Annotated in this window: 100 protein-coding genes and 2 tRNA genes (2 of these 102 only partly in view); 34 read left to right on the top strand and 68 right to left on the bottom strand. The window is 73.3% G+C overall.

The annotated features are described in order from the left end of the window. The 13 genes from lepB to rsmI form a co-directional block, all read right to left on the bottom strand. Positions 1-212 carry the start of a signal peptidase I gene (gene lepB, locus DE149_RS04235; RefSeq protein ID WP_113914007.1) on the bottom strand. It extends 535 nt beyond the left edge of the window, so 212 of the gene's 747 nt are visible here — the first part of the coding sequence; it begins with the start codon at positions 210-212; its stop codon lies beyond the left edge, outside the window. Between the two features lie 2 nt (positions 213-214). Next, entirely contained in the window at positions 215-1,195 is a 981-nt protein-coding gene (locus DE149_RS04230) for a ribose-phosphate diphosphokinase (RefSeq protein ID WP_036340441.1), read from the bottom strand. A gap of 111 nt (positions 1,196-1,306) precedes the next feature. Further along, entirely contained in the window at positions 1,307-2,800 is a 1,494-nt protein-coding gene (gene glmU / locus DE149_RS04225; protein ID WP_113914006.1) for a bifunctional UDP-N-acetylglucosamine diphosphorylase/glucosamine-1-phosphate N-acetyltransferase GlmU, read from the bottom strand. A gap of 37 nt (positions 2,801-2,837) precedes the next feature. Further along, positions 2,838-2,909: transfer RNA gene (locus DE149_RS04220), tRNA-Gln, on the bottom strand. 64 nt (positions 2,910-2,973) lie between these two features. Then, the gene (locus DE149_RS04215) at positions 2,974-4,467 is read right to left on the bottom strand and encodes a sugar transferase (RefSeq protein ID WP_113914005.1); all 1,494 of its coding nucleotides are present in this window, start codon (positions 4,465-4,467) and stop codon (positions 2,974-2,976) included. A 141-nt stretch (positions 4,468-4,608) separates the two neighbouring features. Beyond that, positions 4,609-6,450, bottom strand: coding sequence for an ABC-F family ATP-binding cassette domain-containing protein (locus tag DE149_RS04210; protein ID WP_036340429.1), 1,842 nt, complete (start codon positions 6,448-6,450; stop codon positions 4,609-4,611). Positions 6,451-6,515: 65 nt separating this feature from the next. After that, complete coding sequence (locus DE149_RS04205; RefSeq protein WP_113914004.1) at positions 6,516-7,484, bottom strand: 4-(cytidine 5'-diphospho)-2-C-methyl-D-erythritol kinase; 969 nt, start codon at positions 7,482-7,484, stop codon at positions 6,516-6,518. Then, positions 7,481-8,404, bottom strand: coding sequence for a 16S rRNA (adenine(1518)-N(6)/adenine(1519)-N(6))-dimethyltransferase RsmA (rsmA, locus tag DE149_RS04200; RefSeq protein WP_049147847.1), 924 nt, complete (start codon positions 8,402-8,404; stop codon positions 7,481-7,483). Before rsmA ends, DE149_RS04205 begins: the two co-directional genes overlap by 4 nt. Before the next feature lie 60 nt (positions 8,405-8,464). Beyond that, on the bottom strand, positions 8,465-10,285 hold the full coding sequence (locus DE149_RS04195; protein ID WP_233490701.1) for an ABC transporter ATP-binding protein: 1,821 nt from the start codon (positions 10,283-10,285) through the stop codon (positions 8,465-8,467). 24 nt (positions 10,286-10,309) lie between these two features. Next, positions 10,310-11,263: a TatD family hydrolase gene (locus DE149_RS04190; RefSeq protein WP_113914003.1), complete on the bottom strand. Its 954-nt coding sequence runs from the start codon at positions 11,261-11,263 to the stop codon at positions 10,310-10,312. A gap of 120 nt (positions 11,264-11,383) precedes the next feature. After that, positions 11,384-12,871 (bottom strand): NAD-dependent succinate-semialdehyde dehydrogenase, encoded by a 1,488-nt coding sequence (locus DE149_RS04185; RefSeq protein WP_036316357.1) that lies wholly within the window; start codon positions 12,869-12,871, stop codon positions 11,384-11,386. Between the two features lie 599 nt (positions 12,872-13,470). Beyond that, the gene (locus tag DE149_RS04180) at positions 13,471-14,217 is read right to left on the bottom strand and encodes a hypothetical protein (protein WP_147084459.1); all 747 of its coding nucleotides are present in this window, start codon (positions 14,215-14,217) and stop codon (positions 13,471-13,473) included. A gap of 135 nt (positions 14,218-14,352) precedes the next feature. Beyond that, positions 14,353-15,237: a 16S rRNA (cytidine(1402)-2'-O)-methyltransferase gene (rsmI, locus tag DE149_RS04175; protein WP_095695409.1), complete on the bottom strand. Its 885-nt coding sequence runs from the start codon at positions 15,235-15,237 to the stop codon at positions 14,353-14,355. A gap of 67 nt (positions 15,238-15,304) precedes the next feature. Here rsmI and DE149_RS04170 point away from each other — a divergent pair, with 67 nt between their 5' ends. From DE149_RS04170 to DE149_RS04155, 4 genes are all read left to right on the top strand, one after another. Then, positions 15,305-16,177 carry a hypothetical protein gene (locus DE149_RS04170; protein ID WP_060973968.1) on the top strand — a complete coding sequence of 291 codons (873 nt, stop codon included), beginning with the start codon at positions 15,305-15,307 and terminating at the stop codon, positions 16,175-16,177. A gap of 55 nt (positions 16,178-16,232) precedes the next feature. Beyond that, positions 16,233-17,846 carry a phospholipid carrier-dependent glycosyltransferase gene (locus DE149_RS04165; RefSeq protein WP_113914077.1) on the top strand — a complete coding sequence of 538 codons (1,614 nt, stop codon included), beginning with the start codon at positions 16,233-16,235 and terminating at the stop codon, positions 17,844-17,846. 67 nt (positions 17,847-17,913) lie between these two features. After that, a complete protein-coding gene (locus tag DE149_RS04160; protein WP_113914001.1) occupies positions 17,914-19,752 on the top strand; it encodes a long-chain fatty acid--CoA ligase in 1,839 nt (612 codons plus the stop codon). Between the two features lie 105 nt (positions 19,753-19,857). Next, complete coding sequence (locus DE149_RS04155; RefSeq protein ID WP_002854482.1) at positions 19,858-20,946, top strand: alkene reductase; 1,089 nt, start codon at positions 19,858-19,860, stop codon at positions 20,944-20,946. Positions 20,947-21,031: 85 nt separating this feature from the next. Here the strand turns inward: DE149_RS04155 and DE149_RS04150 are convergent, their stop codons facing one another. The 3 genes from DE149_RS04150 to DE149_RS04140 are packed head-to-tail and all read right to left on the bottom strand — an operon-like array spanning position 21,032 to position 24,210. Next, positions 21,032-22,255, bottom strand: coding sequence for a DUF1461 domain-containing protein (locus tag DE149_RS04150; protein ID WP_113914000.1), 1,224 nt, complete (start codon positions 22,253-22,255; stop codon positions 21,032-21,034). A 47-nt stretch (positions 22,256-22,302) separates the two neighbouring features. Beyond that, complete coding sequence (gene ahcY / locus DE149_RS04145; RefSeq protein WP_230260086.1) at positions 22,303-23,862, bottom strand: adenosylhomocysteinase; 1,560 nt, start codon at positions 23,860-23,862, stop codon at positions 22,303-22,305. Positions 23,863-23,907: 45 nt separating this feature from the next. Continuing rightward, positions 23,908-24,210, bottom strand: a complete 303-nt coding sequence (locus DE149_RS04140; protein ID WP_020628239.1) for a DUF3499 family protein — start codon at positions 24,208-24,210, stop codon at positions 23,908-23,910. 62 nt (positions 24,211-24,272) lie between these two features. On the opposite strand from DE149_RS04140, the gene DE149_RS04135 reads away from it, so the two are divergent. Beyond that, positions 24,273-24,818, top strand: a complete 546-nt coding sequence (locus tag DE149_RS04135; RefSeq protein ID WP_227717921.1) for a hypothetical protein — start codon at positions 24,273-24,275, stop codon at positions 24,816-24,818. A gap of 55 nt (positions 24,819-24,873) precedes the next feature. Here DE149_RS04135 and DE149_RS04130 read toward each other — a convergent pair whose 3' ends face one another. Further along, a complete protein-coding gene (locus DE149_RS04130; RefSeq protein ID WP_061866907.1) occupies positions 24,874-25,395 on the bottom strand; it encodes a WhiB family transcriptional regulator in 522 nt (173 codons plus the stop codon). A 171-nt stretch (positions 25,396-25,566) separates the two neighbouring features. Here DE149_RS04130 and DE149_RS04125 point away from each other — a divergent pair, with 171 nt between their 5' ends. Continuing rightward, a complete protein-coding gene (locus DE149_RS04125; RefSeq protein ID WP_020628242.1) occupies positions 25,567-26,190 on the top strand; it encodes a hypothetical protein in 624 nt (207 codons plus the stop codon). Positions 26,191-26,217: 27 nt separating this feature from the next. Here DE149_RS04125 and DE149_RS04120 read toward each other — a convergent pair whose 3' ends face one another. Continuing rightward, positions 26,218-26,778: a GtrA family protein gene (locus tag DE149_RS04120; protein WP_113913999.1), complete on the bottom strand. Its 561-nt coding sequence runs from the start codon at positions 26,776-26,778 to the stop codon at positions 26,218-26,220. Between the two features lie 162 nt (positions 26,779-26,940). On the opposite strand from DE149_RS04120, the gene DE149_RS04115 reads away from it, so the two are divergent. From DE149_RS04115 to manA, 4 genes are read left to right on the top strand one after another with little or no spacing between them, the layout of a single operon-like run. Continuing rightward, a complete protein-coding gene (locus DE149_RS04115) occupies positions 26,941-28,146 on the top strand; it encodes a 5-(carboxyamino)imidazole ribonucleotide synthase (protein ID WP_113913998.1) in 1,206 nt (401 codons plus the stop codon). Then, positions 28,143-28,700, top strand: a complete 558-nt coding sequence (gene purE, locus DE149_RS04110) for a 5-(carboxyamino)imidazole ribonucleotide mutase (RefSeq protein ID WP_049147836.1) — start codon at positions 28,143-28,145, stop codon at positions 28,698-28,700. The genes DE149_RS04115 and purE overlap by 4 nt, the downstream gene beginning before the upstream one ends. Continuing rightward, a complete protein-coding gene (locus DE149_RS04105) occupies positions 28,700-30,313 on the top strand; it encodes an LCP family protein (RefSeq protein ID WP_113913997.1) in 1,614 nt (537 codons plus the stop codon). The genes purE and DE149_RS04105 overlap by 1 nt, the downstream gene beginning before the upstream one ends. A gap of 41 nt (positions 30,314-30,354) precedes the next feature. Beyond that, positions 30,355-31,599, top strand: coding sequence for a mannose-6-phosphate isomerase, class I (gene manA / locus DE149_RS04100; protein WP_113913996.1), 1,245 nt, complete (start codon positions 30,355-30,357; stop codon positions 31,597-31,599). A gap of 23 nt (positions 31,600-31,622) precedes the next feature. Here manA and glpX read toward each other — a convergent pair whose 3' ends face one another. Then, complete coding sequence (gene glpX, locus DE149_RS04095) at positions 31,623-32,645, bottom strand: class II fructose-bisphosphatase (protein ID WP_113913995.1); 1,023 nt, start codon at positions 32,643-32,645, stop codon at positions 31,623-31,625. 107 nt (positions 32,646-32,752) lie between these two features. Here glpX and DE149_RS04090 point away from each other — a divergent pair, with 107 nt between their 5' ends. Genes DE149_RS04090 through DE149_RS04080 form a run of 3 tightly spaced genes read left to right on the top strand, consistent with a single transcriptional unit; the run spans position 32,753 to position 35,488 of the window. Continuing rightward, complete coding sequence (locus DE149_RS04090; protein ID WP_113913994.1) at positions 32,753-33,343, top strand: DUF4245 domain-containing protein; 591 nt, start codon at positions 32,753-32,755, stop codon at positions 33,341-33,343. Next, entirely contained in the window at positions 33,340-34,011 is a 672-nt protein-coding gene (locus DE149_RS04085; protein WP_002854504.1) for a carbonic anhydrase, read from the top strand. The genes DE149_RS04090 and DE149_RS04085 overlap by 4 nt, the downstream gene beginning before the upstream one ends. Before the next feature lie 55 nt (positions 34,012-34,066). After that, complete coding sequence (locus DE149_RS04080; protein ID WP_113913993.1) at positions 34,067-35,488, top strand: class II fumarate hydratase; 1,422 nt, start codon at positions 34,067-34,069, stop codon at positions 35,486-35,488. A gap of 90 nt (positions 35,489-35,578) precedes the next feature. Here the strand turns inward: DE149_RS04080 and DE149_RS04075 are convergent, their stop codons facing one another. Next, positions 35,579-36,082: an A24 family peptidase gene (locus DE149_RS04075; protein ID WP_041105007.1), complete on the bottom strand. Its 504-nt coding sequence runs from the start codon at positions 36,080-36,082 to the stop codon at positions 35,579-35,581. A 345-nt stretch (positions 36,083-36,427) separates the two neighbouring features. After that, the gene (locus DE149_RS04070) at positions 36,428-37,876 is read right to left on the bottom strand and encodes a PhoH family protein (protein WP_078025758.1); all 1,449 of its coding nucleotides are present in this window, start codon (positions 37,874-37,876) and stop codon (positions 36,428-36,430) included. Between the two features lie 227 nt (positions 37,877-38,103). Here DE149_RS04070 and DE149_RS04065 point away from each other — a divergent pair, with 227 nt between their 5' ends. Then, entirely contained in the window at positions 38,104-38,745 is a 642-nt protein-coding gene (locus DE149_RS04065) for a rhomboid family intramembrane serine protease (RefSeq protein WP_227717990.1), read from the top strand. On the opposite strand, the gene DE149_RS04060 is transcribed toward DE149_RS04065, so the two are convergent. Then, positions 38,724-39,497, bottom strand: coding sequence for an isoprenyl transferase (locus tag DE149_RS04060; RefSeq protein ID WP_041105013.1), 774 nt, complete (start codon positions 39,495-39,497; stop codon positions 38,724-38,726). The two genes, DE149_RS04065 and DE149_RS04060, sit on opposite strands and share 22 nt — an antisense overlap. Positions 39,498-39,602: 105 nt before the next feature. On the opposite strand from DE149_RS04060, the gene DE149_RS04055 reads away from it, so the two are divergent. After that, positions 39,603-40,322: a hemolysin III family protein gene (locus DE149_RS04055; protein ID WP_073115952.1), complete on the top strand. Its 720-nt coding sequence runs from the start codon at positions 39,603-39,605 to the stop codon at positions 40,320-40,322. Positions 40,323-40,478: 156 nt separating this feature from the next. Here DE149_RS04055 and DE149_RS04050 read toward each other — a convergent pair whose 3' ends face one another. Both DE149_RS04050 and mca read right to left on the bottom strand, forming a co-directional pair. Further along, a complete protein-coding gene (locus DE149_RS04050) occupies positions 40,479-40,883 on the bottom strand; it encodes a hypothetical protein (protein WP_036316330.1) in 405 nt (134 codons plus the stop codon). Between the two features lie 48 nt (positions 40,884-40,931). Beyond that, positions 40,932-41,924 carry a mycothiol conjugate amidase Mca gene (mca, locus tag DE149_RS04045; RefSeq protein WP_080772541.1) on the bottom strand — a complete coding sequence of 331 codons (993 nt, stop codon included), beginning with the start codon at positions 41,922-41,924 and terminating at the stop codon, positions 40,932-40,934. Between the two features lie 115 nt (positions 41,925-42,039). Here mca and DE149_RS04040 point away from each other — a divergent pair, with 115 nt between their 5' ends. The 3 genes from DE149_RS04040 (at position 42,040) to DE149_RS04030 (ending at position 43,973) form a co-directional block, all read left to right on the top strand. Continuing rightward, a complete protein-coding gene (locus tag DE149_RS04040) occupies positions 42,040-42,486 on the top strand; it encodes a DUF4307 domain-containing protein (RefSeq protein WP_002856530.1) in 447 nt (148 codons plus the stop codon). Between the two features lie 257 nt (positions 42,487-42,743). Next, on the top strand, positions 42,744-43,238 hold the full coding sequence (gene greA, locus DE149_RS04035; RefSeq protein ID WP_073115954.1) for a transcription elongation factor GreA: 495 nt from the start codon (positions 42,744-42,746) through the stop codon (positions 43,236-43,238). Positions 43,239-43,334: 96 nt separating this feature from the next. Further along, positions 43,335-43,973, top strand: coding sequence for a GPP34 family phosphoprotein (locus DE149_RS04030; protein ID WP_113913992.1), 639 nt, complete (start codon positions 43,335-43,337; stop codon positions 43,971-43,973). 10 nt (positions 43,974-43,983) lie between these two features. On the opposite strand, the gene ilvA is transcribed toward DE149_RS04030, so the two are convergent. The 20 genes from ilvA to DE149_RS03930 all read right to left on the bottom strand — a co-directional run bounded on the left by ilvA (position 43,984) and on the right by DE149_RS03930 (position 67,142). Continuing rightward, positions 43,984-45,315: a threonine ammonia-lyase gene (gene ilvA, locus DE149_RS04025; protein WP_113913991.1), complete on the bottom strand. Its 1,332-nt coding sequence runs from the start codon at positions 45,313-45,315 to the stop codon at positions 43,984-43,986. After that, on the bottom strand, positions 45,315-46,532 hold the full coding sequence (locus DE149_RS04020) for an AI-2E family transporter (protein WP_113913990.1): 1,218 nt from the start codon (positions 46,530-46,532) through the stop codon (positions 45,315-45,317). Before DE149_RS04020 ends, ilvA begins: the two co-directional genes overlap by 1 nt. After that, positions 46,529-47,500 (bottom strand): aldose 1-epimerase family protein, encoded by a 972-nt coding sequence (locus DE149_RS04015; protein ID WP_113913989.1) that lies wholly within the window; start codon positions 47,498-47,500, stop codon positions 46,529-46,531. The genes DE149_RS04020 and DE149_RS04015 overlap by 4 nt, the downstream gene beginning before the upstream one ends. Positions 47,501-47,621: 121 nt before the next feature. After that, on the bottom strand, positions 47,622-48,497 hold the full coding sequence (locus DE149_RS04010) for a Bax inhibitor-1/YccA family protein (protein WP_036384970.1): 876 nt from the start codon (positions 48,495-48,497) through the stop codon (positions 47,622-47,624). A 184-nt stretch (positions 48,498-48,681) separates the two neighbouring features. Next, positions 48,682-48,758, bottom strand: a tRNA-Leu gene (locus DE149_RS04005). Between the two features lie 91 nt (positions 48,759-48,849). Beyond that, positions 48,850-50,265 (bottom strand): NAD(P)/FAD-dependent oxidoreductase, encoded by a 1,416-nt coding sequence (locus DE149_RS04000; protein WP_036316342.1) that lies wholly within the window; start codon positions 50,263-50,265, stop codon positions 48,850-48,852. A 53-nt stretch (positions 50,266-50,318) separates the two neighbouring features. Next, positions 50,319-51,917, bottom strand: a complete 1,599-nt coding sequence (locus tag DE149_RS11940) for a DUF501 domain-containing protein (RefSeq protein WP_113913988.1) — start codon at positions 51,915-51,917, stop codon at positions 50,319-50,321. 50 nt (positions 51,918-51,967) lie between these two features. Further along, a complete protein-coding gene (locus DE149_RS11895; RefSeq protein ID WP_113913987.1) occupies positions 51,968-52,792 on the bottom strand; it encodes a septum formation initiator family protein in 825 nt (274 codons plus the stop codon). A 137-nt stretch (positions 52,793-52,929) separates the two neighbouring features. Then, positions 52,930-54,207: a phosphopyruvate hydratase gene (gene eno, locus DE149_RS03985; protein ID WP_113913986.1), complete on the bottom strand. Its 1,278-nt coding sequence runs from the start codon at positions 54,205-54,207 to the stop codon at positions 52,930-52,932. A 177-nt stretch (positions 54,208-54,384) separates the two neighbouring features. Continuing rightward, on the bottom strand, positions 54,385-55,191 hold the full coding sequence (locus DE149_RS03980) for a MazG nucleotide pyrophosphohydrolase domain-containing protein (RefSeq protein ID WP_113913985.1): 807 nt from the start codon (positions 55,189-55,191) through the stop codon (positions 54,385-54,387). 7 nt (positions 55,192-55,198) lie between these two features. Further along, a complete protein-coding gene (locus tag DE149_RS03975; RefSeq protein ID WP_113913984.1) occupies positions 55,199-56,410 on the bottom strand; it encodes an adenosine deaminase in 1,212 nt (403 codons plus the stop codon). 24 nt (positions 56,411-56,434) lie between these two features. Then, complete coding sequence (locus DE149_RS03970) at positions 56,435-57,082, bottom strand: DedA family protein (RefSeq protein WP_113913983.1); 648 nt, start codon at positions 57,080-57,082, stop codon at positions 56,435-56,437. A gap of 4 nt (positions 57,083-57,086) precedes the next feature. Continuing rightward, positions 57,087-58,421, bottom strand: coding sequence for a thymidine phosphorylase (locus DE149_RS03965; RefSeq protein ID WP_101965732.1), 1,335 nt, complete (start codon positions 58,419-58,421; stop codon positions 57,087-57,089). Between the two features lie 74 nt (positions 58,422-58,495). Beyond that, positions 58,496-58,927 carry a cytidine deaminase gene (locus tag DE149_RS03960; RefSeq protein ID WP_070709657.1) on the bottom strand — a complete coding sequence of 144 codons (432 nt, stop codon included), beginning with the start codon at positions 58,925-58,927 and terminating at the stop codon, positions 58,496-58,498. Between the two features lie 2 nt (positions 58,928-58,929). Further along, positions 58,930-60,237 carry an ABC transporter permease gene (locus tag DE149_RS03955; protein ID WP_113913982.1) on the bottom strand — a complete coding sequence of 436 codons (1,308 nt, stop codon included), beginning with the start codon at positions 60,235-60,237 and terminating at the stop codon, positions 58,930-58,932. After that, on the bottom strand, positions 60,234-61,649 hold the full coding sequence (locus tag DE149_RS03950) for an ABC transporter permease (RefSeq protein ID WP_113913981.1): 1,416 nt from the start codon (positions 61,647-61,649) through the stop codon (positions 60,234-60,236). The genes DE149_RS03955 and DE149_RS03950 overlap by 4 nt, the downstream gene beginning before the upstream one ends. Then, complete coding sequence (locus DE149_RS03945) at positions 61,646-63,244, bottom strand: ABC transporter ATP-binding protein (RefSeq protein ID WP_113913980.1); 1,599 nt, start codon at positions 63,242-63,244, stop codon at positions 61,646-61,648. Before DE149_RS03945 ends, DE149_RS03950 begins: the two co-directional genes overlap by 4 nt. Positions 63,245-63,370: 126 nt before the next feature. Continuing rightward, a complete protein-coding gene (locus DE149_RS03940; RefSeq protein ID WP_113913979.1) occupies positions 63,371-64,528 on the bottom strand; it encodes a BMP family protein in 1,158 nt (385 codons plus the stop codon). 144 nt (positions 64,529-64,672) lie between these two features. After that, positions 64,673-65,929, bottom strand: a complete 1,257-nt coding sequence (locus DE149_RS03935; RefSeq protein ID WP_113913978.1) for an amidohydrolase — start codon at positions 65,927-65,929, stop codon at positions 64,673-64,675. Between the two features lie 61 nt (positions 65,930-65,990). Continuing rightward, the gene (locus DE149_RS03930) at positions 65,991-67,142 is read right to left on the bottom strand and encodes a mannose-1-phosphate guanylyltransferase (protein ID WP_060775495.1); all 1,152 of its coding nucleotides are present in this window, start codon (positions 67,140-67,142) and stop codon (positions 65,991-65,993) included. A gap of 247 nt (positions 67,143-67,389) precedes the next feature. On the opposite strand from DE149_RS03930, the gene sdhC reads away from it, so the two are divergent. The 4 genes from sdhC (at position 67,390) to DE149_RS03910 (ending at position 70,933) form a co-directional block, all read left to right on the top strand. After that, positions 67,390-67,794, top strand: a complete 405-nt coding sequence (gene sdhC / locus DE149_RS03925; protein ID WP_010079344.1) for a succinate dehydrogenase, cytochrome b556 subunit — start codon at positions 67,390-67,392, stop codon at positions 67,792-67,794. Between the two features lie 3 nt (positions 67,795-67,797). Continuing rightward, entirely contained in the window at positions 67,798-68,277 is a 480-nt protein-coding gene (locus DE149_RS03920) for a succinate dehydrogenase hydrophobic membrane anchor subunit (protein ID WP_113913977.1), read from the top strand. 77 nt (positions 68,278-68,354) lie between these two features. Then, positions 68,355-70,142, top strand: a complete 1,788-nt coding sequence (sdhA, locus tag DE149_RS03915; RefSeq protein WP_113913976.1) for a succinate dehydrogenase flavoprotein subunit — start codon at positions 68,355-68,357, stop codon at positions 70,140-70,142. Beyond that, positions 70,142-70,933 carry a succinate dehydrogenase iron-sulfur subunit gene (locus DE149_RS03910; protein ID WP_010079347.1) on the top strand — a complete coding sequence of 264 codons (792 nt, stop codon included), beginning with the start codon at positions 70,142-70,144 and terminating at the stop codon, positions 70,931-70,933. The genes sdhA and DE149_RS03910 overlap by 1 nt, the downstream gene beginning before the upstream one ends. 183 nt (positions 70,934-71,116) lie before the next feature. Here the strand turns inward: DE149_RS03910 and DE149_RS03905 are convergent, their stop codons facing one another. The 8 genes from DE149_RS03905 to DE149_RS03870 form a co-directional block, all read right to left on the bottom strand. Further along, complete coding sequence (locus DE149_RS03905; RefSeq protein ID WP_113913975.1) at positions 71,117-71,638, bottom strand: hypothetical protein; 522 nt, start codon at positions 71,636-71,638, stop codon at positions 71,117-71,119. Between the two features lie 7 nt (positions 71,639-71,645). Further along, positions 71,646-72,260 (bottom strand): hypothetical protein, encoded by a 615-nt coding sequence (locus DE149_RS03900; protein ID WP_169577783.1) that lies wholly within the window; start codon positions 72,258-72,260, stop codon positions 71,646-71,648. A 78-nt stretch (positions 72,261-72,338) separates the two neighbouring features. After that, complete coding sequence (locus DE149_RS03895) at positions 72,339-72,995, bottom strand: hypothetical protein (protein WP_080981684.1); 657 nt, start codon at positions 72,993-72,995, stop codon at positions 72,339-72,341. A 58-nt stretch (positions 72,996-73,053) separates the two neighbouring features. Next, positions 73,054-74,337 (bottom strand): ABC transporter permease, encoded by a 1,284-nt coding sequence (locus DE149_RS03890; protein ID WP_044659648.1) that lies wholly within the window; start codon positions 74,335-74,337, stop codon positions 73,054-73,056. Then, a complete protein-coding gene (locus tag DE149_RS03885) occupies positions 74,334-75,095 on the bottom strand; it encodes an ABC transporter ATP-binding protein (RefSeq protein ID WP_036314566.1) in 762 nt (253 codons plus the stop codon). Before DE149_RS03885 ends, DE149_RS03890 begins: the two co-directional genes overlap by 4 nt. Positions 75,096-75,283: 188 nt before the next feature. Beyond that, positions 75,284-76,366, bottom strand: a complete 1,083-nt coding sequence (gene trpS, locus DE149_RS03880; protein ID WP_049145560.1) for a tryptophan--tRNA ligase — start codon at positions 76,364-76,366, stop codon at positions 75,284-75,286. 26 nt (positions 76,367-76,392) lie between these two features. After that, the gene (locus tag DE149_RS03875) at positions 76,393-77,319 is read right to left on the bottom strand and encodes an exodeoxyribonuclease III (RefSeq protein ID WP_020624731.1); all 927 of its coding nucleotides are present in this window, start codon (positions 77,317-77,319) and stop codon (positions 76,393-76,395) included. Then, positions 77,319-77,882: a hypothetical protein gene (locus tag DE149_RS03870; protein ID WP_020624732.1), complete on the bottom strand. Its 564-nt coding sequence runs from the start codon at positions 77,880-77,882 to the stop codon at positions 77,319-77,321. Before DE149_RS03870 ends, DE149_RS03875 begins: the two co-directional genes overlap by 1 nt. 102 nt (positions 77,883-77,984) lie before the next feature. Between DE149_RS03870 and DE149_RS03865 the strand changes: the two genes are divergently transcribed. Then, entirely contained in the window at positions 77,985-79,487 is a 1,503-nt protein-coding gene (locus tag DE149_RS03865; RefSeq protein ID WP_233490699.1) for an MFS transporter, read from the top strand. A 16-nt stretch (positions 79,488-79,503) separates the two neighbouring features. On the opposite strand, the gene DE149_RS11935 is transcribed toward DE149_RS03865, so the two are convergent. The 4 genes from DE149_RS11935 to glyA form a co-directional block, all read right to left on the bottom strand. Beyond that, a complete protein-coding gene (locus tag DE149_RS11935; RefSeq protein WP_113913974.1) occupies positions 79,504-81,393 on the bottom strand; it encodes an ABC transporter permease in 1,890 nt (629 codons plus the stop codon). A gap of 3 nt (positions 81,394-81,396) precedes the next feature. Further along, entirely contained in the window at positions 81,397-82,383 is a 987-nt protein-coding gene (locus tag DE149_RS03855) for an ABC transporter ATP-binding protein (RefSeq protein WP_060974382.1), read from the bottom strand. A gap of 129 nt (positions 82,384-82,512) precedes the next feature. Continuing rightward, on the bottom strand, positions 82,513-83,424 hold the full coding sequence (locus tag DE149_RS03850) for a bifunctional methylenetetrahydrofolate dehydrogenase/methenyltetrahydrofolate cyclohydrolase (protein ID WP_036338210.1): 912 nt from the start codon (positions 83,422-83,424) through the stop codon (positions 82,513-82,515). A 7-nt stretch (positions 83,425-83,431) separates the two neighbouring features. Then, positions 83,432-84,712, bottom strand: a complete 1,281-nt coding sequence (glyA, locus tag DE149_RS03845; RefSeq protein WP_010079361.1) for a serine hydroxymethyltransferase — start codon at positions 84,710-84,712, stop codon at positions 83,432-83,434. A 227-nt stretch (positions 84,713-84,939) separates the two neighbouring features. Between glyA and DE149_RS03840 the strand changes: the two genes are divergently transcribed. Continuing rightward, entirely contained in the window at positions 84,940-86,454 is a 1,515-nt protein-coding gene (locus DE149_RS03840; protein WP_041102947.1) for a catalase, read from the top strand. A 105-nt stretch (positions 86,455-86,559) separates the two neighbouring features. On the opposite strand, the gene DE149_RS03835 is transcribed toward DE149_RS03840, so the two are convergent. Further along, positions 86,560-88,116, bottom strand: coding sequence for a hypothetical protein (locus DE149_RS03835; protein ID WP_041102950.1), 1,557 nt, complete (start codon positions 88,114-88,116; stop codon positions 86,560-86,562). Between the two features lie 179 nt (positions 88,117-88,295). Here DE149_RS03835 and purU point away from each other — a divergent pair, with 179 nt between their 5' ends. From purU to DE149_RS03820, 3 genes are read left to right on the top strand one after another with little or no spacing between them, the layout of a single operon-like run. Continuing rightward, positions 88,296-89,201, top strand: coding sequence for a formyltetrahydrofolate deformylase (gene purU, locus DE149_RS03830; RefSeq protein WP_041102954.1), 906 nt, complete (start codon positions 88,296-88,298; stop codon positions 89,199-89,201). Between the two features lie 55 nt (positions 89,202-89,256). Further along, positions 89,257-89,778, top strand: coding sequence for a gamma carbonic anhydrase family protein (locus tag DE149_RS03825; protein ID WP_036314590.1), 522 nt, complete (start codon positions 89,257-89,259; stop codon positions 89,776-89,778). Positions 89,779-89,811: 33 nt separating this feature from the next. Further along, entirely contained in the window at positions 89,812-90,807 is a 996-nt protein-coding gene (locus DE149_RS03820) for a D-isomer specific 2-hydroxyacid dehydrogenase family protein (RefSeq protein ID WP_233490698.1), read from the top strand. Between the two features lie 28 nt (positions 90,808-90,835). Here DE149_RS03820 and DE149_RS03815 read toward each other — a convergent pair whose 3' ends face one another. The 5 genes from DE149_RS03815 to DE149_RS03795 all read right to left on the bottom strand — a co-directional run bounded on the left by DE149_RS03815 (position 90,836) and on the right by DE149_RS03795 (position 98,118). After that, positions 90,836-92,128 carry an ABC transporter ATP-binding protein gene (locus tag DE149_RS03815; protein ID WP_041102958.1) on the bottom strand — a complete coding sequence of 431 codons (1,293 nt, stop codon included), beginning with the start codon at positions 92,126-92,128 and terminating at the stop codon, positions 90,836-90,838. 35 nt (positions 92,129-92,163) lie between these two features. Further along, positions 92,164-93,066 carry a carbohydrate ABC transporter permease gene (locus tag DE149_RS03810; protein WP_080695955.1) on the bottom strand — a complete coding sequence of 301 codons (903 nt, stop codon included), beginning with the start codon at positions 93,064-93,066 and terminating at the stop codon, positions 92,164-92,166. Beyond that, a complete protein-coding gene (locus tag DE149_RS03805) occupies positions 93,063-94,034 on the bottom strand; it encodes a carbohydrate ABC transporter permease (RefSeq protein WP_041102962.1) in 972 nt (323 codons plus the stop codon). Before DE149_RS03805 ends, DE149_RS03810 begins: the two co-directional genes overlap by 4 nt. Further along, on the bottom strand, positions 94,031-95,335 hold the full coding sequence (locus DE149_RS03800) for an extracellular solute-binding protein (RefSeq protein WP_102708609.1): 1,305 nt from the start codon (positions 95,333-95,335) through the stop codon (positions 94,031-94,033). The genes DE149_RS03805 and DE149_RS03800 overlap by 4 nt, the downstream gene beginning before the upstream one ends. An 86-nt stretch (positions 95,336-95,421) precedes the next feature. Next, positions 95,422-98,118 (bottom strand): ATP-dependent helicase C-terminal domain-containing protein, encoded by a 2,697-nt coding sequence (locus DE149_RS03795; protein WP_095695375.1) that lies wholly within the window; start codon positions 98,116-98,118, stop codon positions 95,422-95,424. Positions 98,119-98,184: 66 nt separating this feature from the next. Between DE149_RS03795 and DE149_RS03790 the strand changes: the two genes are divergently transcribed. Further along, positions 98,185-100,032: a glutaminase gene (locus DE149_RS03790; protein ID WP_095695374.1), complete on the top strand. Its 1,848-nt coding sequence runs from the start codon at positions 98,185-98,187 to the stop codon at positions 100,030-100,032. 46 nt (positions 100,033-100,078) lie between these two features. On the opposite strand, the gene DE149_RS03785 is transcribed toward DE149_RS03790, so the two are convergent. Then, the gene (locus DE149_RS03785; RefSeq protein ID WP_095695373.1) at positions 100,079-101,677 is read right to left on the bottom strand and encodes a TIGR01777 family oxidoreductase; all 1,599 of its coding nucleotides are present in this window, start codon (positions 101,675-101,677) and stop codon (positions 100,079-100,081) included. Positions 101,678-101,749: 72 nt separating this feature from the next. Here DE149_RS03785 and DE149_RS03780 point away from each other — a divergent pair, with 72 nt between their 5' ends. Then, complete coding sequence (locus DE149_RS03780) at positions 101,750-102,343, top strand: methylated-DNA--[protein]-cysteine S-methyltransferase (protein ID WP_113913972.1); 594 nt, start codon at positions 101,750-101,752, stop codon at positions 102,341-102,343. A gap of 161 nt (positions 102,344-102,504) precedes the next feature. On the opposite strand, the gene DE149_RS03775 is transcribed toward DE149_RS03780, so the two are convergent. The 3 genes from DE149_RS03775 to purH form a co-directional block, all read right to left on the bottom strand. Continuing rightward, positions 102,505-104,727, bottom strand: coding sequence for an NADP-dependent isocitrate dehydrogenase (locus DE149_RS03775; protein WP_113913971.1), 2,223 nt, complete (start codon positions 104,725-104,727; stop codon positions 102,505-102,507). A 237-nt stretch (positions 104,728-104,964) separates the two neighbouring features. Next, positions 104,965-106,317: a magnesium transporter gene (gene mgtE, locus DE149_RS03770; RefSeq protein WP_101967362.1), complete on the bottom strand. Its 1,353-nt coding sequence runs from the start codon at positions 106,315-106,317 to the stop codon at positions 104,965-104,967. Between the two features lie 68 nt (positions 106,318-106,385). Continuing rightward, the gene (gene purH / locus DE149_RS03765) at positions 106,386-108,077 is read right to left on the bottom strand and encodes a bifunctional phosphoribosylaminoimidazolecarboxamide formyltransferase/IMP cyclohydrolase (RefSeq protein ID WP_063189041.1); all 1,692 of its coding nucleotides are present in this window, start codon (positions 108,075-108,077) and stop codon (positions 106,386-106,388) included. A gap of 118 nt (positions 108,078-108,195) precedes the next feature. Here purH and DE149_RS03760 point away from each other — a divergent pair, with 118 nt between their 5' ends. Then, complete coding sequence (locus DE149_RS03760) at positions 108,196-109,617, top strand: MFS transporter (protein WP_063188952.1); 1,422 nt, start codon at positions 108,196-108,198, stop codon at positions 109,615-109,617. Here DE149_RS03760 and purN read toward each other — a convergent pair. Next, positions 109,604-110,167: a phosphoribosylglycinamide formyltransferase gene (gene purN, locus DE149_RS03755; RefSeq protein WP_041102979.1), complete on the bottom strand. Its 564-nt coding sequence runs from the start codon at positions 110,165-110,167 to the stop codon at positions 109,604-109,606. The two genes, DE149_RS03760 and purN, sit on opposite strands and share 14 nt — an antisense overlap. A 22-nt stretch (positions 110,168-110,189) precedes the next feature. On the opposite strand from purN, the gene DE149_RS03750 reads away from it, so the two are divergent. Next, entirely contained in the window at positions 110,190-110,627 is a 438-nt protein-coding gene (locus tag DE149_RS03750; RefSeq protein WP_044659006.1) for a hypothetical protein, read from the top strand. Positions 110,628-110,637: 10 nt separating this feature from the next. Here DE149_RS03750 and DE149_RS03745 read toward each other — a convergent pair whose 3' ends face one another. Then, entirely contained in the window at positions 110,638-112,002 is a 1,365-nt protein-coding gene (locus tag DE149_RS03745; protein ID WP_231866270.1) for a DUF6350 family protein, read from the bottom strand. Between the two features lie 160 nt (positions 112,003-112,162). Between DE149_RS03745 and DE149_RS03740 the strand changes: the two genes are divergently transcribed. The 3 genes from DE149_RS03740 to gdhA form a co-directional block, all read left to right on the top strand. Next, positions 112,163-113,380, top strand: a complete 1,218-nt coding sequence (locus tag DE149_RS03740; RefSeq protein WP_044659010.1) for a glycosyltransferase family 1 protein — start codon at positions 112,163-112,165, stop codon at positions 113,378-113,380. Positions 113,381-113,458: 78 nt separating this feature from the next. Next, complete coding sequence (locus DE149_RS03735; protein WP_044659008.1) at positions 113,459-114,517, top strand: aldo/keto reductase; 1,059 nt, start codon at positions 113,459-113,461, stop codon at positions 114,515-114,517. Positions 114,518-114,674: 157 nt separating this feature from the next. Further along, a protein-coding gene (gdhA, locus tag DE149_RS03730; RefSeq protein ID WP_020621604.1) for an NADP-specific glutamate dehydrogenase crosses the window boundary here: on the top strand, positions 114,675-115,343 show its 5' portion. Its footprint extends 672 nt past the window's final position; the window shows 669 of its 1,341 coding nt (coding positions 1-669); its start codon is at positions 114,675-114,677; its stop codon lies beyond the right edge, outside the window.

Here is a 115,343-nt window from a genome sequence, read left to right as displayed (position 1 = left end):
ATGCGGTCCCCCACCTCGAGGGTGTTCTCCATCGAGCCGGACGGCACCGAGTACACCTTCACCCACAGGGCCTGCACCACGGCGACAACCGCGAGGGCCACCACCACGTTCAGCAGCAGGGAGGCCCAGAACGGCAGGCGCGGACGGTGAGGCTGCGGCGCGGCCACCGCGCCGCCGTCGTCCCCGTGGGCCGGCTCGACGCGCTCGGCCATGGTCAGGCGACGCCGTCGAAGAGGCTGGTGACCGAGCCGTCCTCGAAGACCTCGCGGATCGCGCGGGCGATCAGCGGGGCGATCGAGAGCACGGTGAGGGTCTCGAAGCGCTTCTCCTCCGGGATGGGCAGGGTGTTGGTCACCACGACCTCACGGGCGCCGCACTCGCCGAGACGCTGGGCGGCCGGGTCCGAGAACACCGGGTGCGTGGCGGCGATGATGACGTCCTTGGCGCCGGCGTCCTTGAGGATCTGCACGGCGCCGGCGATGGTGCCGCCGGTGTCGATCATGTCGTCGATCAGCACGCAGACGCGGCCCTCGACGTCCCCGACCACGGTCTTGGACTCGGCCTTGTTCGGAACGGTGAGGTCCCGGCTCTTGTGCACGAAGCCCAGCGGCACGCCGCCCAGGCGGTCCGCCCACTGCTCCGCCACGCGCACGCGACCGGTGTCCGGGGAGACCACCGTGACCTCCTCGCCCTCCACGCTGGAGCGGATGTGGTCCGCCAGCAGCGGGATGGCGAACAGGTGGTCCACCGGGCCGTCGAAGAAGCCCTGGATCTGGGCGGTGTGCAGGTCCACGCTCATCACACGGGAGGCGCCGGCGGTCTTGTACAGGTCCGCCACGAGGCGGGCCGAGATCGGCTCGCGGCCGCGGCCCTTCTTGTCCTGGCGTGCGTACGGGTAGAACGGCGAGACCACCGTGATGCGGCGGGCGGAGGCGCGCTTCATGGAGTCCACCATGATCAGCTGCTCCATGAGGTGGTTGTTCAGCGGCGCCGGGTGCGACTGGATGATGAACACGTCCTTGCCGCGCACCGACTCGCCCGAGCGCACGTAGATCTCGCCGTTGGCGAAGTCGTAGGCGCTCATGGGGAGCAGCTCGGTGCCCAGCTCCTCGGCGATCTCCTGCGCGAGCTCGGGGTGGGCGCGGCCCGTGGCCAGCACCAGTCGCTTGTCCTCGCTGCGGCTCAGCTCCGTCATGACGTCCTCAACATCCTTCGTGGTCTCGCGTTCCAGGACCGACGGCGTCCGGCGTCGGTGTCGGCCGCCCGGGGCGGCCCGGTCCTCGCACCCATCCTAGGGCGCGAGGGATCAGCCCTCGGCGTCCGCGACCGTCGCCCCGGCCGCCACAGCGGCCTGCGCGGACATGCTGCCGGGGCGCTTGGCGGGCACCCAGCCCTCGATGGTGCGCTGCGCCACGGCGTTCAGCGCCAGGGCGCCGGCCGGGACGTCGTCGCGGACCACCGCGCCGGCACCGGTGTAGGCGCCGTCGCCCACCGAGACCGGGGCCGTGAACACCGTGTTCGAGCCGGTGCGCACGTGGGCCCCGATCACGGTGCGGTGCTTCGCGACGCCGTCGTAGTTGGCGGTGATGTTGCCGCAGCCGATGTTGGTGTACTCGCCGATCTCGGCGTCCCCGGCGTAGCCCAGGTGGGAGAGCTTGGCGCCGCGGCCCACGGTCACGTTCTTGGTCTCGTAGAACGCGCCGATCTTGCCGTCCTCCCCCAGCACCGTGCCCGGGCGCAGGTAGGTGAACGGGCCGACGGTCGCGCCCGCGCCGATCACGGCCTCCGTGGCGTCGGTGCGCTTCACCACGGCGCCCTCCCCCACCTGCGTGTCCGTGAGGGTGGAGTCCGGGCCGACGACGGCGCCCGTGGCCACCGACGTCGCCCCATGCAGCTGGGTTCCGGGCTTGAGCGTGACGTCCGAGGCGAGGGAGACGGTGACGTCCACCCACGTGGAGGACGGGTCGACGACCGTGACACCCTCCTTCATCCAGCCGCGCAGCACGCGGTCGTTGAGCTGGCGGCCCAGGTCGGAGAGCTGACGGCGGTCGTTGGCGCCCTCGACCTCCCACACGTCGTCCGTGCCCACCGAGGCGACACGGCCGCCCTCGGCGCGGGCCATGCCGAGCACGTCCGTGAGGTACTTCTCACCCTGCACGTTGTCCGTGGAGATCTCCGGCAGGGTGCGGCGCAGCAGGGCGGCGTCGAAGGCGTAGATGCCGGAGTTGACCTCGCGGATCGCCACGAAGGAGTCGTCCCCCGTGGACTCGGCGTGGGCGAGGGCGTCCTTGTGCTCCATGATCCGCTCCACGAGGCCCTCGGCGTCGCGGACGATGCGGCCGTAGCCCGTGGCGTCCTCGAGGGTGGCGGTGAGCACGGTGACGGCGTTGCCGTCCGCCTCGTGGTCCGCGACGAGGCGGGCGAGCGTCTCCGGGGTCAGCAGCGGGACGTCGCCGTAGGTCACCACGACGGTGCCCTCGAGGTCCGCGGGCAGGGCGGCCAGGCCCAGCTCGACGGCGCGGCCGGTGCCCGGCACGTCGTCCTGGTCGGCGATCGCCAGCGCGTCGATGCCCAGCTGGGCCGCCACCGTCTCGATGTGCTCGGCCACGCGGGCCCGCTCGTGCCGGACCACGGCCACGAGGTGCTCCGGCGCGAGCGACCAGGCCGCCGCGAGCGCGTGGCCCACGAGGGAGCGCCCCCCGATCGCATGCATGATCTTCGGCGTCGTCGACTTCATGCGGGTGCCCTGGCCCGCGGCCAGGACGATCACGGCGGAGGGACGGGCGGACGGCTGGGACATGGGGGCTCCTGCACCGGTGGGGGTCAGCGGACGGGGGTTCCGCCCCTAGGATTCGAACCTAGACCGCACGGCTCCAAAGGCCGGCGTGCTGCCATTACACCAGGGCGGAGCGCCGGACCCCAGGGGGCGGCGACGACGGCCCATTCTTCCACACAGGTCGCGCGGATCCGGGGTCAATAGGCGCCGTCGGCGGCGATCACGGCCTTGACGGTCCGCCCCAGGATCACGAGGTCGCCCAGGATGGACCAGTTCTCCACGTAGTAGAGGTCCAGGCGGACCGCCTCCTCCCACGGGAGGTCGGACCGGCCGGAGACCTGCCACAGCCCCGTGATGCCGGGCTGCACCAGGAAGCGGCGGTGCACGTACTGCTCGTAGGCCTCGACCTCGTGCGGCAGGTGAGGCCGCGGGCCCACGAGGGACATGTCCCCCCGCAGCACGTTCACGAGCTGGGGCAGCTCGTCGATGCTGGTGCGGCGGATGAGCTTGCCGATCCGGGTGATGCGCGGGTCGTCCTTCATCTTGAACAGCACGTCCGCATCCCCGCCGTCCGAGACGAGCCGCTGCCGGATCTCCTCGGCATCCACCACCATGGAACGGAACTTGAGCATGGTGAACGGCCTGCCGCCGAGACCGATGCGCTCCTGCCGGAACAGCACCGGCCCGCCGTCCGTGGCCTTGACCGCGATCGCGACGGCGATCAACAGCGGCGAGATGGCGATCAGGCCCAGCCCCGACGCGACGACGTCGAACGCCCGCTTGGCGAACGCCTTGCCCTCGGAGAGGCGCGGGGTGGAGAGGTGGATGAGCGGCAGGCCCGCGAGGGGCTGCGTGTGGAGGCGGGGTCCGGCGACGTCCACGAGGGCGGGCGCCATGATCAGGGAGACGCCGCGCTCCTGCAGCTCCCAGCCGAGCCGGCGGACGTCCGAGGGGACGAACGGGTGGCCCGAGGTGATCACCACGGCTTCGACGTCGCGCTCCTCCACGTGGGCGACCACGTCCTCCACGGTGTCCAGGTCCGTGGAGACCGGTATCGGGAGGTAGTCCTCCTGCCGGGTCTTGTATCCGGGGAGGGCCGCCGCCACGGGGGCGTAGCCGGCGCCGGCCTCGGAGTCGAGGGCCTCGAAGATGTGCCGGACGGCCTTCGGGCCGCCGACGAGCAGGAGCCGCCGCCGGAACCTGCCGCGGTGTCGCTGCCGCGCCACCCACCCGCGCACGAGGAACCGGCCCAGCAGGAGCAGGAGCACGCCCAGCGGCAGAGCCAGGCCCACGTAGCCGCGCGCCACTTCGAGACCTGCCGCATAGGCGAGGATCGCGACGGTGCCGAAGAGGTACAGGGTGGCCTGCAGGACCCGCTTGTACTCCTCGGTGCCCACCCCCAAGATCCGGATGTCCCGGGAGCCTTGGATGGTCAGCGCGAGCACCCAGGCCGCGCTCAGCGCGAGGCTGATGACGCTGTAGTCGACGAGTGCGGCGCCCGGGAGGGTGGTGCGCCGCGGTCCGCCGAAGCGGAGCTGGGCCGACACGAAGGTGGCGAGCAGGACCGCGACCACGTCCACGACCAGGACGAGTCGTGGAAGGCCTCGCTCCCAGGTCCGGCCCAGGACACGACCGCGGGCGGTCGAGCCCATGCGAAGCGTGGTCGACTCGTCACCGGGGCTCGCGAACACGCTCTGCTCCTCCGTCCTGACGCGGGGGGATGGTCCACGTCATGTGGGCCGGGCATGGTGCCGTGCCCCGGCCCCCGATTATAGGACGGAAACAGTCGCCGGCTGTGCGACCTGCCGCACTCTCCTGTGCGCGCCCGCCCGTCAGTCCCCTTCGGCGAGTTCAGCAGCCTGCAGCCACTCCTCCTCCAGGACGTCCAGCTGCGCGTCGAGGTCCTTCAGGTCGGCGGAGGCCGCGGTGAGGGCGTCGAAGTCCTGCGCCTGCCCCAGCTCGGCCATCCGCGCCTCGAGGCCGGACCTCCGGTCCCGGAGCCGGGTCATCTGCTTCTCGAGCCGGGCCATCTCCTTGCGGGCCAGCCGACGCTCCGCCTCGGTGGGCCCGGTGTCCTCCTCCGGCCCGCCCATGCCCGCGCACGTCCCGACGACGTCGTTGCGGCCCCGAGCTGCGCCGGCTCCCCGGGCCGGGCCGCCGGCGTCGTCCATCGCGGCGCGCAGCTCGAGGTACTGGTCCACCCCGCCGGGCAGGCCGCGGACCTTGCCGTCCCCGAGCAGGGCGACCTGGTGGTCGGTGACGCGCTCGAGCAGGTAACGGTCATGGGAGACCACCACCAGGGTCCCCGGCCACCCGTCCAGCACGTCCTCGACGGCGGCCAGGGTGTCCGTGTCCAGGTCGTTGGTCGGCTCGTCGAGCATGAGGACGTTGGGCTCGCCCACGAGCAGACGCAGCAGCTGCAGGCGCCGGCGCTCGCCGCCCGAGAGCTCGGAGACCTGAGTCCACTGCCGGGAGGTGCCGAAGCCGAGCATCTCGAGCAGCTGGCCGGAGGACATCTCGCGGTCACCGACCTGGAAGGACGAACCCTCCCGGGCCATGACTTCGGCGACGCGCAGGTGGGCGACGTCGTCGAGCTCCTTCACGTCCTGGGTGAGGGTGGCCGAGACCACCGTCTTGCCGCGCTTCACCCGCCCCGAGTCCGGAGCGATGCGGCCGTCGAGCAGGCGCAGCAGGGTCGACTTGCCCGCACCGTTGACGCCGACCACGCCGAGCCGCTCGCCGGGCGCCAGGCGCAGGGTGACGTCGTCGAGGATCGGCTTCTCCCCCAGCGTCAGGCTCACGTGCTCGAGGTCGAGGACGTCCTTGCCGAGCCGGGCCGTGGCCATCTTCGCCAGGGACACCGAGTCGCGCGGGGCGGGGACGTCCTCGATGATGGCGTTGGCCGCCTCGATGCGGAACTTCGGCTTGGACGTGCGCGCCGGGGCGCCACGGCGCAGCCAGGCGAGCTCCTTCTTCACGAGCTGCTGACGCTTCTGCTCCGTCACCGCCGCCTGCCGGGAGCGCTCCGCGCGCGCGAGCACCCACGCCGCGTAGCCGCCGTCGAACGGGTCCACCGTGGCGTCGTGCACCTCCCACGTGCGCGTGCAGACCTCGTCGAGGAACCACCGGTCGTGGGTGACCACCACAAGGCCGCCGTCGGTGGGGCGCCAGCGCTGCGTCAGGTGGCGGGCGAGCCACGCGACGCCCTCGACGTCCAGGTGGTTGGTGGGCTCGTCGAGGAAGAGGACGTCGTCGTCCCCGGCGAGCAGACGGGCCAGGGCCACGCGACGGCGCTGGCCGCCGGAGAGGCCCCGCACGGACTGCTCCAGGTCGAAGCCGTCGAGGAGACCGCCCAGGACGTCCCGGGCCTTGGGGTCTGAGGCCCACACGTGGTCGTCCACGTCCCCGACCACGGCCTGACGCACGGTGTGCTCCGGGTCGAGCCGGTCCTGCTGGTCCAGCACGCCCACGCGGACGCCGCCGCGGCGGGTGACGCGGCCCGTGTCGGGTTCCTGAAGGCCGGCGAGGATGCGCATGAGCGTGGACTTGCCGTCGCCGTTGCGGCCCACGAGTCCGATCCGGTCCCCCTCATCCACGCCGAGGGAGAGGCCCTCGAGGACGGTGCGGGTTCCGAAGGCGATGCCGATGTTCTCGGCGCCGAGCAGGTGGGCCATGGAGGAGGTGGTCCTTTCCGGACGGAGGAGGGGTGGTCGGGGGCGGCGGGGTGCGCCGCCGGGTGTCACAGCACGTGGGCGCCGGGCACGGGGCCGTGGACGGGGAGGGCGCGCACGCCCGTGCGCTCCTCGATGGCCGAGGCCAGCCGCAGCGCGGAGGCCTCGTCCTGCGCCACGAAGAGCAGGGTGGGGCCGGAGCCGGAGACCATGCCGCGCAGCGCGCCCTCGTCCATACCGAGGTCGAGGACGTCCGAGAGCTCGGGGAACAGGACGACGGCCGGGGTCTGCAGGTCGTTGTCCATGGCGGTGGCGAGTTCGAGCGGGTCCGCCGCGGTGAGGGCCCGCAGGACGGCCTCGTTCACCTCCGGGCGCGCCGGCCCGTCGGGCAGGTGACCCTCCCGGCGCAGCTCGTCCAGGGTCTGGAACACCACGGGGGTGGACAGCCCGGCGTCCGCCGGGACGAGGACGAGGTGCACCGGGGTGCGGGCCGCGACGGGGGTCAGCTCCGCCCCCGTTCCGAGCCCGACGGCGGCGCCGCCCAGCACGCTGAAGGGCACGTCCGCGCCCAGCGGGGCGGCCAGCTCGGCGAGCTCGGCGCGGGTGTGCCCGGTCTCCCACAGGGCGCTGCACGCGAGCAGCGCGGCGGCCGCGTCGGCGGAGCCGCCGCCCATGCCGCCCGCGACCGGGACCTGCTTGGCGACCTCGAGGTGGACGCCGTGGGTGTCAGGATCGAGCCCGAGGGTGCGCCGCAGGTGTGCGGCGGCGCGGTGCGCGAGGTTGCGCTCGTCCCAGGGCACGTCCTGGGTGTCCACCAGACTGATGTGGCGGCCCGACGGGCCGACGGTGATCCTCCCGTCCGTGCGCGCGATCGCCGTGACGGTCTCCCGCAGGCTGACGGCCAGGTACACGGTGGCCACGGGGTGGTAGCCGTCCGCGCCGGGGGGTCCCACCCGCAGGGACAGGTTCACCTTGCCGGGGGCGCTGACCGTGACGTGCCGGGCCGTGGGGTCGAGGCCGAGGTCCTCCGTCGTCATGCAACCACCTCCTCCGCCGCACGCCGCGGGCCGTGCTCGGCGATCCGCGCGAAGGCCGCGATGTCCAGGGCCTCGCCGCGGGCGCGTGGGTCCACGCCGGCGGCCACCAGGGCGTCCTCCGCCGCCTGCGGCGACCCCGCCCAGGAGGCGAGCGCGGCGCGCAGGGTCTTGCGGCGCTGGGCGAAGGCGGCGTCCACCACGGCGAAGACCTCCCGGCGGGACGTGCTGCCCGCCGGCGGCTCGCGCCGGGTGAAGGCGACCAGCCCGGAGTGGATGCGCGGAGCGGGCCAGAACACCTGGGTGCCGATGGTGCCCGCCTTGCGCACGTCCGCATACCACGCCGCCTTGGCGGACGGGACGCCGTAGACCTTGGAGCCGGGCCCGGCCGCGAGACGGTCCGCGACCTCCTCCTGCACCATCACCAGGCCGTGCCGCAGCCCTGGCAGGACCGCGAGCGCGTGCAGCAGCACGGGCACGGCCACGTTGTAGGGCAGGTTCGCCACGAGCGCGGTGGGGCCGCCGGCCGCGGCAGCGGGCCGGACCTCGGCCAGTGCCTGCTCGCTCAGCGTCATGGCGTCCGCGTGCAGCACCGCGAGGGCGTCCTCGGCCCCGGGGCGGAACTCGGCGGCGGTGCGCGGCAGGCGGGCGGCGGTGACCGGGTCGATCTCGACGGCGGTGACGGCGGCGGCCGCGTCCAGCAGGCCGAGGGTGAGCGAGCCCAGTCCGGGGCCGATCTCCAGCACGTGCTCGTCCGCGGTCACGTCCGCGGCCTGCACGATGCGCCGGATCGTGTTCGGGTCGATCACGAAGTTCTGGCCCCACTGCTTGGTGGGACGCAGGTCCAGCTCGGCGGCGATGCGCCGCACGTCCGCGGCGCTCAGCAGCGGGGCGGGGGCGGGGTGCGGGGAGGGCTGGACCATGCCCGCGAGTCTATCGGGGCGCCGGACGGGGTAGCCGGGACGCAGCGGCGCGGGGTCCGCTCAGGTGGAGAGGTCACCGAGCCGGACGAGCTCGCGGAACTCGGGGCTCGTCTCCTGCAGCCCGGCGAACGTGCCCTGGCCGATGATCCGCCCCTGGTCCATCAGCACGATCTGATCGCAGCGCTTGACCGTGGAGAGACGGTGGGCGACCACGATGACCGTGATCCGGCCGCGCAGCGACTCGATCACCTCGGTCACCCGGCGTTCCGTGAGGTTGTCGAGGGCCGACGTCGCCTCGTCGAGCACGAGGAGGCGGGGGCGCCGGAAGAGCGCGCGCGCGATGCCCAGGCGCTGGCGCTGGCCGCCGGAGACGCCCACGGCCCCTTCGCCGATCACGGTGTCCAGGCCGTCGGGGAGCTCGTCCAGCCACTGGCCCAGCTGGGCTTCGCGCAGCACGCGCTCCACCTCGGCCCGGTCCGCCGTCTGGGCGGCCTCGACGTCCAGGAGCACGTTGTGCAGCACCGTTCCGTTGACCACGGTGACGGACTGCGGGACGAACGCCACGTTGTCCCACCACCCCCGCGGGTTGGCCTCGAGCTCCACCCCGTCCACGTAGACCCCACCGCGCTGGGCGTGGTGGAAGCCGATGACCAGGTCCACCAGGGTGGTCTTGCCGGCACCGCTGCCGCCCACGAAGGCGTACGAGGACCCGAAGGGGATGCGCAGGTCGATGTCGCGCAGGACCGGTTCGGCCTTGCCGGGGTAGGTGAAGGACGCGTCCCGCACCTCGATGGCCTCCTCGAACGTGACGCGCTCGTAGGGCCGGTCCGCCGCGTGCAGGACCGGCTGCGCGGCGGCGAGCTCCGCCGTCGTGCGCTCGAAGGCCGGCCAGGACGTGCGGATCTCGTTGGTGGTGGCCATGAGCGCCGCCATGGACGGCAGCACGCGGAAGCCGGCCATCGCGAGCAGGGCGAGCGAGCCGAACGCCTCCCCGCCGCGGCCCTGGATGAAGGCCACGGCCACGAGCGCCGCGATGGCGGCCACGAAGGCGACCTCGAGCACGTAGCGCGGCATCATCGTGAGGATCATCTTGAGCCGCGTGGCTTCGGCGCTCTCCATGCGGGCCGCGCGGTACTCCTCCATGAAGGCCGAGTCGTTGCCGCGGATCTTCACGTCCTTGTAGTTCTCCAGGCCCTGCAGCGCCGCCGTGTTGGCCCGCTCCCCCGCGGTCACCAGGGTCCAGCCCAAGCGGGAGGCCGGGCGGCGGATCACGGTCTTGATCACCCAGGCGACGGCGAGGAAGTACAGGGCCATCCCGAGCCCCGTCAGCGGCATGGCGACGCCCACCACGACCGCCACCGCGACGAGCGTCACGGCCTCCGTGAGGAACGTGACAGACGCGTTCACCACGCCCGTGTAGGCCATGCTGGAGGTGCCGGTGACGTTGTTGACCAGGGTGCCGACCGTGCGCGTCAGGTGCAGGCCGTAGTCGGCCCGCAGGTAGTAGCGCAGCAGCGTGGCGGACGTGCGGATGAGGTTCTGGTTGGTGAACCCCATGGTCCACCAGCGGAACGCGAGCACCAGGATCGCCTTGAGCAGGAAGGCCAGCACGATCACGACGGCGAAGGCCACCGTCTGCTCCGGCACCGTCACGGCCCCGAACCGGGCCAGCAGCCCTTCGAGCGCCGGGGAGTCCAGCTCACCCGAGGTCAGCAGGCTGACCAGCGGGAGGATCGAGGCGAGCGCCACCATCTCGAGGCCGGCCACGAGGACGGACCCGAGGACCACGAACACGAGGCGGATCCGCATGGGGCGGTCCACCAGGTACTGCGTTCCCTCGGGCAGCCGGGCTTTGAGGAGTCGGGTCAGCACGTCGTCCATCCTAGGGGCCGGGTCTGGATCGGCTCAGAACGAGCCGTACACCCGGGCGGTGTTCTCGCTCACCGCGCGGGCGAGGGCGTCCACGTCGTCGCCGCGCGTCTCCGCCATGCCCCGCAGGGTCAGCGGGACCAGGTAGGGCGCGTTGGGGCGACCCCGATGCGGATGCGGCGTGAGGAAGGGCGCGTCCGTCTCCACGAGCAGCAGCTCGGCCGGGGCGATCCGCAGCGCCTCGCGCAGCTCGTCGTTGGCCTTGAAGGTGACGGGCCCGGCGAAGGACATGTGCCAGCCGTGCTCGGCGCACGTGCGGGCCAGATCGGGGCCGCCGGAGAAGCAGTGGAACACCACGTGCGGGGGCAGCCCGCCGTCGGCCGCCTCCTCGAGCAGGATCCGGACGACGTCGTCGTGGGCGTCCCGGTCGTGGATCTGCAGGGCCGTGCCGAGTTCGCGGGCGAGTCGGATGTGCCGGCGGAAGGACTCCTGCTGCGCGGCGTGGCCGGCCTCGTCCTGCGTCCGGAAGTAGTCGAGGCCCGTCTCGCCGACGGCGCGCACGCGGGGGTGGCGGGCGAGCTCCGCGATCTGCGCGAACGCCTCCTCGAACTCGCCGCGCTCGGCCAGGCGGGCCGCGTCGTTGGGGTGCAGCGCCACGGCGCCGAGCAGGCGGGGCTCGGCCTCGATCGCCGCGATCGTGAACCGGGCCGAGGCGACGTCGCAGCCCACCTGGACCGCGCCGGTCACGCCCACGGCCTCCGCCGCGTCCATCGCCTGGTGGACGTCCACCCGGACCAGGCCGTCGCGGAAGTCGAGGTGCGTGTGGTTGTCCACGACGGGCACCGGCAGCGGCTCCGGTGCGGGCGGGTACTCGAGACGACGCTTGCGGCCCGACTTCTCCTCGCGGGCGTCCCGGCGCGGGCCGCCGTCGTCGTCCGGCTGCTGGGCGGGGGCGCGGTAGGCGAGCGGGGTCTCGGATGCGTGGGCCATGCACCCCACTCTAGGGAGCCGAGCCCGGGGCCCCCGACACGCCTCGGGGGCGGTATCGGGTGGTATCCACGTCGGATACCACCCGATACCGCCCCCGGAGGACACGGCGCGGCGAAGAGGTCAGGCCTTCGTGGCCGCCCACGGGTCGGCGATGCCGATGTACTGCACCGAGGTGTACTCCTCGATGCCCTCGGCGCCGCCCTCGCGGCCCAGGCCCGACTGCTTCACGCCGCCGAACGGCGCGGCCGGGTTGGAGATGACGCCCACGTTGTAGCCCATGAGGCCGAACTCGATGCTCTCGGCCACGCGGTACATCCGGGCCTGATCCTTCGTGAACACGTAGGAGGCGAGGCCGTACTCGGTGTCGTTGGCCATCTCGATGGCCTCCTCCTCGGAGGAGAAGGTCACGATCGGGGCCACCGGGCCGAAGATCTCCTGCTGGAGGATCGGGTTGCCCTTCTCCACCTTGATCGCGGTCGGCGCGTAGAAGTAGCCGTCGCCCTCGATCTTGTGGCCGCCGGTGAGCACCTCGCCGCCGGCCGCCACGGCGTCCTGGACGAGCTGGTCGATGTCGTCGCGCGCGCCTTCGTCCACGATCGGGCCGAGGGTGGACTCCGGGTCGGTGCCGCGCAGGGGCTTGAGCGCCTCGAGCTTGGCCACGAACTTCTGCGTGAACTCCTCGGCCACGTCCTCGTGCACGAGGAAGCGGTTGGCGGCGGTGCAGGCCTCGCCCATGTTGCGCATCTTCGCGGCGAAAGCGCCCTCGACGGCGGCGTCCAGGTCCGCATCCTCGAAGACGATGAGCGGGGCGTTGCCGCCGAGCTCCATGGAGGTGCGCAGCACGTTGTCCGCCGCGTCCTTCATGAGGCGCACACCGACCGGGGTGGAACCGGTGAAGGACACCTTGCGCAGGCGCCGGTCCTGCAGGATCGGGCTGGAGATCGACGAGGCGGAGGAGCCCGCCACGACGTTGAGCACGCCCTTGGGCAGGCCGGCCTCCTGCATCACCTGCGCGAACAGCTGGGTGGTCAGCGGGGTCAGCTTGGCGGCCTTGAGGACCATGGTGCAGCCAGCGGCGACGGCGGGGCCCACCTTGCGGGTGGCCATGGCCAGCGGGAAGTTCCACGGGGTGATCAGCAGGCACGGGCCCACCGGGCGGTGGTGCACCTGCATGCGCAGCGTGCCCTCGGGCACGGTCAGGGTGCGGCCGTAGTGGCGGCCGGCCTCCTCCGAGAACCAGCGCAGGAAGCCGTTGCCGTACGTGACCTCGCCGCGGGCCTCGGCGAGCGGCTTGCCCATCTCGAGGGTCATCAGCAGCGCGAAGTCCTCGGCGCGCTCGTTGATCAGATCGTAGGCGCGGCGCAGGATGTCGGCGCGCTCCTTGGCCGGGGTGCGGGCCCAGTCGGCCTGCGCGGCGCAGGCGGCGTCGAAGGCGGCCATGGCGTCGTCGGAGTTCGCGTCCTGCAGGCTCGCGATGACCTTGCCGGTGGCGGGATCCTTCACGTCGAAGGTCTTGCCGGAGGAGGCATCTCGCCACTCGCCGTCGATCAGCAGGCCGGTGGGGACGGACTCCAGCAGCGCCTTCTCGCGCTCAGCGGTCACGGTCATGATGCACCTCTTTCGGGGTCGGTGGTCGGAGGCGGCACGCCCCGCGTCCTGAAAGGAAACGGGTGGACGGCCACGGCTATTCCGACGCCGTCCGGCGGCGGTCGGCAGCGGCTCCACGGCCGATCCTAGCTGTACCCCGCCAGGACGCTGGTGAGCGTCGCGCGGTGACGACGGAGAGAACCTCCGTGGGGGTGAAGCGATCGGGGTTTCGTTCTGAGTCGCGGCGAGGAGAAGCGGCGTGCGCCCGCGACGCTCAGTCCCGGGGTACGTGAGCGTGCCGGTCGCACTGCCCATGACCGACAGGGACTCGAAGATGCTCCGAGAGGGGAGTCGATCCGCGCTGTCGTGCCACACCTCGGCGTCGGCGTGCAGACACTGAGGGTCTGGTGCAACCGGTACGGGCCACCAGGGCCCTCCGCGATCGCCATCGAGGTCGCGATCCTGGACTGGGTCACCGGGTGGAACACCCGACGACTCCATCGAGCCCTCGGCACGTGGCGGCTCCAGCAGGTGGGAGCAACGCCCATGAATGCAGCGAGGGGTGGCTGCAGAGGGCTGCAGCCACCCCTCGCTGACACGTGGGTTGAGAGAGACTCGAGTCAGTTCGTCGTCTTGGGGCCGATGATCTCGAGGCGATCGGCAGACCAGGTAACGTTCGACGCGGCCCCCGTGTCGAACGCGACGCGCTGCGTGCCGATATACGCGGTGAGGTGGACCTGGTTGACCATGGACGCCACGTCCTTGGCCCAGAAGTAGGGATTGAATGACGGCTGTGCGTAGAAATAGCAGCCGGTAATGGGTGCTGAATACGTCAGGGTGATGGAGGACCCGTCCGAGGCCAGCTTGGTGACTTCCCAGTATGCGGGGTTGGTGCCGGTCACGAAGCGGTCCCCGACCTTCAACGTGTAGAAGGTCTTGCTGTCGCCCACGCTGCCGTTCGTGTAGGTGTTGTAGGGGGTGCCGGCCTTCCGAGCGTTCAGGACCTTGCGGAAGTCGACGATGCCCGCAGGAGCCGTGTAGACGATCGAGATCTTCTTGTTCTGGACGGATTGGCAGGCCGTGGCATCGGGGATACCCACGCCCGGTGTGGCATTCAGATAGAGCGCGGTCGTACCGTTCTGCGCCTGGACGTACTTCGTCATGAGCGGGTTCGCGTACAGAGTTGCGCCGGCAACCACGCCAACGTTCGATACAGCAAAGGCCGGGGCTGCGGCGGTGGCAGCGATCGCAGGGACAGTCCAGGTGACACCCTTGGTTACTTGCCGACGTGATATCACTCGAGTTTCGTTGACCATGCCAATGCCTTTCGTGGCGCTTCTGAGGACCTGGGGCACCTCCACAGGCATGAGGCACTCTGACATAGTAGCGGTCCTGCCACAACCGACGAGTCGTAGAATCTGTGATTATTCACGCTTGAGAGACCCGTTGTGAATCGACCGTTCACGCGGTAGGCGGCTGCTGGCTGTGCAGCCGGGGACGTGTCAGCCCCGGGCCGCGAGCACCGCCTGGTAGAGCTCCCGGCTCCGCATCCCGTGGGCTCCGGCCACCGCGGCCACGGCCTCCTTGAGCCGGGTGCCGGACTCCACGAGCACCGCCACCTCGGCGACGGCGTCCGCCTCGGACGCCTCGCATTCGGCGCCGGGGGCGGCCGGCCCGATCACCAGCACGATCTCCCCGCGGATCCCCTCCCCCGCGTGCCGCTCCGCAGCCCAGGCATGCACTTCGGCCGCCGTGCCGCGCACCACCTCCTCGTGCAGCTTGGTGAGCTCGCGGGCCACGCACACCGGCCGCTCCGGTCCGAGGACCTCCACGACGACGGCCAGCGCGTCCGCCAGACGCTGCGGCGACTCGAAGGCGACCACGGTGCGCGCCTCGGTCACCAGGGAGGTGAGCCATCGCCGTCGTTCCCCGTCCTTGCGGGGGACGAAGCCGTCGAAGGCGAACCGGCCCGTCGGCAGGCCGGACAGGGCGAGCGCGGTGGTCACGGCGGAGGGGCCGGGCGCGCAGGTCACGGGCAGCCCTGCGGACACCGCGGCCGCCACGAGCCGGTACCCCGGGTCCGAGACCGTGGGCATGCCCGCGTCCGAGACCACCGCCACCGTGGCACCGCCCCGCACCTGGTCCAGCAGCCCCTGGGTGGAGGCCGCCTCGTTGTGCTCGTGATGGGCCACCACCCTGCCCGTCGGGGTGACGCCCAGTCCGGCGCACAGGCGCCGCGCGGTCCGGGTGTCCTCGGCGGCGATCACGTCCGCCTCGGCCAGCAGCTCACGCAGGCGCGCGGACGCGTCCCCGAGATTGCCGATGGGGGTGGCGGCCAGGACGATGCGGCCCGACGGGGACGGCAGATCAGTCGGTCTCGGGGTCATATGTCAAGATCGTAGAGGCACCGCCCCGAGCCCGCCCGGGCCCACGCCTCTCCGGAAGGTCAGGACCATGCCCGTCGAGTCCCGCATCTGCATCACGTCCGGTGGCGATGAGATTCGCCTGCGCTCCTACGTCAACCACGCGATCTACGCTCGAGAGCACGGGCTGGACTACCGGCTCGAGACGGGCATCGACCCGCATATCGTCACCAAGTTCGACTACAAGGTCGCCATCCTCCGCCGGCTGCTCCCACGTTATGACTGGCTCGTGTGGATGGACGACGATGCCTTCTTCACCGACTTCGAGGCGGACAACCTCCGACGCCTGATCTCCGAGGCCGAGCGTGACGACATCAGCCTGGTCATCGCCGAAGGGCCCACAGAGCCGAACGGGTTCTGGTCACGCATCAACACCGGGGTCATGCTGCTCCGGAACGACGAGACGGCGCGCACGATCGTGGAGGCGACCTCGACAGCGGACCTGGCCACGGTCCGGGCCTGGTGGGACGACGATCGCGACGGTCTCTTCACCCACGGCGACCAGGACCAGATGTGGTGGGCCATCCAGACGGGCGGGCACGCCGAGCGCGTCCGGATCGTCGGCCACCGAGAGCTGAACTCGCGCGGGCACTACTACGAGGACTCCCTGACGGACGCGTTCGTCATGCACTTCACGGGTTATCCGGACAAGGAACTCGGCATCGCCCGCTTCGCCGACCGCTTCGACATCGGACAGGAGATCGTCCCTGAGCCGCTCCTGGACAAGTATCACGTCAGAGTGCGCAGCCCCCTGAGGGGCGCCCGCCGTGCCTGGCGGGAACGCTCGGTGGACACCCTGGCAGCGGTCAAGTACCGGCTCCGCCCCCACAAGGACCGGATCCTGCGCGTCGCAGGATTCCTCCCGCCCGCCGTGCGCCGCCGGTGGCCCCTCGGCCACGCCTGAGAGCAGACCGCACGTCGAGGAGGCCTGCTCCACCCGTCCCCCTAGCATGGAGCCCGTGCCCGCCACCGCCCTCGCCCCCCGCCCCGCCGCCGTCGCGGCCGACGACGGCCCCTTCGGCGTCGCCGCCCTGCGCGCCCGCCTCGGGGTGAGCGCGGCGCCCCTGACGCGGTGGCACTGGATCCTGCCGCTGCTGGTCACGGTGATCGCCGGCGTCCTGCGGTTCACGAACCTGGCCCACCCGGACCAGCTGATCTTCGACGAGACCTACTACCCCAAAGACGCCTACTCCCTCCTGGAGTCCGGCTACGAGCGGCGGTGGGGCGAGGACGTCAACGACGCGTTCGCGCGCGGCGAGGCGGAGCCGCTCGAGGGGGCCGCCTACGTGGTGCACCCGCCGCTGGGCAAGTGGCTGATCGGCCTGGGCATGCTCGCGTTCGGCCCGGACAACGGGGTGGGCTGGCGGTTCAGCGCCGCGGTGGCCGGCACGCTCTCCGTCCTGCTGGTCGCCCTCGCCACGCAGCACCTGCTGCGCTCGGTGTCCCTGGGCGCGGTCGCCGGGCTGCTGCTGGCCGTGGAGGGCCACCACCTGGTGATGTCCCGCATCGGGCTGCTGGACATCTTCCTCTCGTTCTTCGTGCTCGCGGCCTTCGCCGCGCTGCTGGCGGACCGCGTCCACGGGCGGCGGCTGCTCGCGGAGCGGCTCGCCCACGACGTCGCCCGGTTAGGACGCGACGCCCTGGCCAGCGGGCCGTGGCTCGGCTGGCGCCCGTGGCGACTGCTCGCGGGCGTGCTGCTGGGCGCCGGCTGCGCCGTGAAGCTCTCCGGGCTGGCGTTCATGGCGGCCTTCGGCCTGCTCACGGTCCTGTGGGACATGTCCGCGCGCCGGACCGCCGGGGTGCGGCGCTGGGCGTGGGCCGGCGTCGAGAAGGACGGCCTGTACGCGTTCGTGGTCGTGGTGAGCGGCGGCCTGGTCGCCTACCTGGCCTCGTGGACCGGCTGGTTCGTCACGGAGGGCGGCTACTACCGGGACTGGCACCGGGACAACCCGCCGGAGGGCCTGCTCGCCGGGCTGGTCCCCGGCCCGCTGCGCTCCCTGTGGCACTACCACGTGGAGTCCACGACCTTCCACCAGGGCCTCACCAGCCCCCACGACTACGCCGCCAACCCGTGGACCTGGCCGTTCATGGGCCGGCCCGTGAGCTACTACTACGAGGGCGCAGAGCCCGGCGAGGGGATCTGCCCGGCGGACGCCGCGGGCGCGTGCTCGGCGGCCATCACGGACATCGCCAACCCGTTCGTGTGGTGGACGGGCCTGGCCGCCGTCCTCGTGTGCGTGTGGCTGCTGGTGCGCCACCGGGACTGGCGGGCCGGCGCCCTGCTCGGCGCCTACGCGGCCGGGCAGCTGGTGTGGTTCCTGTGGCCCGAGCGGACCATGTTCTTCTTCTACACGATCGCCTACGAGCCCTTCCTCGTGATGATGATCGCCCTGGCGCTCTCGCTGCTGCTCCGGCCGGGCCGCCGACCCGGGCCCCGCTGGGGCTCGGCCCTGGTGCTGGCGTACGTGACGATCGCCGTCGCCGTGTCCCTGTTCTTCCTGCCCGTCTGGATCGGCGACGTGATCCCGTACGACCAGTGGCGCTGGCGGATGTGGTTCAGCAGCTGGATCTGACGGTCGCGTCCCGGGCGCGGGCGTGCCCGACCGCGCGCCGCACGCCCGGAATGGATACCCTCGGACCGTGCAGAACCAGAGCCCCGTCCATGAGTCCGCCACCGAGCTCGTCGGCATGCCGCCGGCGGACTCCAACATCACGGACCTGATCGTCACCTCCTGTGCCGACCGGCCGGACGCCCCCGTGTACGCCGTGCGCAACGGCGCGGGCGGCTGGGTGGACGTCCACTTCACCGCGTTCCTCACCCAGGTGCGCGCCGTGGCGGCCGGCCTCATCGCCCGCGGCGTCCAGCCCGGGGACCGGGTGGGCCTGTTCTCCCCCACCTCCTACGCGTGGGCCGTCCTCGACCAGGCCGTGTGGTTCGCCGGCGCCGTCTCCGTGCCGATCTACGAGACCTCCTCGGCCCACCAGGTGGAGCACATCGTCACGGATTCGGGCCTGCGGGTGGTCGCCGTCGGCAGCGAGGAGCTCGGCGAGCGCGTCGCCGAGGCCGCCGGGCACGCGGGCGTGGACGTGGCGACGTTCCCGCTGACGGACGCCGGACTGGCGGAGCTGGCCGAGGCCGGCGCGTTCGTGGCGGACGACGCCGTCGAGCACGCCCGCTCCCTGGCGACCCTCGCCAGCCCCGCCTCGATCGTCTACACCTCCGGCACCACCGGCCGCCCGAAGGGCGCCGTGATCACGCACGGCAACTTCGTGGGCGCGGCCATCAACGTGCTGCACTTCGCGCGCGAGGTGGTCCAGTGGTCCCCGGAGACGACAACGTCGCGCACCCTGCTCTTCCTCCCGCTGGCCCACGTGCTCGCCCACGCCGTCCAGGTCATCTGCCTGTACGCCCGCATCCAGGTGGCCCACTCCGGTTCCCCGGCCACGCTGCTCGGCGACCTCGCCTCCTTCCACCCCACGTGGCTGCTGGCCGTGCCGCGCGTGTTCGAGAAGGTCGAGGCCGGCATCGAGGCCAAGGCCCAGAAGAGCGGCACCGGGCCGATCTACGCGGCCGCCAAGCGCACCGCCATCGAGTGGTCCACGGCCGTGGACGAGGCCGAGTTCGGGGACGGCCCCGGGCCTTCGGCCCTGCTGCGCGCCCGGCGCGCGCTGTTCGACCGGCTGGTCTACCGCAAGATCCGGGAGGCCCTCGGCGGCGAGGTGATCTCGTGCGTGTCCGGCGCGTCCGCCCTCTCCCCGGAGCTGGTGCACTTCTTCCGCGGCGCCGGCATTCCGATCGTGGAGGGCTACGGCCTCACGGAGACCACCGCGCCGGCCACCGTGAACATCCCCGGCGCGCACCGCGTGGGCACCGTGGGCCTGCCCGTGGCCGGGGTGACGGTGAAGATCGCCGAGGACGGCGAGATCCTCATCCGCGGCCCCGTGGTGTTCGACGGCTACCACGGCATGCCGAAGGCGTCGGCGGAGGCGATGGAGGACGACTTCTTCCGCACCGGGGACATCGGTGCGCTGGACGAGCACGGCTTCCTGCGGATCACCGGCCGCAAGAAGGACGTGATCATCACCGCCGGCGGCAAGAACGTGTACCCCACGCCCATGGAGGAGGCGCTGCGCCAGCACCGGCTCATCGAGCACGTCGTGGTGGTCGGGGAGAACCGCCCGTTCGTGGGCGCCCTCATCACCCTGGACACCGAGGCCTTCACCCAGTGGGCCCTGGACCGCGAGCTCAGCCTCACGCCGGCCGAGGCCGCGACGGACCCCACCGTGCTGGCCTCGATCCAGGAGGCGGTGGACCAGGTCAACGCGGGCGTCTCCCGCGCCGAGTCCATCCGCCGCTTCCGCATCCTGGACCACCCGTTCACCGAGGACTCCGGGCACGTCACCCAGTCCCAGAAGCTCAAGCGGGCCCAGGTGATCGAGGACCACGCCGAGGACGTCGAGGCCCTCTACCGCCGCTGAGGGAGGGCGCCGCACCCCCGCCGCCGGAATGCCCTGCCTCCGGAATAACCTCCGGCGGCGGCCGGTTGGCGCGGAGGACCATCTCCCCGAGCGATCGGAACCACCGTGCCCTCCCTGTTCGACCCCCTGGACGTCGGCGCCCTGCGCCTGGACAACCGCATCGTCATGGCCCCCCTGACCCGCCAGAGGGCGGGCGAGGACGGCGTCCCCACCGAGCTGCACGCCGAGCACTACGCCCAGCGCGCCACTGCCGGACTGCTCGTCACCGAGGGCGCCTTCCCCTCCTTCCGCAGCCGGGCGTTCCCCGGCCAGACCGGCCTCGCCGACGACGCCCAGACCGACGGGTGGCGTGCCGTGGCGCAGGCCGTCCACGAGGCCGGCGGACACGTGTTCGTCCAGGTCATGCACGGCGGGCGCATGTGCCATCCGGACCTGCTGCGCGGCGCGGAGCCGGAGGCCCCCAGCGCCATCGCCCCCGGGGTGCCGGTGCGCGGGTTCAGCGGCAAGATGGAGGGGCCGGTGCCCAGCGCCCTGGACACGGAGGAGCTGCCCCGCGTGGTGGCCGAATTCGCCGACGCCGCCCGCCGGGCCGTCGAGGCCGGGCTCGACGGCGTGGAGGTCCACGGCGCCAACGGGTACCTGCTCCACGAGTTCCTGGCGCCCTCCAGCAACACCCGCGAGGACGCCTACGGCGGCTCCCCCGAGAACCGGGCGCGCCTCACCGTGGAGGTGGTGCGCGCCGTCGCCCAGGCCATCGGCGCCGAGCGCACCGCCCTGCGCATCTCCCCCGAGCACAACGTGCAGGGCACCATCGAGGAGGACCGCGCGGACGTCCTGGCCACCTACGACGCTCTCCTGGCCGGCCTCGCCGACCTGGACCTGGCCTACCTGTCCGTCATCCACCAGGACGTGGCCGGTGACCTCGCGGCGCACCTGCGCGAGTCCTTCTCCGGGCCCCTGGTGCTCAACAGCGGCTTCGGCGCGGTCACGGGCCTGGAGGAGGCCCGCCGGATCGTGGAGGACGGCCTGGCCGACGCGGTGGCCGTGGGCCGCGAGCTGATCGCCAACCCGGACCTGGCGCGCCGCTGGCGCGAGGGGCTGCCCCTCAACGAGCCGGACCCGACGACGTTCTACACGGGCGGGGCGCACGGCTACACGGACTACCCGTTCGTGGACGGGTCCCCGTCCTCCTGAGACCCGCACACCCGCCGGACGCACCGCGCCCCGCCTCCCATCACTGGGGGGCGGGGCGCGTTCGTGCGGGGGCCTCAGCGGCCCGTCACCGCAGCTGCGCGTCCTCCTCGCGGGCCCAGCGCAGGCGCGTGGACTCGAAGGCACTGCGCTGGTCCGCGGTGCGCTCGCGACGGCGGCGCGTTGGCCAGGTGAAGACGAGCGTGAGCAGGGCGGTCAGCAGGCTGATGAGGCCCACCGCGGCGGCGGCGTCGATCCAGAACTGGCTCGGGTACAGGCGGATCAGCGCGTCCTGCACGGAGAACGTCCACGTGCCGTCCGCGAAGAACAGCGAGTGGAACCCGGCGAAGAACGTCTCCCAGCCCAGCACCGCCAGGACCGCGAGCGCGATCACCGCGAGCGGCAGCCACACGGCGCCGGCGAACAGGGCGCGGCGCACCCCGCCGGGGCTGGTGCGCAGCAGGGACGCGATGAGCAGGGCGCACACCACCACGAGCACCACGAGCGCCGCGGTGGCGATCCACAGCACGGTCTTCACGTCCGTCATGTGGTCGACCTCGACCTCGGTGAACAGGGGCGCGCCCTGGTGCGTGAGGCTGCTGAGATACCGCGGCCCGGCCAGATTGGTCACGTAGTCCAGCCCGGCGGAGCCGTAGTGCATGCGGTCGGCGAGGGTGAAGCCGAACCGGTCCGCGGGGAACCCGGGCCGGTGGTACTCCAGCCACAGGAACACCGGGCTCGCCACGAGGCGGACGGCGGCCAGCAGCAGGGCGAGCGGGGCGAGGATCGCCAGCAGCACCTGCGCCAGGCGCGGACCCGCCTTGGGCAGGCGCGCGCGCTCCTCCGGCGTGGGGCCCTGCAGGGCCGCAGCCTGCGCCACGGGGGCGGCGGTGCCGTCCTCGGGGTAGCGGTCGACCGGGGCGGCGGCGCTCGAACCCGCCGCGCGGGCCCCGACGGCGGCGCTCAGCGGGCCGAGCTCGTCGGCGCCGGGCAGCGGACGCCGGTCGCCCTCGGGCACGGCCCGGGAGGCGACGATGTCGCGGTCGGCGTCCGCGGCCGGGCGGTCGGCGTCACGTCGGTCCGCGGCCGCCGCGTCCCCGCCGCGCAGCGCGGCGAGGTCCTCGGGGCTGAGCGCCGAGGTGTGCTGGGCGCCGCCGTCGTCGTCCCGGTCCATGGCGGGCAGCGCCTGGGTGCGGTTCGGGTCGTCCGCGGCGTCGTCCTGGACGAACGCGCCGTAGTCCAGCCCGGATTCGAAGTCCTCCGCCCCGGCGCGCTCGTCGCGCCCGCGGCCGGCCTGATGGGAAGCCGCCATGCTCGTGCCTCTCTCGAGTGGGTCCGTCCGCCCGCGGGCGCCGGGGATCAGTAGCGGTAGTGGTCGGCCTTGTAGGGGCCGGCCACGTCCACGCCGAGGTACTCGGCCTGGGCCTTGGTCAGCTCGGTCAGCCCGACGCCGAGGGCGTCCAGGTGCAGGCGGGCGACCTTCTCGTCCAGCACCTTGGGCAGCGTGTAGACGCGCTTCTCGTAGTGCTCGCCGGTCAGGGCGCCGGTGCCCGTGGAGCCGCCGAAGAGCTCGATCTGCGCCATCACCTGGTTGGTGAAGGACGCGCTCATCACGAACGAGGGGTGGCCAGTGGCGTTGCCGAGGTTCAGCAGGCGGCCCTCGGAGAGCACGATGATGCTGCGCTCGGCCTCCGTGCCGCCGTCCAGGGTCCACTCGTGGACCTGCGGCTTGATCTCCGTCTTCACGACGCCGGGGATGCGGGCCAGGCCGGCCATGTCGATCTCGTTGTCGAAGTGGCCGACGTTGCCCACGATGGCCTTGTCCTTCATGGCGGCCATGTGCTCGGCCATGATGATGTCCTTGCCGCCGGTGGTGGTGACGAAGATGTCGCCCTCGCCCACCACGTCCTCGAGGCGGGCCACCTGGTAGCCGTCCATCGCGGCCTGCAGCGCGCAGATCGGGTCGATCTCCGTGACGATCACGCGGGCACCCTGGCCGCGCAGGGCCTCGGCGGCGCCCTTGCCGACGTCGCCGTAGCCGCAGACCACGGCGACCTTGCCGCCGATCAGCACGTCCGTGGCGCGCATGATGCCGTCCGGCAGGGAGTGGCGGATGCCGTACTTGTTGTCGAACTTGGACTTGGTCACGGCGTCGTTCACGTTAATCGCCGGGAAGAGCAGGCGGCCCTCCTGCGCCAGCTGGTAGAGGCGCAGCACGCCCGTGGTGGTCTCCTCGGAGACGCCGCGCAGGGTGCCGGCGGTGCGGGTCCAGTGCTGCGGGTCGCGGGCCAGCGAGCGGCGCAGCGTCTCGAGGATGATCCGGTACTCCTCGGGGTCGTCCTCGGTGGCGCTGGGCACGGCGCCCGCGGCCTCGAACTCGACGCCCTTGTGCACCAGCAGGGTGGCGTCGCCGCCGTCGTCCAGGATCATGTTGGGGCCGAGCTCCGGATCCTCGTCCGCGCCCGGCCAGGTGAGGATCTGCGAGGCGGTCCACCAGTAGTCCTCGAGGGACTCGTTCTTCCAGGCGAACACCGGCACGCCCTGCGGGTCCTCGGGGGTGCCCGAGCCCACGACGACGGCGGCGGCGGCCTCGTCCTGCGTGGAGAAGATGTTGCAGGAGGCCCACCGGACCTCGGCGCCGAGGGCGATGAGGGTCTCGATGAGCACGGCGGTCTGCACGGTCATGTGCAGGGAGCCGGCGATGCGGGCGCCCTTGAGCGGCTGGGCCTCCCCGTACTCCTCGCGCAGGGACATCAGCCCCGGCATCTCGTGCTCGGCCAGGCGGATCTGGTGGCGGCCCGCCTCGGCCAGGGACAGGTCCCGGACCGTGAAGTCGAACGAGGCACCGGGCACGGTGGTGCGGTTGGCGAAGGCCGGGTCGACGTCGGGGGTGCGGAACTCTGCGGAGGTCTCAGTCATGCCCTCCAGCCTAGCGAGGCCCCGGACGGCACGACACGTGCCGCGTCAGTCCCCGTCACGCACCACGCGCAGCCCGGGGCGGGCCGGCGGGACGGCCATGGGCCGGGTGGGGACCGTGCGCACGCCGCCGTCCGCGTCGACGGCCTCGTAGTGCTCGGGCAGCTCCAGCCGCAGCACCTCCCAGCCGCGCGGGGCCGTGGTGCGCCGAGCGTGCTCGCCGCAGAGGTCGTACGTGTGCGGCTCCGCCCGGCGCGACAGGGGCCCGATGACCACCTGCGAGTCCGCGTAGTTGTACGTCAGCGTGGCCAGGGCAGGGCTCTGGCATCCGGTCTTGCTGCAGCGTCGCATGGGTCCCACGCCCGCCACCCTACTCGGCGGACGGCCCGGAGCGGTGGCCTACCATGGCGCGCATGACCGCGTCCGCCTCCTCCGATCCCCTCGACCCCCTGCCGTTCCGGGCGGGCGACGCCGCGGGGGCCGAGCCGGGCGTCGAGGGCGGCCCGGCCGAGGCCGGCGTCTCCTCCCCCGCGGGGCGCGGCGGTCGGGACCGCCGTGGCCGAGGGCTGCGGCATCCGCGCCCGTTCGGTGCACGCTCGGAGCGGGGCCGGGGCGAGGCGCTGCTGACCGCCGTCGAGAAGGCGGTGGACCGGCTGGGCTCCCTGGACGCGCCCGGGCTGCGGCACGTGACCGCGCGGGTGGAGCGCATCCCGGACCGGCTCGACGAGCGGCTGCGCGAGCTGCACGCCGGCCGGGAACGGGATGAGGAGGCGCTGTTCGCGCGGGCCGAGCGGCAGGGCCGGGACGGGGTGCTGATCACCCTGTTCGAGCGGCCGCTGCGGGACGCGGCCGACCCGGCCGACCTCGAGGGGGCCGTCTACGGGGTGGCGCTGAGCCGTTGCGCCGACGCGCTGGGCGTGGACCCGCAGGTGCTCGACCCCAGCTGGGGCCGCGGCTGAGCCCGGGCCGGGCGGTCCGCACCGGGCACCGCGCCCGGTGGACGGGCGCCGCGCGTCAGGCGCGGGCGCGGCGCAGGCGGCGACGCTCGCGCTCGGAGAGCCCGCCCCAGATGCCGAAGCGCTCGTCGTTCGCCATGGCGTACTCCAGGCACGCGTCCTTGACGGTGCAGGCCTCGCACACACGCTTGGCGTCCCGCGTGGAGCCGCCCTTCTCCGGGAAGAACGCCTCGGGGTCCGTCTGCGCGCACAGGGCGTCCGCCTGCCAGGCCAGCTCGCCCTCGACGGGCTCGGTGGTCACGCCCGGGATGGCGGCCCAGTCGGCGGAGACGGGCACGGCCTCGACCGGACGCTCGTCACCGGGGAAGAGGGCGGTGACGGTGGCGGCCGGGGTGCCGGTCTCGCCGTCGAGGTCGTGGGCGGTGAGGAAGGCGGTCGCCTGATCCTCGAGGCTCGCGCCGGCGACGCCGGCCTGCGGGTCGGCGGGGTCGAGGAACCAGTCGCTGGGGACGCTCCGCGGACGAGGCGCCGGCGCGGGATCGGCGTGGTGCGCGTCCTCAACTCGCTGGGTCTGCTCCATGTGTGACGCCTCTTCCCGGGATCGACGTGGCGGCTGTGGGCCGGGTGACCATGCGGTCCGCGCGGGTGCCGGGCAAGCCGGCGGGCCCCTCCTGGCGGGACCGTTGGCCCGGGTTCATTACATCGGTGTGATTCGTGCCGAGTCAAACCGAGCGGGTGCCACACTGGGCCCATGGTCTCCCTCTCCGCACCCCGGTCCACCGGCCCCCTCGTGCTCCGCCTCGCCTCCTCCCCGCGGCCCGCGCTCGTCCAGGAGCCGGGGGCCCCGGACGAGCCCGGCGCGGTGGACCAGCGCATCGAGCTCTCGGGCCGCGTGACCGTGAACTGGGCCGCCAAGTTCGCGGGCCTGCTCGGCGCCGAGGGCATCGGCGCGGGCGACGCCGTCGCCCTGGACCTGCCCGTCCACTGGCTCTCCCACGCCCTCGCCCTCGGCGTGCTCTGCGCCGAGGCCGAGCCCGCCCTCGAGGGCGACTCCCCCGCCGCCGTCCTCACGGACCGGCCCGAGGCGTGGCCGGACCCGTCCGTGGCCGTGTTCGCCGTCGCCCTGCCGCGCGGCCTCGAGCCCGAGTTCGACGGCCCAGCCGTCGACCCGGCCGTCGTGGACGTGGCCGCCGAGATCCGCGCCCAGCCGGACGCCCTGCCCGGCCCCGTGGACCACGTGCGGCCCGCGTCGATCCCGGCCGGGGCCGACGTCGCCCCGGACGACGACGGCCCGCGCCCCCGCCTGACGTGGGCGGGAGTGCGGGCCGCGCTGGAGGCGTGGGACGCGGGCCGGGCGGTGACCGTGCGCCCCTGACGGGGCGGCGGGGTCAGGCCGGGACGCTCAGACCCCGGCGTCGGGGGTGTGGTGCCGGCCGTGCGGAGGCAGCTGGTCCTCGCGCAGCACGGGCATCTGGCCGGTGATGATCGCGAGGTCGTTGGCGAAGCCGGGCTCCACGTCCAGCTTCTCCTTGAACACCCAGAACCGGTAGGCGAAGTAGCGGAACACGGTGCCGAAGAACAGGCCGATCACGTTGCCGGCGATGAACAGGCCGGTCGGGTCGGTCACGCCCATCAGGTACTGCGCGATCGCCACGCAGCCGGCCTGGATGCCCAGCCCGATCGCGTTCATGATCAGGAACATCACGAGCTCGCGCGTCTTGTTCGAGGAGCGCTTGTCCCGGAACGTCCAGTAGCGGTTGGCGACCCAGCTGAACAGGGTGGCGACGACGCCGCCCACGATCTTGGCCTTGACGTTGGACCCCTCGAGCGGGCCGGTCATCATCCACCAGAAGACGAGCGAGTCCACCACGAACGCGGCCGCACCGACGGTGCCGAACTTGGCCACCTCCCGCCACAGCAGGGAGGCCATCCCGGTCAGGCGGCCCCAGAGATCGGACAGCATGGGCGTGGACTCCTCGGTTCGGGACGGGGGTGTGCACGCGGGGCGGACCCGCGCAGGGCTGGGGAACACTGTAGCCGCGCCCCCGGCGCGCGCCCTCCTCGGATCCGGCATCGGCCACCCCTCCGTGACGGAGTTCTCAGCCGGTCCGACTACCCTGTCCGGGTGACTTCCCCTCGACTCGGTGTGATCGGTGGCGGGCAGCTGGCCCGCATGATGGCGGGCGCCGCCGCGGAGCTCGGCGTGCCCTTCCGCGTGCTCGCGGAGGCCCCGGACGCGTCAGCGGCCCAGGTCGCCCCCCACGTGGTCGGCGACCACACGGACCTGGCGGACCTGCGCGCGTTCGCGGCCACGGTGGACGTGGTCACCTTCGACCACGAGCACGTGCCCACCGAGCACCTGCGGGCCCTGCAGGAGGCCGGCGTCGTCGTGCGCCCCGACCCCGAGGCGCTGCAGCACGCCCAGGACAAGCTGGTCATGCGCGCCGCCGTCGAGCGGCTGGGCCTGCCGAACCCGGCGTGGGCGCCGGTCGATGACCTCGAGGCCGTCCTCGCCTTCGGCGACGAGCACGGCTGGCCGATGATCCTCAAGACCGCCCGCGGCGGCTACGACGGCAAGGGCGTGCTCAAGCTCGACGACGCCGACGACGCCCGCGCCTCCGCCGCGGACGGCACCCTGGCCGCGTGGCTCGGCGCCGGCATCGCCCCGCTGCTGGCCGAGGCCCTCGTCCCCTTCTCCCGTGAGCTCTCCGCGCAGGTGGCGCGCACCCCCTCCGGTGAGGTGGCCGTCTACCCCGTCGTCGACTCGGTCCAGGTGGCCGGCGTGTGCGACCTCGTGGTCGCCCCGGCCCAGGACCTCGACCCGGCCGTCGCCGCGGCCGCGACCGCCGCGGCCGTCCGCCTCGCCGAGGAGCTGGACGTCACCGGCATGCTCGCGGTCGAGCTGTTCGAGACGCCGGGGGTCGGCCCGGGCTTCCAGGTGAACGAGCTGGCCATGCGCCCCCACAACTCCGGCCACTGGTCCATGGACGGCGCCGTCACCGGCCAGTTCGAGCAGCACGTCCGCGCCGTGCTCGACCTGCCGCTGGGCGAGACGGCCCCCCGCGGGGCCGGCGTCGTGATGAAGAACGTCCTCGGCGGCGCCCGCGAGGACCTGCACGCCGGCAGCGTCGCGGCCCTCGCCGCCCACCCGCAGGCCAAGGTCCACCTCTACGGCAAGGACGTGCGCCCGGGCCGCAAGGTCGGTCACGTCAACGTCGTCGCGGACCACGGCCTCAGCCTCGAGGAGGCCGTGCGGACCGCCGAGTCCGCCGCCGCACTGCTGCGCGACGACGCCCCCACCACCGGCACCGAGACGGAGGCCCGCCCATGACCGCCACGCCCCAGTCCCCCGCCCAGCCCCTGCAGGACGACGCCCCGGTCGTCTCCGTCGTGATGGGCTCCGACTCCGACTGGCCCGTGATGAGCGCGGCCGCCGAGGCCCTGCGCGAGCTCGACGTGCCCGTCGAGGTCGGCGTGGTCTCCGCGCACCGCATGCCCCACGAGATGGTGGAGTTCGGCGCCCGCGCGCACGAGCGCGGCATCCGCGTGATCGTGGCCGGCGCGGGCGGCGCGGCGCACCTGCCCGGGATGCTCGCCGCCGTCACCCCCCTGCCCGTGATCGGCGTGCCCGTGAAGCTCAAGAGCCTGGACGGGATGGACTCCCTGCTCTCGATCGTCCAGATGCCCGCCGGCGTGCCGGTGGCCACCGTCTCCATCGACGGCGCCCGCAACGCCGGCCTGCTGGCCGCCCGCATCCTCGCCTCGGCCGACACCGCGGAGGGCGACCGCCTGCGCGCCGCCCTCGCCGAGCACGCCGACGAGCTCAACGCCCAGGCCCGGGCCAAGGGGGCCCGCCTGCGCGAGCGGATGGCCGCCGACCGCTGATGTCGCCCGCCACCGGATCCGTGCCCGCCGGTCACGCGCAGCCCGACCCGCTCCGAGATCCACGCGTCGCCTCCCCCACCGAGCGCACCCGCCGGGCGCTGATCCTCACCGCCCTGACCCTGCTGGTCCCCGGCGGCGCCCAGCTCGTCGCCGGCAGCCGCCGGCTCGGCCGCGTGGCGCTGCGGGTCACCGTCACCGTGTGGGCCGTGCTGATCCTCGGGCTGCTGTGGTGGCTGGTCTCCCGCGCGAGCCTGATCTCGCTCATGGCCCGGGACGGCGTGCTGCTCGGGCTGGCGGTGGTCCTGGCGGCGCTGGCGGTGGGCTGGGCGGTGCTGTGGGTGGACACGTTCCGGCTGATCCGGCCGCACCTGCTCGCCCCCGGCGCGCGGAAGATCACGGCGGCGGTCACCGCGCTCGCGCTCGTGCTCACCAGCGGCGCCCTGCTCTACGGCGGCTGGGCGGCGAACACGAGCCGCGGGGCGCTCGGCGAGGTCTTCCAGGAGGGGCCGGCCGTCCCGGAGGCCGAGGGCCGCTACAACATCCTGGTCCTGGGCGCGGACGCCGGCGAAGGCCGCCAGGGGCTGCGCCCGGACTCCATGCACGTGGTCTCCGTGGACGCCCGCACCGGCGCCATCGTGATGTTCTCCCTGCCCCGCAACCTCCAGAACGCGCCGTTCGTCGAGGGCTCCCCACTGTGGGACGTGTACCCGAACGGCTTCGACTGCGGCGACGAGTGCATCCTCAACGCCCTCTACACGGACGTGGAGGAGCATCACGCAGACCTCTACCCGGACGCCGAACACCCCGGCGCCGAGGCCATGAAGGACGCCGCCGGCGGCATCCTCGGCCTGGACGTCTCCGGCTACGCCCTCATGGACATGGGCGGCTTCGCCCAGCTGATCGACGCCATGGGCGGGGTGGACGTCGTCAGCGGCGGCTACGTGGTGCACCGCGGCGTCCGGCCCGACGGCGCCTGGGGCAACATCTGGTGGGAGCCGGGCACCCACCACTTCAACGGCGACGACGCGCTCGCCTTCGCCCGCTCCCGGCACTGGTCCACCGACTACGCCCGCATCCGCCGGCAGCAGTGCATGCAGGCGGCGATGCTGGAGCAGTTCAGCCCCGCCACCGTGCTCACCCGCTTCGAGGGGATCCTCGCGGCGGGCCAGCAGATCGTGACCACCGACCTGCCGCAGTCCCAGCTCGGCACGTTCGCGGACCTCGCCGAGCGCTCGCGCGGCCAGAAGATGCGGCGGCTGACCATCGGCCCGCCCGACTTCGGCGACACGGGCACCCACTTCACCACCTACCCCGACTACGACCTCGTCCACCGCCGCGTGGACGAGATGCTGGCCGCCGAGTCCCCGACCGCCGGATCGGAGCCGACCGGGGTCTCGGCGACGCCGCTGCTCACCGTGCTGGCCGTCGTCGCGCAGGAGACGCAGGCCCCCGACGTCGACGAGGACGACCCGGCCACGTGGCCGGCCCCGCCGACCCGCACCGACGGCGAGCCCTTCACCGCCGAGGACCTGATGACGGCCGAGGACCTGGGCCAGGAGGACGTGCTGAACCACGCGTCCTCGACGAACGGGCTGTGCGCCCCCGCCCCGTGAGGCGCGACGCGCGGGCCGACGGGCTGACCTAGGCTGGGCGCATGCACGTCCTGAAGCCCGTGATCCGTGACTACGCCTGGGGCTCCCCCACGCTCCTCGCCGACCTGCAGGGACGCGAGCCCACCGGCCGCCCCGAGGCCGAGCTGTGGCTGGGCGACCATCCGGGCGCCCCGTGCGTCGCCGTCGTGGCGGACGGCGCCCACATCGGCCTGGACGAGGTGGTGGCCGCGGACCCGGAGCGCTGCCTCGGGCCCGTCGCGCCGGAGGGCCGGCTGCCCTTCCTCATGAAGCTGCTCGCCGCGGGCGCCCCGCTGTCCATCCAGGCGCACCCCACCCTGGAGCAGGCCCGCGCGGGCTTCGCCGCGGAGGAGGCCGCCGGCGTGCCGGTCGACGCCCCGCAGCGCAACTACAAGGACGCGAACCACAAGCCGGAGATGCTGCTCGCGCTGACCCCCTTCTCGGCGATGTGCGGCTTCCGCTCCCCCGAGGTCTCCTCGGACAGCTTCGAGGCCCTGGCCCGCGCCCTCACGGAGCGGGCGGACGGGGACACGTCCGCCGTCGCCGTCGCCGCCGCCCGGATCAGCCAGGCCCTCGCCGCCGGGGACCTCGAGGACGCGTTCACCTCGATCCTCGACCCGGACTCCGTGTGGGGCGCCCCCGGCGCCGTGGCGCAGGTCGTGGACGTGCTGCGGGCTGCGCCGGACCTGGCCGAGCGCGACCCCTCGCTGGCCACGGCCCTCGAGGCCGCCCAGCACCACCCGGACGACCCCGGCGTGGTGGTGGCCATCCTGCTCAACCGCGTGGACCTGGCCCCGGGTCAGGCCATCCATCTGCCCGCCGGCAACGTGCACGCGTACCTGCACGGGCTGGGCGTGGAGGTCATGGCGGCCTCGGACAACGTGCTGCGCGGCGGGCTCACCCCGAAGCACATGGACGTGCCCGAGCTGCGCCGCGTGGTCACCTTCGAGGCGCTGCCGGTGCCCTCCACCGAGCCCGAGCGCGTGGCCGACTCCGTGGTGGCCTTCCGCCCGCCGTTCGAGGAGTTCGAGCTGCTCCAGGCCACGCTCGAGGACGACGCCGTCCACGGGCTCGACGTGCACGGGCCCGGGATCGCGGTGGTCACCCGCGGCACGGCGAGCCTGGCCCTGGCAGGCCAGGAGATCGAGCTGGGCCCGGGCGAGGCCGTGTTCCTACCCGCCGCGGAGACGGCGTCCGGCCCGCTGGCCGTCCGCGCCGCGGCCGGCGCCCCGGCGACGGTGCACGTGGCCGGCCTGCCGCGGGGCTGAGCCCGGCAGACCGGCCCGCGGGCTCAGCGGGCGTCGCGGTCCTCCAGCCACTTGGACCACTTCTTCACGTCATGCTCGGCGTCCACGGTGCGGACCGTGCCGGACGACGAGCGCATCACGATGGACTGCGTGTGCACGCGGCCGTCGGCGAAGCGCACACCGCGCAGCAGGTCGCCGTCGGTGATGCCGGTGGCCGCGAAGTAGCAGTGGTCGGAGGTGACCAGCTCGTTCGTGGTCAGCACGGCGTCGAGGTCGAGGCCGGCGTCGAGGGCCTTCTGCTTCTCGGCGTCGTCGGTGGGGGCCAGGCGGCCCTGGATGATGCCGCCGGTGGCCTTGATCGCGCACGCGGTGACGATGCCCTCGGGGGTGCCGCCGACGCCCATCATCATGTCCACGCCGGTGTCCGGGCGGGCGGCGGCGATGGCGCCAGCGACGTCGCCGTCCAGGATGAACTTCACGCGGGCGCCGGCCTGGCGGATCTCCTTGACCAGGCCCTCGTGGCGGGGGCGGTCCAGCACGCACACGGTCACCTGCGAGACGGGCTTGTCCAGGGCCTTGGCCACGAGGTTCACGTTCTGCTTCACCGGCAGGCGCATGTCCACGAAGTCGGCGGCCTCGGGGCCCACCACGAGCTTGTCCATGTAGAACACGGCCGACGGGTCGAACATGGTGCCGCGCTCGGCCACCGCGAAGACGGAGAGCGCATTGTTGTAGCCCATGGCGGTCAGGCGGGTGCCGTCGATCGGGTCCACGGCCACGTCCACGGCGGCGCCGGAGCCGTCGCCGACCTGCTCGCCGTTGAACAGCATGGGGGCCTCGTCCTTCTCGCCCTCGCCGATCACCACGGTGCCGTCCATGGCCACGGTGTCCATGAACGCGCGCATCGCGTCCACCGCGGCGCCGTCCGCCTTGTTCTTGTCCCCGTAGCCCACCCAGGGGCTCGCGGCGATGGCCGCCGCCTCGGTCACCCGCACCAACTCCATGGCCAGGTTGCGGTCCGGGACGTGATTCTCGTAGCCGGTCTTCTCCGAGGACGCGCTGGTCATCGCTGCTCCGATCCTTGCTCGCGGCGCTCCGTCCGCACGGGACGGGGCGTGAGGGCGGCTCTGCCCCGGTCCTCATCCTACGGGGGCGGTCTCCCGCGGGTGGCACAATGCTGACCGTGAGCTCCGCCGACCCCCACTCCCCCGCCCCCCGCCCCGTCCTGACCGCCACGCAGGCGCAGCGGGCCCGGCAGCCGTGGATGGCCATGGTGCTCTCCCTGGTGGCTCTGCTGGCGATCGTGGCCGTGGTCCTCCTGCTCAACCCGGAGCCGCCGCAGCGGCCCCGCGAGGACCGCGTCGACGTCGCCGCCGAGGCCGCCACGGTCCCCCACGACGACGGCGACCTGCCGGCCCTGGCGCCCGAGGTGCCGGAGTCCTGGTACGCCAACTACGCCCGCCTGCAGAAGCTGGACGGCGTCTCCACGTGGGACGTCGGCTGGGTGGTCACGGACACGGTGTTCGCGGGCCTGCAGCAGGCCGAGGACGTCGACCCCACCTGGGTGAGCCTGCGGGTGGACCAGGTCCCGACGTCGGAGACGATCGAGATCGACGGGATCGCGTGGGACCTCCACGCCGATCCGAAGAAGCCGGAGCGACGGCTCGTGGCGGAGGTGGACGGCAGCACCGTGGTGCTGACCACCACCGGCGACCGCGCCGTCCTCGAAGACCTGGCGCACGGCGTCGCGAAGGAGACACAATGACCCCCCACACCCGCCCCGAGACGACGCCGGCCCCCGACGTCGTCGTCCCCACCTCCGACCTCACGCCTGCTGAGGCGTGGGAGGTCCTCGCCGAGGGCAACCGCCGCTTCGTGGCGGGCGAGCCGAGCCACCCGAACCAGAACGCCGAGCGGCGCAGCGACCTGACGGCCGGCCAGGCCCCCGTCGCCGTGATCTTCGGCTGCGCCGACTCGCGCCTGGCGGCCGAGATCATCTTCGACCTCGGCCTCGGCGACGTGTTCGTGGTGCGCACGGCCGGCCACGTGATCGACGACGCCGTGCTGGGCTCCATCGAGTACGGCGTGGACGTGCTGGAGATCCCGCTCGTCATCGTCCTGGGCCACAACTCGTGCGGCGCCGTCACGGCGACGGTCGAGTCCTACATCTCCGGCACCATGCCACGCGGCTTCGTGCGCCCCCTCGTGGAGCGCATCATCCCGTCCGTGCTGGCCGGGCGCCGCCGCGGCCTGGAGGAGGTCGACGAGTTCGTGGCCGAGCACGTGGACCAGACCTGCGACCACCTCCTGGAGACCTCGCAGTCCGTCCGCGCGGCCGTCGAGTCGGGGCGCACCGCCGTCGTCGGGCTCACCTACTCGCTCTCCGAGGGCACCGCGCGGCCGGGCCGCGTGCACGGCGACCTGGCGGTCTGACGACGCCGGGCGTCCGGTGCGGCACCGGGCGCCCGCGCCGTCCTAGGATGTGACCATGACCGCAGAGAACACCGATCAGCAGTTCCGCATCGAGCACGACACCATGGGCGAGGTGAAGGTGCCGGTGAACGCGCTCTACCGTGCGCAGACCCAGCGCGCCGTGGAGAACTTCCCGATCTCCGGCAAGGGCCTCGAGCCCGCCCACATCCACGCCCTCGCACAGGTCAAGAAGGCCGCGGCCAAGGCGAACGCCGAGCTGGGCATCATCTCGCAGGAGCGCGCGGACGCCATCGTCGCCGCCGCGGACCAGGTCATCGCCGGCGACCACGACGACCAGTTCCCGATCGACGTGTTCCAGACCGGCTCCGGCACCTCCTCGAACATGAACACCAACGAGGTGCTCGCCACCCTCGCCACCCGCGCACTGAAGGAGGCCGGCTCCGAGGACGAGGTGCACCCCAACGACCACGTCAACGCCTCCCAGTCCTCGAACGACGTGTTCCCGACCTCCGTGCACGTGGCCGTCACCGCCGCCCTCGTGAACGACCTCGTCCCGGCGCTGGACCACCTGGCCGTCTCCCTCGAGAAGAAGGCGGAGGCCTTCGCCGGCGTCGTGAAGTCCGGCCGCACCCACCTCATGGACGCCACTCCGGTGACCCTGGGCCAGGAGTTCGGCGGCTACGCCGCGCAGGTCCGCTACGGCATCGAGCGCATCCAGTCCGCGCTGCCGCGCGTGGCCGAGGTCCCGCTCGGCGGCACCGCCGTGGGCACCGGCATCAACACCCCGAAGGGCTTCTCCGCCCGCGTGATCGAGCTGCTCGCCGAGGAGACCGGTCTGCCGCTGACCGAGGCCCGCAACCACTTCGAGGCCCAGGCCAACCGTGACGGCCTCGTGGAGGCCTCCGGCCAGCTGCGGAACATCGCGTTCTCGCTCATGAAGATCAACAACGACCTGCGCTGGATGGGCTCCGGCCCGAACACCGGCCTCGGCGAGATCGCCATCCCGGACCTGCAGCCGGGCTCCTCGATCATGCCGGGCAAGGTCAACCCCGTGATCTGCGAGGCCGCGATCATGGTGTGCGCCCAGGTGATCGGCAACGACACCACCGTCTCCCTGTCCTCCACCAACGGCGCGTTCGAGCTCAACGTGGGCATCCCCGTGATGGCCGCCAACCTGCTCGAGTCCATCCGCCTGCTGGCCAACACGACGCGCGTCATGGCGGACAAGATGATCGACGGCATCGAGGCCAACGAGGAGCGCTGCGCCTTCCTCGCCGGCGCCTCGCCGTCCATCGTGACCCCGCTGAACAAGGTGATCGGCTACGAGGCCGCCGCCAAGATCGCCAAGCACGCCGTCGCGAACAAGATGACCGTGCGCGAGGCCGTCGTGGACCTCGGCTACGTCGAGCGCGGCGAGATCACCGAGGAGCAGCTGGACAAGGCCCTGGACACCATGTCCATGACCCACCCGGAGTGATCCGGCGGATTCGGTGAGCGGCGCGACGCCGCCTCCCGGGCCACGACGCCGAGCGGCCGTCCTCCCGTGCGGAGGGCGGCCGCTCGTCGTTCACGCCAGCACCAGCACTCCGGCGGCCGCCGCCACCATCGCCGGCCCGAACGGCAGCGCCGTTCGCCCCGTCGCCCGGCCCGCGAGGACCAGCAGCCCCGCCACGACGCCGCCGAGCAGGATCGCGCCCACCCCGGCGGCGAGCACCGCCGTCGGACCGAGCACCCCCGTGTACACGCCCAGCCCGCCGGCGAGCTTCACGTCCCCCATCCCGAGGCCGCCGCGGCTGAGCACGTGCAGCGCGAGCATCGCCACGGTGTAGCCGAGACCGCCCAGCAGGCTGCAGAGGGCCAGGTCACCCCGGCCCGCCAGCAGCGCTCCCCCGGTCATCATCGCCAACCCGCCCAGCGCCAGCCGCAGCGTCCATCGGTTCGGCAGCCGATGTTCGCGCAGGTCCGTGCGCACGAGCACGCCCGAGCACACCGCGAACCACACCAGTCCCAGGGACCACAGCACCGCCGTCGCCGGCGCGCCGTGCGTCCACGCCCATCCCACCCCGCTCATGCGCCCAGCCTAGGCCGGGCGGCGCACCCGCCGGGCCGTCGTCCACAGGGCGATCCGGCCACCTCGCGTTCACGGTCCGGCCACCCGGTGTTCTGCCCACAGCGCAACCGGAGCCGCCCATTGCGACGAGCCCTCGCGTGGGTCTACTGTGAAGTCACGAGCTTCCGGCCGTCTGATGGACGTACGGGGCTCACACAGACCCCATGGCCTCAATCCCGTTTCAAAGGGGCCATGGTGGCGGGCTTCCTCGGTCCCCCATCCCCCCCTCCGCGGGGCCGAGCACCCCCGCCGGGGGCCGCTGCTTCGGCAGCGGCCCCTTTTTCATGACCGACCCCGCCGCCCGGCTCAGGCCCGGCCCTCCTCCAGCAGGTCCGTGACCAGCGCGGCGATCGGGGAGCGCTCGGAACGGGTCAGCGTCACGTGTCCGAACAGCGGGTGGCCCTTGAGGCGCTCCACCACGGCCGCGATGCCGTCGTGCCGGCCCACGCGCAGGTTGTCCCGCTGGGCGACGTCGTGGGTCAGCACGACCTTCGAGTTGCGGCCCATCCGGCTCAGCACCGTGAGCAGCACGTTCCGCTCGAGCGACTGCGCCTCGTCCACGATCACCCACGCATCGTGCAGCGAGCGGCCGCGGATGTGCGTCAGCGGCAGGATCTCCAGCATCCCGCGGTCCACCACCTCGTCCACCACGGACGGGGAGACCAGCGCACCCAGGGTGTCGAACACGGCCTGCGCCCACGGGCCCATCTTGTCGCCCTCGGAGCCGGGCAGGTAGCCGAGGTCCTGGCCGCCGACGGCGTACAGCGGGCGGAACACGACCACCCTGCGGTGCTCGCGGCGCTCCATCACGGCGTCGAGGCCCGCGCACAGCGCCAGCGCGGACTTGCCGGTGCCCGCGCGGCCGCCGAGGGAGACGATGCCCACGCTCGGATCCGTCAGCAGCTCGATGGCCAGCCGCTGCTCGGCGGAACGGCCGTGCAGGCCGAACACGTCGCGGTCCCCGCGCACCAGGCAGGCTCGGCCGCCCTCGCCGACCCGGGCCAGGGCGGAGCCCCGGGGCGCGGTGAGCACCAGCCCCGTGTTGACCGGCAGGCGGTCCGCCTCGGCCGGGGCCTCCTCCGGCCCGGTCTCGACGCCCGTGCCGGTCAGGGTCCCCAGCGGGACGCCGGCCAGGTCGACCTCGCCGTCGTCGTAGAGGGCGTCCAGCCGCTCCTGCGCCACGCTGAGGGAGACGGTGCCGCGCCAGCCCGAGTCACGCACGAGCTCGTGGCGGTACTCGTCCGCGGCGAGGCCCATGGCCGCCGCCTTCACGCGCATCGGCAGGTCCTTGGACACGACCGTGACCATGGCGCCCTCGTCCGCGAGCGCCTTCGCGACGGCGAGGATGCGGGAGTCGTTGTCCGTGCCGCGGATGCCCAGGGGCAGCACGTCCACGGACACGTGGTTCAGTTCGATCCGCAGCGTGCCGCCCTCGGGGGTGATCGGCACGGGCTGGTCCAGCGCGCCGTGGCGGCCGCGCAGGTCGTCGAGCAGGCGCAGGGCCGTGCGCGCGTCGTAGCCGAGGTCGGGGTCGGCGCGCTTGGCCTCAAGCTCCGAGACCACCACGAGCGGCAGGACCACCTCGTGCTCGGCGAAGTGCAGCAGGGCGCGCGGGTCCGAGAGCAGCACGGACGTGTCCACCACGTAGGTCCGCAGGCCGGTCGCCTCCGCCGCCCCCGCCTCGGCACGCGCCTGGCCCGGCCGGCTCGACGGCTCCTGCCGGGTCTGCGCGTGCTCCACGAGCTCTGCCACCATGTCTGCCTCCTGTGCCGGTGAACCGTGCGGACGGGGGTCCGCCCACGGTCCACGCTAGGAAGCGGCGTCGTCCGCCGGGTCCCGGCACGGTGAACCCGGGATGAAGTCACGGTGACGGTCCGTCCGGGCTCCGCCACGGCCCCGGCGTCCCGCGCTCCCTACACTGGAGACGCGCCGCCGACGTCCCGACGGCCGCCCGCTCCCCGTCCACAGGAGGGCCCTTGAGCATGCACCGCCCGTCCCCCGGCCTGCCCGATCTGCCGGGCGGCCCGGCCCCCGCCCCGACCCTGGCCGAGCGCGCCGGCGGCCGCCTGCTGGGCGCCGTCGCGCCCACCGCCGTGCTGATCGCGGCCATGTGGGTCGCGCAGTTCGTGCTGATCTTCCTCGGCCGGGTGATCATCCCCGGCGTGGGCCTGATCCCCCGACGCCTCGACGGCCTCGACGGGGTCCTGTTCTCCCCCGTGCTGCATGCCGGCTGGGCCCACCTGATCGGCAACACGACGGCGCTGCTCGTCCTCGGTCCGCTGGCCGCCCTGGTCTCGCGCCGGCCGGTGGCCCTGCTCGTCTGCGCCTGGCTGGGCTCGGGCCTGCTGACCTGGGTGATCGGCACCCCGGGCGTGCACATCGGCGCCTCCGGGATCGTGTACGCGCTGATCGCGTTCCTGATCGTCTACGGGGTCGCGGTGCGGCGGATCGGGGCGGTCGTCGTCTCCGTGCTCGTTGCCCTCACGCACCTGGGCTCGAGCCTGATCGGCCTGCTGCCGGCACCCGGCATCTCGTGGACCGGCCACCTGGCCGGGGCCGTCGTCGGGGTGCTGCTGGGCCTGTGGTGGGGCCGCGCCGACCGTCAGGTGCCGAACCGGCGCTGACGGCTGCCGTAGTCGCGCAGGGCACGCAGGAAGTCGACCTTGCGGAACGCGGGCCACATGGCCTCGCAGAAGTAGAACTCCGAGTACGCGGACTGCCAGAGCAGGAACCCGGAGAGCCGCTGCTCCCCGGACGTGCGGATGACCAGGTCCGGGTCCGGCTGGCCGCGCGTGTAGAGCCGGTCCGCGATCTGCTCGACGGTGACGGACTCGGCCACCTCCGCCGCGCTGTGGCCCAGGGCGTGCTCGTCCCGCAGCAGCTCGCGCACGGCGTCGAGGATCTCCTGGCGGCCCCCGTAGCCCACGGCCACGTTCACGTGCACGCCGTCGTGGCCCTTGGTCTGCTCGGCGACCTCGGCGAGCCGTCGCGCCATGGGCTCGGGGAGCAGGTCCACCGCGCCGACCGGCTGCACGCAGACGGGGGCGCGGCCCTCGGCCGGCTGGGCGAGGCGCTCCGCCGTCGTCTGGATGATCTCCAGGAGCGGGGCGAGCTCCTCCGCCGGACGCCGCAGGTTCTCGGTGGAGAGCATGTAGAGCGTGACCACGGGGATGCCGGCCTCGTCGCACCAGCCGATGAAGTCGAGGATGCGCTCAGCTCCGGCCTGGTGGCCCTGCTGCGTGGACGCCCCGAACGCGCGGGCCCAGCGACGGTTGCCGTCCACCAGCACGCCGATGTGCCGGGGCAGGCGCTCCGGGTCCAGGCCGCGCGTCAGCCGCCGCTCGTACAGGCGGTAGAAGGCCTCGGGTCGACCCACGGCGCGCTCCCCTCTCGGACGGTCCTGCGAGCCTCCAGGATACGCGCGCGGCACACAGCGACCATCCCGTGCCCCGGCCCCGGGCCGACCGACGACAATGGAGGCATGGACCCTGTGACACCCCTCCGCGAGACCGACGCCGCCCGTCGCCTGCGCTGGCGCATCGAGCGCATCCGCGACCCCGACCATCCGCTGTACAAGCCCCGACTGCGCGGTTGGATCCACGCGGTCATGGCGCCGCTGACGCTCGCGGCCGGCATCGTGCTCATCGTGCTCGCGCCGACCGCGACGCTGCGGTGGGCCAGCGCGGTCTACGCCGTGACGGGCCTGCTGCTGTTCGCGGTCTCGGCGACGTACCACCTGGTGCAGTGGAACGAGGTGGTCTCCCGTGTCCTCAAGCGGCTGGACCACACGAACATCATGCTGGTCATCGCCGGCACCTACACGCCGCTCTCCCTGGCCCTGCTGGCTCCGGACCGGGCGCGCGTGCTGCTCACCCTGGTGTGGGTGGGGGCCGTGGCCGGCGTCGCGTTCCGGGTGCTGTGGACGGACGCGCCGCGCTGGCTCTACACGCCGGTGTACGTGGCCCTCGGGCTGGCGGCGCTGCTCTACCTGGGCGACTTCTTCGCCGCGGATGCGGCGGCGGGGTGGCTGATCGTGGCCGGCGGCGTCGCGTACATCACGGGCGCGGTCTTCTACGCGCTGCAGGCCCCCACGATCCACCGCGAGTGGTTCGGCTTCCACGAGCTGTTCCACGCCTTCACGGTGGCCGGCTTCGTGTGCCACGCCGTCGCCATCTACCGGGCGGTGCTCGTCGTCGCCTGAGCGTGTCGAGGACGGGGGTCTGGGCCCCGCCGGGCAGCGCCGAGGCCCGCAGACGCGCCGCTACGTCCATGCCATAGCGGCGCGTCTGCGGGCCTCAAGGGTTCGGGCGTGGAGTCTCCGGCGTCGAGTCTCGGGCGTGCGCGGGCCCGACGACGGTCAGTCGCGTCCGGTGTCCGGGGCCTGGGGTTCCGGGGCCGGCGCCTGGAGGTAGCCGGGGTACTTCTCCTGCAGGCGGCGCAGCCGGTCCTCGGAGTCCGCGTCCAGGTGCTCGCCGCCCGCGCGGACCTCGTCCGGCAGGTGCTGCTGATGGCGCTCCACGAGCATGGCCTCGGCCTCCGGGGAACGCTGCTGGACGCGGCGCACCGAGCGGACCATGACGCGGAGGACGATGATCGCCATGACCACCATGAGCGCGGTGAACAGGAACCCCTCGATGCCGGGGGTGACCTCCGCCTCCTCGAGCCCGGGGCGCAGCGTCGGCTCCGGGACGGCGGGCACCGGCGCGGGGCTCGCGGCCGCGAGCGCGGTGAGGACGAGGGGAAGGCCAGACAGGGGTGTCACGCCGCCCCACTCTACCGGCCCCGGCCGCACGGCCCGAGCCGGGGCGACTCAGCGCAGGCCGGCGAAGAGGTCGTGCTCCGGCAGCTCGGAGGGCACGCGCGAGTCGATCAGCGCGAAGTCCTCCCACGGCCAGGCGCGCCGCTGCAGGTCGTGGGGGGCGTCGAAGAACATGCCGTCGGGGTCGATCTGCGTGCGGTGCGCCCGCAGGGCGGCGTCGCGCTCGTCGAGGAAGCCGGTGACGTCCACCTGGGTGGTGACGTCGTGGTCCGCGGTGACCCACGGCGGGATGACCTCCGGGTCGGGCACGTCCTCCCCGGCTTCGCGGCGGCGCAGCACCTCGCGCATCGCGTCCATCGCGTCGAACATCATCAGGCGTCGGGCGAACGGCACGTCCTCGCCGTCGGCCTCGGCCACCGCGGCCATCGTGCGGAACTTCCGCGGGTTGAAGCCGCAGTCGTAGTAGACCTTCGAGACCTCCCACGCGGGCCCGGCCTCGGGGTACTCGTCCGCGAGGCCCGCGGCCCGGTACGCCTCCATCGTCACGGCGTGGGCCTGCAGGTGGTCCGGGTGCGGGTAGCCGCCGACCTCGTCGTAGGAGATGAGCACGTGCGGGCGGAACCGGCGCACGAGCGAGATCAGCGGGGCCGCCGCATCCTGGAGCGAGACCTCGGCGAAGCAGTTCGCCGGGAGGGCGGGCAGCGGATCCCCCTCGGGCAGGCCCGAGTCGAGGAAGCCGAGCCAGGCGTGCCGGATGCCGAGGATGCCCGCGGCCTCGGCCATCTCCTCGCGGCGCACGGCCGCGATGTCCCGGTCCGCCCGGGTGGTGTCCCCGAACGACGGGTTGAGCAGGGTGCCGGCCTCGCCGCCGGTGCACGTGACGACCATGACCTCGGCCCCGGCCGCCGCGTAGGCGGCCATCGTGCCGGCCCCCTTCGAGGACTCGTCGTCCGGGTGGGCGTGCACCGCCATGAGACGCAGCCCGGTGGAGGGCGGCAGGGCGGTGCCTGCGGCGGGCTGGGCCTGGGGGGTCTGATCGGTCACGGGGATCGCACACTCCTGTCCGGATGGCGGGGCCGCCGCGGGGGCGGCGGCGTGAGGGGTCCAGGCCGACGTCGTCATCGGCCTCCGGCGGCGGGCAGCGGCTAGGGTGGAGGGGATGTCTCACCACGCCCCCGCGGTCCGCGCGCAGGACCCCACATTAGCCAACCGGTACGGCACGGACCACACGCGTCCGGGCCGTCGTCGGCTGTGGGCGGGCCTCGGCGGGCTCGGGCTGGTCGTGGCCGTGCTGCTGTCCGTGTGGATCGGCCTGAACATGTCCGTGGGCGCCATCGAGTACAAGGACGTCGGCTTCACCATCGAGGACGACGGCCACGCGACCGTCACCTTCCAAGCCTCCGTCCCGGAGGGCGTGCAGGCCGAGTGCGATGTGCTCGTCACCGACTCCCACGCCGCCCCCGTCGGCTTCCGCACCGTCCGCCTGGAGACCCTGCCGGCCGACCGGCGGGACTCCCCCTCGGACGCGCAGCAGCGCTACACCGTGGACGTGCGCACCGTGGTGCGGGGCGACTCCGGCGTCGTCGAGACCTGCCGCAAGGTCTGAGCCCTCCCGGCCGCTCCGCCCTCGGCGTAGCGGCCGCCTTTGGTGTGACGCACGCCGCCCGGATAGACTCGTCGGAGCATTCCCGCCCCGCCGGTGAGTCAGGCAGGCGTCGCACGGAGCCCTCGGGTCACGCGCGTCCTCCTGATCGGCGGGGTCTTTCGCATGCGGGCGCGTCCGCCGGACGCGGATCGCGCACCGGATACGGTGCGCCGCGCCCCGGACTCCGCATCACCCGAGACAGAAAGGCGGAACAGAGCATGACCACCAGCCAGTCCGACGCCCCGTGGCTGACCCAGGAGGCGTACGACCGCCTCTCCAAGGAGCTCGAGTACATCTCCGGCCCCGGCCGCCAGGAGATCATCGAGCGCATCGAGGCCGCGCGCGATGAGGGCGACCTCAAGGAGAACGGCGGCTACCACGCCGCCCGCGAGGAGCAGTCCAAGAACGAGGGCCGCATCGCCGAGCTGAAGCACCTGCTCGAGACCGCCCGCGTCGGCGAGGCCGCCGAGAACGACGGCGCCGTGCACCCGGGCACCGTGGTGACCGCCGTCGTCGCCGGCGACGAGATGACGTTCCTCTTCGGCAACCGCGAGATCGCCGCGGACGACGAGTCGCTCGAGGTCTACTCCGAGCGCTCCCCGCTCGGCGAGGCCATCAACGGTGCCAAGAAGGGCGACAAGGTCTCCTACACCGCCCCGAACGGCAAGGACATCAAGGTCGAGATCAAGGACGTCCAGCCCTACTCCGGCTGACCGACCCCGGCTCCGACGACGGCCGCGGTCCCCTCCAGGGGCCGCGGCCGTCGTCCGTCCCGGGTCCCACCGCGCCCCCGTTGCTACTCTGGCCCCATGCTGACCGTCGAGAAGGCGCACCTGCTGCTCACCCGCGAGGACGGGCTCTCCGAGAGCCCCTCCCACCACCGCGTGGCCCTTGCGGCCGCCGCGCTGGCCGACCACCGCTCCGCCGGGATCGTGACCCTCGAGGACGTCCCCGTGGACCGGGCCCGCGTGCTCGTGACCGCGGCCGGCACCACCGGCGACCCCGTCCTGGACTCCTCCCTCGCACAGGTCGACGCCCTGGCCGGCCGACCGCTCGTGTCCACCGTGGCGGCCGGCAAGCCGGATCTGCGCAAGGCCGTCGTCGCCCATCTGACCGAGACCGGTCGCCTCACCGAGCGCAAGGCCTTCCTGGCCACCCGGCACGTCCCCCGGGGCACCGAGCGCACCGAGCTGCTGGCGCACCTGACCGCCGTGGTCCTCGACGAGGCCGAGCCCTCCGACGAGGACGTGCTCCTGCTCGGCGTGCTGCAGCACCTCAACCTCGCCCGACGCCTGCTGCCGGGCGCCCACGAGCGCTACGACCGCCGCGAGATGGTCCGTCGCATCGAGACGCTGACGCGCGAGGACCTCCTGGTCCAGGCCGTGCGCCGCGCGGTGGGCGGGACCTGCGGCACCATCACCGCGGCCGCCGCCGGCTCCGTGGCCTGAGCCGGCCCGGTCAGGGCAGCGGGGCCGGGCTGTAGCCGGCCGCGCGCAGCGCCTCCAGGACCTGGGCGGAGTGCTCGGCGCCGCGGGTCTCCATGTCGATCGTGATGTGCACGCCGCCCATGGACAGCTCCGGGCCGACGCGGGTGTGGTCCACGCGCACCACGTTGGCGTCCGTGTCCGCGATGATCCGTGAGATCGTGGCCAGCTCGCCCGGGCGGTCCCGCAGCGGGATGCGCACGGTCATATAGCGCCCCGCGGCCGACAGTCCGGCCTGGATGGACTTCAGCATGAGCATCGGATCGATGTTCCCGCCGGAGAGGATCACGGCGGTGGTGCCGAGCTCGAAGCCCAGGTCCGCCGTGCGGCCCGCCAGCAGGGCGGCCACCCCGACGGCGCCCGCCGGCTCCACCACGAGCTTGGAGCGCTCGAGGAGGTGGACGAGGGCCGCGGCGATCTCGTCGTCCGTGACGGTCACGACGGCGTCCACCAGCTCGGCGGCGATCCGCAGCGGCAGGGCCCCGGGCCTGCCGACGGCGATGCCGTCCGCGATGGTGGACACGCTCTCCAGCACCTGGACGCGGCCCTCCTCGAGGGAGCCGGGGAACGCGGCGGCGGTGGCCGCCTGCACGCCGATGACGCGCACCGTGCGCCCACGACGCCGGGCGGCCTCCTTGAGGGCCACGGCCGTGCCGGCGATGAGCCCCCCGCCGCCGATGCCCATGATCACGGTGTCCACGTCCGGCAGCACGTCGAGGATCTCGAGGCCGACGGTGCCCTGGCCCGCGATGACGGCCGGGTCGTCGAACGGCGGGATGAACACGGCACCGGTCTCCGTGGCCCACCGCTGCGCCTCGGCGAGGGACTCATCCACGGTGGAGCCGTGCAGGACGACCTCGGCACCGTGGTCCCGGGTGGCCTGCAGCTTGGGCAGGGCCACGCCGTGCGGCATGAAGATGCGGGCGCGGATGCCGAGCTTGGCGGCCGCGAGGGCGACGCCCTGGGCGTGGTTGCCGGCCGATGCGGCCACGACGCCGCGGCCGCGCTCCTCCTCGCTCAGCTGCGCCATCCGCACGTAGGCGCCGCGGACCTTGAACGAGCCGGCCCGCTGCAGGTTCTCGCACTTCAGGTGCACGTCCGTGCCCACGGCCCGTGAGAGCGCCCGGGAGTGCTGCAGCGGGGAGCGCTCGGCGATCCCGCGCAGCGTCTCGCGCGCCCGCTCGATCTCCTCGAGGGTGACGGGCAGCTCTGCCGGGGCCGGCGGACCGTCGGCGGGCCGCACCCACCGGGGCGACGGCGTCGGTCCGGTCCGGTCCGGGGTGTTCGTGGCCTGCGCCGCGCCCATCAGGCGTCGTCCCCGTGCCGGGTGCCCGCGTCGGCCTCGGAGGCGAGGGCGGCGTCCTCGTGCGTCGAGGGGCGGTACCGGTGGGAGCCGGCCGCCTCGTCCTCCGCGCCGCCCGGTTCGAGGGCGTGGTCCGTCCGCTCCGTGAGCTCCTCCGGCACGTCCGCGGTGAGGGCGCGGACGAAGCTGTTCACGAAGGCCAGCACCGGCACGGCGAACACGGCGCCCGCCAGCCCGAAGACGGTGGACCCGGCGGCGACGGCCAGGAACACGGCCAGCGGGTGCAGCGCGACGGCCTTGCCCATCACGAGCGGCTGCAGGACGTTCGACTCGATCTGCTGCACGAGCAGCACCACGCCCAGCATGAGCAGCGCATTGACCAGGCCGTTGGACATCAACGCCAGGAGCACCGCCATCGCGCCGGTCAGGGTGGCGCCGATCATCGGGATGAACGAGGCCAGGAAGACGAGCACGGCCAGCGGGATGGCCAGCGGCACGCCCAGGATCAGGGCACCGATGCCGATGCCGACGGCGTCGATGAACGCCACGAAGATCTGGACCCGCACGTAGGAGCCGAGCGACTGCCAGCCCGAGCGGCCCGCGCGGCCCACGGTGGCACGGTGCGCCTTCGGCACGAAGATCAGGAGGAAGCGCCAGATGCGGTCGCCGTCGTAGAGGAAGAAGATCAGGGAGAACAGGGCGATGAACAGGCCCGCACCGATGTTGACGGCCGTGGAGCCGAACGTGACGGCGCTGTTCATGACCGTGGCGGAGTTGTCCCGCAGCGTCTGCCACAGGCCCTCCAGCCCGGCACCGGAACGGGGGATCTCCACGCCCACGCCGGCCAGCCAGGCGATCGCGCCGTCGACGGCCTGGCCCAGCTGGTCGCCCAGTTCGGCGAAGCCCTGCACGATCTGCTGACCGGCGAGCCCCATGAGGCCCACCACGACGACGATCAGCAGCAGCACGCACAGCAGGGCGGCCGCGACGCCCGGCACCCGGATGCGCCGCATCGCCTGGTACACCGGGGCCAGCAGGGTGGCCAGCAGCGCGGCCACCAGGATGGGGATCAGCACGAGGCTCACGAAGCTGAGCAGGTACACCACGACGCCGAGGCCGATGACGACGGCCACCAGCCGCCAGGACCAGGCTGCGGCCACCGTCAGCCCATAGGGCACGTCCTTGTTGATCTTGGTCTGGGCCGCCAGGGTCGAGCTCACGCGCGATCCTCCTCGTGTGGGTGGTCGGGGACATGGGGGGTCAGACCCCACTGGACGCTCCAGCGGGCGTGCGGGGCGAGCCGGTGCAGGCCCTCCCCCGAGTTCAGGGCGTCCGCGGGAGCGGTGAGCGGCTCCACCGCGAGCGCCGTGTCACGGCCGGGCAGCCGGTCCGTGACGAAGACGTGGGTGTAGGCGAACGCGTGGTCGGACCACAGGGTCACGGCCCGGCCGTCCCCGGCGAGCAGAGTCTGGCGGTGCCGGCCGTCGGCGTCCGGCGTCAGGCCGGTGAGGCACACGTCCAGGGCGGCCTCGCCCACGGCCCGGCCGCGGCGGAAGTCCAGGTCGGTGCCGTCCACCGGCAGGGTCTCCACGGGGATGAGGTCCTCCCCCGTGCGGATCCAGGCGTCCGCGGGCACGCGCAGGCTCAGCTCCGCCGTCGGGACGTCCCCGATGCGCAGGAACGGGTGGGAGCCGACCGCCACGGGCACGGTGGCGTCCGTGTGGTTCTGCACCTCGGCGGTGACGGTGAGGCCGCCGTCCGCCTCGAGCTCGTACGTGACGCGGTGGGTGAGCCGGAACGGCCAGCCGTGCTGGGGGTGGATCTCACCGCGCAGGGTCACCGCTTGGGCGGAAAACGTCTCGGTGACGAAGTGGGTGTTGCGCAGCAGGCCGTGGCTGGCGTGGCCGCGCGCGGGTTCGGTGACGTCCAGGCGCTGCTCGACGCCGTCCAGGATCCAGCGGGCGCCGGCGACGCGGTTCGGCCACGGGCTCATCTGGATGCCGTTGGCGGCGGGCGGGACCACGTCCTGGCCGTACGGCTCGGTCAGGTCCACGCCGCCCACGCGGTACCTGCGCAGGGCACCGGCCAGGCCGACGACGACGGCCTCCGCGGACCCGCGGTGCAGGCGGTGCTGGGTGCCGGTGGCGTCCGGAGCCCCGAAGGCGGGCAGGTCGCTGGTCTCGGTCACGGGACCTCCTGGGTGACGGCGAGGGACCCCCTCAATCTACGCCCTCGCGGACGCAGACCGCCCCGGCCCTGTGCAGGACCGGGGCGGCGGTGCGGGTCTCCGTGCGGGGACGGGGCGCCGGTCAGTCGTTGCCGCGCAGGATGGCGACGATGCGCAGGATCTCGATGTACAGCCAGATCAGGGTCACGGTCAGGCCGAAGGCCACGGACCAGGAGTACTTCTGCGGGGCGCCGTTCTTCACGCCCACGGCGGCCATCTCGAAGTCCATCGTCAGCGAGTACGCGGCGAGCAGCACGGCGATCGCGCCGATGATCAGGCCCAGGCCGCCCTCACGCATGTTGCCGATGCCGGTCCAGGTGAGGACCAGGTTGACGAGCATGAAGACGAGGTAGCCGATCATGGCGCCCATGACGATCTTCGTCATGCGCGGGGTCGGGCGGAACTTGCCCGAGGTGTAGAGCGCCAGCATCACCGCGAACACGGAGAAGGTGCCGAGCACGGCCTGCACCACGATGCCCGGGTAGGCGCCCTCGAAGAACGCCGAGATGCCGCCCAGGAACAGGCCCTGCGCCACGGCGTAGGCCATGATCAGCACGGGCGAGGGCTCGCGCTTGAACGCGTTGACCAGGCCCAGCACGAGGCCGGCGATCGCGCCGATGATCATCAGGCCCGGCGAGAACCAGCCCACGGCGCCCGCCACCACGACGAGCACGAGCATCAGGCCGGTCTTGCCGACGACGTCGTTGAAGGTCATCCGGCCGGTCTGCTCCGGGCCGGCGGAGGGCGCGCGGAAGGCGTCCTCCATGGACTGCTGGTGCGCGTACTGCTGGGCCGCCTGGCCGGCGCCGAACGCCTGGGCCTGGCCGTACGGGCTCTGCTGCTGGCCGTACGGGGACTGCGCGGACTGCTGCCCGCCCTGGTACCAACCGGGCTGCGCCTGTCCGCCGCCCTGCATCTGCTGCTGGAAGTTCTGAGAGTTCATGACCGGATTCGCCACGGCTCGCTCCTTCGGGTCGAGTCGGCCCGGTCGCACGCCGCCGCAGTGAGCAGCGCTCGTGCCCCGGGGTTCAGCACGATCCTATCGGGATGTCTGCGTCCGCGCGCGGGGCCGGAGCGTGGATCCGCGCCGGTTCACCGGCTGTTCACGGTGGGCGCAGAAGCGAGGCGCGCGGGGAGACGCGTGGTGCCCCCGGCGGGACTCGAACCCGCAACACGCCGATTTTAAGTCGGCCGCCTCTGCCAGTTGGGCCACGGGGGCGTGGCGGGCCCGTGGACGCGGGCCCGGGTGCGGACGACGCCGGCCCCGTCCGATGCGCTCGGACGGGGCCGGCGGCCCGCTGGCTGCAGGATCAGCCCTTCGAGGACTCGAGGGCCCGCTGCCGCTCGAAGCGGCCGGGCTCGAGCTCGACGCCGGCGGCGCGGCGGAACGGGTTGAACGGGGTGTCCAGGCCCGCCACCGAGGTGGAGTCACGGCCGAACAGGGTCTCGGCGACCCAGCCGGACAGGATGCGGAACTTCCGCTCCAGGGTGGGCATCGCGTAGCCGTGGTAGCCGCGGTGGGCCAGGAACGCCGGGATGCCGGCGATCTTGGTGCCCAGCGGGTTGCCCACGCCGCGGCCGAAGCCCAGCCCCGCCACGGTGCCCAGGGACTTGTGCACGTACTCCTGCACCTCGCCCTCGCCGTGGCGCACGGCCATGTAGTTGGCGGCCAGACGCTTGGCCTGACGGATGGCGTGCTGGGCGTTCGGGACGCAGAAGCCGCCCGGGCCGGCCCCGGTCAGGTCCGGCACGGCGGAGACGTCGCCGCAGGCCCACGCACCCTCGAGCGCGCCGGCCTCGCCGTCCTTGATCTGCAGGGTGGGGGTGGCCTCCACGCGGCCGCGGTCGTCCACCGGGAAGTCGGTGCTCTTGACCACGGAGTTGGCCACCACGCCGGCGCACCACACGAGGGTGTCCGCCGCGAAGGTCTCCGCCTCCTCCTTGGAGGGCATGGCCACGAGCTTCATGACGCCGTCCGTGGCGTCGCCCAGCGAGGTGTTGAGCAGGACCTCGATGCCGCGGTCCTTCAGGTGCTCCACCACGCCCTGGGCCTGCTCCTCGGAGACCTCGGGCATGATGCGGCCCATGGCCTCGACGAGGACGATCCGGATCTCCGACTGGGAGAGGCGCTCGTTGCGCTCCACGGCGTTGCGGATGAGGTTCTCCATCTCCGCGATGGCCTCGATCCCGGCGAAGCCGCCGCCCACCACCACGAAGGTCAGGGCACGCTTGCGCTCCTCGGCGTCCGTCATCAGGGAACCGGCGTCCAGGCGCTCCAGGATCTGGTTGCGCAGCTGGACGGCCTCCTCGACCGAGCGCAGACCGATGCCCTGCTCGCCCAGACCCGGGATCGGGAACACGCGGGTCACGGCGCCCGCGGTCATCACGATGTCCTGGTACGGGATCTCGAACTCGTCGCCGCCCTCGCCGCGCACCACGGCGGTGCGGCCGGCGTGGTCCACGGACACGACGGCGCCGCGGACGACCTCGGCGTCCTTGAGGTGCGTCTGCAGGTCCACGTTCACGTGGCGGCCCTCGATGTGGCCGCCCACGACCTCGGGCAGGAACGGGTAGTACGTCATGTACGGGCGGGGGTCGACGACGGTCACGACGCCGCCGCGCTCGGCGACCTTCTTCTGCAGCTCGCGGGCGACATGGAACCCGGCGTAGCCGCCGCCGACGATCAGCAGGCGCGGCTTGGGAGACAGTTCAGGGGTGAGAGACATACCGCCAGTCTACGCACGCACGGGCCCGGCCCCTCCACTCTCCGCCGTCGTGGTCAGGACCGCAGCGAGAGCACGATCCCGTCCAGGATGTCGTGCTCGCTCGCCCAGGCCTCGGTGACGCCCGCGACCTCGGCCACCCGCTCCAGGACGGTGCTCCACAGCAGCGCGCCCGCGCCGATCACGTCCACCCGTCCCGGGTGCATGAACCCCCGCTCGGCGCGTTCGGCCCGGGTCGCCGCCACGAGGCCCTCCGCCGCCGCGCGGAACTCGGCGATCGGCAGGCGCGCACCGTGGATGGCCTCGGGCTCGTACGTGCTGAGCCCGAGGGCCTCGGCGGTCACGGTGGTCACCGAGCCGGCCACGCCGACCACGCGCGCCACGCGTTCCAGCGGCAGGCGGGCAGCGGCGTCGTCGAGGAGACGGAGCGCGTCTGCGCGGGCCGCGGTGACCTCATCCGACGTCGGGGGGTCGGAGCGCAGATGACGCTCGGTGAACCGCACGCAGCCCATGTCCAGGCTGACCGCGCCCACGACCTCGCCCGCGGGCGTGCCGACGACCAGCTCGGTGGAGCCGCCGCCGAGGTCCACGACGAGCACGAGGTCCTCCGGGCCCAGGTCCGCGGTCTCGACGGCGGAGACGGCGCCCGCGAAGGACAGGCCGGCCTCCTCGGCGCCCGAGACGACCTCCGGCTCGACGCCGAGCCGCTCCCGGACGCCGTCGACGAACGCGGCCCGGTTGGAGACGTCCCGGCTGGCGGAGGTGGCCACGAACCGGACCCGGCCGGCGTGGTGGCGCTGGACCAGGCGGGCGTACTCGTCGACCGCCGCGAAGGTGCGCTCCAGCGCGGCGTCGGAGAACGCGCCGGTGGCGTCCACGCCCTCGCCCAGGCGCACCACGCGCATCTCGCGCACGACGTCGGCCAGCGGCGCCGCCGGGTCGGCCCCGGCGCCGGTGGTCTCGTCCGTCCCGGCCGGCCGGGAGATCAGCAGGCGGATGGAGTTCGTGCCGCAGTCCACGCCGGCCACCGTGACCTCCTTGAGCGCGGCGACGCGTTCGAGGTGCCTCACGTGCCGGGACAGGTCCTTCGTGGGCACCGCCGCGGCCTCGTCCCACGCGCCCTCGCACGCGCAGACCTCGGGCGTCCACCACGGGGCCACCAGGGCGATCGCCTCGTCACCGAGCGGGTTCACCCCCGGCCCGGCCGCGAGCGCGTGGCCCACGAGGGCGTGCAGGCACTTCACGCGCTCGGGCATGCCGCCGGCCGAGACCCCGGCGATCTCCGGGACGGGCCCCGTGCCGGCCTCGGCCCCGACCCGGTCCCGCTCGGCGATGTAGGCCTCGTGCGCCGCGCGGTGCGCGGCCGCGAGCGCGGGATCCTGGGCGAGGCGGTCGTTCATGCGTGCCATCTCCCCGTCCGCCTCCACGCGCGAGACCGCCGCCGTCAGCACGGGGTGCGTCAGGTAGAAGGTCGTGGGGAACGGGATGCCGTTGGAGAGCCGCGGCGCGGTGGTGGCCACGAGGGGGTTGCCGCACACGCAGCGGGCGCCGATCTCCACGACGTCCCGGACCGGGCGGCCGAGCTGGCGGGACAGGGTGTCCAGGTCCTGCTCGGTGACGGTGCGGTCCTGGGCGGGGCGGGGGCTGACGGTCATGGTGTCCTCGGGGGTGCGGGGGTGGTGCGGGCGGGGGCGGGGCGCGGGGCTCACTCGAGCCCGGCGCGGACGGCCGAGTCCCACAGGCCCTCGGCCCACGGCAGGCGGGTGTTGACGACCTCGTCCGCGTCGGCGGCGGGCGTGTCCTCGGCCTCGGTGTCGGTCTCGGTCTCGGTCTCGGTCTCGGTCTCGGAGGGTCGTCCCGTCACGGAGTACAGGGTCTCCCCCGGCATGACCAGCTCGAGGCGCTCGCGCGCCTGCTGGGTCACGTAGGCGGGGTCGTCCCACAGCTGGATCCGCCGCTCGTAGTCCTCGCGCTGGGCCTGCATGGTGGCGATCTCCTCGCGCGCGGCCGAGATCTCCAGCTGCTGGTTCAGGAACGCGCGCAGCGTGGGGGCCACCAGGACGGCGGCCAGCAGCAGCACGGCGACGACGATGAGCGAGCGGCCCGTGATCTGCCGGGCCGGCACCGGCTCCGGCAGCGGGGCCCGACGGCGGGCGGCCGTGGCGGCGGCGGATGCGGCGCCGCGGGGGGCGGGCCGGGGCCGACGCCCGGCCGGGCGGGCCAGAGCCGTGCGGCGCGGGGGTGCCGACGGGGATGCGGGGGCGGCGGTGTCCTCGGCGGGGGCCGTGTCGGCCCGGTCCACGTCCGGGTGACCGGCCTGGCGGCGCTCCTGGATGCTCTGCAGGTCGATGACCTCGGCGTCCGTCGCCGCGGGCGCCGGCGTGGGGGCCGCAGGGGCCGCGGGGGTCGGCGTGGGCGCGTCCGCCTTCGGGGAGGCCGTCGTCGGGGCCGCCGGGGCCGCGACGGCGGTCCGGCGCGGGGCGCCCGTCGTCGGGTCGACACGGGGCACGCGGGGGCGGCGCGGACTCATCGCGGACTCCTTCGGACGCGTGGCGGGGACCCTCCCAGCCTACTGCCCGCCCCTGACAGGATCCTGGCCACACCCGGGACGGACGCGGGCCCGCCCGGAGGGATCCGGGCGGGCCCGCGCGTCGTCGTCGGGGACGGTCAACCGCGGAAGCGCGGGAAGGCGGAGCGGCCCGCGTAGACGGCGGCGTCGGCCAGGTCCTCCTCGATGCGCAGCAGCTGGTTGTACTTGGCCACGCGGTCCGAGCGGGCCGGGGCGCCGGTCTTGATCTGGCCGGCGTTGGTGGCCACCGCGAGGTCCGCGATGAACGTGTCCTCGGTCTCGCCCGAGCGGTGCGAGATCATGCAGTGGAACATGTGGCGCTGGGCCAGGGAGATCGCGTCGAAGGTCTCAGTCAGGGAGCCGATCTGGTTGACCTTCACGAGCAGGGCGTTGCCGGCCTTCTCGTCGATGCCGCGCTGCAGCCGCTCCACGTTGGTGACGAACAGGTCGTCGCCCACCAGCTGGACGCGATCGCCCAGCTGCGCCGTCAGGTGCTGCCAGCCCTCCCAGTCGTCCTCGTCGAGCGGGTCCTCGATGGAGACGATCGGGTAGTTGTCCACCAGCTCGGTGTAGTAGGCGGCCATCTCCTCGGCGGAGCGCTGCTGGCCCTCGAAGGTGTAGGAGCCCTTGGCGAAGAACTCGGAGGAGGCGACGTCCAGCGCCAGCGCGATGTCCTCACCCAGGCGGTAGCCGGCCTTCGTCACGGCCTCGGCGATGAGGTCCAGGGCGGCGCGGTTGGACTCCAGGGACGGGGCGAACCCGCCCTCGTCGCCCAGGCCGGTGGACAGGCCCTTCTCCTGCAGCCCGGTCTTCAGGGCGTGATAGACCTCGGTGCCCCAGCGCAGGGCCTCGCGGAAGGACGGGGCGCCGATCGGGGCGATCATGAACTCCTGGATGTCCACGTTGGAGTCCGCGTGGGCGCCGCCGTTGAGGATGTTCATCATCGGCACGGGCAGCACGTGGGCGTTCGGGCCGCCCAGGTACTTGTAGAGCAAGAGGTCGGAGGCCTGCGCGGCGGCCGCCGCGACGGCCATGGACACGCCCAGGATCGCGTTCGCGCCCAGCTTGCCCTTGTTGGGGGTGCCGTCCAGGTCCAGCATCGCGCGGTCCACGGCGCGCTGGTCCGCGGCGAACTCGCCCTCGAGCTCCTCCGCGATGCCCCCGACGGCGGCGACGGCGTCCAGCACACCCTTGCCGCCGTAGCGCTTCTTGTCCCCGTCACGGCGCTCGACCGCCTCGAACTCGCCGGTGGACGCGCCCGAGGGCACGGCCGCGCGGCCCAGGGAGCCGTCGGTGAGCAGGACCTCCACCTCGACGGTGGGGTTGCCGCGCGAGTCGAGGATCTCGCGAGCGTGGATGGCGTCGATCAGGGCCATGGACGGGTCTCCTTCAATCGAAGTCGGAAGTCGTGCCCGCGGCGTGGACACGGCCTCAGCCTAGCGGGGACCTCAGGTTCCAGTCGGCCGCGCGCCGGCGACAAGACCGCCGTTCCCCCCTGCTGCGATGTCGCTGGGGCGCGGTCGGGGCTGCGGCCGGGCCGGAGCGGCGCCGCGTCAGCCGGACGGGCGCAGGGCCGACCAGTCCCCCGCACGCACCCGCGCCACCGTGGTGCGCAGGGCCCGTTCGGGGTCGAGCCCCGCCGCCCGGGCCCGGCGCACCAGCGCGAACAGCTCCGCCCCGAGCGCGGCCTCGTCGGGCCACACCGCCGCCGGGCGCTCCCCCGCCTCGGCGGCCGGCGCCGGGACGTGCGCCGCGAGCGGGTCCGGCTCCTGCCGGGCCGCGCGGTCGACCACCTTCGCGGCGGCGGCCAGCGCCGGCAGCCGGGCCGGGATGTCGCCGACGTCGAGGCCCGGGCCGGTGCCGCCGTCGCCGTGGGCCGGGGCGGCGGACGAGAGCCCCGCGGCGGCCCGCTCCTGCGCCTTGACCCGCTCCCAGGCCAGCTCGACGGCCTCGGGCGTGACGGCGGCGAGCTCCTCGGCCGGGCGCAGGCCGCCCTCGGGGGTGAGCACGAGCGGGTTGCGCCGGATCATCTTGGCGGTGAGGGCGTCGGCGGCGTCGTCCAGGCGGAACCCGGCCGTCTCCGCCGGGGCGCCCGGCGCCCGGGAGACGGCGGCGTGCAGGACCACCTGGAACAGGACGTCCCCGAGCTCGGCGGCCAGGGCGGGGTACGCGCCGTCGGCCCGACGCGCGGGCACGTCGGCCCATGCGGCGGCGTCGCGGGACTCGATCTCCGCCACCGCCTCGTACGCCTCCTCCACGAGGTACTCGGCGAGGTCGGCGTGGGTGAGCGCGGCCGTCCACGGGCAGTGGTCGCGCAGGGCCTCGACCACCGCCACCAGACGGTCCACACTCGCGCTCACGGGCGGATCAGTCGTCCTCGTCCTCGTCGTCCAGCTCCTCGAGGACCGGGCCGACGGCGTCGCCGGAGATGACCTCGCCCCAGCCGGCCACGAGGATCTCGGCGAGGTCCTCGCGCTCGTCCACGGACAGGAAGGCGGCCTCGGCGGCGTTGAGCTGCAGGTCCAGCAGCTCGGAGAGCGAGTAGCCGAAGGTCTCGGCGAGCAGGTAGAGCTCGTCGGTCAGGGACACGTCCGAGACGAGCCGGTTGTCCGTGTTCACGGTGACGCGGAAGCCGAGCTGCACGAGCAGGTCGATGGGATGGCCCGCGATGCCCGCCGCGGCGTCCACCGCGCCGGTCTGCAGGTTCGAGGACGGGCAGACCTCCAGGGCGATCTGCCGGTCCCGCACCCACGCGGCGGTCTCGCCCAGGTCCACGATGCCGGTCAGCTCGTCCAGCTGCTCGCCGTCCTCGTCCACGCCGCCGTACTCCACCGAGATGTCCTCGGCCAGGCGCACGCCGTGGCCCAGACGCAGGGCGCGGCCGTCCACGAGGGCCGAGCGGACGGAGTCCAGGCCGTCGCCCTCGCCCGCGTGCACGGTGACGGGCAGGTGGTGGGCGGCCAGCCACGTGAAGGTGTCGGCGAAGCGGGAGGGCGGGAACCCGGCCTCGGCGCCCGCGATGTCGAAGCCCACGACGCCGGCCTCGCGGTGGCGCACGGCCAGCTCGGCGATCTCCTGGGCCCGGTCGGCGTGCCGCATCGCGGTGACCAGCTGGCCCACGCGGATCACGTGGCCCGCGGCGTCGGCGGCCTCGACCGCCTCGTCCAGGCCGGCCTGCACGGCCTCGACGGCCTCGTCCAGGGTCAGCCCGCCGGCCAGGTGCTGCTCGGGGGCCCAGCGGATCTCGCCGTAGACGACGCCGTCGGCGACCAGGTCCTCGACGAACTCGCGGGCCACGCGGCGCAGCTGCTCGCGGGTCTGCATCACGGCGGTGGTCAGGGCGAAGACCTGCAGGTACTTCTCGAGGGACTCGCCGTTGGCGTGCTCGGCGATCCACTCGGCCAGGCCCTCGACGGTGTCCGCGGGGACGTCGACGCCGGCCTCGCGGGCCAGGTCGAGGACGGTGCCCACGCGCAGGCCGCCGTCGAGGTGGTCGTGGAGGGAGACCTTGGGCAGGACGGCCAGGTCGACCTCGAGCGGGGAGGGGGATGCGGTGTCCGGAAGCTGCGTCGTCGTCACGGGCGTCACTCTACGGCAGGGCGCTCAGCGCAGGGCCTCCTGCTCGGCCAGGGTGAGGCCCTTCACCCCGGCCCCCAGCCGGCGGCGCAGCAGGGCCTTGAGCAGCCGGTCCAGCAGCAGGCCCACGAGCGCGGCACCCGTCACGGAGACGGCGATCTGCAGCACCGGGTTCTCCAGCCAGCCTGCGGTCAGGCGCGCGATCATGATCGAGTACGCGGCCCAGCTGGCCGTGGAGAGCAGGTCCAGCCCCACGAACCGCACCGGAGGATAACGGGTGGCGCCGGCCGTGAGGTTCAGGGCCACGCGGCCGCCGGGGATGAACCGAGCGGTGAACAGCAGCAGCGCGCCGTGGCTGTGCAGGTGGTGACGGGCGACCTCGACCGTGGCCCGCACCCGCCGCAGCCGCATCCACCGGAACCGCTCCACGCCCACGGCACGGCCGATCGCGTACGCGGCCACGTCCCCCAGGAACGCGCCCGCGAAGCCGACCCCCCACAGCGCCCACAGGGAGAACGGATGCCCGTCGCGGACGATCGCGCCGAGGGCCACCAGCACCGACTCCGACGGGAAGACCGGCACGATGCCGTCGAGCAGGCACAGCAGCAGCGTCAGCGGCAGAACCCACCACTGCGCGGAGGCGTGGAGGATCGCCCCCTCGAGCCACGCGAGCATCCGGTCAGCCGATCCGGTCCAGGATCACGGAGCGCTCGCGCAAGGCCCGGGCGGCGTCGTCGTCGAGCTCGCCGACCGCCCAGCCGCCGGCGAGCGCGGCCTTCGCCCGCTCGAAGCGCTCCGGCGTGTCCGTGTGCAGGGTCAGCACCTTCTGGCCCCGGGCCACGCGCTCGCCGGGGCGCACGTGCACCTCGACGCCGGCCGCGGCCTGGACGGCCTGGCCCTGTCGCTCCCGCCCGGCGCCGAGGCGCCACGCGGCCAGGCCCACGGCCATCGCGTCCAGCTCGGTGAGGACGCCGTCCGTCTCCGCGACGACGTCCTCGGTGTGGGCCGCCGTCGGGAGGGCCGCGCGCGGGTCGCCGCCCTGGGCCTCGATCATCCGGTTCCACACGTCCATCGCCCGGCCGTTGGCCAGGTGCTCGGCCGGGTCCACGTCCGTGACCCCGGCGCCGGCGAGCATCGCGGCGGCGAGCGCCACGGTGAGCTCCACGACGTCGGCCGGGCCGCCGCCGGCGAGCACCTCCACCGACTCGCGGACCTCGAGGGCGTTGCCGGCCGTCCGGCCCAGGGGCACGGACATGTCCGTGAGCAGCGCCGAGGTGTCCACCCCGGCGTCCCGGCCGAGGTCCACCATGGTCCGGGCCAGCTCGCGGGCGGACGCCTCGTCCTTCATGAACGCGCCCGAGCCGCACTTGACGTCCAGCACGAGGGCGCCGGTGCCCTCGGCGATCTTCTTGGACATGATCGAGGAGGCGATCAGCGGGATGGCCTCCACCGTGCCGGTGACGTCGCGCAGGGCGTACAGGCGCTTGTCCGCCGGGGCCAGGCCCGAGCCGGCCGCGCAGATCACGGCGCCCACCTCGGAGAGCTGGCGCAGCATCGCCTCGTTGCTGAGGTCGGCCCGCCACCCGGGGATCGCCTCGAGCTTGTCCAGGGTGCCGCCGGTGTGGCCGAGGCCGCGGCCGGACAGCTGCGGCACGGCCACCCCGAAGGAGGCCACGAGCGGGGCCAGCGGCAGGGTGATCTTGTCCCCCACGCCGCCGGTGGAGTGCTTGTCCGCGGTGGCCAGGGGGCGGCCGTCCGGGGTGGTGAGCCCGCCGAAGTCCATGCGCTCACCCGAGGCGATCATCGCGTCCGTCCAGCGGGCGATCTCGGCGCGGTCCATGCCGTTGAGCAGGATCGCCATGGCCAGGGCGGACATCTGCTCGTCCGCCACCACGCCGCGGGTGTACGCGTCCACCACCCAGTCGATCTGCTCGGGGGACAGCGTCCCCCGATCCCGCTTGGTGCGGATCACCTCGACGGCGTCGAAGGGCTCGGCCTGCGGCTGCGCGGTCATGGGGTTCTCCTCGGAGGACGGCTGCGACGGTCAGCCTCCGACTCTAGCGAGCGGGCCCGGGAGCGCGCCGCAGGTCAGGGACGGTCCGCCCGCTCCAGGTCGGCCGGGCCGAAGGCGTCCGGCAGCACCGCGTCGATCCCCCGCTCCCCCGTCGGGGTGAGCAGCACGAGCCCGGGGGCGCGGAACTCGTACAGCAGCTGGCGGCACCGCCCGCAGGGCATGGTGAGCACGCCCGCGCCGTCCACGCACACGAACGCGGCCAGTCGGCCGCCCCCGCCCATGCGCAGGTCGGCCAGCAGCGCGCACTCGGCGCACAGCGTCAGCCCGTAGGACGCGTTCTCGATGTTGCAGCCCGAGACGAGGCGGCCGTCGTCGGTGAGCGCGGCGGCGCCCACCCGGAACCCCGAGTAGGGCACGTAGGCGTGCTCCGTGGCGGCCAGGGCCGCGGCCCGCAGCCGGTCCCAGTCCACGCGCGGCGCCGTCGTCGTGTGCTGCCCGTCCGCCACGGCTACTCCTTCACGTACGGCACGCCCGAGGCGGCCGGGCCGCGCGAGCGACCCACGAGGCCGGCCACGGCGAACACCGTGACGAGGTACGGGAGCATCGCCATGAACTGGCTCGGCACCGGGGTGCCGAGGATCGCCAGGACGTACTGCATGTTGGTGGCGAAGCCGAACAGCAGCGCCGCGAAGAACGCGCCGATCGGGTTCCAGCGGCCGAAGATCACGGCCGCGAGCGCGATGAAGCCCTGGCCCGCCGTCATCTCCTTGGTGAAGGACGACGCGGAGACGAGCGTGAAGAACGCCCCACCCATGCCGGCCACCGCACCGCCCAGCAGGACGGCGGCGTACCGCGTGCGGTTCACGTCGATGCCCACGGTGTCCGCGGCCTTGGGATGCTCGCCCACGGCGCGCACGCGCAGGCCCCAGCGGGTGCGGAACAGGGCGAACCACAGCGCGATCACGAGCAGGTACATCGCGTAGCCCAGGATCGTCTGGTCGAACAGGATGGGCCCGAGCACGGGGATGTCCGCCAGGCCCGGGATCCGCAGGTTCGGGAAGTGCGGCGGCGCGTTGAGCTCGGTGTCCCCGCCGGTGAGGACGGTGGAGTACAGGAAGCTCGTCAGGCCGGCCACGAGCACGTTGAGCACGACGCCGACGATCACCTGGTTGACCAGGTACTTGATCGAGAACACGGCGAGCAGCCAGGACACGAGGACGCCGGCCACGATCGCGGCGGCCAGGCCCGCCCAGGGCGAGCCGGTGGCGGTGCCGACGACGGCGGCCGTGAACGCGCCCGCCAGCAGCTGACCCTCGATCGCGATGTTCACCACGCCCGAGCGCTCGGCCAGGATGCCGGCCATCGAGCCGAAGATCAGCGGGACGGCCAGCGCGAACGAGCCGGCGATCAGGCCGGTGAGGAACACGGTGGTGTTGTCCGCCGAGCCGATCACCCAGATGAGGAACGCGGCCACGAACGCGACGGCGAACAGGGCCGCGGCCCAGCCGGGGGTGCGCCCCGAGCGCAGGGTCGCCAGCCAGGCCACCGCGGTCAGCACCGCCATGAGCCCGACGAGCAGCCAGCCCCCCAGCACGGGCTCGGCGGTCAGGTCCGGGAGCACGACGGCGTCGGACGCGTTGGAGAGCCGGAAGGTCGCCGTCGCTTCGGGGGCGCCGAGGGCGAAGACGGCCAGGGCCAGCAGGGTCAGGATCGTCAGGGCGATCGGGGTGGTCCAGTGCCGGACCACGACCCGGGCGGGCTCGACGGACTCGGGGCGGACGACGTCGGCGTGGGGCCGGGCGGCGGTCGCGCTCATCGGGCGTCCCCCTTCTGCTCGTGCGGGCGGTGGGTCGGGGCCGTGTCCGTGGGTGCAGTGGTCGGAGCCTGCGGGTCCGCGACGGCGGCGGCCGCGGCCGCCTGGACGCCCGTGGACGGGGCGGCGGCGTGGCCGCCGGCGCCGGTCACCGAGGCGCCGGCCACGGCGGGCTGGGTCACGGGGTCGGCGGCGCGGCGGGCACGGGCGGCGCCCGGGGCGGGCAGTCGGAAGATGGCGCGGACCAGCGGCGGGGCCGCGATGAGCAGCACGATCACGGACTGCACCACGAGGACGATGTCGACCGGCACCCCGGTCTCGGTCTGCATGGTCACGCCGCCGGCGCGCAGGGCGCCGAAGAGCAGGCCCGCGAACAGCACGCCCACCGGGTGGGACCGGCCGAGCAGGGCCACCGTGATCGCGTCGAAGCCGAAGGACCCGGCCACGGAGGTGTTCAGCGTGCTCTCCGTGCCGGCCACGTGGGTGGCGCCGGCCAGGCCGGCGAGGCCGCCGGAGATCGCCATGGCGGCCACGTAGGAGCCCTTCACGGAGATGCCGGCGGTGCGGGCGGCGTCGGGGTTGGCACCCACGGCCCGCAGGCGGAAGCCGAGGGTGGAGCGCTGCATCAGCCACCACGTGAAGAGCACGGCCAGCAGGGCGACGAAGAAGCCCCAGTGCAGCCGGAAGTCGGTCCCCAGCAGCCGCGGGAACATGGCGGAGCGGTCCAGCGGCGCGGACACCGGGTTCGTGGTGCCGGGCGCCCGCAGGACGGGGGTGTTCAACAGGTAGGCGAGCAGGTTCACCGCCACGTAGTTGAGCATGATCGTGAGGATCACCTCGTGCGCGCCCGTCCAGGCCTTGAGCACGCCGACGACGGAGCCCCACAGCACGCCGCCGAGCACGCCCATCACGACGACGAGCAGCAGGTGCACGCCGGGCGGCAGATGCAGGTGCACGCCGAACCACGTGGCGAACATGGCGCCGAAGATGAACTGGCCCTGGCCGCCGATGTTGAACAGGCCCGCCCGGAAGGCGATGGCGATGCCCAGCGAGATGATGATCAGCGGGGTCGCCACGGTGAGGGTCTCGGTGAGCGGGTAGAGCATGCCCGTCGCGTCCGAGGCCCGGTAGTTGAAGACGGCGCCGCGGAACAGGGCCGCGAAGGCTCCGGCGAACGCGGCCCAGGCGGCGGAGAGCAGGTCGCCCGGGCGGGCGAAGAAGTAGCCGGCGGCATCGCGGACGTCCTCGTCCACGGCGATGATCAGCAGGCCGGAGATCAGCAGGGACAGCAGGATCGCCAGGACGGTGACCGTGCCGTTGCCCGAGAGGATCCGGCGCAGGGCGGAGTCGGCGGGGGCGGGCCGGACGCGGGGGTCGGACGCGGGGGCCGGGCGCTGCGGGGCGGCGGTGCTCACGGGCGCTCTCCTTCCGTGGTGGGGTGGGCGGCGGGCGCCTCACCGGCGGTGCCGGGCGTGCCCGCGGCGACGTCTGCGCCGGAGGCGAGGGCCGCGTCGTCGGGGGTCTGGCCGGCCATCATGAGGCCGAGCGTCTCGCGCGAGGTGTCCCCCGGCACGATGCCGACGATCCGCCCGTGGTACATCACGGCGATCCGGTCCGCCAGCTCGAGGACCTCGTCCAGCTCGGTGGAGACGATCAGCACGGGGGTGCCGGCGTCGCGCTCGGCGATGATCCGGTCGTGCAGGAACTCGATCGAGCCGACGTCCACGCCGCGCGTGGGCTGCGAGGCGATGAACAGGCGCAGCCCGTCCACGAGTTCGCGGGCCATGACGACCTTCTGCTGGTTGCCTCCCGAGAGGGAGGAGACCGGCAGGTCCACGCCCTGGGTGCGGACGTCGAACTCGGCCACGCGGCGCTCGGCGAGCGCCCGCACCGCGGCGGGGCGCATCTGCACGGCGTTGCCGGCCGGGGCGACGTCGTACCGGTTGAGCACCATGTTCTCCGCCACGGAGAACGGGCCGACGAGCCCGTCCGTGGAGCGGTCCTCGGGCACGAAGCCGACGCCGGCGCGGATGATCTGGCGGGTGGACCGGCCGATCAGCTCCCGGCCGTCCAGGGTGACGGAGCCGGTGGCCTTGACCAGGCCCATGATCGCCTCGGTCAGCTCCGTCTGCCCGTTGCCCTGCACACCGGCCACGGCGAGGACCTCGCCCTGGCGGACGGCGAAGGACACGGCGTCCAGCAGCACCTGGCCCGTGGGCGAGACGACGGAGAGGCCCTCGACGCGGAACGTCTCCTCCCCCAGGGTCGGGGCCGTCCTGCGCCGCTCGAGGACGACGTTCCGGCCCACCATGAGGGCGGCCAGCTCGGCGGCCTCGGCGGAGGGGTCCGCCGTGCCGACCACGCGGCCGCGGCGCAGCACGGTGATGTCGTCCGAGACGGCCTTGACCTCGCGCAGCTTGTGGGAGATGAACACGATCGCCGTGCCGTCCGCGCGCAGCTGGCGGATGATGCCGAGCAGCTCGTCGGTCTCCTGGGGGGTGAGCACGGCGGTCGGCTCGTCCAGGATGAGGATGCGTGCGTCGCGGACGAGGGCCTTGATGATCTCGACGCGCTGCTGCACGCCCACGGGCAGGTCCTCGACGACGGCGTCCGGGTCCACGTCGAAGCCGTACTGCGCGGAGATCTCCCGGATCCGCCGGCGGGTGGCCTCGAGGTCGAGCACGCCCAGGGCGCGGGTGTGCTCGTCGCCGAGGGCCACGTTCTCGGCCACCGTGAAGACGGGCACGAGCATGAAGTGCTGGTGCACCATGCCGATGCCCGCGCGCATGGCCTCGCCGGGGCCGGAGAACCGGACGGGCTCGCCGTCGAGCAGGATCTCCCCCTCGGTGGGCTCGTAGAGCCCGAAGAGGACGTTCATCAGGGTGGACTTGCCGGCGCCGTTCTCGCCGAGGAGGGTGTGCACCCGCCCCGACTCCACGGTCAGGTTCACGTCCTCGTTCGCGGCGAACGAGCCGAAGCGCTTGGTGATCCCGCGCAGTTCGAGCCTCATCGAGGGCCTTCCGTCTGGTCGATGCTCGTGGTGCCGCGCTCGGCGGCGGGGGCGGGCCGGGCGCCCGCGCGCCGCGGGGCCGGTCCGGAGGGGTCCGGGCCGGCCCTGCGGCGGTGGCGAGGCGGGTCAGGCCTCCGGGGAGTACTCCGAGCCGACCTTCAGCTCGCCCGAGACGATCTTGGCCTCGAGATCCTTGAGCTCGTCCTTGAGCTCCTGCGGCACCGTGTCCTCGAAGTCGTGGAACGGGGCCAGCTCGACGCCCTTGTTCTCCAACGTGCCCACGTAGGGCTCGGCCGAGAACTCGTCCTTCAGGTCCGCGGCGATCACGTCGGCGACGGACTGGCCCATGTTCTTCTTCACCGAGGTGAGGATCAGGTTGCCGTCCTTGGTGGACTCGTAGCCGTCCGAGTCCGGCCAGATGACCTTGACGTCCTTGCCGCCCTGGTTCGCCTCGCGGACGGCGTCCAGGGTGCCCAGGCCCACGGGGCCGGCCACCGGCATCACGATGTCGGCGCCCTCGTTGATGAAGTTGGCGGTGTTCGTCTTGCCGTTGGCCACGTTCTTGAAGTCGCCCGTGAAGGAGCCGGTCTTCGCGTCCTTGTCCCAGCCCAGGACCTTGACGTCCTTGTCCTTGACCTCGTTGTAGTGCTCCACGCCGCGGGCGAAGCCGTCCATGAAGATGGTGACGGTGGGGATCTCCATGCCGCCATAGGTGGCCACGGTGCCGGTCTCGGTGGTGCCCGCCGCCAGGTAGCCGGCCAGGAACGCCGCCTGCGCCGTGTCGTAGGTGAGCTTCTGGAAGTTGTCGGAGAAGCCCTCCGCGGTGACGTCCACGCCGAAGAAGTGGGTGTCCGAGTGCTGCGCGGCGATCGGCTTCATGGCGTCGCCGAGGAGGAAGCCCACGCCGATGACGGCGTCGCAGTCGGCGTTGACCATGGCGGTCACGTTCGGGGTGAACTCGCTGGGCTCGTTCGACTCGGCCTCGCTGGTGGTGATGCCGTAGGCCTTCTCGGCAGCCTTGAGGCCCTCGTAGGAGGACTGGTTGAAGGAGCGGTCGTCGAAGCCGCCCTCGTCCGAGACGATGCAGGCCTTGTAGTCCTTGTTGTCCGAGCCGACGCCGTCCACGGTGGCGATGGCCTCGCTCTCGGCGGCGCCGGAGCCCGAGGCCTCGGACTGCTCCGGCGGGGCGCCGCACGCGGTCAGCAGCAGACCGGAGACGCCGAGCGCGGCGGCGGGGAGCAGGAGACGACGGCGGCGCGCGGCCGACGGGGTGGCGATGCCCATGGGGTCCTCATTTCGGAAGGCACGGTGCGAGGCCCGCGGCCGGTGGCCGCGGAAAGACGGGGCCCGTGCGGGTGGCCCCGTCCGGATGAGCGCGAGTCTACCGAACGGTGGGCCCGTCCCCTCCGGCGGGGGCGGGCGGTGGGGTCAGTGGTGGTCCTCGCCCGTGAGCACCTGCAGCGCGGCGGCGGTGAAGACCCGCATGCCCACGCCGATGGCCCGCTCGTCCGGCGCGTAGTCCCCGCGGTGCAGATCGTAGATGGGGCCACCCGGGGACCGGGTGCCGAGGCGCAGCATGGAGCCGGGCACCTTCTGGGTCATCCAGGCGAAGTCCTCGCCGCCCATCGACTGCGGGGTCAGGACGATCGCCCGCGAGCCGAGCTCCCGCCGCGCCGCGGTCTCGATCAGCGCCGTCTCGCCCTCGGTGTTGTGCACCGGCGGGACGCCGCGCACGTGCTCGAGCTGCACGTGCACGCCGTACGGCGCGGCCACCTGTCGGACCACCTCGTCGAGCAGCGCGCCGGCCTCCTCCCACACGTCCGCGTCGAGGCAGCGCATGGTCCCGGCCAGGTAGCCGGTGTTGTCGATCGCGTTGGGCGCGCTGCCGGCGGCGATCTGCCCCCACACCACCGAGACGGCCGAGCGCACGTCGATCCGCCGGGAGAGCACGGCGGGCACGTTCACGGCGATCTGGGACAGGGCGAAGACCATGTCCTCGGTGAGGTGGGGCCGCGAGGTGTGCCCCCCGCGTCCGGTGAGGGTGATCCGGATGGTGTCCGCCGCCGAGGTGATGGCGCCGATGCGGGTGCCGATCGAGCCGACGTCGACCTGCGGGTCGCAGTGCGCCGCCAGGATGCAGGGCACGTCGTCGAGGATCCCCTGGCGCAGCACGGACAGCGACCCGCCGGGCAGCCGCTCCTCCGCGGGCTGGAAGATGACGCGGACCGTGCCGTGGGCCCGCTCGCCGGCCGCGCGCAGGTCGGCGTCGGCGGTGGCCCCGCGGAGGATGCGGCCGAGGGCGACGGCCACCCCCGCCATGACGGCGGTGTGCATGTCGTGCCCACACGCGTGCGCGACGCCGTCATTGACGGACACGTAGGGCAGGCCGGTCTCCTCCTCGACCGGCAGCGCGTCGATGTCGGCGCGCAGGGCCAGCACCACCGGCCCCTCCCCGACGTCCACGTAGGCGCCCGTGGACTCCATCCGCACGGGCGAGAACCCGTAGCCGGAGAGCAGCTCCACGATGCGGTCGGTGGTGCGGTACTCCTCATAGGAGAGCTCGGGATGCCGGTGCAGGTCCCGGCGGAAGGACACGATCTCGTCCTCGAGCTCGGCCACCACGGGGCCCACCGAGGGGACGGAGGTCGGGCGGGGCCCGGTCAGCACGGAGTCGGAGGTGGTCATGGCCCAGCACCCTACTCCGGGGGTGCCGGTCGGTGCGGGCCGGACCCCGCCGGGGACGCGGTCAGAGGACCTCGTCCACGCCCTCGGCCTTGAGCGCCTCGACGGCCTTCTTGACCTCCTGGGCGTGCTCCGTGGTGGTGACCAGCAGCGCGTCCTCGGTGTCCACCACGACGACGTCCTCGATGCCGATCAAGGCGATGACGCGCTTCGTGTCCGTCACCACGACGCCGGACGCGTCGTCCGAGTACACGCGCGGGGTGTCCCCGATCACCGTGATGCCGGAGGCGTCCTTGACCGGGTTCAGGCGGGCGATCGCCGCGAAGTCCCCCACGTCGTCCCACGTGAAGGAGCCGGGGATCACGGCCACGTCGCCGACGGCGGCGGCGGGCTCGGCCACGGCGTAGTCGATGGCGGTCTTCGTCAGCTCGGGCCACACCCGGGCCATGACCTCGTCCCGCTCCGGCGTCTCCCACGCGCGGGCGATCTCCATCAGGCCGGCGTGCAGCGCGGGCTCGTTCTCCTCGAGGTGGGCCAGCATGAGGCCCACGGGCGCCACGAACATGCCCGCGTTCCAGAGGTAGCGGCCGGACTTCACGTACTGCTGGGCGACCTTCAGGTCCGGCTTCTCCACGAACGCGGCGACGTCATGCGCGTCCGGAGCGCCGGCCACGCGGAGGCGGCGGCCCCGGCGGATGTAGCCGAAGCCCGTGGCCGCGTGCGTGGGCTCGATGCCGATGGTCACGATCCGGCCGGTGGCCGCCGTCTCGACGGCCTGCCGCACCGCGTCCTGGAAGACCTCCACCGGGGAGATCACCTGATCCGCCGCGAACGAGCCCATGATCGTGTCCGGGTCACGCAGGGAGAGGATCGCCGCGGCCAGGCCGATGGCGGCCGCGGAGTCCTTGGGCGAGGGCTCGAGCACCAGATCCGTCTCCGCCAGATCCGGCAGCTGCATGCACACCGCCTCCCGGTGGGCCTCCCCGGTCACCACGAGCATGCCCGCGGCCAGGGGCGCCAGACGGTCCCACGTGGCACGGATCAGGGTCTGGCCCGAGCCGGTGAGGTCGTGGAGGAACTTCGGCGCGGCGGCCCGCGAGAGGGGCCACAGGCGGGTGCCCACGCCCCCGGCGGGGATCACGGCGTGGAAGCGGGACAGGGCCGTGCCCGGCGCGGCCTCGCGCGGGGCATCGGTCAGGTTCGGATCGGTGCTCACCGGCCCAGACTACGGAACCGTCCGGACGGGGGACCACTCGACGCGTCCCAGGCGGGGCACAGCCCAGACCGAACAGGACGGCGGCGGGGCGCCGCGCGCGTCACAGTGGCCGCCCCGGCCCCCGATCGGGCACGGAGGCGCGGGAAGGGTCTACCCTAGGAGGAGGAATCCACTCGCACACGCCCCTGCCCGTCGTCGTCCCACGGCGGAGGACCGGGATCGTGCATTCCCCCTGGAGGTATCAACCGTGTCTAGCGCCACTGCGCAGGCCCCGGCCAAGAACGGCCGCGGAACCCTGTACCGGGGCCACGGCGGCATGTGGTCCTGGGTGGGCCACCGCGTCACCGGCGTCGTCATCTTCTTCTACCTGCTCGTCCACGTGCTGGACACGGCCCTGGTCCGGGTCTCCCCCGAGGCTTACGACGCCGTGATCGGCTCGTACAAGACGTGGTACTTCGCGCTCGGCGAGGCCGGCCTCGTCGCGGCGATCATCTTCCACGCCCTGAACGGCCTGCGCATCATCCTGGTCGACTTCTGGAAGGGCGGCACCCAGCACCACAAGACCCTGCTGTGGATCGTGCTGGGGCTGTGGGTCGTCCTGACCCTGGGCTTCGCCATCCGTCACTTCAGCCTCGCACTCGGAGGTCACTGAGCCATGAGCACCACCGCTGAGACCACCATCGCGGCGCCCCGCAGCCGCCGTCTGGACCCCAAGTACACGCGCGACGGCGGCTGCCGCGGCAACTTCGAGATGCTCGCCTGGCTGTTCATGCGCATCTCGGGCGTCTTCCTCGTCGTGCTGATCGCCGTGCACCTGACCACCAACCTGCTGGTGGGCGACGGCATCCAGGCCGTCGACTTCGGCTTCGTGGCCGGCAAGTGGGCGCACCCGCTGTGGCAGTTCTGGGACCTGGCCCTCCTGTGGCTGGCCATGCTGCACGGCGCCAACGGCGTGCGCACGATCATCAACGACTACACCCGTCGCGGCACCGGCCGGTTCTGGCTGACGATGATCCTGTACATCGCCACGGCCGTGATCATCAGCCTCGGCACCCTGGTGATCTTCACCTTCGACCCCTGCATGGTGGACGCCTCCGGCGCCCTGCTCGAGGGCTCCCCGGCCTTCTGCGGCTGACCCCGGAAACGCTCACCCTGCGGTGCGGCCGGCCCGAGCGGCCGCCGCGTCACAGACACCCAGAAAGAGAGACCTGAATGCAGGTGCACAAGTACGACGTGGTGATCGTCGGCGCCGGCGGCGCGGGCATGCGCGCGGCCATCGAGGCCGGTCAGCGCGCGCACACCGCCGTCCTCACCAAGATCTACCCCACGCGTTCCCACACCGGCGCGGCCCAGGGCGGCATGTGCGCGGCCCTCGCCAACGTCGAGGAGGACAACTGGGAGTGGCACACGTTCGACACCGTCAAGGGCGGCGACTACCTGGTGGACCAGGACGCCGCGGAGGTCATGGCCAAGGAGGCCATCGACGCGGTGCTCGACCTCGAGAAGATGGGCCTGCCCTTCAACCGCACCCCCGAGGGCAAGATCGACCAGCGCCGCTTCGGCGGCCACACCCGTGACCACGGCAAGGCGCCCGTGCGCCGCGCCTGCTACGCCGCGGACCGCACCGGCCACATGATCCTCCAGACGCTGTACCAGAACTGCGTCAAACACAACGTGGAGTTCTACAACGAGTTCTACGTGCTCGACCTGCTTCTGGTGGAGGAGGACGCCGTGCGCGAGGACGGCACCCCGTACAAGCAGAAGCGCACCGCCGGCGTCGTCTCCTACGAGCTGGCCACCGGCGAGATCCACGTCTTCCAGGCCAAGTCGGTCATCTTCGCCACCGGCGGCGCCGGCAAGGTGTACAAGACCACCTCGAACGCCCACACCCTCACCGGCGACGGCATGGCCATCGCCTACCGCGCGGGCCTGCCGCTCGAGGACATGGAGTTCGTGCAGTTCCACCCGACCGGCCTGGCCGGCCTGGGCATCCTGCTTTCGGAGGCCGCACGCGGCGAGGGCGGCATCCTCCGCAACGCGGACGGCGAGCGCTTCATGGAGCGCTACGCCCCCACCATCAAGGACCTCGCCCCGCGCGACATCGTGGCCCGGTCCATGGCCGAGGAGGTCCGTCAGGGCCGCGGCGCCGGCCCCAACAAGGACTATGTGCTGCTCGACCTGACGCACCTGGAGCCCTCGCACATCGACGAGAAGCTCCCGGACATCACCGAGTTCGCCCGCACGTACCTGGGCGTCGAGCCCTACACGGAGCCGGTGCCGGTGTTCCCCACCTGCCACTACTTCATGGGCGGCATCCCCACGAACATCAAGGCCGAGGTCCACCAGGACAACGACACCGTCGTGCCGGGCCTGTACGCCGCCGGCGAGGTGGCCTGCGTGTCCGTGCACGGGTCCAACCGCCTGGGCACCAACTCGCTGCTGGACATCAACGTGTTCGGCCGCCGCGCCGGCATCTACGCCGCCGAGTACGCCGTGCAGGCGGACTGGGTGGAGCTGCCCGAGGGCGGCGAGCTGCCGACCGTGGAGCACATCGAGAACCTGCGCTCCGCCACCGGCTCCGAGCGCGTCGCGGACATCCGCGCCGAGCTCCAGGAGTCCATGGACGCGGACATGCAGGTCTTCCGCGACGAGGACTCGATCCGCCGCGCACTGGCCAAGATCGAGGAGCTGCGCGGGCGCTACGAGAACGTGTCCGTCCAGGACAAGGGCCACCGCTTCAACCTCGACCTGCTCGAGGGCATGGAGCTGGGCTACCTCCTGGACATCGCCGAGGCGATGACCCTCGCGGCCCTGGGCCGCAAGGAGTCCCGCGGCGGGCACTACCGCGAGGACTACCCCGATCGCGACGACGAGAACTTCATGGCGCACACCATGATCTACCGTGACGAGACCGCGGAGATGGAGGGCGTCAAGGGCATCCGCTTCGAGACCAAGCCCGTCGTCGTGACCCGTTACCAGCCGATGGAGCGTAAGTACTGATGAGCCACTCAGCAACCGAGACCGAGGCCCCCGTGGCCCAGGCGCAGACCCAGTCCGCCGGTGGCGGCGCAGGCGAGGTCGAGAGCTTCGACATCGTGCTCAAGGTCCGCCGCTACCTCCCGGAGTCCTCCGAGGAGTCCTACTGGGACGAGTGGCGCCTGACCATGTACGGCACCGACCGCGTGCTGGACGCCCTGCACAAGGTCAAGTGGGACCACGACGGCACCCTGTCGTTCCGCCGCTCCTGCGCCCACGGCGTGTGCGGCTCCGACGCCATGCGCATCAACGGCCGCAACCGCCTGGCCTGCAAGACGCTCCTGAAGGACCTCGACCTGTCCAAGCCCATCCTGGTGGAGCCCATCAAGGGCCTGCCGGTGGAGAAGGACCTGATCGTGGACATGGACCCGTTCTTCCAGTCCTACCGCGAGATCATGCCATTCCTGGTCGCCGAGGGCCACGCGCCCACCAAGGAGCGCTACCAGTCCCAGGCCGACCGGGCGATCTACGACGACACCACGAAGTGCATCCTGTGCGCCGCGTGCACCTCGTCCTGCCCGGTGTTCTGGACGGACGGCCAGTACTTCGGCCCGGCCGCCATCGTCAACGCGCACCGGTTCATCTTCGACTCGCGTGACGAGGCCGGCGACATGCGCCTGGAGATCCTGAACGACAAGGAGGGCGTGTGGCGTTGCCGCACGACCTTCAACTGCACCGACGCGTGCCCCCGCGGCATCCAGGTGACCAAGGCGATCTCCGAGGTGAAGCGGGCCATCCTGGCCCGCCAGTTCTGATCCCCCGCACCACGACGGCGGCCCGTCTCCTCACCTCGAGGAGGCGGGCCGCCGTCGTCGTGCGTGGTGCCCCTCCCGCCGAGGCCCGCAGACGCGCCGTCACCGGACCGGCGTAGCGGCGTGTCTGCGGGCCTCGGCGTGGGGACGGGCGGGACCGGAGGCGGAGTCGGAGGCGGGGCGAGCTCAGACGTCGAAGGCGTCGCGCGTCTCCCGCCGGTGTGCCACACGCAGCCACACCGCGCTGGACACGAGCATCCCGACGACGGCACCCAGCACGACCGGCCCCCCTCCCCCGTCCTGCACCATCCGTCCACCGTCGACCATCCAGAAGGCCGCCGTGAGCATCCCCAGCACCACGAGCACGCTCCCCACGGGGCGCACGGCCCGGATGCGGCGGGTGATGCCGGCCAGGAGCACCAGGGTCAGGACGACCACCGCCGCGGCGGCCACCGGCCACGCCCCCGCCGGGGTGAGGAACGCGGCGACGTCGGCGTCGGTGACCTCGCTCGCGCCCCAGGAGCGCGCCTCCAGCACGGCGCGGGCGTAGCCGGGCGTCGACTGCAGCGCGAGCACGCCCCCCATGCCGGCCGCGCTCAGTGCGCCCGTGACGGCCGTGACGGTCTGGAACAGGCGCAGGGGACGCAGCGACGCGAGATCGGGGGCGGGGTCCGTGGTCTCGTGGGGATCGTCGTCGAGGGGGTGCATGCCCCCATCATGCCCGGCGGCGCAGGAAGGTCGTCGCGAGGCCCGGGTTGAAGGCGCACACGAGCCAGGCCGCGTTCACGAGCGCGAACAGCCCGCCCAGGACCAGGGGCAGCACCACGTCCCCGGCGGGGAAGACGAACAGGCGGATGGCCCCCAGCAGCGTCACGAAGATGGCGATCGAGGCGAACAGGGCACCCATGATGCGCGCCGTGTTGCTGTGCCGGGTCAGGCCGACGAGGACGATCGCGTAGACCGACAGACCCAGCAGGGTCGCGAACCAGACGCTGCCGGTGAGGGCGCCCTCGATCGCCTCGGCGGTCATCGCGGGCGACTGCGCGCTGCCCTCGGGCAGCGAGTCCGCGATGTCCTGGGCCGCGCCCGGGAGGAGGTTGCGCAGGATCGACGCGGCGTAGAGGACCGCGGACGCCACCGTCAGTCCGAGCAGCGCCCGGAACACGCCGGGGGTGCGGGCATCGGGGCGGATCAGCGGGCGGGCGTCCGGGCCGGAGTGCCCGGCGATGCGCCGCCGCGCCTCATCCGGGCCCACCACGGGCCGCCCGCCGCCGTCCAGGTCGTCGGGGTGGGGGGACACGGGATGCGGGGGTCGATGATCGGAGGCCATGTCGTCATGGTCTCCGCTGGCCGACGCCGGGGCGAGGGCTGGCGACCCCGGACTCGCCGCCGGCGAACGGCGTCGGGATCAGGCGCGGCGGCCCTGACGGGTGTAGGCCGCGACCTGCGGGTTGAAGGCCTTGACCAGCCACAGGATGTTCACGATCACCAGCGCCAGGCTCAGCACGGAGGCCAGGACGCCGCCGATGCCGGGGAAGGTCACGAAGGAGAAGATGCCGCCGACGGCACTGAGGGTGCCCAGGATCGCCACGACGATGCCGAGGATGCGGGCCCAGTTCTTGGCCCCGCGGAGGTTGAAGTACACCAGGGCGTACAGGGCCACACCGATGAGCAGGACGATGATCGTTCCCACCGTCACGGAGGCGCCCACGACGGGCGCGATCTCCTCCACCTGCTCGGGGGTGAGGCCGCTCTGGCGCAGGGAGTCCCGCATGCTCTCGATGCTCTCCCCGCCGCCGAACAGGCCCGGCAGGGCGGACAGCACGTACAGCGCGAGCGACGTGAGCGTCAGCGTCAGGAGGGCGGGGAACGCGGCCGGCTCCGGGACGACGCCGTACGGGCTGCCCGGCTGGGCGCCGTAGCCCGGGGCCGCGTAGGGCTGCGTGCCGTAGCGGGAGCCCGCGGCGGGCTGGCCGTATGCGGGGTTCTGGCCCGGGTACGGGCCGGGGCCGCCCGCGGCGGGCTGCTCCGGGTTCGGGTCCGGGTTCGGTCGATCGGTGGTCATGGTGAGCTCCTCGGTGTCGTGGGTGACGGTGATGGTGATGACGGGCGCGGCGGCAGGATCACTCGTGTCGCAGTGCCTCGATGGGATCCTTCCGGGCCGCACGCAGGGCGGGCAAGGTGCCGGCGATGAACGCGATGGCCACGATCAGCAGCAGGATCAGCAGCAGGGCGAGGGGGTTGACCGCGAACAGGACCAGGCCGGTGACGCCGCTGAGGGGGCCGGTGGTCAGCACCTGGTTCGCGATGAGTCCGACGGCGACGCCCAGGCCGATGCCGATCAGCGAGCCGAGCAGGCCGATCACGACGGCCTCCATGGTGAACAGGCCGAAGATCTTCCCGCCGGTCATGCCGAGGGCCTTCATGAGGCCGATCTCCCGGGTGCGCTCCTGCACCGCCATGAGCAGGGTGTTGATGATGCCGAAGCTGGCGGCGAGCAGCGCGATGAGCGCGAAGCCGGTGAGCACCCACGTGACGGCGTCGATGATGCCGCGGATCACGCCGAGCTGCTCCTCGAGGGTCTGCGCCAGCAGGCCCTGGTCGGCCAGCGCCTGCTTCACGGCGTCCTCGTTCGCCTCCGGGTCCTCCACGATCGCCGTGGCCTGGAAGTAGGTGTTCCGCTGCGACTCCGGCAGGCCCTCCGTCGTGATGTCGTAGATCTCCTGCTCGAGCGACTCCGACGGCGTCGGGGCGGTGCCCGCACCGGACGCGGCCGCCTTCGTCACACCGACCACGGTGGCCGTCACGGACTTGTGCTCCTGCAGCGGGGTCGCCGCCACGACGGTCAGCTCCGTGCCGACCAGGTCCTCGGCGTCGCCGGCGCCCAGGTCCTCCACCCACGACTCGGGCATGACGATCTCCGCGGCGCCGGCCTCGGGGGCACGGCCGGCCGAGAAGGTGAGCATGTCGATCTCGCCGGAGCTGCCCATGAAGCCGGTCTGCCACTTGCGGTCGTCCGGGCCCTGGATGTACTCCGGCTCGGCCACCCGATAGGTCTTCACCTCGGTGACGTGCTCGGTGTCCTCGATCGCGGCGAGGTCCTCCTGCGTGAGCAGCGGCATGCCGAACATCTCGCCGCCGGCGGCGTCCTGCTCCGTGTACTCCTGGGGCGAACCGCTCGCCGCACCGGCCGAGGACATGTCCTGCTGCTTCATCACGGTCAGCTCGCCGGGCTTGCCGAAGCCCTCGACCACGTTGTCCACGTACTTGTTGATGCCCGCGCCGAGCCCCGTGGTGAGGGTCAGCGTGAATGCGCCGATCACGATCGCGACGACGGTGAGGAAGGTGCGCAGCTTGGAGCGCATCGTGTTGGCGAGCGCCGTGCCCGCGACGTCGGTGGCCTTCATGCCCGCGCTCCGTCCCGCTCGGTGCCGACGCGCTCGTCGGCGATGACCACGCCGTCCTGCAGCTCGACGCGACGGTCACACTTCGCGGCCAGGTCGTCGTCGTGCGTGACCACCACGAGGGTGATGCCCTCGTCGCGGTGCAGGCCGAAGAGGATGTCCTCCACGGCCGCCGAGGTGGCGGAGTCCAGGTTGCCCGTGGGCTCGTCCGCGAACAGCACCGTCGGGTTGTTCACGAGCGCACGGGCGATGCACACGCGCTGCTTCTGGCCGCCGGAGAGGTCCGTGGCCTTGTTCTTCGCCTTGTCCGCGAGCTCGAGCCGCTCGAGCACCGCCATGCCGCGGCGGGTGCGCTCGGCCCGGCCCACGCCGGCGATCTTCAGCGGCAGCACGGTGTTCTCCAGGACCGTCTGGTTCGGGTTCAGGAAGAACTGCTGGAACACGAAGCCGAACCGCTCGTTGCGCAGCTGGGAGATCTCCGCGGCCTTGAGCTGGGAGACGGGACGGCCGTCCATCGCGACGACGCCGGCGGAGGGCTGGTCCAGCAGCGCCAGCAGGTGCATCAGGGTGGACTTGCCGGAGCCGGACTTGCCGACGACGGCCAGGGACTCGCCGCGCTGGATCTGCAGGGTGATGCCCTTCAGCGCGTCGAAGCGGGACGCCCCGCGACCGTAGACCTTGACGAGGTTCTCCGTCTCCAGGACGGGTTCGGCGCCGGGCGGGACCTCGGCGACGGCGGGGATGGGGACAGCGGTGGACATGGCTCCGGCACTCCTCTGTCGGTGGGGCTCGCCCCCGCTGCGGCAGGAGCGGAGGCAGTGCCTCCATCCTGACAGCCGCGCACGCGCCGCCGCCTCCACCTCGAGTCGGAGAACACGACGGCCCGCGTCCCCCGCAGGTCGGGGGCGCGGGCCATCGTCGGGAGGCCGCGGGGCCGGTGCGGCCCGGCTCAGCGCAGCGGCGGCAGGAAGCCGACCTTGGCGTAGACGTCCTCGAGCACGGGCGTGGCCACGGCGCGGGCCTTCTCGGCTCCGGAGGCGAGGATGCGGTCCAGCTCAGCGGGGTCGGCGAGCAGCTCGAGGGCGCGCTCGCGCACGGGGGCCAGGCGCTCGACGACAGCGTCCGCCACCGCGACCTTGAGGTGCCCGTACATCTTGCCGACGAACTCCTCCTCGAGCTGCGGGATCGGCGTGCCGGACACCGCGGCGAGGATGGTCAGCAGGTTGGAGACGCCGGGCTTGGCCTCGCGGTCGAAGCGCACCTCGGTGCCGTCGTCGGTGACCGCGGACTTGATCTTCTTGGCGGTCTTCTTCGGCTCCTCGAGGATGTTGATGAGCCCGTTCGGGGACGCCGCGGACTTGGACATCTTCGACGTGGGGTCCTGCAGGTCGTAGATGCGCGCGCCGGTCTCCGGGTAGAAGCCGGTGGGCACCACGAACGTCTCGCCGTAGCGGTGGTTGAAGCGCTGGGCGAGGTCGCGGGTGAGCTCCACGTGCTGGCGCTGGTCGTCGCCCACGGGCACGCCATGCGGCTGGTAGAGCAGGATGTCCGCGGCCATGAGCATGGGGTACGCGAGCAGGCCGACGCCGGCCGCGTCCGCGCCCTGCTTGGCGGACTTGTCCTTGAACTGGGTCATGCGCATGGCCTCGCCCATGCCGGTCATGCAGGTCAGCACCCACGCCAGCTGCGCGTGCTCGGGCACCTGGGACTGGACGAACAGCGTGGAGCGCTCGGGGTCGATGCCGCCGGCGATGAACTGCGCGGCGGCCACCCGCGTGCGCTCCGCCAGGGCTGCCGGGTCCTGCGGCACGGTGATGGCGTGCAGGTCGGGGATGAAGAAGAACGCCTCGAAGTCGGCCTGGGTGCGCTCCCAGTTCACGAGGGCGCCGAGGTAGTTGCCCAGGTGGAGGGAGTCCGCCGATGGCTGCATGCCGGAGAGCACGCGATGCCGGGCGGACGCGCCGGGCAGGTGGGCGGTGGCGGCGGCGTCCTGGGCCAGGACGTCCTGGACGGAGTTCTTCTTCATGGTCATCTCAGCCTCGGGTCTCTCCTGCACGGTCAGAACTGGTAGTCGACCACGAGGGGGGCGTGGTCGGAGAAGCGGGTGCCCCAGCTCGGGGCGCGGTCCACGACGGCGGCCGTCGCCCGCTCGGCCAGGCCCGCGGTCGCCATGTGGTAGTCGATGCGCCACCCGGCGTCGTTGTCGAAGGCCTTGCCGCGCATGGACCACCACGTGTACGGGCCCGGCACCGGCCCGGCGAGGGCGCGGTGCACGTCCGTGAAGCCGAGCTCGCCGAAGAACCGGTCGAAGTAGGCGCGCTCCTCGGGCAGGAAGCCGGCCTTCTTCACGTTGCCCTTCCAGTTCTTGATGTCCAGCTCGGTGTGGCCCACGTTGAGGTCGCCCGTGACGAGGGCGTGCCCCTCCCCCGCGGCCAGCTCGGAGAGGCGGCGGACCATCTCGTCGAGGAACCGGTACTTGTCCTCCTGCTTCGGGGTGTCGACCTCGCCCGAGTGCACGTACGCGGAGACCACGGTCAGCGGCGAGCCGTCCGGCAGGCGCAGGTCGGCCTCGATCCAGCGGCCGGCGTCGTCGAAGTACCCGTCGGCGTCGGCGATGCCCGTGCGGACCTCGCCGAGCGGGAACCGCGAGGCGATCGCGACGCCGGCCCGCCCCTTGGCGGCGGCCACGGCGTCCGCCAGGTGCACCTCGTCCCAGTCCTCGCCCACGATCTCGCGGACCAGCTGCGCCGTGACGTCCGCGGGGGCGCGCACCTCCTGGAGGGTGAGCACGTCCACGCCGCGGCCGGCGAACCACTCCCGCATGCCCTTGCGGTGCGAGGCGCGGATGCCGTTGACGTTCACGGTGGCCACGCGCACGGCGCCGTCGGCCTTGGGCGCCCCGGCGTGGGCGTGCACCACGGGCTCGCCCTCGGCGGGCTCGGGGTACTTCCCGGTGACGGGGTCCTTCTCGGGCAGCGCCGTCATCAGCCGATCACCGTCCCGCTCACCGGGCCCTCGGCGCCGCCGGTCCGGGACTCCTTGATCATGTCGCGGGCGTTGGAGGCCGTGATGTCGATGGTCTCCAGGGCGCGGTCCACCATCTCGCGGTCCATGCCCTCGCCTGCGGCGAGCTGCTCGCGCACCACGCGCACCTGCACCTGGGCGATCTTGAACGAGTGGTCCAGCTTGGTGTCCCGCAGGGGGTCCGCGGCCGGTGCCGGCGGGGCCACCGCGGGGGCGGCGGCGTCGGTGTCCCGGCCGCGCAGGGCGGCGACGTCGGCGCGGGCGTTCTGCATGGCGGTGTCCACCTTGCGGCCCGCGGCCTGGACGCCGCGGCGCATCTGCAGGTACACGACCACCGCGAACACGAGCCAGCCGGCGGCGACGGCGACCACGAGCCACCCGATCACGTCGTTCTGGTTCGCGGCGAAGATGATCGCCACGATCAGGATGACGATCATCGCAACGAAGCCGAGCGATCCCACGCGCAGGCCGGCGCGGGGGCCGCGGCGCGCGCCGTCGGGACCGGGGGTCAGGGACTGGGACATGGGTGCTCCTCCGGAGGGGCTCGTGGGGTCTGCCCTCCATCATCCCGCATCGTGGGGTGCGCTCCGAATCGGGCGGCCCGCATCGGCGCCTATCCTGAGGCGATGACCCCCCGGCCCCCACACCCCGCCGACCCCGTGTCCGGGGCCTTCACCCCTGACCAGCACCGCATCCTCATCGCACTGCTCATGCCGCTCTTCCTCGCGCTGATGAGCGTGTCCGTGGTGAACGTGGCGCTGCCGGCCATCGAGTCGGGCCTGGACGCCACGAGCGCGGATCTGCAGTGGGTGCTGGCGGGGTACACGCTGACGTTCGGCACCGTGCTCGTGGCCGCGGGCCGCGCCGGCGACCTGTGGGGGCGCAAGAACCTGTTCCTGGCGGGCATCACGCTGTACATGCTCGGCTCCCTGCTCTCCGGCTTGGCCGGGGACACCCTGCTGCTCAACGCGGGGCGCCTGCTCACGGGCCTGGGCGCGGGCGTGTTCAACCCCCAGGTCATCGGGTTCATCCAGTCGAACTTCCACGGCCGCGCCCGCGGGCGGGCCTACGGGCTCTTCGGCACCGTGGTGGGCCTCGGCGTGGCCGTGGGGCCCCTGCTCGGCGGGCTGTTCCTCGGCGCGTTCGGCCCCGAGTGGGGCTGGCGCTCCACGTTCCTCATGAACGTGCCCGTGGGCCTGGCCGCCGTCGCGATGGGCGCCCTCTGGCTGCCGCCGCCCACCCGCGTGCACGGCCTGCCCCCCGCCCCCGGACCACGCGGGATCGCCGCGCTCGACCCGGTGGGCGCCCTGCTGCTCGGCGCCGGCGGGGTGAGCCTCATGGTGCCGTTCATCGTCCCGGGCACCGCCTGGCTGCTGGTGCTCGCCGCCGCGCTCGTGACGGCGTGGTGGCTCTGGGAGAAGCGCGTGAAGGCCCGGGCGTCGGCCACCGGCGTGCAGCCCATGGTGGACCCGGCCCTGTTCCGGCGGCCGTCCTTCACGATCGGCGCGCTCGAGTCCACCATCTACCTGGCCACGATGCCGGCGGTGTTCGCGATCGTGGCGATCTTCCTGCAGCGCGGCATGGGGTTCACGCCGCTCGAGGCCGGCCTCGTGGGTCTGCCCGGCGCCGTCGTCGTGGCCTCCCTGTCCCCGTGGGTGGGCTCGATGGTGCAGCGGCGCGGGCCCGTGCTCGTGCTGCTCGGCGCTCTGGTGGGCCTCGTGTCGCTGGGGGTGCTCGCGCTCGCGTTCGAGCGCAGCGCAGCCGGCGCGTGGTCGCCGTGGATCGTGGGGGTGGGGCTGATCGTGCAGTCGGCCTCGCAGGCCCTGCTGCTCACCAGCACGCAGGTGCTGATGATGGACGACGTCGCCGGCCACGAGGCGGGGGCGGCCGGCGGCGTCGCCCAGACGGCGCAGCGCCTCGGCACCGCCCTGGGCCTGTCCGTGGTGACGGGCGCGTTCTTCGCGGCCCTGGCCGGCGCCGCAGCCGAGAGCGCCGGGCCACCGTCGGCCGCGGCGTACGCACACGCGGCCTCGACCGCCATGGGCATGGTGGCCGTATGCTGGGCGCTCACCGCCGCGGTCGCGGCCCTGGACGTGGTCCGGCGGCGCCGCGCGGTGCGCGCGGCCTGACCGGCCCGCGGGGGCCTCAGCGCAGGAACAGCGCGCCGAGCCGGCGGGCGGCGAGCCACACCCCGACGCCGGCCATCACCACGAAGTAGAGAACGTGGCCGGCGGTCGCCCAGCTCAGCGCCCCCACCGCGAGCGCACGCATCATCTCCACCGCGTGCCACAGCGGGAACACGCGGATCACCCACTGGATCGGCTCCGGGTAGACCGCGAGCGGGAAGAACGTGGCCGAGAACAGGAACATGGGCATCAGCACGATCTGGACCCAGTCCATGTGCTGGAACGTCTTCATCCAGCTCGTCACCGCCATGCCGAGGGAGGCGAAGCCCAGCGCCACGAGCAGGGCGCCGGGGATCATGAGCAGCGCCGTCCACGAGGTGACGAGCCCGGCCACGGTCATGACGATCAGGAAGCCGACCGCGTAGATCAGCCCGCGCAGCAGCGCCATCGCGATCTCCCCGAGGGCCACGTCCAGCGGGCCCAACCGCGTGGAGAGCATGGTCTGGTACGTCTTCGCGTAGCGCAGCTTGAAGAACACGTTCCACGTGGAGTCGTAGATGGCGCCGTTCATCGCCGAGACCGCCAGCAGTGCGGGGGCGAGGTACATGCCGTACGGGACGGGGGTGCCATCCGGGCCGGCCACGTCGCCGACCAGCGCACCGAGCCCCAGCCCCAGGGAGGCCAGGTAGAGCACGGGCTCGAAGAACCCGGAGAAGAACACCACCCAGTTGTTGGACTTCAGGGACAGGAACGCCCGCTCCATCACCGCGCGCACGTTGCCCGAGTACGCGCCGGCCAGCGGGCCGCGGCGCACGGGGATCTCGGGCATGGGCGGCACGGCGACGGCGTGTTCCCGCACCACCGACGACGACGGCGCAGCCGGGTCCGCCTGCGCGGCGGCGGGTGCGACGTCGGCGCGGGCGGCCCCGGTGCGCGCGGCACGGCGGCCCAGGCGCGGGGCACGGCGGCCCAGGCGCGGGGCACGGTCGCGACGGGCGGCCGTGACGGCGTCGCGGTCCGGGGTGCCGCGGACCCAGCCGAGGCGGCGCGTGTAGATCCGCACCGCGAGCCAGGCCCCGCCGAGCGCGAGGGCCAGCAGGAACGCCACGTGCACCACGGTGAGCCAGGCCGGCTCGACCATCCCGTAGGAGAGCACGCGGCCGAGCTGGGCGGCATGCCACTGCGGGGAGAGCCAGCCGATCCAGCGCAGCCACACCGGCAGCGCCTCGAGCGGGTAGAAGGTGGCGGAGAACAGGAACAGGGGCATGACCACGAGCCGCTGCAGGGTGGCGAACTGGCCCTTGTCCTCCTTCAGGGAGGCCGCGAACGCCATGATCGGCGCGCCGACGGCGAGCCCGCCGAGCGTGGCGGTGAGGACCTGCACCCACGCCCACGGGCTCGAGACCACGCCGAACGCCAGCATCACCAGCAGGAACACGGCGGCCTGGAACACGAACCGCAGGCTCACGGCCGCGAGGTGGCCCAGGGCGATCTGCGCCGGAGACAGCGGAGTGGCCTGCGCCGCGTAGTACGTGCGCTGCCACTGGAACCCGCCCATCACCGGGTAGGAGAACTCGACGGACGCGGTCATCAGCGCGCCCGAGGCCAGCAGCGCCGGGGCGATGAACGCGACGTAGGAGACCCCGCCCAGGGCGTCCTGCGGCATCCCCCCGCCCATGAGCTGGGCCAGGCCCAGGCCCATGGCCAGCAGGTAGAGCACGGGCTCGCCGAGCGCCCCGACGAGCAGCACCGCGCCGTAGCGACGCATGTTCCGCAGCTGGTGTTCGGCGTAGAGCAGGACGCCGCGGCGCCTCACACGCTCCGCGGACGCCGCCGCGGTGACCGGCGGGCGCAGCGGCTCGGCGGGCGTGGCGGGGCCGGGGGCCGTCGTCGTGATGGGGGACGGCACGGGTCAGTCCACCAGGGTGCGGCCGGTGAGGATGAGGAACACGTCCTCGAGGCTCGCCCGGCGGGTCAGCGTGGTGGCGGGGGCGGGCAGGGCGCCCTCGTCGACGAGGCGCTGCACGACGTCGTGCAGGTCGTCCGCGCGTCGGGCGTAGACGAGGACGCGGTCCGGGAGGACCTCGACGCGGTGCACGACGCCGTCACCCGCGTGGGCCTGGACGGTGCGGGCCGCGGCCTCGTTGCGGTCCGCGCCGAAGCGCGCCTCGAGGACCTCACGGGAGGCGTGCTCGCGGATGAGCTCGGCGGGGGTGCCGGCGGCCATGATCTCGCCGCCGTCGACGACGACGAGCCGGTCGCACAGCTGCTCCGCCTCGTCCATGTGGTGCGTGGTCAGCAGCAGCGTGGTGCCGCGTTCCTTGAGCCGGTAGAGGCGGTCCCACAGGATGTGGCGGGCCTGCGGGTCCAGGCCCGTGGTGGGCTCGTCGAGGAGGAAGAGGGCCGGCTCGTTGACCAGGGCGCGGGCGATCACGAGCCGGCGCTTCATGCCGCCGGAGAGGTCGGTGACCTTGGCGTCCGCCTTCTCGGTGAGCTGGGCGAAGGCCAGCAGCTCCTCGGCCTTGGGCCGCAGGTACGAGTAGGGCAGGCCGAAGTAGCGGCCGTAGATCAGGATGTTCTCCCGGGCGGTGAGCTCCTCGTCCAGGTTGTCCTGCTGCGGCACCACGCCCAGGCGCGCACGGACGGCCGGCCCGTCCTCCTCCGGGTCGATGCCCAGGATGGTCAGCTCGCCCGCGGTGCGCTGCGAGGTGCCCGCGAGCATGCGCATGGTGGTGGACTTGCCCGCGCCGTTGGGGCCGAGCAGGCCGAAGCACTCGCCGGGACGCACGTCCAGGTCGATGCCCTTCACGGCGTGGAACTCGCCGTACTGCTTGCGCAGCCCACGGGCACGGATGACGGAGGCGCCGCCGGGGGACGCGTGCAGAGTGGTGTGACTCACAAGGCGACAGCATAGGCGCACCACCCGCCCGGACGCGCGCCGCCCCCTCGGCGACGAACCCTGCGATATGGCCCCCATCCGGGGTGGATGGGGGCCATATCGCAGGGTTGGTCGCGGGAGTGGGAGAGGTCAGGCTCCGGCCCGCTCCCCGGCCCAGTCCTCGCCGTCGGCGGCACGCTCGGCGGCCTCGACGACGTTCGCCAGCAGCATGACGCGGGTCATCGGCCCGACGCCGCCCGGGTTCGGCGCCATCCAGGCCGCCTTCTCCTTCACGGCCGGGTCCACGTCGCCCAGGACGCGCGACGTCCCGTCCTCCCCGGTCACGCGGGAGACGCCCACGTCCAGGACGATCACGCCCTCCTTGACCTGCTCCGGCTTCACCATGTGGGCGGAGCCGGCGGCGGCGATCACGACGTCGGCGCTCGCCAGCAGCTCGTCGAGGTTCGTGGTGCCGGTGTGGGCCAGGGTCACGGTGGCGTTGACCTCGCGGCGGGTGAACACGAGGCCGGCGGGCCGGCCGATGGTCACGCCGCGGCCGATCACGAGCACGTGCTTGCCGGCCAGCCCCACACCGTGGTGGCGCAGCAGCTCGACGCAGCCGGCCGGGGTGCACGGCAGCGGCGAGTCCAGCTCGCCGCCGACCGAGGCCACGAGCCGCCCCAGGTTCATGGGGTGCAGGCCGTCCGCGTCCTTGTCCGGGTCGATGGCCTCGAGCACCTTCTGGGTGTCCACGTGCTTCGGCAGCGGCAGCTGGACGATGTAGCCCGTGCAGGCCGGGTCCTCGTTCAGCTCGCGCACGACGTCGAGGATCTGCTCCTCCGTCGCGTCCGCGGGCAGCTCACGCTGGATGGACTCGATGCCCACCTCGGCGCAGTCGCGGTGCTTGCCCGCCACATACTTCTGCGAGCCGGCGTCCTCACCCACGAGCAGGGTGCCGAGGCCGGGGGTGTGCCCGCGCTCGGCGAGGGCGGCCACGCGGCCGCGCAGCTCCTCCTTGATCGCGGCGGCGGTGGCCTTGCCGTCCAGGACCTTCGCGGTCATCGGCGGCTCACCAGCCCTCGAGGCCGTCGTACAGCGGGAAGTCCTCGGTGAGCTTCACGACGCGGGCGCGCAGCGCCTCCACGTCCGGGCTCGGCTTCAGCGCCTCGGCGATGACGTCGGACACCTCGCGGAACTCGGCCTCGCCGAAGCCGCGGGAGGCCAGCGCGGGGGTGCCGATGCGCAGGCCGGAGGTGGTCATCGGCGGACGCGGGTCCCACGGCACCGAGTTGCGGTTCACGGTGATGCCGACCTCGTGCAGGATGTCCTCGCCCTGCCTGCCGTCCAGCTGAGACTCGCGCAGGTCCACCAGGACCAGGTGCACGTCCGTGCCGCCGGTGAGCACCGAGATGCCGTGCTCGGCCATGTCCGGGGCGGTCAGGCGCTCGGCCAGGATCTGCGCGCCGGCCAGGGTGCGCTCCTGCTTCTCCTTGAAGTCCGCGGAGCCGGCGATCTTGAAGGCCACGGCCTTGCCCGCGATCGCGTGCATCAGCGGGCCGCCCTGCTGGCCCGGGAACACGGCGGAGTCGATCTTCTTCTTCAGCTCCTCGGTGGAGAGGATGAAGCCCGAACGGGGGCCGGCGAGGGTCTTGTGCACGGTGGAGGAGACGACGTCGGCGTGCGGCACCGGGTTCGGGTGCAGGCCGGCGGCCACGAGGCCGGCGAAGTGGGCCATGTCCACCCAGAGCCGGGCGCCGACCTCGTCCGCGATCGAGCGGAAGGCGGCGAAGTCGAGCTGACGGGGGTAGGCGGACCAGCCGGCCACGATCACCTTCGGCCGGGCCTCGAGGGCCTTCTCGCGCACCTTGTCCATGTCGATGCGGTGGGTGTCCGGCTCCACCTCGTACGCGGCGATGCTGTAGTTCTTGCCGGAGAAGTTCAGCTTCATGCCGTGCGTCAGGTGGCCGCCGTGCGCCAGGGACAGGCCCATCATCGTGTCCCCGTGGTCCAGCAGCGAGGTCATCACGGCCACGTTGGCCTGAGCGCCGGCGTGCGGCTGGACGTTGGCGTGCTCGGCGCCGAACAGGTCCTTGGCGCGCTGGATGGCCAGGTTCTCGGCCACGTCCACGAATTCGCAGCCGCCGTAGTAGCGGCGGCCCGGGTAGCCCTCCGCGTACTTGTTGGTCAGCACCGAGCCCTGCGTCTCGAGGATGGCGCGCGGCACGAAGTTCTCCGAGGCGATCATCTCGAGCGTGCCCCGCTGGCGGCCGAGCTCGTCCGCGAGCGCCGCGGCGATCTCCGGGTCCACCTCGGCGAGGGGCTGGGTGTTGATGTCGGGCGTCTGCGTCACGGGGGTTCCCTTCGAACGGGGGTCTGTGCGGCCGGAAGGCTCCGGTGCCCTCCATCCTAGTGACTGGGCGCCGTCGTCGGTCCTGCGCGACGGCGGCCCGCGGCCCCGGCGACCGACCCCGGCACCCGGTTCTTTTGACTGATTCAGAAATATGCCAAGATCGGGGATGACGCCGCCCACCGCGCCGATCGGTGCGCGGCCGACGTCGATCGACGAAGGAGAGTTCCATGACGGAGTACCAGAAGACGACCCCGCACGCGACCGGTTCCACCCGCCAGAACGGCGCCCCGGCCGTCAGCGACCGCCAGTCCCTGACCGTGGGCAGCGAGGGGCCCATCGTCCTGCACGACACCCACCTGCTGGAGACCCACCAGCACTTCAACCGCATGAACATCCCGGAGCGCCGCCCGCACGCCAAGGGCTCCGGCGCCTTCGGCGAGTTCGAGGTGACCGAGGACGTGTCGAAGTACACCAAGGCCCTCGTGTTCCAGCCGGGCACGAAGACCGAGACCCTCCTGCGCTTCTCCACCGTGGCCGGCGAGCTCGGCTCCCCGGACACCTGGCGCGACGTGCGCGGCTTCGCGCTGCGCTTCTACAGCGAGGAGGGCAACTACGACATCGTCGGCAACAACACCCCGATCTTCTTCCTGCGCGACCCGATGAAGTTCACCCACTTCATCCGCTCGCAGAAGCGTCTGCCGGACTCCGGCCTGCGCGATGCCACCATGCAGTGGGACTTCTGGACCAACAACCCCGAGTCGGCGCACCAGGTGACCTACCTGATGGGCCCGCGCGGCCTGCCCCGCACCTGGCGTGAGATGAACGGCTACGGCTCCCACACCTACCTGTGGGTCAACGCCCAGGGCGAGAAGCACTGGGTGAAGTACCACTTCATCTCCCAGCAGGGCGTGCACGGCCTCTCGAACGACGAGGCCACCAAGATCGCCGGCGAGAACGCCGACTTCCACCGCCAGGACCTGTTCGAGTCCATCGCCAAGGGCGACCACCCCAAGTGGGACCTCTACATCCAGGCGATCCCCTACGAGGAGGGCAAGACCTACCGGTTCAACCCCTTCGACCTGACGAAGACGATCTCCAAGAAGGACTACCCGCGCATCAAGGTCGGCACGCTGACCCTGAACCGCAACCCGGAGAACCACTTCGCGCAGATCGAGTCCGCCGCGTTCAGCCCGAGCAACACCGTGCCGGGCATCGGCCTCTCCCCGGACCGCATGCTCCTGGGCCGCGCCTTCGCGTACCACGACGCCCAGCTGTACCGCGTGGGCGCCCACGTGAACCAGCTGCCGGTGAACCGTCCCAAGAACGCGGTGCACAACTACGCCTTCGACGGCCAGATGTGGTACGACCACACCGGCGACCGCTCCACCTACGCGCCGAACTCCAACGGCGACTCCTGGTCGGACGAGACCGGCCCGGTGGACGACGGCTGGGAGGCCGACGGCACCCTGACCCGCGAGGCCCAGGCCCTGCGCGCGGACGACGACGACTTCGGTCAGGCCGGCACCCTCGTCCGCGAGGTCTTCTCGGCCCAGGAGCGCGAGGACTTCGTGGAGACCGTGGCCGGCGCGCTGAAGGGCGTCCGCCAGGACGTCCAGGCCCGCGCCTTCGAGTACTGGAAGAACGTGGACGCCACGATCGGCCAGCGCATCGAGGACGAGGTCAAGCGCCACGAGGGCGACGGCATCCCGGGCGTCGAGGCCGGCGGCGAGGCCCGCATCTGACGGCTCCTTCCCCCGGCGGGCGCCCGCGCGGGCTCCGCTGAACGCGCGGCGGCCGCTCCCTCACACGAGGGGGCGGCCGCCGTCGTCGTGGGGCGGTTGTGCCGGTCAACGCTTGCCCCAGCGGCGCTCCTGCGCCTGGGACAGCTTGTCCTTGACCACCTTCACGACCGTGTCCTTGGCGGGCACGGCCACGTTGTCCCGCAGCGGGACGGCGACCTTGTCACGCACGGTCTCGAACGCGGAGGCCGCCACGGCGCCGACCTGGGCCAGCTTCGACTCACCCTCGGCGTCCGAGGCTCGGGTCTCGTCGCGGTCCGCCCGCAGGTCCGGGAGGGCGGCGCCCTCGGTGTCGTCCTCGGCGGGCTCCTCATCCGTGGGGGCGGAGGAGGTGGAGGTGTCCGGGGCCACGGTCGTGGGCGTCGACGACGTCGGCGCGCCGGTCCCGGCGGCTGCCGCCGACTGCGCGGCGCGGGCCTCGCGGCGGGTCGCCGGAGTGGCGTCCTCCGCACGGCCGGACGAGGCCGCGGTCGGATCCAGCTCCGGGGCGCCGCCCAGGGGCGTGGCCGGCGTGGTGCCGGCGTGGGTCTCCGGGGCCTCGGCCCGTCGGGTGGCCGGGGTGGCCTCGAGGGACGGGCGCTCGGCCGCGGCCTCGAGGGACGGGCGCTCAGCCGCGGGCTCGACCGCCGCCGGCTGCGCGACGTCCGCGCCGTGGTCATCGGTGCGCGCCGGCTCGCGGTCCGCCTCCGCCACGCGACCGGGCACCCCGGGCGTGCCGTCGATGCGCAGGGACCCGGCGGCCGAGCGCTCCGCCCCGTCGGCGCCGTTCTGCTGGGCCTGGTACGACTCGGTGGCCACGACGGTGACCGAGCCGTGCGCGGTGGTGGCGACCGTGTGCGTCTCGAGGTGCTCGCCCTGAGGGACGGGGATCGCGTCCGTGGCGAACTCCTTGGTGGGGGTGTGCTCGGTGGCGACCTCGGCGGCGGGGACGGTCCCGTGCACGTGCTCGGGAGCCGGGGTGAGGTGGCTTCTGTGCTGCGGAGCCTCGGCGGCCGGTGCCGCCGGGGCGGGGGTCTCGGTCACCGGAGACGGGGAGGCCGGGGTCGCCGGGACGTCGGCCGCGGGCGTCTGCTCGTCCAGGGTGACGCCGGAGCCGCCGGCCACACCGGCCGCGCCCAGGCCCACGGTGTCCGTCTCGCGCGCCGTGCTCGGCGCCGCCGCGGCGGGGCGCAGAGTGCCCCGGGTGGCCGGAACCGCGGCATCGCGACGGTGGGTCTCAGCGGCGGCCTCGGTGCTCGGGGCGTCGTGCTGGTCCACGGTCACCCCCGCCCCGCCGGCCACGCCGGCGACGGACTCGTCGGTCTCGCGGTCCGCCGCGGCGGTGTCGAACGCAGCCATACCCCCGGCGGGCTTCACCGCGGCTGCGGGGCGCGCGTCCTTCTCTGCCACCACCTCGTCCAGGCGGGAGAGGCGGGTCGGGGCCGCGGGGGCGGCCGCCTGCTCACCCGCGGTGTCCGCGGTGACACCCCGACGCTCGAGCCGGGTCTCGGCGGCCTCGGCCTCGGCCTCGCGACGACGGCGGGAGGCGATCACCGAGAGGATGATCAGGATCAGCAGCACGACGATGATCGCCGCGATGATCCAGTAGAGGGTGGACTGTGGCATGGGGGTGCTCCTCGGTCGTCTGGGGCGACCGGCCGGGCCGGGCGCCGCGTCGTGCTTCCCGCGCCGCCGCGCGGCGGGGAACCTGGTCTTGAGAATGACACGGGGCCCGGCCCCCCGACCAGGGATCAGCCCCGTCATCCCGCGGTTCCGCGCGGCCGGCACCGCCTACCATCGACGCCATGGACACGGCAGCCCTCTCACCCAGCCCCTCCCCCGCCTCCGGCGCGGAGCACGCCCACGTGCTCACGCTGGCCTGCACGAACCGCAAGGGCATCGTGCACGCCGTGACGGGCGCCCTGCTGGGCGTGGAGGCGGACATCACCGAGTCGCAGCAGTACGGCTCCCCGGACACCGGCGACTTCTTCATGCGCGTGGAGTTCGTGACCCCGGCCACGCGGGAGGACATCGAGCAGGCGCTCGCGCCGGTGCGCGAGGAGTTCGGCATGCGCATGGGCCTGTGGGACGCGGCGCAGCGCATGCGCACCCTCGTGATGTGCTCCAAGGACGGGCACACCCTCAACGACCTGCTCTTCCAGCAGCGCGCCGGCACCCTGCCCATCGAGATCCCCGTGGTGGTCTCGAACCACCTGGACCTGCAGCCGCTCGCCTCCTTCTACGGCGTGCCCTTCATCCACGTGCCCGTCTCGAAGGACCCCTCGAGCCGGGACTCCAAGGAGGCCGCGGAGGACCGGCTGCGCGATCTGATCGCCCAGTTCGACATCGAGCTGGTGGTCCTGGCCCGCTACATGCAGATCCTCTCGGACGAGCTGTGCCGGGACCTGGCCGGGATGGCCATCAACATCCACCACTCGTTCCTGCCCTCCTTCAAGGGCGCCCGCCCCTACCACCAGGCGCACGAACGCGGCGTGAAGCTCATCGGCGCCACCGCCCACTACGTGACCGCCGACCTGGACGAGGGCCCGATCATCGCGCAGTCCGTGCAGCCGGTGACCCACGCCCAGACCGCCGCCGACTTCGTGGCCCGCGGCCGCGACGTCGAGGGCTCCACGCTCGCGCAGGCCGTGCGCTGGCACGCCCAGCACCGCGTCCTCGCGGACGGCCGGCGGACCGTCGTCTTCAGCTGAGCCCGGGACGACGGCGCCACGCGGCGCCGTCGTCCTGCCCGCCTAGGCTGGTGGCATGGCCCACATCATCACCGTCGCGGGTGCCACCCCGCGCATCCACGAGTCCGTCTTCCTCGCCCCGACCGCCGCGATCACCGGCGACGTCGAGATGGCCGAGCGCTCCTCGGCCTTCTACGGCGTCTCCGCCCGCGGTGACTCCGCCCCCATCCGCGTCGGGGCGGGCACCAACCTGCAGGACAACGTGGTGCTGCACGCGGACGAGGGCTTCCCGTGCACCCTGGGCGCCGGTGTCTCCGTGGGCCACTCCGCCGTGGTGCACGGGGCCACCGTGGAGGACGACTGCCTGATCGGCATGTCCGCCACGGTGATGAACGGCGCGGTCATCGGCGCCGGTTCGCTCGTGGCCGCCGGCGCCCTGGTGCTCGAGGGGACGCAGGTCCCGGCCGGCTCGCTCGTGGCGGGCGTCCCCGCGAAGGTCCGCCGCCCCCTCACGGACGAGGAGCGGGAGGGCCTCAAGAAGAACGCGGCCACCTACCTGCGGCTGTCCGCCGCGCACCGGGACGCCGTCGCCGGCTGAAGCGGGCCCGGAGGATGTGGGACGGTGGGCACCATGCCCACCACTTCCGCTCTCCCCCGCACCCGACCCGACGACGTCCCCGAGCGCCTGCTCGTCCTCCCCGCGGCGCAGGACGTCGCCGGCACCCCCTACGCCCACGCCCGTCGGCTGGCCGAGCAGGCCGTGGCCGACGTCGGCGGCGCCGCCGTGGCCGAGGGCGACACCTCCGCCACGGCCCTGCTGATGGTCCGCCCGATCCCGGTCGACACGCTCGCCGCGGCCCTGGCCGCCCACCCCCACGTGAGCTGGGTGCAGCTCCCGTTCGCCGGGATCGAGCCGTTCGTCCCCCTCGTGCGCAGCCGCCCGGACATCGTGTGGACGTCCGCCAAGGGCACGTACGCGCCGCCGGTGGCCGAGCACGCGCTGCTGCTCACCCTGGCCCTGCTGCGGGACCTGCCCGCGCGCGTCCGCGCCACCACGTGGGGCCCCTCCTCCGGCCGCACCCTGAACGGCCTGAACGCCGTGGTCGTGGGCGGCGGCGGGATCGCACAGGAGTACATCCGCCTGCTCAAGACCTGGGACGTGCACGTCACCGCGGTCCGCCGACGCGCGGGCGACGTGCCCGGCGCGGACTGCACCGTCACGACCGACCGCCTCGACGAGGTCCTGCCCGGCGCGCAGGTCGTGATGATCGCCGCGGCGGCCACCGAGGAGACCCGCGGCATGTTCGACGCCGACCGCCTCGCCCTCCTGGACGAGGACGCCGTGCTCGTGAACGTCGCCCGCGGGGCGCTGGTGGACACGGACGCCGTCGTCCAGACCCTCGCGGCGGGCCGGCTGCACGGCTACGGCACGGACGTCACCGACCCCGAGCCCCTCCCGGACGGCCACCCGCTCTGGACCGAGGAGCGCGCCCTCATCACGCCGCACACGGCGGACACCCCGGAGATGTGCGTCCCGCTGCTCCACGCGCGGGTCGAGCGGAACCTGCGGGCCCGCGCGGCCGGGACGGAGCTGGAGGGCCTGGTGGACGCCGAGGGCGGATACTGACCCGCCCCCGGCGTCCCGCGGCGCCGGCTCAGCGGCGCGGCGCGTCCGCCTCGTGCTCGGCGGCGTCACGCTCGGCCGCCATCTCGATCTGGCGGCGGCGCTCCTCGCCGGCCCGGCGGGTCAGCTCGGCGCCGACCTCCGGGTCGCGGGTGAGGTTCTCACCGGTCGTCGGGTCGAACAGGTGCACCCGCGTGGTGTCCACCCACAGGCGGGTCGGCGTGCCCGGCCGGGCGCGGGACTCGCCGGAGAGGGTGGCCACGACGACGGGGCGCAGCTCATCCGCATCCAGGTCCTTGGCCAGCGCGGAGAGCATCTCGGCCACGGCCGGGTCCGGCTCGAACTCGATGTAGCCGTACTGCTCGTGGCCCAGCCACTCCAGGTGCGTGAGCGTCGCGTCGAAGGTGGAGCCCCGGTCGCGGCGGCTGTCCTCCACCAGCTCGGCGTCCTCGAAGAACTCCGGCCGCAGGCCGAGGAACACGATGTCCCGCCCCTCGGCGGCGCGGGCCTTCTCGGGCGGCACCGGGATGTCACCGATCGGCGAGGACAGCACGTGGCCGCCCTCCTTCTGCTTCAGCGAGGCGGGCAGGAAGTTCATCGACGGCGAGCCGATGAAGCCGGCCACGAACAGGTTGAGCGGCTGCTCGTAGAGCTCGCGCGGGCTGGCCACCTGCTGCAGCTCGCCCTTCTTGAGCACGGCCACCCGGTCGCCCAGGGTCATGGCCTCGGTCTGGTCGTGCGTCACGTAGACGGAGGTCGTGGCCAGGCGGCGCTGCAGCTGCGAGATCTCCGCGCGCATCTGCCCGCGCAGCTTGGCGTCCAGGTTGGACAGCGGCTCGTCGAAGAGGAACGCGTCCGCCTCGCGCACGATCGCCCGGCCCATGGCCACACGCTGACGCTGGCCGCCGGAGAGGTTGCCGGGCTTGCGCTCGAGGTGGTCCTCGAGCTCGAGCACGCGGGCGGCGTCGCGCACCTTGCGGTCGATCTCCTCCTCGGAGGGCTTGTTGTCCTTGATCAGCCGCAGCGGGAAGGCGATGTTCTCGTACACCGTCAGGTGCGGGTACAGCGCGTAGTTCTGGAACACCATCGCGAGGTTGCGGTCCTTGGGGGCCGCCTCGTTCACGCGGCGGCCGTCGATCAGCATCTCGCCGTCGGTGATGTCCTCGAGGCCCACGATCATGCGCAGCAGCGTGGACTTGCCGGAGCCGGAGGGGCCCACGAGGATGACGAACTCGCCGTCCTCGATCTCCAGGTTCACGTCCTTGATGGCGTGGAAGCCGTCGTCGTAGGTCTTGTCGATGTGGTTCAGGGTGATGGAGGCCATCGGGGGGTCCTTTCAGGAGGTCTCGTGTGCGGGCCTCAGCCCTTCACCGCGCCGTTGGTCAGGCCGGCCACGATCTGACGCTGGAACGCCAGCACCAGGATCACGATCGGGATGGTCACGATGATCGCGGCCGCCGAGATGGCCCCGGTCGGCGACTCGAACTGCGAGGCGCCGGTGAAGAAGGCCAGGGCGGCGGGCACGGTGCGCGCGGTCTCGGTGGAGGTCAGGGAGATGCCGAACACGAAGTCGTTCCAGGCGATGAAGAAGGCGATGATCGCCGTCGTGAAGACGCCGGGGGCGGCCAGCGGGACGATCACCTTGCGGAACGCCTCGAGCGGGGTGGCGCCGTCCACCTGCGCGGCCTGGTCGAGCTCCCACGGGATCTGGCGGAAGAACGCGGCCAGGGTCCAGATGGAGATCGGCAGGGTCAGGGACAGGTAGGGGATGATCAGGCCGACCCACGTGTCGTACAGCCCGAGGGTGCGCCACATGTTGAACAGCGGCGTCACCAGGGAGATGACGGGGAACATCGAGACCATCAGGGACACCGTGAGCACGATCCGCTTGCCCGGGAAGTCCAGGCGGGCGATCGCGTAGGCGCACAGCGTGGCCAGGATGACGGCGATGATCGTGGCGATCACGGTGATGCCGATCGAGTTGCGCAGCGCCGTGAGGAACAGCTCGCGCGAGCCGCCCACGAAGATCTCCTCGTAGTTCACCGTGGACCACTGGGTGGGCAGCAGCTTGCCGTTGGCGAGGTCGGCGGGCGTCTTGAAGCTGGTCGCGAAGATCGAGAACAGCGGGAAGAGGCACCACACGCCGATCACGACGGTGAGGATCCACCACAGTGCGGTGGCCTTCCCGGTGCCGCGACGGTGGGGCGCGCGGCCCTCAGGCGCGCGGCCCTCGGGGGCGGGAGCGGATGCGGCGGTGCTCACTTGGAACCTCCTCGGTCGGCCAGGTCCACCTTGAAGCCCTTGACGGCGATGACCGCCATGAGGGCCACGCACAGGAACAGGATCACGGAGACCGCCGAACCCATGCCGATCTCGAGCCGGCCGATGGACGTGCGGTAGGCCAGCAGCGAGAGGACCTCGGTGCCGTAGGCGCCGTTGGTCATGATGTAGATGGAGTCGAAGATGCGGAACGCGTCCATCGCGCGGAACAGGACGGCCACCATGATCGAGGCCTTCATGTTCGGCAGGATGACCAGCTTCATCCGCTGCCACCACGAGGCGCCGTCGACGGAGGCGGCCTCGGTGAGGTCGCCCGGCACCTGGGCCAGGCCGGCCAGCAGGAGCAGGGAGATGAACGGGGTGGTCTTCCAGATCTCGGAGAGCATGATCACGAACAGCGCGGTGCTGCCCTGCGCGAACCAGTTCAGGTCCGCGTCGACGCCCGGCAGCCACTCGAACCAGGCGTTGATGTAGCCCGAGTCGATCGAGAACATGTAGAACCACGCGAACGCGGAGACCACGGTGATGATGCCGTACGGCACCAGGATGATCGTGCGGATCAGGCCGCGGGTCTGCTTGATGGCGTGGTGCATGGCCAGGGCCAGCAGGAAGCCGAGGATGAGCTCGACCACCACGGTCACCACGGTGATCAGCAAGGTCACCCCGAGGCCCTTCCAGAACACGGGGTCCGTGAGGATCACGCCGTAGTTGCCCAGGCCCACGAACTCGCGGTCGCCCGGCGCGGTGAGCCGGTACTTGAACAGCGAGTCGTAGAGGGCCTGCAGGATCGGGTACAGGACCACGAACAGCATCACGAAGAACGCGGGGCCGGCCAGGAGCCAGCCGAGACGCGCCTCGGACTTCGCGCGCTGGGACTTCACCCGGCGGGGGCGGCGCCCCTCGGCGGCGCGCGGGGTGGATGCGGCGGGTGCGGTGTCGACGTGGCTCACAGCAGACGCTCCCCTCTCAGGACTTCCTGGATGAAGTCGTCGGTCTCGGCCGGGGTGGACTCGGTGACGCCCGACGGCGGCGCGTAGCGCTGCTGGATCGCGGTGGAGACCTCGTTGTAGTACGGGGTCTGCGGACGCGGGGCGCCGAGATCGAGGGACTCCCGGATGGTGTCCGCCATGGGGTACTTCTCGGCGACCTCGGGGGCGTCGTAGGCCGCCGGGTCGGCGGGCGGGTTGCCGTTCTCGACGAAGTACTGGCTCTGGTGCTCGGTGGTGGTGATGCAGGAGATCGCGTCCCAGGCGAGGTCCTGGTGCTCGGACTTCGCGCCCACCCCCAGGTTGATGCCGCCCACGGGCGGCGCGGCGTCCTTGCCCTCGACGGTGCGGGGGTAGACGGCCCAGCCGATGTCCTCGGGCAGGTCCTCCGGCAGCGAGCCCTCCTCCACGGAGCCGAGGGTGGCCGGCCAGACGAACGGCCAGTTGACCATGAACGAGCCGTTCTTGCCCTGGAAGAGCAGCATGGAGGCGTTCTCGTCCTGGGTCGGCAGGCCGGCGCTGCCGAGGCCCTCCTTGCCGATCGTGGAGATGATCCGGGCGGCGGTGCGGCCGGCCTCGGAGTCGAGGTTCGTGGTGACCTCGTCCGTGGGCGCCTCGGCGTTGGGGACGATCTGCTCCCCGCCGCCCTCGATGAGCGCGTTGAGCCACACGGTCATGGACTCGGCACGGGCGCCCTGGACGGCCAGGTCCTTGTCCTGGCTGCGGGCGGCCTCGATCAGCTGGTCCCACGTGACGGGCTGGGACATGTCCAGCCCCGCTGCCTCGGCGACCGACTTGCGGTACCAGAGCAGCTGCGTGTTGGCCCAGAACGGGACCGTGACGAGCTCGTCCTTCCAGCTGGCGGCCGCGAGCGCGCCCTCCAGGGCGTTGTCCTTCGCGTACGCCTGCATCTCCTCCGGCACGGGGGCCAGGAAGCCGGGCTCGGCGAGCTCGGGGACGAACGGCGGGTCGAGGGACATGATGTCCATCGACGTGTCGCCCGCGGCGAGGCGGCGGGTCAGCTGCTCGCGCTGGGAGGCGGCGTCCGTCGGAAGCATGGACGTCTCGACTCTGTACCGGCCGTTCGCGGCGTCGGTGCACTGGGCGGCGATCTTCGCCTGCCCGCCGTCGTCGGGGTTGGTGTACCAGGTCAGGGTGGGCGTCTGCTCGGCCGGAGCACACCCGGCCAGGATCAGCGCGCCCGCGGCGACGGCGCCGGCCAGCGTGGCCCGGCGCCGTTGACGTGCCCGCGTGTCGTGTCTCACAAGTGGAACCTCAATCGATGCGAGTCGGATGTGACGGCCATCATCACGCATCACAGCGATTCCTGCACGTTTCGCGGACCCCTTTCTCAGCGGGCGCGGCGGTTCGTCCGGGCGGTCGGCTCCGCGGCGGCGAGATCCTCGGGCCACGGGTGCTTGGGGTAGCGCCCCCGGTTCTCAGCGCGGACCTGCGCGTAGGGGCCGGCCCAGAAGGAGGGCAGGTCGGCGGTCACGGCGAGCGGGCGACCTGCCGGGGAGAGCAGGTGCAGGACCACCGGCTCACGACCGTCCGCGACAGCGGGGGTGACACGCGCCCCGAAGAACTCCTGCAGCTTGGCGGCGACCACGGGCGGGGTGTCCTCGTGGACGGCCGGATAGTCCACGACGACGGCGCGCCCGCTCGGCACGGGCAGGCGCTCGGGGGCGAGCTCGTCCAGCCGGCCCGCCTCCGGCCAGGGCAGGGCGCCGCGCAGCAGCGCCTCGGCGTCCAGGCGTGCGAGGGACCGCCCCGCGGCCAGGTCGGCCGCAAGCCCGTCGACCAGCGCGTCCAGGCCGGGCAGCGCCGCGTCCGAGAGGTCCGGCCACGGGGCGCCGAGGACGCGGTGGAGCAGGTGCACCCGGCGGCGCAGGCGTTCGGTCCGACCGCTCGGGTCGAACCGGGCGAGGCCGTCGGCGGCGAGTGCGGCGCGCACGGCCTGCGCGGCGGCGTCGGGGGCGACGGGGGCCGGCGTCTCCGCCAGCACGAGCGCGCCCAGCCGGTCCACGCGGCGGCCGGTGAGCCGGTCCCCGCGCCAGTCGGCGGTGTCCTCGGTGCGCCGCAGGCCCGCGCCGGCGAGCTCGGCGAGCGTCCGGTCGATCGGCGCGGTCGCGCGGATCGCGGCACCCGTGCCGGCCGCGTCCCCGGCCACACGGGCGACCTCGGCCACGGCCAGCCACTCCTGCCCCGCCAGGCCGCCGCCGGCGGCGTCGCGGGGCAGGGCCGCGCGGGTGCCGGAGGCGAGCAGGTACGCGCCCGCCTCCCCCGCGCGTCGGGCGATCCACGCGGGGAAGGCCAGGGCGGACACGAGGCCGGCGGGGTGCCGGCGCGCGGCCGCCGTCGCCTCGGGCCCGGGCTCTCCCGGCGCTCTCGTCTCCAGGGAGTGGTGCGCGTGCCGACGGGCGAGTCGTTCCAGTCGGTCCGCCTCCCGACGCCAGCGCCCTGCCTCCGGGTGCCGGCCGTCCCGCACGGACGCGACCAGCGCCTCGAGGTCGGCCCCGGGGGCGCGCAGGTCCAGGGCGAGGGCCGCCGTCGCCTCGGCCGCGGGGCGGGGCCCCGTCCACAGTGCCGCGCGCAGGAGGGCGTGGCCGAGCGGCGGGTCCAGGGGCAGCTCGGCCAGGACGGCGCCGTGCGGGGTGATGCGCCCGTCCGCGTCCACCGCGTCGAGGGAGGCGAGCGTGCGCTCGGCGGCGGCCATCGCGTCGGCCGGCGGATCCTCGGGCAGGGTCAGCCCGCGGCCGCCCGGGGCGCCCCACGCCGTGAACGCCAGGGCCACCGGCGCGAGGTCGACGACGGCGAGGGCCGGCGTCGGGGCTGCGGGCGCGGTGCCCAGGGCTGCAGCGGTGTGGCAGCGGACCACGGTGCCGGGGCCGAGGCGGGCGGCGCGGCCCGCGCGCTGGCCGGCGGCCGCGCGCGAGGCCTGGACGGTGACGAGCCCGGCCATGCCCCGCCCCCGGTCCCGGCGCGGCTCGCGGGCCAGGCCCGAGTCGACGACGAGGCGCACCCCCGGCACGGTCAGCGAGGACTCGGCGACCGCCGTCGCGACGACGACGCGCGGCACGGCGGGGTCGGCGCGGCCCGCGAGCGCGGCGTCCTGGTCGGCGGGTTCCTGGCGGCCGTGCAGGACGCGGACCTCGGTGTCCGGGGCGAGCGCGGCGACGCGCCCCGCGACGGCCTCGACCTCGGCCACGCCGGGCAGGAAGACGAGGGCGTCCACGGTCGGGTCGGCGTCGAGCGCCTCGGCGTGGGCGCGCGCGGCCGTGGCCGCGACGTGGTCGAAGAAGGCCCGGTCCACGCGGCCCTCGGCGGTGAGGCGGTGGCCGCGGAACGGGGCGTGCTCCTCGCGCAGCGGGTGCAGCACGGCCGGGGTGGAGACCACGGGCAGGGGCGCCTCCTCCCCCATGCCGCGGGCCCAGCGGGCGGCCAGGGCCGCCGCGTCCACGGTCGCGGACATGGCCACGAGCACGAGTTCGGGGCGCAGCTGCCGCAGGTCGGCGAGGAGGGCGAAGAGCACGTCCGTGTCCAGATCCCGCTCGTGGACCTCGTCCAGGACCACCGCGTCCACGCCATCGAGCCCGGGGTCGGCGAGGAGGCGGCGCAGCAGCAGGCCCGGGGTCACGAACTCGACGGCCGAGGCCCCGCCGCCCACCGCGTCGCCGCGCACGGCGTACCCGACGGCGGCGTCCGCGAGCCGAGCCTGCGCGTCGGGGTCGGCGCCGGGCAGCACGTCGGCCGCGGCGGCCAGCACCGCCGTGCGCAGCCGCCGCCAGGCCGCGCGCACCGCGACCCGCCGCGGCTGCGTGACCAGGACGCGCCCGCCGCCGTGGTCCGCGAGCCGGACCGCGAGCGCGGGCGGGACCACGGTGGTCTTGCCCGTGCCCGGGGGCGCCTCGACGACGGCCGCCCCGCGCGCGTCCAGTGCGTCTTCGAGCTCGGGCAGGGCGGCGGCGAACGTCAGGCCGGTGCTGAGGCGGCCCAGAGCGGCGGAGAGGCAGGCGGGGACGGAGACGGGATCGACGGGGGTGGGCATCGGGACCCATTGTGCCCGCCTCCGTCGCGCTGTCCCGGGGCCGCCCCACTGACTAGGCTGTGACCCATGACCACACCCGTCCAGGAGCACCTCGATCGCCTCACGTCGGCCCACGCGGGTGAGGGGGAGGTCCCGGACGGGCTGGGCGTCGCGATGCTCATGGTGGACGGGCACCGCTACGTCTCCGGATCCATGACGCCCGTGCCGCTCGCCACGCTCGCCTCTCCCCTGTTCCACGCGCAGGCCCTCGAGGACCTCGGCGCGGTGCGGGTGGGCGAGCGCGTGGGCGCCGCCCCCGTGCGGGACATGGACCACCGGGTCGAGGTGGACGCCGTCACGGGCCTGCCGCACAACCCGCTCCAGAACGCGGGCGCGGTGGCCACGGCCTCCCTGGTGAAGGGCCGCGGTGGCCGCGACCGCACCGCGCGCATGATGCAGCTGCTCTCCGCACTGTTCGACCGCGAGGTCACCGTCACGGAGTCGGCCGCGCGTGCGGAGAACCGCGCCCAGCATCACACCCGGTCGGCTGCGTGGCTGATGAAGTCCCTCGACACCCTGGACGCCGACCCCGAGACGCTGCTCGAGGACATCGCCACGGTGCGTGCCGCCGCCGTGACCGTGGAGGACCTCGCCCTGCTCGCCGGCACCCTCGCGCACGGCGGTGTCCACCCCGTCACCGGGGACCGGGTGCTGAGCGAGGAGACGGTCCGCGGTGTGCTCTCCGTGATGGACTCCTGCGGCATGGACACCCGGGACTCCCGGTGGGCATACGACGTCGGCCAGCCCGGCTGGGCGTCGACGCGCGGCGGCACGGTGCTCGTGGTGGTGCCGGGCCACCTCGGTCTGGCGCTGCAGTCGGACACGACGGACGAGAACGGGCTCGGCGCCGCGGCGATGGCCGCCCTGCGGACCCTCGTCGAGGACTTCGAGCTGCACCCGTCGGTGGTCACCGGCTCCCCGCGGGCGGCCCTGCGCACCCACTACCGGATCGATCAGGCGCCTTCGGGCACGGTGCGCAGCGCCGTCGTCCTCGAGGCGCTCGGGCGGTTCGCGGACACCGTGCACGTCATGGAGCTGGGCGGTCACCTCGGCTTCAGCCAGGTGGACGCGATCGCCCGCGTCAGCCGTGGTCTGCCCGAGGTCCTCGAGACGCTCGTGGTGGACATGCGCTCGGTCAGCTCCATCTCCCGTCCGGCCCGGCTGCTGGTGGCCCAGTGGTTCGCCCGCGCGCTGGGCAACGGGCTCGACGTCGTCGTCGTGGACAGGGACGCCGCGGAGATGAAGGAGCTGATGGCGGCCGTCGAGGAGTCCGTGGAGGTGGACCTGCCCGAGCCGCTGCAGGATGAGGCCGAGGGGGTGGATCCCGCCGCCGAGGGCGCACAGTTCGTGTTCTTCGACTCCCGCTCGCGGGCCGCCCAGTGGGCCGAGCAGCGGCTGCTCTCCCGCCACGCCCCCCACCTGCTGCCGCGGGACGCCCAGGAGGCGGCCGTGGCACCCCTGCTGCAGCACCTCTCCGCAGACGACGCGCGCCTGCTCGAGTCCATGATGGACGAGCGGGTCTACTCGGACGGCCAGATCATCCGCCGCGCCGGCCAGCCGTTCGGCGGCATCTACGTGATCGTCTCCGGCACCGTGGAGCTCTCGGGTCAGGGCACGGGCAGCCGCCGCGTGCGCCGCACCCTGCTCACCCCGGGGATGACGTTCGGCGAGATGGCCCTCGGCCAGCCCGGCCGCCAGCCCTCCACCGTCCGCGCGCGCGGGCCGGTGACGACGCGAGTCCTCACCGCCCAGGTGATGGTCGCGCTCCAGGAGGGCTTCCCCCAGCTGGCCCTGGCCCTGTGGGAGGCGCTGGCCCGCGACGCGTTCACCGCGCTGGGCCAGCTCATCCGGGAGACCGGCGCGCTGCAGGACTGACGACCCGCGGGGGCAGCGTCCCCGTGGGACGCTGCCCCCACCCCCGTCACCGCCCGAGGACGTGGCGCAACGCGCCCTCCAATTCGGGGTCGCGCATCTCGTAGCCGGAGGCGACCAGCCGGTCCGCCAGGACCTTCTGGTCGGCCGCGACGGTCTCCACCCGGCCCTCCTCGCCCAGCAGCAGGCGCGGCCCGGCCTCGGGCACCGGGATGACCGCGGGCCGGCGCAGCACCCGCCCGAGCACGGTGGCGAACTCCCGGGCCGTGACCGGCTCGGGAGCCACCGCGTTCACCGGGCCGGTGACGCCGTCGTCGAGCACCGCGTGGGCGAAGGCCCCCGCGATGTCATCCGCGCCGATCCAGCTCAGCCACGGGCTGCCGTCGTGGCTCTCCCCGCCTGAGGTCGCGACCGGGCCGCCGACACCCGCGAGGAACAGCGGCAGCACCTGCTGCAGCATGCCCCCGGCCGGGCTCAGCACCACGCCGGTCCGCAGCATCGCGACCCGGATGCCGGACGTCTCGGCGCGTCGGGCCTCGGCCTCCCAGTCCGCGACGACCTCGGCGAGGAAGTCGTCCCCGGGCTCCAGATCCTCGACGAGGCCGCTGCCGAACGGGCCCGTGCCCGCGTCCGCCCCGTAGTACCCGATCGCCGAGCCGTTCACGAGCGCCCGCGCCCGCGCGTCGTCCCCCTCCCGTGCGGCGATCCGGGCGAGCGCGTCCACGAGGGTGCGCGTGCCGCGTACGCGCGAGTCGTGCACGGCCTCCTTGTGCGCGTCCGAGAACCGGCCGGCGATGGGCTCGCCCGCCAGGTTCACGACGACGTCGGCCTCGGCCAGGGCGTCCTCGTCCACGGTCTCCCGGCCGGGGTCCCACAGCGCCGCGTCCAGCGCGCCGGCCTTCTTCGGGCTCCGCACGAGCCGGATGACGCGGTGGCCGCCGGTGGTGAGCAGGGCACAGAGCTGCCGGCCGATCAGTCCGCCGGACCCCGTCACGGCGACCGTGCGAGCCGGCCCGCCGACGAGGGGGCCGGGATGGGCGGCGTGGAAGTCCAGGTCATCGGCCATCACGCGGGCCCGATAGGCGAACTGGCGGCCCAGCTCCGCCTCGAAGGCCTCGTGGGTGCGGCGCGAGGCCGCGGCGCCCAGACCGGGCACGCGGGACACCAGGGACTCCCCCGGCAGGGCGTACTCGATGTGGTCCGTCACGACCGTGCCCCGCCGGCCGTCCGCCGTGTCCGCCTCACCGGGCGCAGCGTCGTCGAGCAGGTGCGTGTGCCGCCAGGAGGCGAGAGGGCCGGAGACCATCTCGTCCCGGAACATGCGGCCCTCCTCGTAGGCCGTGTGGCGGGCCCGCCACGGCACCGCGGGTGCCGCCCCACCGGGCAGGCGGGAGGCGACGGCGTCCGGCAGCAGGCCCGTGAGCATCCCGTGGGCCGCGCCGGCGAACAGGCCGGCCGCCCCCGGGGCCTGGATGCGCAGCCGCGACTCGGAGCCCACGCGGAGGCCGTCCGTGGGTCCCTGGACCACCTCGCCGGCGAAGGGCGGGGTGAGCCGCTCCAGCGCGCCGGGGTTCTCCAGCCAGCGGAAGACGACCTCACGCGGGTGGCGCAGGAGGGTGCGGTGCTCGAAGACGGTGATCTCGGTCATGGACGCCAGCCTGACACAGGGAGCGGACGGGCGAACACCTGTCCGGGCCGGGCCGTGCAGGACAATGAGGGGATGGACCTGCTTCCCGAGCTGCGCTGGACCGCCGCCGCCCTGCCCGCCACCGAGCTGACCCTCGTGGCCGTCTTCTCCCCCGAGGATCAGACGGTGCGCGCCTCCGGCGTGGCCGTGCCGGGGGACTCGGAGCCCCCCGCCGCCGCGATCGGGCGCCTCCTCGAGACGCTCATGGACCGGCTCGTGGCCCTGGACCCGGAGACCGCCGACCGCGAGATGAACCCGCGCCCCGTGGAGCCGCGCCCGGGCGTGTCCCAGCCCGTCGCCGACGCCCTGGCCGCCTACACCGCGGGGGACGTGGCCGCGCTGGACGCCCTCGACGTCGCCCAGCCGGGCACCGCGTTCCGGCAGCGGGCGTGGCGGGAGCTGCGCGGCATCGCCCCCGGCTCCCCCGCCACCTACGGCGGCCTGGCCGAGCGGTGCGGGGCCCCGCGGGCCGTGCGTGCCGCCGGCGGGGCGTGCGCCGCCAACCTGGTGGCCGTCGTCGTGCCCTGCCACCGCGTGGTGCGCGCCGACGGCGCCGCCGGCCACTACCTCTACGGCACCGCCGCGAAGCAGGCCCTGCTGGCCCACGAGGCGGCGCGCGCGGGCTGACCGGCCCCTCCCCACGGCAACGTCGGTTGAGTTGTCACGGGTCCCGGGCACGCACACCCGTGACAACTCAACCCGCGTTGCGGACACGAGAAGGGGCCGGGCCGCGCGCTCCACGCACGCGACCCGGCCCCCGGCGCTCAGCCGCTCAGTCGCTCAGTCGCTCAGACGGAGAGCTTGTCCACGATCGCGTTGAGCGTCGCGGACGGACGCATCACCGAGGTGACCTTCTCCAGCTCCGGCCAGTAGTAGCCGCCCAGGTCCACCGGGGAGCCCTGCACGCCGTTGAGCTCGGCCAGGATGGTCTCCTCCTGGGCCTCCAGCTCCTCGGCGACCGGCTTCGCCGCGGCCGCCAGCTCGGCGTCCTCGGTCTGCTTCGCCAGCTCGCGGGCCCAGTACAGCGCCAGGTAGAAGTGGCTGCCGCGGTTGTCCAGCTCGCCGACCTTGCGCTTCGGGGACTTGCCCTCGATCAGCAGGGTGCCGGTGGCGGCGTCCAGGGTGTCCGCCAGGACCCGCGCGCGGTGGTTCTCGTTCGCGACCGCCTCGTGCTCGAAGGACACGGCCAGCGCGAGGAACTCACCCAGGGAGTCCCAGCGCAGGTGGTTCTCCTCCACCAGCTGCTGCACGTGCTTCGGCGCGGAGCCGCCCGCACCGGTCTCGAACAGGCCGCCGCCGTTGAGCAGCGGGACGACCGAGAGCATCTTCGCGGAGGTGCCCAGCTCGAGGATCGGGAACAGGTCCGTGTTGTAGTCACGCAGCACGTTGCCGGTCACGGAGATGGTGTCCTCGCCGCGGCGGATGCGCTCCACCGAGAGCTTGGCGGCCTCGACCGGGGAGAGGATGCGGATGTCCAGGTCCTCGGTGTCGTGCTCCTTGAGGTACTCCTCGACCTTCTTGATGAGCTCGCGGTCGTGGGCGCGGGTCTCGTCCAGCCAGAACACGGCCGGGGTCTGGGACGCGCGGGCGCGGGTCACGGCCAGCTTCACCCAGTCGCGCACCGGGACGTCCTTGGTCTGGCAGGCGCGCCAGATGTCGCCGGCCTCGACGTCGTGGGAGAGCAGGGTCTCCCCGGCGGAGTTCTTCACGGCCACGGTGCCCGCGGCGTCCATGATGAACGTCTTGTCGTGCGAGCCGTACTCCTCGGCCTTCTGCGCCATGAGGCCCACGTTCGGGACGGTGCCCATGGTGGTGGGGTCGTAGGCGCCGTTGGCCTTGCAGTCGTCGATCACGGCCTGGAAGACGCCGGCGTAGGAGGAGTCCGGGATGACGGCCAGGGTGTCCTGGGTCTGGTCGTGCTTGTTCCACATGCGGCCGGAGTTGCGGATCATGGCGGGCATGGAGGCGTCCACGATCACGTCGGAGGGCACGTGGAGGTTGGTGATGCCCTTGGCGGAGTTCACCATGGCCACGTCCGGGCCGTTCTCGTAGGCGGCGGCGATGGCGGCGCGCACACCCTCGGCGGTCTCGGCGTCGAGCTTGTCCAGGCCGCCCTCGATCGCGGCGAGGCCGTTGTTCGCGGACAGGCCGGCGGCGGCCAGCTGCTCGCCGTACTTCTCGAACAGCTCGGAGAAGTAGGCCTTCACGACGTGGCCGAAGATCACCGGGTCGGAGACCTTCATCATGGTGGCCTTCAGGTGCGCGGAGAAGAGGATGCCCTCCTCCTTGGCGCGCTTGACCTGCTCGGCGAGGAACGCGTCCAGGGCCTTGGCGGACATGAACGTGCCGTCCACGACCTCGCCCTTGAGGACCTTCAGGCCCTCCTTGAGCACGGTGGTCTCCCCGTCCTCGTCGGTGAACTCGATCGTCAGCACGTCGGCGGCCGGCAGGGTCACGGACTGCTCATTGGCGCGGAAGTCGTCCGCGCCCATGGTGGCGACGGCGGTCTTGGAGTCCGGGGTCCACTCGCCCATCGAGTGGGGGAAGCGCTTGGCGTACGCCTTCACGGCCTTCGGGGCGCGGCGGTCCGAGTTGCCCTCGCGCAGCACCGGGTTCACGGCGGAGCCCTTGACCGAGTCGTAGCGCGCCTTCGCGTCCTTCTCCTCGTCGGTCTTCGGCTCGTCCGGGTACTCCGGCAGCGCGTAGCCGTCCGCCTGCAGCTCCTTGATCGCGGCGCGCAGCTGCGGCACGGAGGCGGAGATGTTCGGCAGCTTGATGACGTTCGCCTCGGGGGACTTCACGAGCTCGCCGAGCTCGGCGAGGGCGTCCGCGGTGCGCTGCTCCTCGGGCAGGACGTCCTTGAACGCGGCGAGGATGCGGCCGGCCAGCGAGATGTCACGGGTCTCCAGCTCCACGCCGGCGGTGCCCGCGTAGGCGCGCACGATCGGCAGCAGCGACGCGGTGGCCAGCATGGGCGCCTCGTCCGTGAGCGTGTAGATGATCTTCGACATGCGGATGATCTCTCCTTCTGGCCGCACTCGAGACGCGGCCCTCGTCGGCAGGGAACGGGTGACTCGCCGCCAATCTACCCGGCGTCTCGGACGCGCCACACCGTGTGTGGCTCGGCGTCAGCGCCCCCGGCCGTCGCCGGTGCCCTCGCCGGGCCGGGAGGGATCGCCCGGGTACCAGGGGGGACGTCGGGTCGGAGGGGGCGCCCTCCGACGACGGCGTCGTGGGTCGTGGCCGGCTCAGATGCCGAGCACGGCCTGGGCGATGAAGAAGTAGACGACCAGGCCGAGGGCGTCCACGAGCGTCGAGATGAACGGGTTCGAGAACACGGCGGGGTCGGCGCCGATCGTGCGGGCCGCCAACGGCATGAGACCGCCGACGGTGGCGGCGAAGGAGCACACGGTGAACAGCGTCGCCCCGATCACGAGACCGACGGGCCACGAGAACACGAGCCCGGCGATCACGAGGCCCAGCAGGCCGATGCACCCGCCCAGGGCCATGCCGACACGCAGCTCGCGGAACATCACGCGCGGCGCGTCGCGGGGCCGGACGTCGTCGAGGGCGAGCGCCCGGGTGACCGTGGTGGCCGCCTGGTTGCCCGTGTTGCCGCCGGTGCCGATGATCAGCGGGATGAACAGGGAGAGGACGACCATCTCCTCGAGCGTGTCCTCGAAGACGCCGAGCACCTGCACGGTGAGGGTGGCGCCGACCGCGAGCACGAGCAGCCACGTGATGCGCGAGCGCATCAGCGCCAGCACGGAGGTCGCCAAATAGGGCCGGCCGAGGGGCTCCACACCACCGGCGCGCGCCGCGTCCTCCGTCGACTCCTCGTCGAGGACCTCGAGGGCGTCGGCCACGGTGAACACGCCGATCAGGCGCCCCTCCGAGTCCGTCACGGGGACCGTCCACAGGCGGCGGTCCGCACAGAGCCGGGCCACCTCCTCGGCGTCCTCGGTGGCGACCGCGGACACCGGTTCCCGCATGATCTCCGAGACCCGCGCGTCGAGCGGCTGCGTGACCAGGACGGAGACGTCCACGACGCCGGTCAGGCGCGCCTGCGGGCTCACCACCGGCACGGAGACGATGGCGGCCTGCTCCCGGCCGCCGTGGTCCCGGAGGTTCTCCAGGGCCACGGCCACGGTCCAGTCCTCGCGCAGACGCACCGGCGCCATGCGCAGCCGGCGGCCCACCGAGTCCGCCGGGTAGCCCAGGAGCCGACCGACCTCGCCGCGCGCCTCGGCGTCGAGCCCGGCGAGCATCTTCCGGGCCACGGTGGCCGGCATCTCGTCGAGCAGCCGGGCCTGGCCCGAGACCCGCAGCTCGGCGAAGAGGTCCTGGACCTGACCGTCCTGGAGCTGGCGCACCAGGTCGGACTGCTGGCCCGTCTCCATCGCCGCGAAGACGTGGACCGCCGTCGACTTGTCCAGGAGCCGGAACAGCACGGGGACCATGCGCGGCTCGGAGCGGTCGAGCAGTTCGAGCGCGTCGCCCGGAGACAGCGCGCGCAGCAGCTCGACCGCGCTGTCGAGGTCGTCCCTGCGCAGGTGCTCGCGGATGCGGTCCTCGACGCTCTCAACCTCGCGGCGGGTCATCGCCTCGTCACCTCCTGGGGGTCGCGGGGGCCCGGTCCGGGCCCCCGTCCGGCAGCGGCGCGCCGCGCTCAGCCGTGGAAGAAGTGGCGCGCCCCGGTCAGGTACAGGGTCACGCCGGCGGCCTCGGCCGCGGCCACGACCTCCTCGTCCCGGACGGAGCCGCCCGGCTGGACGACGGCCTTCACGCCGGCGTCGATGAGGATCTGCAGCCCGTCCGCGAACGGGAAGAACGCGTCCGAGGCGGCCACGGAGCCGCGGGCCCGCTCGGGGGCGCCCTCCCCGGAGACGTTCTCGGCGCCGCCGGCGCTGCTCACGTCCTGCCCGCCGGTCTGCGCGGCGCCCAGGGTGTTGGCGCGCTCGACGGCCAGGCGGCAGGAGTCGAGGCGGTTGACCTGGCCCATGCCCACGCCCACCGTGGCGCCGTCGTGGGCCAGCAGCACGGCGTTGGACTTGGCCGCGCGCACGGCGCGCCACGCGAAGGCCAGGTCAGCCAGGACGGCCTCGTCGGCGGCGGGGCCGGCGGCGAGGGTCCAGGTGGCCGGGTCGTCGCCGTCCGCGTCCACCGCGTCCGCGATCTGCAGCAGCATGCCGCCGGAGACCTGCTTGGCCTCCACGGCGTCCCGCAGGAAGCCCTCGGGCAGGCTCAGCAGGCGCAGGTTCTTCTTGGCGGAGAGGATCTCCAGGGCCTCGGGCTCGAACGCCGGGGCCACGACGACCTCCGTGAACACGTCCTTCACCTGGGCGGCCATGGCGGCGGTGACGGGGCGGTTGGCCGCGATCACGCCGCCGAACGCGGAGACCGGGTCGCACGCGTGGGCCTTGGCGTGCGCCTGCGCGATGTCCGTGCCCTCGTCCGTGACGGCCACGCCGCACGGGTTGGCGTGCTTGACGATCGCCACGGCCGGGACCGGGTGGTCGAAGGCGGCGCGCACCGCGGCGTCGGCGTCCACGTAGTTGTTGTAGCTCATCGGCTTGCCGTGCAGCAGCTCGGCCTGCGCGATGCCGGGGGCCGCCGAGGAGTCCAGGTACAGCGCCGCGGGCTGGTGCGGGTTCTCGCCGTAGCGCAGGATCTGCGCGCGCTCGAGGGAGAAGCCGGCGTAGGGCGGGAACACGGGGATCTCGTCGGCGTGCGTGTCCTCGCCGAAGTGGGCGGCGGTCCAGGCGGCCACGGCGTTGTCGTACGCCGCGGTGTGGGCGAAGGCCAGGGCGGCCAGGCGCCGGCGGGCACGCAGGTCGAAGCCGCCGGACTGCGCGGCCTGGACGACCTCGCCGTAGCGGGCCGGGTCCACGACGATCGCCACGGACGCGTGGTTCTTCGCCGCCGCGCGCACCATGGACGGCCCGCCGATGTCGATCTGCTCGACGACGGCGTCCTCCGCGGCGCCCGAGTTCACGGTGTCCACGAACGGGTAGAGGTTCACGACGACGAGGTCGAACGGCTCCACCTCGAGCGCGCGCAGCTGGGTCACGTGGTCCTCGCGACGACGGTCCGCCAGGATGCCCGCGTGCACGCGCGGGTGCAGCGTCTTCACGCGGCCGTCCAGGCACTCCTGGAACCCGGTGACCTCGGCGACCTCGGTGACGGGGACGCCGGCGGCGGCGATGCGCTGGGCGGTGGAGCCGGTCGAGACGATCTGCACGCCCGCGGCGTGGAGCCCGGTGGCGAGCTCCTCGAGGCCGGTCTTGTCGTACACGGAGATCAGGGCCCGCTTCAGGGGCACCGTGTCCAGGACGGTGGTGGTGGGCTGGGCAGAGGTCACGAGGGGGCGCTCCTTCGAGGGGGTCCGGGTGTCCTCCAGCATAGGCCGGGCCGCATAATGGCCCAGGCGTCCGCGTGACGGACCGCCCCCCACTCCACCCGACGAACGGGAGCCGACCATGTCCTCCGCCACCCCGCCCCGCCCCAGCGCCGACGGCGCGCACCCCGGGCCCGCGCCCGACGTCGTCGCCCCCGACGCCGCCCTGCCCACCGGTGAGGCGGTCGTCCAGGAGCTGCCGTGGCGCTGGTCCGTCCAGGGCCGCATCTTCCTGATCGGCGGCCTGGGCTTCATGTTCGACGCGTGGGACGTCACGCTCAACGGCGTGATGATCCCGCTGCTGCGCGAGGAGTGGGCCCTGGACAAGGCCGACGCCGCGTGGATCGGCACCGCCAACCTCATCGGCATGGCCGTGGGCGCGTTCCTGTGGGGCACCATCGCGGACCGCATCGGCCGCAAGGCGGCGTTCGCGTGGACGCTGGCGATCTTCTCCGTGTTCACGATCGCAGGCGCGCTGACCGACTCCCTGCTGTGGTTCGCGCTGTTCCGGTTCGTGGCCGGCATGGGCCTGGGCGGCACGATCCCCGTGGACTACGCGCTCGTGGGCGAGTTCACCCCGCGCCGGCTGCGCGGTCGCGTCCTGGCCGCGATGGACGGCTGGTGGCCCGTCGGCGCCGCGCTGTGCGGCCTCGTCTCCGCCTGGCTCGTGGGCACGTGGGGCGACTGGCGCCTGCCCCTGCTGGCCATGGTCCTGCCGGCCCTGCTCGTGTTCGTCGTGCGCCTGGGCATCCCCGAGTCCCCGCTGTTCCTGATGAGCCGGGGCCGCGAGGCACAGGCCCGCGCCGTCATCGACCGCATGGTGGCGGCCACCGGCGCGCCTCGCCGGCCCTACACGATGCCCCCGGCCGAGCCGGCCCGCTCCGGCGGCGTCGGCGCGCAGCTCGCCGCGGTCTGGCGGTTCTCCCCGCGCATCACCGCGGTCGCCTGGGCCCTGTTCGTGGCCATCATGCTCGTCTACTACATCGCGCTGCAGTGGCTGCCGACGTTCCTCATCGACGCCGGCTACGCGGAGGGCCGCGCCTTCATCATGACCTCCGGCATGGCCGCGGCCGGCCTGCTCGGCGTGGTCGTGGCCACCGCGCTGATCGAGGTCACCGGCCGCCGCTGGCTGCTGGCCGTCAGCGCCGTCGTCGCGAGCGCCCTGACCGTCTGGCTGGCGAGCGTGCTGGACGTGCCCGCCGCGGTGCTGCCGCTCGTGCTGGCGTTCGGCTTCGTGGTGCAGGTCGCGATCCCGGTGCTCTACACGTACGTCTCCGAGCTGTACCCGACGACACTGCGCGCCTCCGGCTTCGGCTGGGCGTCGGCGGCCTCGCGGGTGGGCGCGGGCCTGGGTCCGCTGCTCTTCGTGGGCATGCTGGTCCCCGCCCTCGGGCTGCCGGGGGCGTTCGCCGTCACCGGCGGGCTCGTGGTCCTGGCCTGCGCGGCGATGCTGGCGCTGGCCCCGGAGACCCGCGGCCGCGCCCTCGAGGTCAGCGCCGACTGAGCTCGCCGAGCACGCGCAGCAGCAGGGCCCGCTCCTGGACCTTGATGCGCTCGTGCAGCTCGGCCTCGGTGTCCGTGTCCAGCACGGGCACCGCGGCCTGGGCGAGGATCGGGCCGGTGTCCACGCCCGCGTCCACCACGTGCACGGTGCAGCCGGTGACCTTCACCCCGTGCGCCAGCGCGTCCCGGACGCCGTGGGCCCCCGGGAAGGAGGGCAGCAGGGCCGGGTGGGTGTTGAGGATGCGGCCGTCGAACCGCTCGAGCAGCGGGGCGCCCAGGATCCGCATGAACCCGGAGCACACGACCCAGTCCGGCGCGTAGGCGGCGACGGCGTCCGCAAGCGCCTCGTCCCACGCGCGCCGGTCCGCGTGGTCCTTCGGGGACACCACGAACGTCTCGATCCCGTGGGCGCGGGCACGCTCCAGGCCGCCGGCGTCGGCGACGTCGGCGCCCACCGCGGCGATCTCCACGTCCAGGGCGCCGGAGGCGACGGCGTCGAGGACGGCCTGCAGGTTGGTGCCGGAACCGGAGACGAGGGCAACGATGCGCATGCGCCCATCGTAGGGTGAGGGGGTGTCCGCCCCCGTTCCCTCCTCCCCGCCCCGCCCGCCGCAGGGCGCCCCGGACCCCGGCCGCGTCCGCACCGGCCGTGCCCTGCTGTGGCAGTCCGTGGCGCTGCTGGGGATGCTGCTCTCCTTCTCCCTCGTGCTGCCGTGGAAGCTGATCGCCCTCGCGCTGGGGCTGGTCGCCCTCGTGCTCGGCGTGCGCGTGTGGGTCACGAGCCGCGGCGCCGAGCGCTCGGGGCTGCCCCGCGCGGTGGCGTCCGCCGGCATGGCGATGGCGCTGATGGGCATGACGACGGCGGCGCTGCCGCTGCTCGCGTGGGACGCGACGGTCCAGCTCGAGCAGTGCGGCGCCTCCGCGCTCACCGTGCGGGCGCAGCAGGCGTGCGCGGACGAGTTCACCCGTCAGGTGGAGGAGCGCACGGGGGTGCCCCAGCTGCGGCCCTGAGCCGCGGGCGTCAGTCCCGCGCCCGGCGCGGGGACGGCCGGTCGCGCAGGCCCGAGGCGCGGTCGCCGGACCGCGGCACCGTCGTCGTCCCGTCCCGGTGCCCGGCCACGGCCAGGGCGGTGAGGTAGCCGGCCGCGCAGCCCAGCGCGACCCACCCGGCGACGGCGGCGGACACCGCCCAGACGTGGGGGCCGATGTCCGTCAGCGTGCCGAGCCCGAGCGTCCCGGAGGTGAGGGCCAGCGGCACGAGCAGCAGCAGCCCGGCGAGCAGTCCGGTGAGCACGGCCAGGGCCAGCGTGGACAGCGTCAGGGACACCGCGCGGCTGCCGTGACGGGTGTGCAGCCAGTCGTCGAGGTGGTTCTCCCCCTCCCGCAGCAGCCACACGCCGGCCACGGCGCCGGCGCCGATCGGCACGGCCAGCAGGAGCAGCTGCCACGGCGACCACGTCACGGGCAGCGCACCCAGCACCGGGAGGGCAGGCGCGGTGGCCGGCGTCGCGCCGAACACGGAGTAGAGGCTGTCCGCGCCCACGGAGAACCCCGGGCCCGCCGTCCACGCGATCGACCACGCGGTGAACGTGGGCAGCCAGCCGATCTGCAGCAGCGCCACCAGCAGGCCGCCCAGCGGGCCGCCCCCGATCGCCTGGGCCACGGTGACGACGGCGGCCCACTCGACGGCCAGCCGCCCCGCCACGAGCAGCGCGTTCAGGCCCGTCAGGGCGAGCACGGCGACGGCCGCGGCGCGCACCACGGACCACGCGTACGAGCCGGCCCAGCGTTCGTACTGCGAGCGCCGCGAGATCCGCTCCGTGAGGTCCAGGCCGATCAGGTGCGCCCAGGTGCCGGCCTCGCGCCGCGCCCCCGCGAGGGCGGCGACGCCGAAGAGCAGGGCGGGCAGCAGCGCCGCCGGGGCGGGGTGGGCCGTCAGCTCGTCCGTGCCGGGCAGGAACGCCACGGCCAGCCCCACCAGGGCGTAGGCCCCCACCGCGCCCACGAAGGCCTGCCACGCCTGGTCCCGGTAGGACGCGCGGGCCAGGCGCCGGCCGGCCCGCCAGGACAGCGCGAGCGGGACCAGGGTCAGGCCCCACGGCACGAGCCACGCCGTGCCGGTGATGAGGTGATCCGGCGCGGTGGGCATGGCCGTGGCCACGGTGACGGGCACCGCGTGCAGGGCCAGCCACAGGACGCCGCCCACCTGGACGGCGCCCTCGATGGTCGGCCGCTCGAACCCGCCCGTGGCCCACACCGCGAGGGTGGGGACCATGACCGCCAGCAGGCTGATCATCGCCGTGACGAGCGCCTCGACCACCCCCTGCAGCCACAGCGGCAGGGGGACGGGGCGCAACAGACGGGGCGCAGCGGGGCGGGAACTCACCCGTCCATGGTGCCACTCGACTCCAGGCGGCGCCTGGACGGGGGCGGGCCGCGCGGGCCGGTGCGACGACCGTCACGCGCCCCGAGAGTTCACCGCGGGGTCACCGGGCCGTCGTCGGCGGGTGTCCCGGCCGTGGTCCGGGGTCCTTAGCGTCGGCCACGTGCGTGTCGTCGTGGTCGCCGAATCGTTCCTGCCCCATATGAACGGGGTCACCAACTCCATCCTCCAGGTGCTGCGGCACCTGCGGGAACGGGGCGACGAGGCGATGGTGGTCGCCCCGGCCGCCTCGTGGTCCGCCGGGTGGACCCAACGCGCGGGCGCCGGTGAGGCCCCCCGCGAGGTCGAGGGCTTCCCCGTGCGCACCCTGCCCTCCGTGCCCCTGACCGGGTACACCTCCGTGCGGGTGGCCGCCGGCACGGTGGGCCGGCTGCGCGGCATGCTCGCCGACTTCGCCCCGGACGTGGTGCACATCGCCTCCCCCTTCGTGCTGGGCTGGCGCGCGGTGCAGGCGGCCGAGGAGCTCGGCATCCCCTCCGTGGCCGTCTACCAGACCGAGGTCCCCGGCTACGCGGCCCGGTACGGCGCCCCGTGGCTGGAGGACGTCCTGTGGAGCCACGTGGCGCGCCTGCACAACATGGCCACGCTGACGCTCGCGCCGTCGTCGTTCACCGTCCGGCAGCTGCACCGCCAGGGGGTGCGACGCGTGCACCTGTGGGGCCGCGGCGTCGACTCCCGCCGATTCCATCCCGCCAAGCGGGACGAGGCGCTGCGCGCCGAGCTCGCCCCGAACGGCGAGAAGCTCGTGGGCTTCGTGGGGCGGCTGGCGCACGAGAAGCAGGTCGGGGACCTGCGGGTGCTCTCGGACCTGCCGGGCACCCGCCTCGTGGTCATCGGCTCCGGGCCGCTGCGCGAACAGCTCGAGCGGGAGCTGCCCGGCGCGCACTTCGCCGGCTTCCAGGGGGGCGAGGACCTCGCGCGCCACGTGGCCAGCCTGGACCTGTTCGTGCACCCCGGCGAGTCCGACACCTTCGGCCAGACGCTGCAGGAGGCGATGGCCTCGGGCGTGCCCGTCGTCGCCGTCGGCCGCGGCGGCCCCCTCGACATCGTGGACGCCTCCCGCACCGGCTGGCTCTACCCGCCCGGCGAGCTGGACGAGCTGCGCCGCCACGTCGCGGACCTCGTGTACGACGACGTCAAGCGGGCCGCGTTCGCCGACGCGGCGTGGGCGTCGGTGCAGGGCCGGACCTGGCCGGTGCTGTGCGAGCAGCTCATGGGCTACTACGAGAAGGCGATCGCGGTGCAGGAGCGCCGCCGCGTGGAGCTGGCCCGCCGGCTGCTGACGGCGCCGGCGCTGCTGGCCGCGCGCGTGTTCGGCTGAACCCCGGGGCGGACGACGGGCCGGACGCCGGACGGGCGCCCGGGTGTCGTGTCCGGAGTCGTGGCTAGGGTGGCGGGCATGGACGCCACCCCGCATGCCCGCCCCGCCGAGCCTGGCCCCCTGCCCGATCCCGCCGAGCCCCGCCGCCTCGCCGGCAAGGACGTGCACCCCGTCGGCCTCGGATGCATGAACATCGTGCACGGCTACTCCGGATTCCTCGACGACGACGCCGCCGTCGACCTGCTCACCCGCGTGCTGGAGGACGGCACCGACCACCTGGACACCGCCACCCTCTACGGCGGCGGCCGCAGTGAGGAGCTCGTGGGGCGCGCGCTCGCCCGGGCGGGGTCGGGCGTCCGCGAGCGCGTGCTGCTCGCCTCCAAGGGCGGGCTCGTGCGGGACGGGCAGCGGCGGATCGACGGCCGCCCGGAGACGCTGCGCGCGCACGTGGACGCCTCCCTGAGCCGGCTCGGCCAGGACCGGATCGACCTGTACTACCTGCACCGGCTGGACCCGGAGGTCCCCGTCGAGGAGTCCGTGGGGGCGCTCGCAGAGGCCGTCACGGAGGGCAAGATCGGGGCGATCGGCCTGTCCGAGGTCTCGGCCGTCACCCTGACCCGGGCCGTGGCCGTCCACCCGATCGCGGCCGTGCAGTCCGAGTACTCCCTCGCCACCCGCAACCCCGAGTGGGGCGTGCTCGAGGCGTGCCGCCGCCATGGGACCGCCTTCGTGGCCTTCTCCCCCGTCAGCCGCGGCCTGCTCACGGACGCGCCGCCGCGGCTGGGCGGGCTGGACGCGGGAGATCTGCGGCACCGGCTGCCCCGCTTCGCCGAGGGCCACTACGAGGCCAACCTGACGCTGCGCGAGGCGCTCTCGGCCGAGGCCGTCCGGCTCGGGACGAGCACGGCGGGGCTCGCCGTCGCCTGGGTCCTGGCCCAGGGCAAGGACGTCCTGGCGATCCCGGGCACCACCTCGTGGGAGCACTGGCTCGAGGACCGGGGCGCGCACGAGGTGCGGCTGACCCCGGCCGACGTCGCCCGGCTGGACGACCTCGTCAACGACGCGACCGTGGCGGGCCCGCGCTACAGCGAGAGCCAGCAGGCCAGCATCGACACCGAGGCGGCGCCGCCGCGCTGAGCCGAACGCGGGGCCCGGGGTGGCCCGCGTCTCATTTCGGCAACAGAGCGCACTCCCTGTCAGGATGGGCGTCAGGCACCGCGGCCTCCTCCGACCGCGGCGCGCCACGGCGGGGGCACCGCGGGGCGTCTCTACCCCGACGTCCGAGGAGGACACCATGAATGAGTCTCTGGAGACCCTGCGCGACGAAGTGTTCGCGCGCAACCCCGGCGAGGCCGAGTTCCACCAGGCGGTGTCCGAGGTGTTCGAGGCGCTGGGGCCGGTGGTGCAGCGCCACCCCCAGTACGTCGAGGCCGGGGTCATGCACCGCCTCTGCGAGCCGGAGCGCCAGATCATCTTCCGCGTCCCGTGGATCGACGACGCCGGCGTCGTGCAGGTCAACCGCGGGTTCCGCGTGGAGTTCAACTCGGCGCTCGGCCCGTACAAGGGCGGGCTGCGCTTCCACCCCTCCGTGTACCTCGGGATCGTCAAGTTCCTGGGCTTCGAGCAGATCTTCAAGAACTCGCTCACCGGCATGCCGATCGGCGGCGGCAAGGGCGGCTCGGACTTCGACCCCGCCGGCAAGTCCGACCGCGAGATCATGCGGTTCTGCCAGTCCTTCATGACGGAGCTGCATCGCCACATCGGTGAGCACACGGACGTGCCGGCCGGTGACATCGGCGTGGGCGCCCGCGAGATCGGCTACATGTTCGGCCAGTACAAGCGACTGACCAACCGCTTCGAGGCCGGCGCCCTCACCGGCAAGGGCCTGACGTGGGGCGGCTCGCTGGTCCGCACTGAGGCCACCGGCTACGGCGCCGTGATGTTCGTCGACTCCATGCTGCGC

Origin of the sequence: Micrococcus sp. KT16 (assembly GCF_003315015.1) — a bacterium.
GTDB classification, from domain to species: domain Bacteria; phylum Actinomycetota; class Actinomycetes; order Actinomycetales; family Micrococcaceae; genus Micrococcus; species Micrococcus luteus.
The sequence above is the reverse complement of the archived record's forward strand: the minus strand, read 5'-3'. Positions and strand labels throughout refer to the sequence as shown.

Coding starts and splice junctions, on each gene's coding strand:
- DE149_RS04230 (WP_036340441.1), bottom strand. CDS start 1,195: ATGACGGAGCTGAGCCGCAGCGAGGACAAGCGACTGGTGCTGGCCACG.
- glmU (WP_113914006.1), bottom strand. CDS start 2,800: ATGTCCCAGCCGTCCGCCCGTCCCTCCGCCGTGATCGTCCTGGCCGCG.
- DE149_RS04210 (WP_036340429.1), bottom strand. CDS start 6,450: ATGGCCCACCTGCTCGGCGCCGAGAACATCGGCATCGCCTTCGGAACC.
- DE149_RS04205 (WP_113914004.1), bottom strand. CDS start 7,484: ATGACGACGGAGGACCTCGGCCTCGACCCCACGGCCCGGCACGTCACG.
- rsmA (WP_049147847.1), bottom strand. CDS start 8,404: ATGGTCCAGCCCTCCCCGCACCCCGCCCCCGCCCCGCTGCTGAGCGCC.
- DE149_RS04195 (WP_233490701.1), bottom strand. CDS start 10,285: ATGGACGACGTGCTGACCCGACTCCTCAAAGCCCGGCTGCCCGAGGGA.
- DE149_RS04190 (WP_113914003.1), bottom strand. CDS start 11,263: ATGGCCCACGCATCCGAGACCCCGCTCGCCTACCGCGCCCCCGCCCAG.
- DE149_RS04185 (WP_036316357.1), bottom strand. CDS start 12,871: ATGACCGTGACCGCTGAGCGCGAGAAGGCGCTGCTGGAGTCCGTCCCC.
- DE149_RS04180 (WP_147084459.1), bottom strand. CDS start 14,217: ATGCCTGTGGAGGTGCCCCAGGTCCTCAGAAGCGCCACGAAAGGCATT.
- rsmI (WP_095695409.1), bottom strand. CDS start 15,237: ATGACCCCGAGACCGACTGATCTGCCGTCCCCGTCGGGCCGCATCGTC.
- DE149_RS04170 (WP_060973968.1), top strand. CDS start 15,305: ATGCCCGTCGAGTCCCGCATCTGCATCACGTCCGGTGGCGATGAGATT.
- DE149_RS04150 (WP_113914000.1), bottom strand. CDS start 22,255: ATGGCGGCTTCCCATCAGGCCGGCCGCGGGCGCGACGAGCGCGCCGGG.
- ahcY (WP_230260086.1), bottom strand. CDS start 23,862: ATGACTGAGACCTCCGCAGAGTTCCGCACCCCCGACGTCGACCCGGCC.
- DE149_RS04140 (WP_020628239.1), bottom strand. CDS start 24,210: ATGCGACGCTGCAGCAAGACCGGATGCCAGAGCCCTGCCCTGGCCACG.
- DE149_RS04135 (WP_227717921.1), top strand. CDS start 24,273: ATGACCGCGTCCGCCTCCTCCGATCCCCTCGACCCCCTGCCGTTCCGG.
- DE149_RS04130 (WP_061866907.1), bottom strand. CDS start 25,395: ATGGAGCAGACCCAGCGAGTTGAGGACGCGCACCACGCCGATCCCGCG.
- DE149_RS04125 (WP_020628242.1), top strand. CDS start 25,567: ATGGTCTCCCTCTCCGCACCCCGGTCCACCGGCCCCCTCGTGCTCCGC.
- DE149_RS04120 (WP_113913999.1), bottom strand. CDS start 26,778: ATGCTGTCCGATCTCTGGGGCCGCCTGACCGGGATGGCCTCCCTGCTG.
- purE (WP_049147836.1), top strand. CDS start 28,143: ATGACCGCCACGCCCCAGTCCCCCGCCCAGCCCCTGCAGGACGACGCC.
- DE149_RS04105 (WP_113913997.1), top strand. CDS start 28,700: ATGTCGCCCGCCACCGGATCCGTGCCCGCCGGTCACGCGCAGCCCGAC.
- manA (WP_113913996.1), top strand. CDS start 30,355: ATGCACGTCCTGAAGCCCGTGATCCGTGACTACGCCTGGGGCTCCCCC.
- glpX (WP_113913995.1), bottom strand. CDS start 32,645: ATGACCAGCGCGTCCTCGGAGAAGACCGGCTACGAGAATCACGTCCCG.
- DE149_RS04090 (WP_113913994.1), top strand. CDS start 32,753: ATGCTGACCGTGAGCTCCGCCGACCCCCACTCCCCCGCCCCCCGCCCC.
- DE149_RS04085 (WP_002854504.1), top strand. CDS start 33,340: ATGACCCCCCACACCCGCCCCGAGACGACGCCGGCCCCCGACGTCGTC.
- DE149_RS04080 (WP_113913993.1), top strand. CDS start 34,067: ATGACCGCAGAGAACACCGATCAGCAGTTCCGCATCGAGCACGACACC.
- DE149_RS04075 (WP_041105007.1), bottom strand. CDS start 36,082: ATGAGCGGGGTGGGATGGGCGTGGACGCACGGCGCGCCGGCGACGGCG.
- DE149_RS04070 (WP_078025758.1), bottom strand. CDS start 37,876: ATGGTGGCAGAGCTCGTGGAGCACGCGCAGACCCGGCAGGAGCCGTCG.
- DE149_RS04065 (WP_227717990.1), top strand. CDS start 38,104: ATGCACCGCCCGTCCCCCGGCCTGCCCGATCTGCCGGGCGGCCCGGCC.
- DE149_RS04055 (WP_073115952.1), top strand. CDS start 39,603: ATGGACCCTGTGACACCCCTCCGCGAGACCGACGCCGCCCGTCGCCTG.
- DE149_RS04040 (WP_002856530.1), top strand. CDS start 42,040: ATGTCTCACCACGCCCCCGCGGTCCGCGCGCAGGACCCCACATTAGCC.
- greA (WP_073115954.1), top strand. CDS start 42,744: ATGACCACCAGCCAGTCCGACGCCCCGTGGCTGACCCAGGAGGCGTAC.
- DE149_RS04030 (WP_113913992.1), top strand. CDS start 43,335: ATGCTGACCGTCGAGAAGGCGCACCTGCTGCTCACCCGCGAGGACGGG.
- ilvA (WP_113913991.1), bottom strand. CDS start 45,315: ATGGGCGCGGCGCAGGCCACGAACACCCCGGACCGGACCGGACCGACG.
- DE149_RS04000 (WP_036316342.1), bottom strand. CDS start 50,265: ATGTCTCTCACCCCTGAACTGTCTCCCAAGCCGCGCCTGCTGATCGTC.
- DE149_RS11940 (WP_113913988.1), bottom strand. CDS start 51,917: ATGACCGTCAGCCCCCGCCCCGCCCAGGACCGCACCGTCACCGAGCAG.
- DE149_RS11895 (WP_113913987.1), bottom strand. CDS start 52,792: ATGAGTCCGCGCCGCCCCCGCGTGCCCCGTGTCGACCCGACGACGGGC.
- eno (WP_113913986.1), bottom strand. CDS start 54,207: ATGGCCCTGATCGACGCCATCCACGCTCGCGAGATCCTCGACTCGCGC.
- DE149_RS03970 (WP_113913983.1), bottom strand. CDS start 57,082: ATGCTCGCGTGGCTCGAGGGGGCGATCCTCCACGCCTCCGCGCAGTGG.
- DE149_RS03965 (WP_101965732.1), bottom strand. CDS start 58,421: ATGACCGCGCAGCCGCAGGCCGAGCCCTTCGACGCCGTCGAGGTGATC.
- DE149_RS03955 (WP_113913982.1), bottom strand. CDS start 60,237: ATGAGCGCGACCGCCGCCCGGCCCCACGCCGACGTCGTCCGCCCCGAG.
- DE149_RS03945 (WP_113913980.1), bottom strand. CDS start 63,244: ATGAGGCTCGAACTGCGCGGGATCACCAAGCGCTTCGGCTCGTTCGCC.
- DE149_RS03940 (WP_113913979.1), bottom strand. CDS start 64,528: ATGGGCATCGCCACCCCGTCGGCCGCGCGCCGCCGTCGTCTCCTGCTC.
- DE149_RS03935 (WP_113913978.1), bottom strand. CDS start 65,929: ATGACCACCTCCGACTCCGTGCTGACCGGGCCCCGCCCGACCTCCGTC.
- DE149_RS03920 (WP_113913977.1), top strand. CDS start 67,798: ATGAGCACCACCGCTGAGACCACCATCGCGGCGCCCCGCAGCCGCCGT.
- sdhA (WP_113913976.1), top strand. CDS start 68,355: ATGCAGGTGCACAAGTACGACGTGGTGATCGTCGGCGCCGGCGGCGCG.
- DE149_RS03910 (WP_010079347.1), top strand. CDS start 70,142: ATGAGCCACTCAGCAACCGAGACCGAGGCCCCCGTGGCCCAGGCGCAG.
- DE149_RS03905 (WP_113913975.1), bottom strand. CDS start 71,638: ATGCACCCCCTCGACGACGATCCCCACGAGACCACGGACCCCGCCCCC.
- DE149_RS03900 (WP_169577783.1), bottom strand. CDS start 72,260: ATGGCCTCCGATCATCGACCCCCGCATCCCGTGTCCCCCCACCCCGAC.
- DE149_RS03895 (WP_080981684.1), bottom strand. CDS start 72,995: ATGACCACCGATCGACCGAACCCGGACCCGAACCCGGAGCAGCCCGCC.
- DE149_RS03890 (WP_044659648.1), bottom strand. CDS start 74,337: ATGAAGGCCACCGACGTCGCGGGCACGGCGCTCGCCAACACGATGCGC.
- DE149_RS03885 (WP_036314566.1), bottom strand. CDS start 75,095: ATGTCCACCGCTGTCCCCATCCCCGCCGTCGCCGAGGTCCCGCCCGGC.
- trpS (WP_049145560.1), bottom strand. CDS start 76,366: ATGACCATGAAGAAGAACTCCGTCCAGGACGTCCTGGCCCAGGACGCC.
- DE149_RS03875 (WP_020624731.1), bottom strand. CDS start 77,319: ATGACGGCGCTGCCCGAGAAGGACCCCGTCACCGGGAAGTACCCCGAG.
- DE149_RS03870 (WP_020624732.1), bottom strand. CDS start 77,882: ATGTCCCAGTCCCTGACCCCCGGTCCCGACGGCGCGCGCCGCGGCCCC.
- DE149_RS03865 (WP_233490699.1), top strand. CDS start 77,985: ATGACCCCCCGGCCCCCACACCCCGCCGACCCCGTGTCCGGGGCCTTC.
- DE149_RS03850 (WP_036338210.1), bottom strand. CDS start 83,424: ATGACCGCGAAGGTCCTGGACGGCAAGGCCACCGCCGCCGCGATCAAG.
- DE149_RS03840 (WP_041102947.1), top strand. CDS start 84,940: ATGACGGAGTACCAGAAGACGACCCCGCACGCGACCGGTTCCACCCGC.
- DE149_RS03835 (WP_041102950.1), bottom strand. CDS start 88,116: ATGCCACAGTCCACCCTCTACTGGATCATCGCGGCGATCATCGTCGTG.
- purU (WP_041102954.1), top strand. CDS start 88,296: ATGGACACGGCAGCCCTCTCACCCAGCCCCTCCCCCGCCTCCGGCGCG.
- DE149_RS03825 (WP_036314590.1), top strand. CDS start 89,257: ATGGCCCACATCATCACCGTCGCGGGTGCCACCCCGCGCATCCACGAG.
- DE149_RS03820 (WP_233490698.1), top strand. CDS start 89,812: ATGCCCACCACTTCCGCTCTCCCCCGCACCCGACCCGACGACGTCCCC.
- DE149_RS03815 (WP_041102958.1), bottom strand. CDS start 92,128: ATGGCCTCCATCACCCTGAACCACATCGACAAGACCTACGACGACGGC.
- DE149_RS03795 (WP_095695375.1), bottom strand. CDS start 98,118: ATGCCCACCCCCGTCGATCCCGTCTCCGTCCCCGCCTGCCTCTCCGCC.
- DE149_RS03790 (WP_095695374.1), top strand. CDS start 98,185: ATGACCACACCCGTCCAGGAGCACCTCGATCGCCTCACGTCGGCCCAC.
- DE149_RS03785 (WP_095695373.1), bottom strand. CDS start 101,677: ATGACCGAGATCACCGTCTTCGAGCACCGCACCCTCCTGCGCCACCCG.
- DE149_RS03780 (WP_113913972.1), top strand. CDS start 101,750: ATGGACCTGCTTCCCGAGCTGCGCTGGACCGCCGCCGCCCTGCCCGCC.
- DE149_RS03775 (WP_113913971.1), bottom strand. CDS start 104,727: ATGTCGAAGATCATCTACACGCTCACGGACGAGGCGCCCATGCTGGCC.
- mgtE (WP_101967362.1), bottom strand. CDS start 106,317: ATGACCCGCCGCGAGGTTGAGAGCGTCGAGGACCGCATCCGCGAGCAC.
- DE149_RS03760 (WP_063188952.1), top strand. CDS start 108,196: ATGTCCTCCGCCACCCCGCCCCGCCCCAGCGCCGACGGCGCGCACCCC.
- purN (WP_041102979.1), bottom strand. CDS start 110,167: ATGCGCATCGTTGCCCTCGTCTCCGGTTCCGGCACCAACCTGCAGGCC.
- DE149_RS03735 (WP_044659008.1), top strand. CDS start 113,459: ATGGACGCCACCCCGCATGCCCGCCCCGCCGAGCCTGGCCCCCTGCCC.